General features: G+C 53.2%; 63 protein-coding genes and 1 pseudogene (1 of these 64 only partly in view). 48 read left to right on the top strand and 16 right to left on the bottom strand.

All coding sequences use genetic code 11. The features are described from left to right. Nucleotides 1–127, bottom strand: a pseudogene (locus AC3G2T_RS04840) (IS256 family transposase); the annotation flags it as partial. 674 nt (nucleotides 128–801) lie between these two features. On the opposite strand from AC3G2T_RS04840, the gene AC3G2T_RS04835 reads away from it, so the two are divergent. Next, nucleotides 802–1,137, top strand: a complete 336-nt coding sequence (locus AC3G2T_RS04835; RefSeq protein WP_474680651.1) for a hypothetical protein — start codon at nucleotides 802–804, stop codon at nucleotides 1,135–1,137. A 27-nt stretch (nucleotides 1,138–1,164) separates the two neighbouring features. After that, nucleotides 1,165–2,559 carry a beta-N-acetylhexosaminidase gene (gene nagZ / locus AC3G2T_RS04830; RefSeq protein ID WP_488434721.1) on the top strand — a complete coding sequence of 465 codons (1,395 nt, stop codon included), beginning with the start codon at nucleotides 1,165–1,167 and terminating at the stop codon, nucleotides 2,557–2,559. A 157-nt stretch (nucleotides 2,560–2,716) separates the two neighbouring features. Here nagZ and AC3G2T_RS04825 read toward each other — a convergent pair whose 3' ends face one another. Beyond that, nucleotides 2,717–3,814: a YheC/YheD family endospore coat-associated protein gene (locus AC3G2T_RS04825; RefSeq protein WP_474680649.1), complete on the bottom strand. Its 1,098-nt coding sequence runs from the start codon at nucleotides 3,812–3,814 to the stop codon at nucleotides 2,717–2,719. 213 nt (nucleotides 3,815–4,027) lie between these two features. Between AC3G2T_RS04825 and AC3G2T_RS04820 the strand changes: the two genes are divergently transcribed. From AC3G2T_RS04820 to AC3G2T_RS04785, 8 genes are all read left to right on the top strand, one after another. Continuing rightward, nucleotides 4,028–5,209: a glycosyltransferase family 4 protein gene (locus tag AC3G2T_RS04820; RefSeq protein ID WP_488434720.1), complete on the top strand. Its 1,182-nt coding sequence runs from the start codon at nucleotides 4,028–4,030 to the stop codon at nucleotides 5,207–5,209. Between the two features lie 86 nt (nucleotides 5,210–5,295). Next, nucleotides 5,296–13,800, top strand: coding sequence for a WIAG-tail domain (locus tag AC3G2T_RS04815; protein ID WP_488434719.1), 8,505 nt, complete (start codon nucleotides 5,296–5,298; stop codon nucleotides 13,798–13,800). Between the two features lie 177 nt (nucleotides 13,801–13,977). Beyond that, nucleotides 13,978–15,024 carry a mannose-1-phosphate guanylyltransferase gene (locus AC3G2T_RS04810; RefSeq protein WP_488434718.1) on the top strand — a complete coding sequence of 349 codons (1,047 nt, stop codon included), beginning with the start codon at nucleotides 13,978–13,980 and terminating at the stop codon, nucleotides 15,022–15,024. 86 nt (nucleotides 15,025–15,110) lie between these two features. Next, nucleotides 15,111–17,741 (top strand): glycosyltransferase, encoded by a 2,631-nt coding sequence (locus tag AC3G2T_RS04805; RefSeq protein ID WP_488434717.1) that lies wholly within the window; start codon nucleotides 15,111–15,113, stop codon nucleotides 17,739–17,741. Between the two features lie 47 nt (nucleotides 17,742–17,788). Further along, nucleotides 17,789–18,667, top strand: coding sequence for a UTP--glucose-1-phosphate uridylyltransferase GalU (gene galU, locus AC3G2T_RS04800; protein ID WP_474680644.1), 879 nt, complete (start codon nucleotides 17,789–17,791; stop codon nucleotides 18,665–18,667). Beyond that, nucleotides 18,664–19,620, top strand: coding sequence for an NAD-dependent epimerase/dehydratase family protein (locus tag AC3G2T_RS04795; protein ID WP_488434716.1), 957 nt, complete (start codon nucleotides 18,664–18,666; stop codon nucleotides 19,618–19,620). The genes galU and AC3G2T_RS04795 overlap by 4 nt, the downstream gene beginning before the upstream one ends. A gap of 20 nt (nucleotides 19,621–19,640) precedes the next feature. After that, a complete protein-coding gene (locus AC3G2T_RS04790; RefSeq protein ID WP_488434715.1) occupies nucleotides 19,641–21,050 on the top strand; it encodes a UDP-glucose dehydrogenase family protein in 1,410 nt (469 codons plus the stop codon). Further along, a complete protein-coding gene (locus AC3G2T_RS04785; RefSeq protein ID WP_488434714.1) occupies nucleotides 21,038–21,814 on the top strand; it encodes a HipA family kinase in 777 nt (258 codons plus the stop codon). The genes AC3G2T_RS04790 and AC3G2T_RS04785 overlap by 13 nt, the downstream gene beginning before the upstream one ends. Before the next feature lie 71 nt (nucleotides 21,815–21,885). Here the strand turns inward: AC3G2T_RS04785 and AC3G2T_RS04780 are convergent, their stop codons facing one another. From AC3G2T_RS04780 to AC3G2T_RS04770, 3 genes are read right to left on the bottom strand one after another with little or no spacing between them, the layout of a single operon-like run. Then, complete coding sequence (locus AC3G2T_RS04780; protein ID WP_488434713.1) at nucleotides 21,886–23,001, bottom strand: glycosyltransferase family 61 protein; 1,116 nt, start codon at nucleotides 22,999–23,001, stop codon at nucleotides 21,886–21,888. Nucleotides 23,002–23,013: 12 nt separating this feature from the next. Continuing rightward, entirely contained in the window at nucleotides 23,014–24,144 is a 1,131-nt protein-coding gene (locus tag AC3G2T_RS04775) for a glycosyltransferase family 61 protein (protein WP_488434736.1), read from the bottom strand. A 5-nt stretch (nucleotides 24,145–24,149) separates the two neighbouring features. Continuing rightward, entirely contained in the window at nucleotides 24,150–24,842 is a 693-nt protein-coding gene (locus AC3G2T_RS04770; RefSeq protein ID WP_488434712.1) for a galactosyltransferase-related protein, read from the bottom strand. 93 nt (nucleotides 24,843–24,935) lie between these two features. On the opposite strand from AC3G2T_RS04770, the gene AC3G2T_RS04765 reads away from it, so the two are divergent. The 12 genes from AC3G2T_RS04765 to AC3G2T_RS04710 all read left to right on the top strand — a co-directional run bounded on the left by AC3G2T_RS04765 (nucleotide 24,936) and on the right by AC3G2T_RS04710 (nucleotide 37,598). Then, nucleotides 24,936–26,147, top strand: coding sequence for a glycosyltransferase family 4 protein (locus AC3G2T_RS04765; RefSeq protein WP_488434711.1), 1,212 nt, complete (start codon nucleotides 24,936–24,938; stop codon nucleotides 26,145–26,147). Between the two features lie 62 nt (nucleotides 26,148–26,209). Next, nucleotides 26,210–27,298: a glycosyltransferase family 4 protein gene (locus AC3G2T_RS04760; RefSeq protein ID WP_488434710.1), complete on the top strand. Its 1,089-nt coding sequence runs from the start codon at nucleotides 26,210–26,212 to the stop codon at nucleotides 27,296–27,298. Between the two features lie 26 nt (nucleotides 27,299–27,324). Beyond that, nucleotides 27,325–28,440: a glycosyltransferase family 4 protein gene (locus AC3G2T_RS04755; RefSeq protein ID WP_488434709.1), complete on the top strand. Its 1,116-nt coding sequence runs from the start codon at nucleotides 27,325–27,327 to the stop codon at nucleotides 28,438–28,440. Continuing rightward, nucleotides 28,437–29,555, top strand: a complete 1,119-nt coding sequence (locus tag AC3G2T_RS04750; protein ID WP_474680635.1) for a glycosyltransferase — start codon at nucleotides 28,437–28,439, stop codon at nucleotides 29,553–29,555. The genes AC3G2T_RS04755 and AC3G2T_RS04750 overlap by 4 nt, the downstream gene beginning before the upstream one ends. Nucleotides 29,556–29,565: 10 nt before the next feature. Further along, complete coding sequence (locus AC3G2T_RS04745) at nucleotides 29,566–30,900, top strand: nucleotide sugar dehydrogenase (protein ID WP_488434708.1); 1,335 nt, start codon at nucleotides 29,566–29,568, stop codon at nucleotides 30,898–30,900. A gap of 123 nt (nucleotides 30,901–31,023) precedes the next feature. After that, nucleotides 31,024–32,463, top strand: a complete 1,440-nt coding sequence (locus AC3G2T_RS04740) for a glycosyltransferase family 4 protein (RefSeq protein WP_488434707.1) — start codon at nucleotides 31,024–31,026, stop codon at nucleotides 32,461–32,463. Nucleotides 32,464–32,491: 28 nt separating this feature from the next. Beyond that, a complete protein-coding gene (locus AC3G2T_RS04735; RefSeq protein WP_488434706.1) occupies nucleotides 32,492–33,307 on the top strand; it encodes a glycosyltransferase family 2 protein in 816 nt (271 codons plus the stop codon). A gap of 4 nt (nucleotides 33,308–33,311) precedes the next feature. Then, nucleotides 33,312–34,385, top strand: a complete 1,074-nt coding sequence (locus AC3G2T_RS04730) for a glycosyltransferase family 2 protein (RefSeq protein WP_488434705.1) — start codon at nucleotides 33,312–33,314, stop codon at nucleotides 34,383–34,385. Continuing rightward, nucleotides 34,382–35,110 (top strand): glycosyltransferase family 2 protein, encoded by a 729-nt coding sequence (locus AC3G2T_RS04725; RefSeq protein ID WP_488434704.1) that lies wholly within the window; start codon nucleotides 34,382–34,384, stop codon nucleotides 35,108–35,110. Before AC3G2T_RS04730 ends, AC3G2T_RS04725 begins: the two co-directional genes overlap by 4 nt. A gap of 90 nt (nucleotides 35,111–35,200) precedes the next feature. After that, on the top strand, nucleotides 35,201–36,094 hold the full coding sequence (gene rfbD / locus AC3G2T_RS04720) for a dTDP-4-dehydrorhamnose reductase (protein ID WP_488434703.1): 894 nt from the start codon (nucleotides 35,201–35,203) through the stop codon (nucleotides 36,092–36,094). After that, nucleotides 36,091–37,251, top strand: coding sequence for a CgeB family protein (locus AC3G2T_RS04715; RefSeq protein WP_488434702.1), 1,161 nt, complete (start codon nucleotides 36,091–36,093; stop codon nucleotides 37,249–37,251). The genes rfbD and AC3G2T_RS04715 overlap by 4 nt, the downstream gene beginning before the upstream one ends. Nucleotides 37,252–37,268: 17 nt before the next feature. Continuing rightward, nucleotides 37,269–37,598, top strand: a complete 330-nt coding sequence (locus AC3G2T_RS04710) for a hypothetical protein (protein ID WP_488434701.1) — start codon at nucleotides 37,269–37,271, stop codon at nucleotides 37,596–37,598. Here AC3G2T_RS04710 and AC3G2T_RS04705 read toward each other — a convergent pair. The 3 genes from AC3G2T_RS04705 to AC3G2T_RS04695 all read right to left on the bottom strand — a co-directional run bounded on the left by AC3G2T_RS04705 (nucleotide 37,595) and on the right by AC3G2T_RS04695 (nucleotide 41,787). Continuing rightward, nucleotides 37,595–38,590 (bottom strand): ketoacyl-ACP synthase III, encoded by a 996-nt coding sequence (locus tag AC3G2T_RS04705; RefSeq protein ID WP_474680626.1) that lies wholly within the window; start codon nucleotides 38,588–38,590, stop codon nucleotides 37,595–37,597. The genes AC3G2T_RS04710 and AC3G2T_RS04705 overlap by 4 nt on opposite strands. A 174-nt stretch (nucleotides 38,591–38,764) precedes the next feature. Next, nucleotides 38,765–40,762, bottom strand: a complete 1,998-nt coding sequence (locus AC3G2T_RS04700; protein WP_488434700.1) for an alpha-amylase family protein — start codon at nucleotides 40,760–40,762, stop codon at nucleotides 38,765–38,767. A gap of 140 nt (nucleotides 40,763–40,902) precedes the next feature. Beyond that, entirely contained in the window at nucleotides 40,903–41,787 is an 885-nt protein-coding gene (locus AC3G2T_RS04695; protein WP_488434699.1) for an AraC family transcriptional regulator, read from the bottom strand. 455 nt (nucleotides 41,788–42,242) lie between these two features. Between AC3G2T_RS04695 and AC3G2T_RS04690 the strand changes: the two genes are divergently transcribed. From AC3G2T_RS04690 to AC3G2T_RS04630, 13 genes are all read left to right on the top strand, one after another. Next, nucleotides 42,243–43,550 carry an ABC transporter substrate-binding protein gene (locus AC3G2T_RS04690; RefSeq protein WP_474680623.1) on the top strand — a complete coding sequence of 436 codons (1,308 nt, stop codon included), beginning with the start codon at nucleotides 42,243–42,245 and terminating at the stop codon, nucleotides 43,548–43,550. An 87-nt stretch (nucleotides 43,551–43,637) separates the two neighbouring features. After that, entirely contained in the window at nucleotides 43,638–44,522 is an 885-nt protein-coding gene (locus AC3G2T_RS04685) for a carbohydrate ABC transporter permease (protein ID WP_474680622.1), read from the top strand. An 18-nt stretch (nucleotides 44,523–44,540) separates the two neighbouring features. Beyond that, entirely contained in the window at nucleotides 44,541–45,368 is an 828-nt protein-coding gene (locus tag AC3G2T_RS04680; protein WP_474680621.1) for a carbohydrate ABC transporter permease, read from the top strand. 48 nt (nucleotides 45,369–45,416) lie between these two features. Continuing rightward, on the top strand, nucleotides 45,417–46,442 hold the full coding sequence (locus AC3G2T_RS04675) for a LacI family DNA-binding transcriptional regulator (protein WP_488434698.1): 1,026 nt from the start codon (nucleotides 45,417–45,419) through the stop codon (nucleotides 46,440–46,442). A gap of 70 nt (nucleotides 46,443–46,512) precedes the next feature. Continuing rightward, complete coding sequence (locus AC3G2T_RS04670; RefSeq protein ID WP_488434697.1) at nucleotides 46,513–47,466, top strand: carbohydrate kinase family protein; 954 nt, start codon at nucleotides 46,513–46,515, stop codon at nucleotides 47,464–47,466. Continuing rightward, nucleotides 47,466–48,836, top strand: coding sequence for a family 4 glycosyl hydrolase (locus AC3G2T_RS04665; protein WP_488434696.1), 1,371 nt, complete (start codon nucleotides 47,466–47,468; stop codon nucleotides 48,834–48,836). Before AC3G2T_RS04670 ends, AC3G2T_RS04665 begins: the two co-directional genes overlap by 1 nt. Then, complete coding sequence (locus tag AC3G2T_RS04660; RefSeq protein ID WP_488434695.1) at nucleotides 48,836–53,173, top strand: glycoside hydrolase family 125 protein; 4,338 nt, start codon at nucleotides 48,836–48,838, stop codon at nucleotides 53,171–53,173. The genes AC3G2T_RS04665 and AC3G2T_RS04660 overlap by 1 nt, the downstream gene beginning before the upstream one ends. Before the next feature lie 58 nt (nucleotides 53,174–53,231). Continuing rightward, nucleotides 53,232–54,173 carry an aldo/keto reductase gene (locus AC3G2T_RS04655; protein ID WP_488434694.1) on the top strand — a complete coding sequence of 314 codons (942 nt, stop codon included), beginning with the start codon at nucleotides 53,232–53,234 and terminating at the stop codon, nucleotides 54,171–54,173. Next, complete coding sequence (locus AC3G2T_RS04650; protein ID WP_488434693.1) at nucleotides 54,170–54,925, top strand: sugar phosphate isomerase/epimerase family protein; 756 nt, start codon at nucleotides 54,170–54,172, stop codon at nucleotides 54,923–54,925. The genes AC3G2T_RS04655 and AC3G2T_RS04650 overlap by 4 nt, the downstream gene beginning before the upstream one ends. A 24-nt stretch (nucleotides 54,926–54,949) precedes the next feature. Then, entirely contained in the window at nucleotides 54,950–58,084 is a 3,135-nt protein-coding gene (locus AC3G2T_RS04645) for an alpha-mannosidase (RefSeq protein WP_488434692.1), read from the top strand. A 346-nt stretch (nucleotides 58,085–58,430) separates the two neighbouring features. After that, nucleotides 58,431–59,021 carry a hypothetical protein gene (locus tag AC3G2T_RS04640; protein WP_488434691.1) on the top strand — a complete coding sequence of 197 codons (591 nt, stop codon included), beginning with the start codon at nucleotides 58,431–58,433 and terminating at the stop codon, nucleotides 59,019–59,021. A gap of 224 nt (nucleotides 59,022–59,245) precedes the next feature. Further along, nucleotides 59,246–60,109 (top strand): peptidoglycan-binding protein, encoded by an 864-nt coding sequence (locus AC3G2T_RS04635; protein WP_488434690.1) that lies wholly within the window; start codon nucleotides 59,246–59,248, stop codon nucleotides 60,107–60,109. Between the two features lie 193 nt (nucleotides 60,110–60,302). Further along, nucleotides 60,303–60,656, top strand: a complete 354-nt coding sequence (locus AC3G2T_RS04630; RefSeq protein WP_488434689.1) for a hypothetical protein — start codon at nucleotides 60,303–60,305, stop codon at nucleotides 60,654–60,656. Nucleotides 60,657–61,170: 514 nt separating this feature from the next. Here AC3G2T_RS04630 and AC3G2T_RS04625 read toward each other — a convergent pair. Beyond that, entirely contained in the window at nucleotides 61,171–62,202 is a 1,032-nt protein-coding gene (locus AC3G2T_RS04625) for an anthranilate phosphoribosyltransferase (RefSeq protein WP_488434688.1), read from the bottom strand. Next, nucleotides 62,199–62,849, bottom strand: coding sequence for an ANTAR domain-containing response regulator (locus AC3G2T_RS04620; RefSeq protein WP_474680607.1), 651 nt, complete (start codon nucleotides 62,847–62,849; stop codon nucleotides 62,199–62,201). The genes AC3G2T_RS04625 and AC3G2T_RS04620 overlap by 4 nt, the downstream gene beginning before the upstream one ends. A 504-nt stretch (nucleotides 62,850–63,353) precedes the next feature. Between AC3G2T_RS04620 and AC3G2T_RS04615 the strand changes: the two genes are divergently transcribed. From AC3G2T_RS04615 to AC3G2T_RS04580, 8 genes are all read left to right on the top strand, one after another. Then, nucleotides 63,354–64,589: a nitrate/nitrite transporter gene (locus AC3G2T_RS04615; RefSeq protein ID WP_474680606.1), complete on the top strand. Its 1,236-nt coding sequence runs from the start codon at nucleotides 63,354–63,356 to the stop codon at nucleotides 64,587–64,589. A gap of 361 nt (nucleotides 64,590–64,950) precedes the next feature. Further along, nucleotides 64,951–67,368 carry a nitrite reductase large subunit NirB gene (gene nirB, locus AC3G2T_RS04610; protein WP_488434687.1) on the top strand — a complete coding sequence of 806 codons (2,418 nt, stop codon included), beginning with the start codon at nucleotides 64,951–64,953 and terminating at the stop codon, nucleotides 67,366–67,368. A gap of 34 nt (nucleotides 67,369–67,402) precedes the next feature. Further along, nucleotides 67,403–67,753, top strand: coding sequence for a nitrite reductase small subunit NirD (gene nirD / locus AC3G2T_RS04605; RefSeq protein WP_474680604.1), 351 nt, complete (start codon nucleotides 67,403–67,405; stop codon nucleotides 67,751–67,753). A gap of 32 nt (nucleotides 67,754–67,785) precedes the next feature. Beyond that, the gene (locus AC3G2T_RS04600; RefSeq protein ID WP_474680603.1) at nucleotides 67,786–69,894 is read left to right on the top strand and encodes a molybdopterin oxidoreductase family protein; all 2,109 of its coding nucleotides are present in this window, start codon (nucleotides 67,786–67,788) and stop codon (nucleotides 69,892–69,894) included. Nucleotides 69,895–70,423: 529 nt separating this feature from the next. Further along, nucleotides 70,424–70,555, top strand: coding sequence for a hypothetical protein (locus AC3G2T_RS04595; RefSeq protein ID WP_488434686.1), 132 nt, complete (start codon nucleotides 70,424–70,426; stop codon nucleotides 70,553–70,555). 5 nt (nucleotides 70,556–70,560) lie between these two features. Continuing rightward, on the top strand, nucleotides 70,561–72,042 hold the full coding sequence (locus AC3G2T_RS04590; RefSeq protein WP_488434685.1) for a spore germination protein: 1,482 nt from the start codon (nucleotides 70,561–70,563) through the stop codon (nucleotides 72,040–72,042). 25 nt (nucleotides 72,043–72,067) lie between these two features. Beyond that, nucleotides 72,068–73,168, top strand: a complete 1,101-nt coding sequence (locus tag AC3G2T_RS04585) for a GerAB/ArcD/ProY family transporter (RefSeq protein WP_474680601.1) — start codon at nucleotides 72,068–72,070, stop codon at nucleotides 73,166–73,168. After that, nucleotides 73,155–74,333: a Ger(x)C family spore germination protein gene (locus AC3G2T_RS04580; protein WP_474680600.1), complete on the top strand. Its 1,179-nt coding sequence runs from the start codon at nucleotides 73,155–73,157 to the stop codon at nucleotides 74,331–74,333. The genes AC3G2T_RS04585 and AC3G2T_RS04580 overlap by 14 nt, the downstream gene beginning before the upstream one ends. 679 nt (nucleotides 74,334–75,012) lie before the next feature. Here AC3G2T_RS04580 and AC3G2T_RS04575 read toward each other — a convergent pair. Continuing rightward, entirely contained in the window at nucleotides 75,013–79,404 is a 4,392-nt protein-coding gene (locus AC3G2T_RS04575) for a DEAD/DEAH box helicase (protein WP_488434684.1), read from the bottom strand. A gap of 228 nt (nucleotides 79,405–79,632) precedes the next feature. Between AC3G2T_RS04575 and AC3G2T_RS04570 the strand changes: the two genes are divergently transcribed. Further along, on the top strand, nucleotides 79,633–80,667 hold the full coding sequence (locus AC3G2T_RS04570) for an HD-GYP domain-containing protein (protein ID WP_488434683.1): 1,035 nt from the start codon (nucleotides 79,633–79,635) through the stop codon (nucleotides 80,665–80,667). A gap of 204 nt (nucleotides 80,668–80,871) precedes the next feature. On the opposite strand, the gene AC3G2T_RS04565 is transcribed toward AC3G2T_RS04570, so the two are convergent. Further along, nucleotides 80,872–81,303, bottom strand: a complete 432-nt coding sequence (locus AC3G2T_RS04565; protein WP_488434682.1) for a DUF6398 domain-containing protein — start codon at nucleotides 81,301–81,303, stop codon at nucleotides 80,872–80,874. Between the two features lie 97 nt (nucleotides 81,304–81,400). Between AC3G2T_RS04565 and AC3G2T_RS04560 the strand changes: the two genes are divergently transcribed. Then, on the top strand, nucleotides 81,401–82,009 hold the full coding sequence (locus tag AC3G2T_RS04560) for a hypothetical protein (protein ID WP_488434681.1): 609 nt from the start codon (nucleotides 81,401–81,403) through the stop codon (nucleotides 82,007–82,009). A 491-nt stretch (nucleotides 82,010–82,500) separates the two neighbouring features. Here the strand turns inward: AC3G2T_RS04560 and AC3G2T_RS04555 are convergent, their stop codons facing one another. The 4 genes from AC3G2T_RS04555 to AC3G2T_RS04540 all read right to left on the bottom strand — a co-directional run bounded on the left by AC3G2T_RS04555 (nucleotide 82,501) and on the right by AC3G2T_RS04540 (nucleotide 86,136). After that, a complete protein-coding gene (locus AC3G2T_RS04555) occupies nucleotides 82,501–83,463 on the bottom strand; it encodes a phosphatidylglycerophosphatase A family protein (RefSeq protein ID WP_474680595.1) in 963 nt (320 codons plus the stop codon). Nucleotides 83,464–83,576: 113 nt separating this feature from the next. Beyond that, nucleotides 83,577–84,548 carry an MBL fold metallo-hydrolase gene (locus AC3G2T_RS04550; RefSeq protein WP_488434680.1) on the bottom strand — a complete coding sequence of 324 codons (972 nt, stop codon included), beginning with the start codon at nucleotides 84,546–84,548 and terminating at the stop codon, nucleotides 83,577–83,579. A 10-nt stretch (nucleotides 84,549–84,558) separates the two neighbouring features. Beyond that, entirely contained in the window at nucleotides 84,559–85,290 is a 732-nt protein-coding gene (locus tag AC3G2T_RS04545) for a class I SAM-dependent methyltransferase (protein ID WP_488434679.1), read from the bottom strand. A 72-nt stretch (nucleotides 85,291–85,362) separates the two neighbouring features. After that, nucleotides 85,363–86,136 carry a DUF6483 family protein gene (locus tag AC3G2T_RS04540; protein ID WP_488434678.1) on the bottom strand — a complete coding sequence of 258 codons (774 nt, stop codon included), beginning with the start codon at nucleotides 86,134–86,136 and terminating at the stop codon, nucleotides 85,363–85,365. Between the two features lie 87 nt (nucleotides 86,137–86,223). On the opposite strand from AC3G2T_RS04540, the gene AC3G2T_RS04535 reads away from it, so the two are divergent. The 3 genes from AC3G2T_RS04535 to AC3G2T_RS04525 all read left to right on the top strand — a co-directional run. Continuing rightward, entirely contained in the window at nucleotides 86,224–86,445 is a 222-nt protein-coding gene (locus AC3G2T_RS04535; RefSeq protein ID WP_488434677.1) for a helix-turn-helix domain-containing protein, read from the top strand. Between the two features lie 213 nt (nucleotides 86,446–86,658). Continuing rightward, nucleotides 86,659–89,214: a response regulator gene (locus AC3G2T_RS04530; protein ID WP_488434676.1), complete on the top strand. Its 2,556-nt coding sequence runs from the start codon at nucleotides 86,659–86,661 to the stop codon at nucleotides 89,212–89,214. 333 nt (nucleotides 89,215–89,547) lie between these two features. Beyond that, nucleotides 89,548–89,833, top strand: partial view of a hypothetical protein gene (locus tag AC3G2T_RS04525; protein WP_474680474.1) — the beginning only. 344 nt of this gene lie beyond the right edge of the window; 286 of the gene's 630 nt are visible here — the first part of the coding sequence; the start codon lies at nucleotides 89,548–89,550; its stop codon lies off the right edge, out of view.

The raw sequence follows: 89,833 nt of genomic DNA, 5'->3' as shown, positions 1-89,833 counted from the left end.
CTTCTTGCTCGACTTCTAAAAAGTTACGGATCTCTTCTTTCATAATGAGCTCGAGCTTTTCTTTCACGAGGGCGCTAACAACATTTTCCATTAGGTCTGAGAGCATGTTTTCTGTTATAGTTGCCATGAGTAGGGTTCCTTTCTTGGTGACTTTAGCCATCCCGAGAATACCCTACTTTTTTGCTGTCTGGAAGACTCCAGATCTTGGTACACAAACTATTGTACGCCATCGCCGGCAGCGAAAAATTCCTGCAAATGTGCAGGCTTTTCGCCGCGAACAGGGGCTTAGGTTCGTTTTCATCGAAAATTCCTGCACAATTGCAGGCTTTTCCCAAAAACGACCCGGTTTCCCTGAAAAAACCTGCACTTTTGCAGGTTTTCCCCTGCCAGCCACTTTGTCCCCTCCACTTCAGCACCGCAACGTGTACAGGAGAGGCGCGGGTCGGGGAAGAGTGGCTGTGCCCTTCTAGTTTCTCTAACCCACCAGCCTGACTTTCACAAATTTTTTATGCGTTTATAGAGACACGTCTCTCCAATGTACGCTTTCCTACTACCTGACTTTCGCAGGTTTTCAACATGTTCAAAGAGATGCGTCTCTTCAATGCACGTTTTCCACTAGCCTGACTTTCGGACCGACCGCCGTCATGCAGCGAAACACCGCGCGCTGCCAGACATTGCATTTGCGAAGCGTTTCGCAACCGGCTCGGACTGTCATTAGGCGGCAAAATGAAAAATTCATTTCGCTCCTGCCCTTGCGGCTGCTCTCTAGAAAATTGACTAGGTTTAGAGAAAAGTTTGTTCATGATGGGTTTGAGCATAGGTTTTTATGGCGAGAATTGTATATTCGCAGGAACAGTTCAAGCAGCGACAGGCTTTACAGGAAATGAAGCGAAGGGCTTCGCTGTTTTTAGAAAAACGCTGCATTTGCGAATTTACAGGCATTCCTCGCTTTTGTCGCAACACCGCGCGGGCGGTGTTGTGCTGCATGTCGGTGCAGGCCGGAATTATTTCATTCGGGTGACGTCTATGACGGCATGGGAGTTTGCAAGTTTTGCAGCGGCATACAGCAATTCGGTCTGCAACTTACTACTAAACAGCAGCGTCAATATGGTGGTGGCGAGCATTCCATTATCTTGAAATCCGATCCAAGAAGAAGGTGTTGCTTTGACTGGAGTTACTTTAATTAGCGTTATTTTGACTGGTGTTACTGCGATTGGCGTTACTTTGACTGCTGTTACATTGATTAGTGTTATTTTAACTAGTGTTACTTTAATTAGCGTTACTTTAACTGGTGTTACTTTGAATGGCGTTACTTTGGCTGGTGCTGCTTTGACCCGATACGTTCGCGTGCTGAGCTGCATGACGATAAGCATGGTGCTCCTGACGGGTTGTCTGAAATCCGACCGTCCCGGCGGGACAGCGGCTTCCAGCCCGGTGGCGCTTCCTGCGCCCGGGACGGTCTCCGAGAAATTGGCCGCCATGAGCCCCGAAGAAAAAATCGGGCAAATGATCATCGCGGGCATTGACGGGCAGGACGTAAGCCGTTCTACGCAGGAATTGATCGGAACCTATCATGTAGGCGGCATTATTTTGTATAAAAATAATATTCAAAATTCGGCCCAGCTCGTGGGGCTTGTCAACAAACTGAAACAAGCGAATCAAGGCGGCAGCCAGACGCCTTTGTGGCTGAGCGTGGACGAAGAGGGCGGCAGGGTGACCCGGCTTCCCGATGAGCTGGTCAAGACGCCTTCGAACAAGGCGATCGGCCGAATCAACCGGAAACCTTTGGCATACGGGATCGGCGGGTTGTTGGGCAGCGAGCTGAAAGCATACGGCTTGAACATGGATTTTGCGCCGGTGCTCGATATTAACAGCAATCCGAACAATCCGGTCATCGGAGACCGGTCTTTTGGGGCGAATGCGGCTTTGGTGAGCGATTTGGGCATCCAAACGATGAAAGGGCTGCAGGCCCAGCATGTCGTGCCGGTCGTCAAGCATTTTCCCGGGCACGGGGATACGTCTGTCGATTCGCACGTCGGTTTGCCGGTCGTGCAGCATGATTTGGCCCGGCTGCGCCCGCTGGAGCTCGTCCCTTTTGCCGCAGCGGTGAAGGAACAGGCGGATGCGGTGATGGTCGCGCACATTTTGCTGCCCAAGGTGGATAAGCAGTATCCGGCTTCGATGTCCGACAAAATCATTACGGATTTGCTGCGTAAGGAAATGGGGTTCAAAGGGCTTGTCATCACGGATGACATGACGATGGGGGCGGTCGTGAAAAATTATGAGATCGGCGAAGCGGCGGTGCGGTCGGTGCTTGCAGGCGCAAATGTGATCCTGGTAGGCCATGACTACGATAAAGTGGTGACCGTAATCGATGCTCTGCGCAAGGCTGTGAAAGAGCAGCGCATCCCGATGCGGACGATCGATCAAAGCGCCGCGCAGGTTATGGAGCTGAAAGCCCGTTATCAGGTCAGCGACGAACAGGTGCCGGTGCCGGATGTAAAGGCGCTGAATGCGGCGGTCCGGAAGCTTTTGGAAGCTAACGGAGGAGGCTCTTGAGAGCACGGTCGGCTGCGCCGGGAAAATAAAAGCGTAAATTATCGTGGAAAACCGTTTCTGCCGGAGTCGGCATATGAAACGGTTTTTTGGCGTGCAATGAATGCGCCGGATTCGCGGCTTGGTAAACGCGGTCGCTCATCTTCGATAGAGGTTTATCTCATAGCGGAGTGCCCCCGTCCAGCAAAAATTTGGCGTAGGCGATCGGATTGTAGTAGGCCAATTTCCACTCTTCCATCATGCCTGCTTCCCGGAAGCTGTAGCGCTGATCTTTTCCATTGCATTCGATAAACATCGGGAAGCCGTCGGCCGTCATTCCGATGTCCAGTCCGATATCGGCCAAGTGCGGAAGTTCCCTGCCCAAATGGCGGGCGACCCGCAGCGTAAAATCGGCGATTTTCCGGTGGACAGCGGCCTGATTGAGAAGCGGGTATTCGCGTGACAAAATGTCGGATAACGTCATAACAGTCCCGCCTTGTGCCACATTGGTCACAAAAAGCTTGGGCGCAGCGACTTTGGCGACGATGCCCGTAATTCCCCAATTCCCATCCGCTCCGCGCTGCACGGATATGCGCAAATCGAACGGACGCCCTTCATAAGTGGCGAGCGGTAGACGCTGTTGGACGATGCAGGCGTGATTGTCGATCGTATTTTGCAGCAGCGGCGGAAGTTCGTTGCGAAATTTGGCAATTTGCCAGCCGGTGTTGCCGGTTTTTAAAGTTGTCGGATACGTAAGCCTCCACCCGGTTCGGGTGCGGTCCAGTTTCATGACGCCGCGGCCGATGCTGCCGTTCGCCGGTTTGACAATGAGAGAATCGTAAAATTTCATCATTCTGTTTATGCTCGCCTTGGTTGCGGGTTTGGTGCCTGGAAGATGGGGGCGGATCGTTTCGTCTTTCATAAGAAGCTGATGGATAAGCAGCTTGTTGTAACGGTTCCATCGATTGAACAAAATGGCGCCGCGCTCAACCCAGTTTTCCATCGTCTGATAGTTTTGGAGATTCCGGTAAATGGCGCGATTGTGAATGACTTTGGGCAGATCGATCGTTTCCCGGGTAATTTCCGTTCCTTTCTGGATATGCGCAATCACTTTCAAAGAATCGGCAGCTACATCCTGCAGACGGAAATAGGCAGGAACGATACCGTATTGTTTGGCGGCATCGCTGTAATAGGAGATCTCTTCATAAGTCGTTTTGCCTTGGGGAATGCCTTCGTACAAGGTGTCATTGACGAGGATGCCGACATAAGGATCTCCCATAAGCTTCACTCCTTTAGCAGGTGCCGGGTAGTGTATTACGGTTATGGCTGCGCTTGAATCAGTATATGAAAAAGCACTCATGCTTGTTTGTGCTGGTGCCGTGGATTCATGAATTCCAGAGACGGCATTTGTCTCGGATTTCCGGGATATACACCCAGTCTTTGCCTGTATTTCCGCATATGAATAAAGTATAGGCTGAAAAGGAGCTGGATCATGTTGAACACAAAATCCGTGAGTGTGGCTATTGTTACATCCGGTATTGGTCCCGTGCCGTCAAAATCGGGAGGCCCGATCGATCAGGCGATTTGCGAATCGGCCCGGCAGTTGGCGAAACGGATGACGGTCTGCGTTTTAGGACGTAAGGCGGGTCTGCAGCCGGAAAGCGAAGAACAGGAAGGAGTGAACTATGTTCGGGTTCCTTATGCGAATCCTGTCGCTTATTTGGAAAAAATCAGCAAGAAAATCGCAGGGCTGCGGCCATCCGTCATTCAGATCGAGAACCGGCCGAGGCTCGTCCGCCAACTGCGCAACAGGCACCCTGGGGCCAAGATCAGCCTCGTGCTGCATTCCGCATCGGCGATCGCGCCATCCCGCATCTCCTCCAAGGAGCTTGCCGCATGTCTGCGCGCCGCGAATACAATTTTAGTGAACGGCGAGTTTCTGGGAAAAACGCTGCGGCGCAAAGTGCCCCAGATCGCCCATAAGCTGGTTGTCCAGCATTGGGGAGCGGACCCTATGCGGTTCATGTCCAAATGGTCCCCTCAAGCGAAAGAATCCCGTTCGCAGCTGCTGCAGGAGCTTGGACTCGAAAAGCGCAAAATCATCTTGTTTGCCGGCAGACTTATTCCGGAAACAGGAGCGCATCATCTCCTGGATGCGATGATCCAGGTGGTTCCGAAGGAGCCCGATGCCGTCCTGCTTATTGTCGGAAGCGCGCTCAACGGTGCGGACCGTCAGACGGACTATGTCCGCAAGCTTTACGAATCGGGCGGCGCGATACCGCAGTATGTCCGCTTCGTCTCTGATGTTTCCCGGGACGAAATGTCCAAATGGTACCGGATCGCGGATATCGTCGCTATCCCGTCGGCTTCGCACGAAGGGTTCGATCCGGTCTGTATCGGGGCGATGGCGTCGGGCGTGCCGGTCGTGGTGCCGCGGTCGGTCGAGATGCGGGAGCTGATCGAGGACGGGACAACCGGGTATTTGATGGATACCGGCTATTTAGCCGAAGAACTGCCCCGCTATTTGCTGCGGCTGCTTGGAAGCCCCGAGCTGCAATACGCAATGGGAGAGCTGGCGGCGCAAAAAGTGCGGCAGAAGTTCGCCTTGGAGCGGAGTGCCGAACGGCGTCACGAGCTGTACCAGTCATTGGCAAAACGGGGTTTGAATAGGTAAGCGCACATTTTATAAGGGCGAACGTACATCTTTTTGCGGAGATGAATATACAAATGACTAGATCGCGTACGAATGGAGAGGAGTCTATGAACAAACGGAAAGGCGGCCGGGGAGCAATCCGGAAACCGCAAGTGCAGAGAGTGAATGCCAATACGAACGAGCTTCAATGGTTAGATGAAACCGAACAGGTATCGATCAAAAAAAAGCAAGTTTCCGATTTATTGGATCAACCTCAAACAGACATTGACGACAATGAGACGAAAGATGCCGTCAAGCCGCGGAAAACAGATTCGTCAGCTGCGGACAAAAATCAGCCTTCCGCGGCTGAGCCATCCGGCAACGCTGCAAAGTCTGCGCCTCCATTGATCCTGTTTTCGGAGCGCAAAGGCAGAGATTTTTCAACGAACCCTGTCATTTATACGGACGATATCGTTGAGGAAGCCGTCACGGGAGAAAAGATTGCCAATCGGGCTATCGATGAAACGAAAATTAAGCCGCAGAGTATCGTCGGCAAATTGATCAAAGATTTTTCTATTGATCACACGAAGTTGGCTTCCTCAAGCGTAACGAAAGAAAAACTTTCCCCTGGCGCCGTTCACGACGAACACATTGCGCCGCAAGCGATCTCCGGCTACAAAATCCAGGACATGTCCATTTCCGGAAGCAAACTGCTCAACAACAGCATTACAGCGGACAAATTGTCGGATCAGGCGATTGATTCGTTAAAAATTGCGGACGGTTCGATTTTCCCGCATCACCTGGCCGAGATGATTGTTTCCACAGAATTGATCGACGATCAGGCCGTAACATCGGAAAAAATACGCAGCGGAGCCATACAAGCGAAGCATCTTTCCAACTATATCATCGATGCGGCTAAAATTGCCGATACGGCAATTACAACGGAGAAACTGAGAGATCAATCGGTCACTGCGAAAATAATTGCAGATGGGAGCGTCGGCTCCGCCCATCTGCAGCCTGATAGCGTCCTGTACGAACATTTGTCGCCAGGCAGCGTGCAAAGCGAAAGCATAGCACCCGGTCAAGTGAACGGCGATCATCTTATGGATGATTCGATTTGCGAGCATCATTTGCAGAACGATTCCATTACGGCCGACAAACTCGTCAATCAATCGGTAATGGAAGAAAAGCTTGCCGATCAGGCGGTCAGCGGCCGCAAAATAGCGTACGGCTCCATCGAATCCTTTCACATCACGGAATCCGCAGTTCAACCGGAGCACATCGCCAAATGGGCAATTGCCGACAAGCATATAGGGACGGGACAAATCGGCCCCGATCATATCCGCCCCGGCTCCATTCATGAGGATCTGCTCCAGGATGCATCCGTTGCCCCCGGGAAACTGCAGGATGGCTCGGTTCATTCCCGGCACATTCAAGATCATGCCATACTCGGCGAACACTTGGCAGATGCGGCCGTAACTTCTTCCAAGCTTGCGCCGGAGTCGGTTGCCTCCGAACAATTAGCCGACTGGAGCGTTGGTACGGATAAGCTCGCGGATGAAAGTGTCTCATCGGCCAAAATTGCCCCCGGAGCCGTCCATGGCGGCCATTTGCAGCAAGGCACCTTATCCGGGGAACATCTGGCGGACCATTCGGTCGGAGAAGAGCAAATCGGCTTGCTGGCCATTCACCGCGAACATATCGCCGGCGAAGAGGTTATTACCAGACATTTGCAAGATGAGGTCGTGACGACGAGCAAAATAGCCGAAGAAGCGGTAACAGGCAGCAAAATAGCTCCGCTTACGATTGAAATGCGCCATCTTCAGGAAGGCATCATCGAAGGCTTCCATATTAAACCCGGATCGATTACATCGGACCATCTGGGCGAAAATTCCATCAGGCTCGATGTGTTCGCCGATCGAAGCCTTAGCGGCAAGAAACTGATCGAACGGTCTGTCTCGGAGGAGACGCTGACCGACGGCGCAGTTACGGAGCAAAAGATCGCATATGGCAGCATAGGAGCGCAGCATATGCAAGCCGGTTCGATTCTTGCTTCGGCGCTCGGCGATCAGGTCGTAACTGAAGCCAAAATCGCAGACGGAGCTGTCGGGCTGGCAAAGCTGGCGGACTCTAGCGTAACGTCCGACAAGCTTGCCCTCAAGGCCGTATCCAGTGAACATATCGCCGACGGCAGCATCACCGCGGCCAAGCTTGCGAATGAAAGCATTCACGGAAGCAAGATTGTTCCCGGAGTGATCCATGCGCGTCATCTGGCCGACGGCGCCGTGAATGGAGCGAAGCTGGCCTCGGGAAGCGTAGACGCGGAAAAGCTGGCAAGCGGCGCTGTGCAGAGCGAGCATCTCGCCGATCGAAGCGTAAGCGGAGCGAAGCTGGCTCCGGGCAGTGTGGACGGAGGCATACTGGCGGCGGAAGCCGTAGGTGCAAGCCACCTTGCGGAAGCTTCGGTCAACGCGGAACACATTGTCCCCGGCTCGATTGCCGCCGATCATATCGGCGCGGGCGAGATCGGAGCCGTGCATTTGCGCGCGAACTCGATTTATACGGATTTGCTGCAGGACGGCTCTGTCACCTCCGGCAAGCTGGCGGCCGGCAGCATCGAATCCGAGCACGTCCGCGAGGGGACGATACTTGACGAGCACTTGGCAGACGGGGCCGTCACCACCTCCAAGCTGGCGCCGGGCTCCGTAACTGCCGGGCAGTTGGCGGACGGGAGCGTGGACGTGGCGAAGCTGGAGGACGAAAGCGTAACGTCGGCGAAAATTGCTCCCGGAGCCATCCATGGCGGACATTTGCAGTCCGGATCGATTCACGCGGTCCATTTGAGCGGGCGCTCGGTTGCCGAAGAGCAGCTCGGTTTGTCCGCAGTGCGTCGCGAGCACATCGCCGATGAGGAAGTGATCACGCAAAAGCTGCACGATCAGGCCGTGACGACGAACAAAATTGCCGAGGAAGCCGTTACAAGCAGCAAAATCGCGCCTTTGGCCATCGAATCCAGCCATCTTCAAGAAAATACGATTGACGGCGCGCATATTAAGCAGGGGTCGATCACTTTTGAGCATTTGGCCGAACAATCGATTAAGTTTGATGCGGTGGCTGACCGAAGCTTGGACGGGGGCAAAAAGCTGATCGAACGATCCGTCACGCAGGAGACTTTGGCCGACGGTGCGGTAACGGAAACGAAACTGGCGGAAGCCAGCGTAACGTCCGGCAAGCTTGCCGCTAACGCTGTAAACGGCGAGCATGTGGCGGACGACGCCATTACCGGGGCAAAGCTGGCGGACGAAAGCATCCACGGGGGCAAGCTGGCGGCAGGAGCGATCCAAACGCGCAATCTCATGGATGGAGCGGTTAGCGGAGAGAAGCTGGCTCCGGGCAGTGTGGACGGCAGCAAGCTGGCGGCAAACGCCGTGAGCGGCGAGCACATCGCCGATGGGGAAGTGATCACCCAAAAGCTGCACGATCAAGCGGTGACGACAAGCAAAATCGCCGAGGAAGCCGTTACAAGCAGCAAAATCGCACCTCTGGCCATCGAAACCTGCCATCTCCAGGAAAATACGATTGATGGTGCCCATATTAAGCAGGGGTCGATCACTTTTGAGCATTTGGCCGAACATTCGATCAAGTTTGATGCGGTAGCCGATCGAAGCCTGGACGGCGGCAAAAAGCTGATCGAACGTTCCGTTACGAAGGAGACGCTGGCCGACGGCGCGGTAACGGAAGCCAAACTGGCGGATGCGAGCGTAACGACCGGCAAGTTGGCCGCTAACGCTGTAAGCTGCGAGCATCTGGTGGACGGCGCTATTACCGGGGCAAAGCTGGCGAACGAAAGCATCCACGGCGGCAAGCTGGTAGCCGGGGCGATCCAAACGCGCAATCTCATGGATGGAGCGGTTAGCGGAGCGAAGCTGGCCCCGGGCAGCGTGGACGGCAGCAAGCTGGCGGCAAACGCCGTGAGCGGCGAGCATTTGGCGGACGGCGCCGTGAGCGGAGCGAAGCTGTCTGACGGCAGTGTCGATGCCGGCAAACTGGCAAGCGGGGCTGTGCAGAGTGAGCATCTCGCCGATCAAAGCGTAAGCGGAGCGAAGCTGGCGCCGGGCAGCGTGGGCGGAGACGTATTGGCGGCGGAGTCCGTAAGTTCAAGCCACCTGGCGCAAGCTTCGGTCAACGCGGAACACATTGTCCCGGGCTCGATTGCCGCCTGGCATATCGGCGCAGGCGAGATCGGAGCCGAGCATCTGCGCGCGAATTCGATTTATGCAGATTTGCTGCAGGACGGCTCTGTCACATCCGGCAAGCTGGCGGCCGGCAGCATCGATTACGAGCACGTCCGCGAGGGGACGATACGGGGCGAACATCTGGCAGACCGGACCGTCACCAGCTCCAAGCTGGCGCCGGGCTCCGTAACCGCCGAGCAGTTGGCGGACTGGAGCGTGGACGCGGCGAAGCTGGAGGACGAAAGCATAACATCGGTGAAAATCGCTCCTGGCGCCATTCATGGCGGACATTTGCAGTCCGGATCGATTCACGCGGTTCACTTGAGCGGTCGCTCGGTCGAAGAAGAGCACCTCGGTTTGTCCGCAGTGCGTCGCGAGCACATCGCCGATGAGGAAGTGATCACCCAAAAGCTGCACGATCAAGCCGTGACGGCGAACAAAATTGCCGAGGAGGCCGTTATAAGCAGCAAAATCGCACCTCTGGCCATCGAAGCTCGTCACCTTCAAGAAAATACGATTGATGGCGCCCATATTAAGCAGGGGTCGATCACTTTTGAGCATTTGGCCGAACATTCGATCAAGTTTGATGCGGTAGCCGACCGAAGCCTGGACGGCGGCAAAAAGCTGATCGAACGTTCCGTCACGAAGGAGACGCTGGCCGATAGTGCGGTAACGGAAGCCAAACTGGCGGATGCGAGCGTAACGTCCGGCAAGCTGGCCGCTAACGCTGTAAGCTGCGAGCATCTGGCGGACGGCGCTATTACCGGGGCAAAGCTGGCGAACGAAAGCATCCACGGCGGCAAGCTGGTAGCCGGGGCGATCCAAACGCGCAATCTCATGGATGGAGCGGTTAGCGGAGCGAAGCTGGCCCCGGGCAGCGTAGACGGCAGCAAGCTGGCGGCAAACGCCGTGAGCGGCGAGCATTTGGCGGACGGCGCCGTGAGCGGAGCGAAGCTGGCCTGGGGAAGCGTGGACGCAGGCAAGCTGGCAGGCGGGGCTGTGCAGAGTGAGCATCTCGCCGATCGCAGCGTAAGCGGAGCGAAGCTGGCTCCAGGCAGCGTGGACGGAGGCATATTGGCGACAGAGTCCGTAGGTTCAAGCCACCTAGCGCAAGCTTCGGTCAACGCAGAGCATATTGTTCCGGGCTCGATTGCCGCCTGGCATATCGGCGCGGGCGAGATCGGAGCCGAGCATTTGCGGGCAAATTCGATTTATCCGGATTTGCTGCAGGATGGCTCTATCACCTCCGGCAAGCTGGCGGCCGGCAGCATCGATTACGAGCACGTCCGCGAGGGGGCGATACGGGGCGAACATCTGGCAGACCGGACCGTCACCAGCTCCAAGCTGTCGCCGGGCTCCGTAACCGCCGAGCAGTTGGCGGACGGGAGCGTAGGTGCGGTGAAGCTTGAGGATGCGAGCGTCGTCTCGGCGAAAATCGCTCCGGGCGCTATCCATGGTGGACATTTGCAGTCCGGATCGATTCACGCGATCCATTTGAACGAGCGTTCGATTACAGAAATGCATCTCGGTTTGTCCGCAGTGCGTCGCGAGCACATCGCTGATGAGGAAGTGATCACCCAAAAGCTGCACGATCAGGCGGTGACGACGAGCAAAATCGCCGAAGAAGCCGTTACAAGCAGCAAAATCGCGCCTCTGGCCATCGATTCCGGCCATCTCCAGGAAAATGCGATCGGCGGTGCCCATATTAAGCGGGGGTCCATCACTTACGAGCATTTGGCTGAACATTCCATCAAGCTGGAGTCTATCGCCGACCGAAGCCTGGACGGCAGCAAGCTGATCGAACGTTCCGTCACGAAGGAGACGCTGGCCGACAGTGCGGTAACAGAAGCCAAACTGGCGGATGCGAGCGTAACGAACGGCAAGCTGGCCGCTAACGCTGTAAACTCCGAGCATCTGGCGGACGGCGCTATTACCGGGGCAAAGCTGGCGAACGAAAGCATCCACGGCGGCAAGCTGGTAGCCGGAGCGATCCAAACGCGCAATCTCATGGATGGAGCGGTTAGCGGAGCGAAGCTGGCCCCGGGCAGCGTGGACGGCAGCAAGCTGGCGGCCAACGCCGTGAGCGGCGAGCATTTGGCGGACGGCGCCGTGAGCGGAGCGAAGCTGGCCTGGGGAAGCGTAGACGCTGGCAAGCTGGCAGACGGCGCTGTGCAGAGTGAGCATCTCGCCGATCGCAGCGTAAGCGGAGCGAAACTGGCTCCAGGCAGTGTGGATGGAGACGTATTGGCGGCGGAAGCCGTGGGTTCAAGCCACCTTGCGGAAGCTTCGGTCAACGCAGGGCATATTGTTCCGGGCTCGATTGCCGCCTGGCATATCGGCGCAGGCGAGATCGGAGCCGAGCATCTGCGCGCGAATTCGATTTATGCAGATTTGCTGCAGGACGGCTCTATCACCTCCGGCAAGCTGGCGGCCGGCAGCATCGATCACGAGCACGTCCGCGAGGGGACGATACGGGGCGAACATCTGGCAGATCGGACCGTCACCACCTCCAAGCTGGCGCCGGGCTCCGTAACCGCCGAGCAGTTGGCGGACGGGAGCATCGACTCGGCGAAGCTTGAGGATGCGAGCGTCGTCTCGGCGAAAATCGCTCCGGGCGCCATCCATGGCGGACATTTGCAGTCCGGATCGATTCACGCGGTCCATTTGAACGAGCGCTCGGTTGCAGAAAGGCAGCTCGGTTTGTCCGCAGTGCATCGCGAGCACATCGCCGATGAGGAAGTGATCACCCAAAAGCTGCACGATCAGGCGGTGACGACGAGCAAAATCGCCGAGGAAGCCGTTACAAGCAGCAAAATCGCGCCCCTGACCATCGAATCCCGCCATCTCCAGGAAAATGTGATTGACGGCATCCATATTAAGCGGGGGTCCATCACTTTTGAGCATTTGGCTGAACATTGCATCAAGTTGGAGTCTAACACCGACCGAAGCCTGGACGGCTACAAGCTGAATGAACGGTCCGTCACAAAGGAGGCGCTGGCTGACGGCTCGGTGACGGAAGCGAAGCTGGCGGATGCCAGCGTGACGTCCGGCAAGCTGATAGCCGGGGCGATCCAAACGCGCAATCTCATGGATGGAGCGGTTAGCGGAGCGAAGCTGGCCTCGGGAAGCGTGGACGGCAGCAAGCTGGCGGCAAACGCTGTGAGCGGCGAGCATCTGGCGGACGGCGCCGTGAGCGGAGCGAAGCTGGCTCCAAGCAGCGTGGATGGAGACGTATTGGCGGCGAAAGCCGTAGGTTCAAGCCACCTTGCGGAAGCTTCGGTCAACGCAGGGCATATTGTCCCGGGCTCGATTGCCGCCTGGCATATCGGCGCAGGCGAGATCGGAGCCGAGCATTTGCGGGCAAATTCGATTTATACGGATTTGTTTCAGGACGGCTCCGTCACCTCCGGCAAGCTGGCGGTCGGCAGCATCGATTACGAGCACGTCCGCGAGGGGGCGATACGGGGCGAACATCTGGCAGACCGGACCGTTACCACCTCCAAGCTGGCGCCGGGTGCCGTAACCGCCGAGCAGTTGGCGGACGGGGGCGTCGACGCGGCAAAGCTTAGGGACGAAAGCGTAACTTCGGCGAAAATCGCTTCGGGCGCCATCCATGGCGGACATTTGCAGTCCGGATCGATTCACGGGGACCACTTGAGCAGGCGCTCGGTTGCAGAAGAGCAGCTCGGTTTGTCCGCAGTACGTCGCGAACACATCGCCGACGAGGAAGTGCTTACCCAAAAGCTGCACGATCAGGCGGTGACGACGAGCAAAATTGCCGAGGAAGCCGTTACTAGCAGCAAAATCGCGCCTCTGGCCATCGAATCCGGCCATCTCCAGGAAAATGCGATTGACGGCACCCATATTAAGCGGGGTTCCATCACTTTTGAGCATTTGGCTGATCATTGCATCAAGTTGGAATCGATCGCCGACCGAAGCCTGGCCGGCAGCAAGCTGACCGAACGTTCCGTTACGCAGGAGACGCTGGCCGACGGCGCGGTAACGGAAGCCAAACTGGCGGACGCCAGCGTCACGTCCGGCAAATTAGCCGCTAACGCCGTAAGCGGTGAGCATCTGGCGGATGGCAGCGTGGACGAACAAAAATTGTCCTTCCGCACGATGCGGATTCCGGCTTCAAAACCGTCTTCGATCCAGCAGTTCGGCCTCATGCCGTTCGAATTTAAAGTGCAGGACGAAATTGTCGAAGTGCAAATTTATTTCGACGAGCCGTTTGAAGATATGAATTACGTCCTGGTCGCCATGACCAATCATACGGCGTGCTATGCCGTACTCAAGCAAAAACAGGCGAATTCCGCCACTTTGTCGGTCGTCCGGACCCGGTTCTCGGCCGACGTATACGGCGTGATCAACTGGATGGCTGCAGGGACGAAGGCGTAATGGTATGCAAACGGGACCGTGCGGAAGCGCACGGTCCCGTTTGCTGTCTCCGCTCGTACCGAAGCATACGGCAGCAACCTATTTTTCCCTTCCCCCGTTATTCGTCCACGTCCGGAAAAGGGCCGCAGGAATATGATACAGGAAGAATTTTTGACGCTGCGAAGGAGATGAGCTTGCATGAAAGTGGCGATTATGGCCGGAGGGAAGGGGTTGCGTTTTTGGCCGCGAAGCGTTGAAACCAGGCCGAAGCAATTTCTGGCGCTGACCTCCCGCGAAAGCATGCTCCAGCAAACTTACCGCAGGTTTAATAAGTATTTGGATGCTGCGGATATATATATCGTTGCGCCCGGCTCGTACGAAGCGTTAATTCGCGAGCAGCTTCCCGACCTCGACCCGAGCCGCTTCATTGTGGAGCCCGATCAGCGGGATACGGGACCGTGCATCGCACTGACTTCGCGCTTCTTTTTGCGGCAAGGGCTGGACGATGTGCTCGTAACGGCACCTTCCGATCAATATATTCCCGACGACGAAGCGCTGATGAAAGCTTTGCAGGAAGCGGAACGCACCGCGCAAAACAACAAAACGATCGTCACATTGGGAATCGTGCCTACGCGGCCCGAGACCGGGTACGGATACATCCGGGCTGCAGCCGGAGCAGGGACAGGCCAAGCCAAGCGGGTATTGAAATTTGTGGAAAAGCCGGGCGAGCAGCGGGCGCGCGAATTAATAGCGGAGCCGGATACGTATTGGAACAGCGGCATATTCGTTTGGAAGCCGTCGACGATTCGCTATTATATGAATCTTTACCAGCGCGAGATGTGGAATAAGCTTTGGTTTTCGGGCGATTCCGCGGAAAGCGTGTATGCATCGCTGCCCAAAATATCCGTGGATTACGCCATTTTGGAAAAGGCGGAGAACGTATACATGGTCCCTGTCGATTTCGCATGGGACGACGTCGGTTCATGGACGTCTCTGGAGCGGGTTTTTCCGGCGGATGAGCAGGGAAACCTGTTTTTCGGCGAAGTGCATGCGCTTCGCACCGGCAGCTCCATCGTTTATGCGGAGGATCTCAAGGTGATCGCCATCGGAGTTGACGATCTGATCATCGTCCAGACGAAAAACGGCTTGTTAGTTTGCCGAAAATCGGAAGAACAGCACATAAAAACGGTTTTGGACTCCATGCATGCACCGCTTGGCAAACCCCGGGACACCCAATTTCCGTGACATCAGGTTAGTGGTCTATATGGGCGTTCTTATGCGCGCATACACTGGGAAAATACAAGTCCCAAGTTCAATCAGGTGGTGAATGTATGAACATCGCATTCGATATGTCCTTTACGCTGTCGAAGTCCGGCAATCGGACCGGCGCCCAGTTTGCCAAGCGGCTCGTCCGCGCGGTCGGAAAGGAAAGGCCGAACTGCCGCTGCCACTTTTTTTACCCGGATCGGGCGCCTGATGCTTTACCCCTGCAAATGCAGCTGGAACGGTTTTTATCCGAGCGCCAAATCGACATATACCAAATCCTCTGCCCTTACGATATGATCCATTCTCCCCTCAGCAAGGCATGGTTCGGAAAGACGAAAGTGGCCGTGCTTCTGCAAGATTTGTTTCCGAAAATTTTTTTCGATACGGCGCAGGTTTATGACGATATTCACGCCAGGCATGCGGCAGTGCTCGAATTTGTAAAAAATTGCGATCTGCTGATCGCCCATTCGGAGGCGTCGAAGGAGGAAACGATCCGCACGCTCGGAGCGGCACCGCAATCGGTGAAGGTAGTGCCCGGCAGCGCCGGCAAACAATTTCGGCATGTGCCGGTCGACCGGGCGGAGCTTGACAAATACGGCATCGTGAAAAAGTTTGTGGTCGCTATAGCCGACGTCCCCGATGAGCATCATCTTCCCGCTTTCGTTCAAGCGTTCGGCATCATGAATGCCGCGAACGACCGCTGCTTTCAGCTTGTGATGATCGGCAAAACGAGCGAAGCCGGGAAGGCCGCAATTCTCCATGCGGCGGCGGCGGTCGATACGTTGAGCGATATCGTATGGATTCGGCATTTGCGCGATTCTTCGCTGATGAAGCTCTATAACGGAGCGGAACTGTTCATATATCCGTCATTTTACGAGGGCAGCGGCATGCAGGTGTTGGACGCCATGGCATGCGGCACGCCGGTGCTGACCTTCGATCAGGCGGCAGGCAGCTCCGCATCCGGCGACGCCGCCTACCGGGTCCATCCGGGAAATTTCGCCGACCTGCAGCAGGCGCTGACCCGTTGCTTGTTGGATAAGGAATTGAGAAGCGGTTTGCGCAGCAAAGGCTACGACCGTACGGATCCTTACGACTGGCAGGGGACGGCGTCCAAGGTTCTGGACGCGTACCAATATGTGCTGCGCCGCAAACTGGCCATTTTCGCGCCGCTAGCGCCGCTGCAAACGGAAATTGCCGACTACGTGAACCTCATTTTACCCTCCTTGCATGAGCATTACGATTGCGATCTGTTTATCGATAAAGGGTACACGCCTTCATTGCCTCCCGAACTTGAGGGAACCGTGACGAATCATATTTTCCATCACCGCGATTTTCGGACAAAAGAGGGCCAGTACGATGAAGTCGTATTTCAGTTTGGCAATACTCCCTATCACGCTTATATGGTGCCGTATTTGCTGCAAACCGGGGGGATCGTCGTGCTTCACGATTTGCGAACGGACCGGCTCACCCGCGCATGGTCAGGCGGGGAAGGCGCTAAAAGAGCTTACGTTTTGGACGATTATTTGAAAAAAGCCAAAGTCGTTATCGTTCACAGCCGTTTTGCGAAATCGTATTTGAACCGCCATGGATACCGCAACGTCGGGCTGATCCGGCTGCCGCAAAAGCTGCCGGTCATGATTTCCTTGATCATGCACCGCGATTTTGTGTTTTCCAGCTTTGGCCCGGTGGATAAAGACAGGCATTTGGAGACTGCTCTCCGCTGCTTGAAGAAGCTTTACGCCGCCGGCAACAAAAATATCCGGTACGTCATTGTCGGCCGCGGAACGCCGGAATATTGGAACGAATTGAAGGCGCTGATCCGCAGGCTGGGGCTTACGGCAATCGTGGAGTTGAAGCCGGACACCGATAAGAGGGAGTATCAGACCCGGCTCAGCCATTCGGACGTATGCATCCAGTTGTCCGATACTGCCGATGGAGGAGCCTCGGGAGCGCTGCTTGACGTCATGTCTCACGGGAAAGCGGCGATTGTATCGAATCGCCACGCCCATGCCGAGCTGCCGAATGAAGCGGTATACAAAATCCGCCACGACGGCCGGCTGGAGGAGCGGCTGTACACCGCCATGCAGCGGCTTTACAAAAATAAGGAGCTGCGCAAGCAGATGCGGCAGCATTCGCGCAAGTACGTAGCGGAGAACCATCGTGTATCGATATATGCGGACAGATTCAAGGGAATTGTGGAGGACGGCTTGTACGACGAGGTGAAGGGCGCGTTTGAGGAGGGGCAGGGGAATGCCGGTCAGAACGTTCCTGCGGCCGAGGCCGACGGCCGTATACGCACGGTATACTTGCGGCCGAACCGGTATCGCCGTATTTTGCAGGACGGTATGCCCGCTGCGTATTTCTCGTTTAACTTAAGCGAGCTGCCCCAAGGCTGCACGATCCAAAAAGCGGTGATGCACATTCAAGCGGTTACGAAGCAGCTGCTCGTGTACCGGATTCGCTCGTCCTGGTCGGGCAAAAGCGCGTCGAACCCGTCTGTGCGCCAATATCCGTTTTACAAAAAAACGGCGTCGAACGCAACCAAGCTTCCCGCCGACAAACTGTTTGCGTTGGATTGCACGCAGCTGGCCCAAAGCTGGCGGGACGGCCCATCGAACAACCACGGCGTTTATGTGCCCAGGGTATCCGCCGCAAAAATGCCGCGACTCCAGGTGGTGATTCAGGAGCAAGGTTAGCGCCCATGCAACTGGCTCGAAAATGGGATAGAAAGAGGGAAAATGTGATGAAAAAGGTCAAAAAAGCAATTATCCCTGCCGCTGGCCTAGGTACCAGATTTCTTCCCGCAACGAAAGCGATGCCTAAGGAAATGCTGCCGATCGTGGATAAGCCGACCATTCAATACATTGTGGAGGAAGCGGTTCAATCGGGCATTGAAGATATTATCATCGTGACCGGACGCAGCAAAAGGTCGATTGAGGATCATTTCGATACGAACTACGAGCTGGAATACAATTTGCGGGAAAAGAACAAGCAGACTCTGCTCAAGATGGTGGATGATATTACGAATCTGGTGGACATTCATTACGTCCGGCAAAAGCAGGCGCTCGGTCTGGGCCATGCGATCTGGTGCGCCCGGAAATTTATCGGCCACGAGCCGTTCGCCGTGCTGCTCGGGGACATGATTATCGACAGCGATATTCCGTGTTTGCAGCAATTAATGCAAATATACGAAGAGCGGCAGGAATCCGTTATTGCGGTAGATACCGTCGAGTGGGCGGAAGTGAGCAAGTACGGCGTCGTCGACGGGGAGCTCGTAGGAGAGCGGCTGTACCTGGTGGACAATTTGGTGGAGAAGCCGGTTGTTAATCCGCCCTCCAATGCCGCTATTGTGGGCCGATACATTTTGGAGCCGGACATTTTCGACATTCTGGAGCACGTTCCGGTTGGCGTAGGCGGAGAAATTCAGCTAACGGACGCGCTGCAAACGCTGCTTCAGTTCCGCCCCTTGTACGCTTACAAGTTGACCGGCAAATTGTACGACGTTGGGGATAAGCTCGGTTTTTTGAAAGCGACGGTCGAGCTGGCCTGCAAGGATGAGATGCTGAAAGGGGAATTTCGGCAGTATTTGAAGCGGATCGTTCCGGGAGGGGAGTCGACGTGAACAAAGTTTTGATCACCGGCGCCGCCGGTTTTTTGGGATTCCATCTGGCCGAGCGGCTGCTGGCCCGGAACGTCCGGGTCGTCGGGCTGGATAACTTTTCTTCGGGCACCGCCGATCGTATTCGCGCGTTATCCGGTTCCGGCCGATTCGAATTTATAGAGCGGGACGCCACAGACGAGTCCGTGCTCGCGCTAGAGCCGCTGAAGGACGTTGCGGAAATTTATCATCTGGCTTCCCCGGCCTCTCCGAAATTTTACCAGGCCGATCCGTTCGCGACGATTGCCGTCAATACGATCGGCACGCAGCGGATGCTCGACCTGGCGCTGCGCAACAAAGCGAAGCTTGTGTACACCAGCACGAGCGAAGCTTACGGCGACCCGGACGTTCATCCCCAGGATGAAACCTACCGGGGCAATGTGAACACATGGGGGCCGCGGGCTTGCTACGATGAAGCGAAACGGCTGGGCGAAGTGTTTTGCTACGAATACGCCCGGCGCTGCGGCGTGAAAGTGAAGGTGGCCCGGATCTTCAACACTTACTCGGCAGGCTTGCGCAACGATGACGGCCGGGTTATTTCCAATTTTGTCACCCAGGCGTTGAAAGGACACGATATTACCGTGTACGGCGACGGTTCGCAGACACGGTCGTTCTGTTATGTCGACGATACGGTCAGGGCGCTGCAGCTGATGATGGATGCCGATCAGGCCGACGGGGAACTGATCAATATCGGAAACCCTGCGGAAATTACGATTCTGGAGCTGGCGAAGCTGGTCAAAAGCATGACTACATCCGCAAGCGCCATCGTGTTCCGCCCGCTGCCCAAGGACGATCCCAAGGTGAGGCGGCCGGTGATCGATAAAGCGAAGAGAATATTGGGCTGGGAACCCCGCATGGACTTGCGGCAGGGATTGGTCCGCACCATAGAGGAGTACCGGAAGCGGCTGTCAGAGTAACTTTCGTGGGGGGATCGGGAATGGAGGTAGTTTGCGTAGGTTCCGGGTATGTGGGGAGCGTGACCGGGACCGCTTTGGCCGTGCTGGGGCATAGGGTGACGATTATAGATACGGATTCGCGCAAAGTGAAGGCGATCAATGCCGGCGCCAGTCCGATCTATGAGCCCGGTCTGGCGGCGCTGATCTCGCGTATGGTGAACGCCGGCAGGCTGTCGGCTTCGCAGACGTTTGACGCCGTGCACGAGGCCGACGTTGTGTTTATCGCCGTAGGCACGCCTGCGGGCGAAGACGGGACGGCGGATTTGACCTACATCCGGGCGGCGGCACGGAGCGTCGGGGAGCATCTGGACGCCGCGAAATTTACGGTGATCGCGGGCAAATCGACGGTCCCGGCCGGCACGGCGGATCTGGTCGCTTCGATCATCGAAGAAGCGTCCGGTTTGGAAAACAACCGGCATTTTGCGGTTGTCAGCAATCCCGAGTTTTTACGGGAAGGCTATGCGCTTGAGGATGTGTTTTTTCCCGACCGAATCGTGGTCGGCGCCGCTTCGCACAGGGCGAAAAAGGTCATGAAATCGCTGTACGCGCCTTTGCTGGAACGGAGCTTCGAAGCGGAGCTGAAGGGGCTGGACGCAGTTGCGGATCGAGCCGGTGCGCCCGTTCCGGTCTATTTTGAAACCGATACAAAAAGCGCGGAGCTGATTAAATACGTATCAAACGCTTTTTTGGCCGTGAAGATCAGCTATATTAACGAAGTCGCCAGGCTGTGCGATACGTTGGGCGCGAACGTGCTGGATGTCGCCCACGGCATGGGGCTGGATTCGCGCATCGGACATAAATTTCTGCAAGCTTCCAGCGGCTGGAGCGGGAGCTGCTTTCCGAAAGATACGGCGGAAATTGTAGCCGCCGGCCGCAAGCTCGGCAGCGAGATGTCGATCATCAGGGCGGCTATAGACGCCAATACCGCCATGCACGACTACTGCATGGATAAAATCCGCAAACATGTCGGCTCCCTGGAAGGCAAAAATATCGGCATTCTGGGCTTGACCTTTAAGCCCAACACGGACGATGCGCGCCATACGCAAGCCGCATACATGATCGGCAAGCTGGCGGATCAGGGGGCGAACGTGGCGGTTCATGACCCGCAGGGAATGAAGATGTTCCGGGAAATGAACGCTCATCTGCCTGTCCGCTACTGCGGGCGGCCGGAAGAAACGGCGACAGACGCGGATGCGCTGGTGCTGCTGACGCACTGGGATGCGTACATGGCGCTGGATTGGCAGCAGATATACGGAACCATGAAGGGCACCCGGTACATTTTGGATACGCGAAACTTTTGGCGGGGTCTGAAGCTGGAGGGCAGGGGATTCGCATATGAGGGGCTGGGCACTTCAACGGATCGAAGAGGGGAAAGCGTATGGGAAGAATAAAGCCTGTATCCTATATACAACCGATGAGCAAAGGGCGATCTTCTCCGCAGCTCATTCGCTTTAACGATCAGTGCGAATACGTGGTCAAGTTCAAAAATAACCCGCAGGGCAATTGGGTAGTGGCTTACGAGTACCTTGTGAACAGTCTTGCTACACTCCTGCACTTGCCCGTTCCCGAATTCAAAATCGTGCGAATCCGCTCGAAATTTATTAAAGAATACAAGGAATTGAAGGGAAAAGAGTTCAAATCGGGCAACCAATTCGCCAGCAAATATATGAAAGATACGGTCTTATTCAGCGATTTGCCGAAGCTTTTGTCCAAAGATCAGGTCGTCAACCGGGATCAGGCGGCAGGCATGATCGTATTCGACCATTGGGTCAGCAATTCCGACCGCAACATAAAAAACTTGCTGTTTAAGCCGGAGGCGGGCCGTAAGGATAAATACACGTTTTGGATGATCGACCAAGCGAACTGCTTTAACATTACGACGACCAATCCGGAAAGGAAGTTTTTGCCTTTGAAAGTAAGAAATAAGGAAGTGTACCGGTGGTGCAATACGCTGGTGGATCACAAGAAGCAGCTGACCTCTTTCAGAGACCGGATTTTGGACATCAAAAACGAAAAAATTCACGAGCTTATTTATGCGATGCCTGAAGATTGGGATTTATCGGACAGGAAAAAGGAAGAGTTGTACAACCACATCAAATATGCCAAAAAAGCTTTGCCCAAAATCGTCGATAAGTATATCAAACGCTTTTTTTAGCGGAAACAGCGCCTTGAAGCCAAATATCCGGCATGCATCCTTTGCGGAGGAATGTGCACGCCGGATATTTGTCATTTGATGCCGGCAAGCGCCAATATGCGCTTTACGTCTTTAAGGCCGACCGTAATATCCGCCTTATGCTCGTGGGGATCGACGAACTCGGGCGGACGCTCTCCTTTTCCGATTACATAATAATGCCGGTGCTTCATCAAGCTGCTCAAAATCGGGTAGCAGTTGTGCACAAGGGTTGGAGCGAAAAATTCGATAACCTTCGTCCCCGGCTGGCTGAACAATATGTTCGTTAGTCCTGCGCCGTGCGGAGCGGCGATGACTTTGGCGGCAGCGAAAACTTCAATCTGCCTGGCAACAGGCAAATCCTCCAGTATCATTTTCTCGAATCCGAATCGCTCCAAATATCCGAAAATTTCATCCTCGTTAAGCAAATGGCGTCTGCCGGCCTTGGAGCGGCTTATAAAAATTTTTTCCGGCCCCTCGCCCGCCTGCAATTTGGTCTCGTCCATCAGCTCTTGCCGCAAATAGTCGCAAACCCATCTGGGCCGGATGCCGTTCGAAAAATGCGGGATAACGAGCTTCTTCGCCCGGAGGTGGAACTGATCGTGGCTTTCGATCACTTGCTCTTGCGGGATGCCGAGCATCGCTAATGTTTCATACTGGAAAGGCGCCAGCTTGTTTCCGTTGATGACGTATTTATCGGGTTTGATTCCGCATAAATCCAGCATGTGCAGGCGGGGCAGCACATCCAGCATCCAGTGATAGTACACTCCGCTGTCCGCGATGCTCAGCAGGGCTACCGTCTCCGAAGTTTTCTCCAGCGGGGGCAGGCGCTCCAACTGGAAGATGGAATGCTCCTGCGGCAGCTTTTGCTTTTCGCGGGAATGCTTCCACACCAATTTGCCGTCCGGAGTCAAAATATCCGGCTTGGCGCCGCAGATGCGCCCTTTGGGGATCATATCGACGATGCCGTTTCGCTGTTTGAACAGCGTGTCGGACGAGGAAAAACGAACTGTCCAGAAGACGGGGTCCTCCAGGCCGACAGGCTCCGTAAGTTCAACGGGATCGTTGAAATGCAGTTTTTTGATCAGTTCGCGCTTTTTGAGCTGAGCTGCGGCAATCCAGTCGGCGACAACTTCGTAATAGCCGTCGGGGACTTTCGTTTTTCCTCCCATGCGCGTGTCCTCCTAAATCCTTGGGATGTCGGCTTTTTGCAAAATCTGTTTTAAAGCTTCCAGATCGACCGTGATATCTTCATATAGCGCTTTTGTATAGCGGTGCTCCCGGGGCGGACGTTTGCCGGTACCGATCAAATAATAGTAATCGAGCTTCATATGGCTGCTGAGGCCGAGGTAATAGTCCCTGACATAGTTGGGGGAAAAGATTTCAATCAGCTTCGTGCCCGGATTGGCGAACACCAGATTGGCCAGGGAAGCGCCGTGCGGGGAAACGATTGCGCGCGCCGACTGAAAGGCGCGAATTTGTTCCGCAAACGGCATCGATTCCGGATGGATGCGGCGAAACCCGTATTTGTCAAGGAGCTTGACGACTTCTTTCTCATTCCGAACCCTGCGTCCGCCGGCATGGGCGCGGCTTACATAAATGCGTTCGTATTTGGGCGAAGGCGGCTTCTTGTTGCAGGGGGACAGCTGCTCTCTGAGAAAGCGGCTTGCCCATTGCGGATACACATGCTGGTAAGGCTTCCATCTGCTGAACTTTTCGGCGACAACGAGCCGCTTGGCTTTGATATGAAAATCTTTGCCGGCAACGATTACTTTGCTTTCGGGAATACCCAGGGCGGACAGCATTTCCTTGTAGGGGAACCGGCCCGGCGGGCTGATTACGTATTTATCGATGTGCAGTTTGCATTTACGTATCAAAGCGATGCGGGGCAGGACGTCGAACATCCAGTGAAAATAGTTTTCCGGGTAGCGGAAGGACAGCACGGCGACTGTCTTATTCGTATAGCGGGGAGGCGGAAGCGATGTTTTGCCGTCAAGTATATCTTTGAACGAAACATGCTTGATCATTTTGTTCTCGGGAGTCAGAACGACTCCCCGGTCCCCGTACAGTCTGCCGTTTTCGATGACGGCAACGGAAAGAGCGGGAAAGAGCGTATTCGCTTTCCAGATCGCTGCGCACCTTCGAAAGTACCAATGCAGTTTTTTTTCAACCGTCTTCGGCTGCGGGAACGGTACGGATTGATGAAAGTGAAAGGTGTGCAGTTGACTGCGCTGTCCGGCCCGGCCGTGAAGTTTGAACCAGTCGTGGAGCGAGATATGGTTGTTTTCCTTGGGAATGGCGAGATCGGGTGGCATATCTTTCAAACGTATCTACCCCGTTTATCGATCAGTTTTTTCATCTGTTCCTTCGTAGCCGCCTTCTGATACTGTTTCAGCAGCTCGATGTTCGCGTCATGGTTCGGATTCCCTTTTGTCCCTACATAAGGATGCCAGAGGTGGTACACGTCTTTGTCAAGCCTTTTATGTTTGCCGCATATGGCGTCCATCGATAAGCCGAAAGCAGTGTCTTCCGCGCCCCAGCCGACGAACCTTTGGTCGAATCCGCCGACCTTTTTGAAAGCTTCCCGGTACATAATGTTCATTTTTCCGGTCCAGCGCGAAAAGTCCTTGAACCGGTAATCCTTGATTTTCTCGTTTAAAGGCCAGTCGGCTTTGCTATCGTAAATTTTTTTGGAGTTAGACTCCGAGATGTTCAGCACATTGCGAAAGGGGACGACCCAGCCGTATTTTGGCAGCAGCTTGATCGATTTGGTGACGATCTTCGGATCGAAAATCGTATCGTTATCGACTATGACAATCACATTTCTTGTAGATTTTTTGAACGCCCTGTTTATGGCTTTGGATCGGTTGAAGAGCTCGCCGTTGTCTTTGCCGACGACGATTTCCGCCCCTGGCAGCGCATTTTTGTAAAATTTTTTCGACCATTTGAATGCAGCGTCTCTTGGGCCTTTGTCCGACTTGTAGGGGATAAGCACAGACACGTCTTCAAACATAGGATAACCTCCTTTAGATGACTGCTATTTACAGGTTATGCGAATGTTCCTGTGCGGGTTGGGGCGAATAGACCAGTCCAATCACATAGATTTTTGGCGGAAGCGGATGAAATTGGATGGCTGAAGGGGGATACGCCCAACACGGGCGCAGACAGGGATAAATATACTGGAGAAAGAGGCTGGAAAGGACGGTGGGCGCGCCTGAATATTTTGTTCAAGGGGTTCTTCTATACCGGGAGCGGGTATGCCGAAGGCAACCGGGCTTTGCTGCGTATTTTGCAAGGGTGCGGCTATCGCGTGCGGATTGCGCCGAGGGACAAGGAGTCCGAGAGGACGATCGCCCTGACGCCGGAAGAAATCGGCTACCTTTCTTCATTCGAACGGACGAAGCTGTCGTCCAACGATATTTTTCTGTTCCGCGGTTCCGGCGGTGCGCTTCATACGAATCCCGATTTTCGCGTAAATATCGCGCATACAACGTTCGAGACCGACAGGCTGCCTGCGGCATGGGTTCCGGTTTTAAACCGGTTTAACGAGGTTTGGGTGCAGTGCAGGTTCAATCTGGAGACGTTCGGCGCTTCCGGAGTGAAGGTTCCCATGCGGTTTATTCCATATTTTTTCAACGATTCCGCGTACGACCCGCAGGGGCCGAAGCTGGCGCTGCCTTTGTCCCGGTCGTACACCTTTTTGTCGGTGTTCGATTTGATCGAGCGCAAAGGATACGATGTGCTGCTGCGCGGTTATTTGAACGAATTTTCGGCGGCGGACGACGTCGCTCTGGTCATCAAGGTCAGAAACCGCGAAGGCACGGAGAAGCTGAAAAGCATCATACGCGCCCACCCCAAACCGGCGAAGGAACGCCCGGCCGTCCATATCATCGACAGGATGCTGCCGACGCCGGAACTGCACAGCCTGTACCGGGCTTGCAGCGCCTTCGTGCTGCCGACGCGCGGAGAAGGCTGGGGGAGGCCGTTTTTCGAAGCGATGCTGATGGAAATGCCTGTTATCGGTACGAATTGGAGCGGGCAGACGGAATATATGAACGAGGGGAACTCTTATCCGGTTCGCGTCAAGAAATTGGTGCCGGTGCGCTTGACCGATCATCCCGATCCCGCCAAGTACAGCGGGCATTATTGGGCGGAGCCGTCGACGAAAGATTTGCAGCGGAAAATGAGGCATGTGTTCGAGCATCGGCATGAAGCCAAAGCGCTCGGCCAAAAAGCCCGCCGCGAGCTTTTGAGCAAGTACAGCCTCCGGGAAGTAGCCGGGCAGGTAGCCAGGGAGATCGGCAAATTCGCGCAGTAAACCGGGAACTGCTTGCTCCTCGTGCGCCTGTGACGGATCGGCAATAAGGATGGTGTCCTGGTATGAACATTTTGCTGGAGGGAATCTTCTATAACGGACACGGCTTTGCGGAAGGAAACCGCATCTTGCTGCGGATTCTCGACCGGGCCGGTTTCCGGGTGCGGATTGCCGCCAGAGATTCCCATGAGAAGCACCTCGTCCTCGATCAAAAAGAGATGGAGTACATCTCTTCGTTTGAAACGAACACATTGACTTCCAACGACGTGTACATTTGCAATTTCGTAGGATCGGCCGTCCGCTACCATCCCGAGTTCCGCGTGAACATCGCCCGCACGACGTTTGAGACGGACCGGATTCCGGCCGGGTGGGTGCCGGAGCTGAACAAATTCGCGGAGGTGTGGGTGCAGAGCACGTTCAACGTCCGCACCTTCGCCGAATCCGGTGTCAAGGTGCCGCTCAGGCTGATCCCGAACTTTTTCGACATCGGGCAGTATGATCCGAAAGTGCCGAAGCTGCCCCTTCCTTTGGCAAAATCTTATTTGTTCCTGGCCGTCTTTGACCTGCAGCACCGCAAGGGCTACGACCTGCTGCTGAGCGCCTTTCTCAATGAGTTCTCACCTGCCGACGATGCGGCGCTGGTCCTGAAAATACGCAGCGGCGACGGCGTGTACAAATTGGAGAAGGTCATGCAGCAGCATCCCAAGCCGGTAGAAAAGCGTCCGGCCGTATATATCATCGACCAGATGCTGTCAACACAGGAACTGCTCGGGTTGTACCGGGCGTGCGACGCTTTCGTGCTGCCCACGCGGGGCGAAGGCTGGGGCAGGCCGTTTTTCGAAGCGATGCTGATGGAAATGCCGGTGATCGGGACGAATTGGAGCGGGCAGACGGATTTTATGGACCACAGCAATTCGTACCTGATCCGGGTCGATCGTCTGCAGAGCATACAGGGCAACGAGTTCCGGCTGTTCAACGGCCATCGCTGGGCGGAGCCTTCCGTCGCCGATTTGCAAGCCAAAATGAGACATGTATTCGAGCACCGGCAGGAGGCCAAAGCGGTGGGCTGCAAAGCCCGCGAACATCTGCTGCGAAGCTACGATATGGACCGGATCGCGAAGAAAGTGGCGGAGGAGATTCGGAAGTACCAGTGAACGGATTTGAAGGAAGGTGGACGTAAGTGAACATCTTGCTGGACGGGAAATTTTACAACGGGCACGGGTTGGCCGAAGGAAACCGCATGCTGCTGCGTATTCTTGACAAAGCCGGGTACCGCATTCGCATACTCGCCAGAGACAGCGCCGAGAAGCACAAAGTGCTGGCTGCGGAGGAGGTAGGCTACATCTCTGCTTTTGAGAATACGAAGCTGACTTCGAACGACATTTATATATATAACTGGGTCGGCTCGAGTGTGCGCTACAATCCCGACTTCCGCGTCAACATCGCCCGCACGACGTTTGAAGCCGACCGCATCCCGCACGTTTGGACTGCGGAGCTCAACAAATTCAACGAAGTGTGGGTACAGAGCTCCTTCAACAAGCGCACCTTCGCTTCTTCCGGCGTCACGGTTCCGCTGCGCCAGATCCCCAACTTTTTCGACATGAACCGGTTTTCGCCCAAAGGCCCCCGGCTGGCCGGCGTTTTGCCGAAATCTTATTTATTTTTATCCGTATTCGATTTGAAAAAGCGCAAAGGCTACGACGTGCTGCTGCAGGCGTACCTGAACGAATTTTCCAGAGGGGAGCGCGTGGCGCTTGTCTTAAAAATTCGGGACGGCAGCAAAAGCGGAGCGATTGAACAGATCATCGCCCGCCATCCGAAACATCAGCGGCTGCGCCCTCCCGTTTACATCATCGATCAAATGCTGGGGACGGAGGAAATGCTCGCCTTGTACCGCAGCTGCAGCGCCTTTGTGCTGCCTACGCGGGGCGAGGGCTGGGGCAGACCGTTCTTTGAGGCGATGCTGATGGAGATGCCCGCGATCGGCACGAACTGGAGCGGTCATACCGAGTTTATGAACGCGGATAATTCCTTCCTCGTTCGCGTGAAGCGGATGGCCCGCATCGTGAACGAAGACGTCAACTTCAACGGGCACAGCTGGGCGGAACCGTCAGTGAAGGATCTGCAAAACAAAATGAGGCACGTGTTCGAGCATCAGGAGGAAGCCAAAGCTGTCGGGAAAAAGGCGCGTAAAGACTTGCTGGCCAAATACGGCATGCGCGGGGTCGCGAAAAAAGTCGTAAAGGAGATCGAGAAATACCGCTCGATGCCGGCCGTGAAGGCGGGAGGCGGATGAGCGCCAACATTTTGCTCGACGGCATTTTCTACAACGGGCATGGGCTTGCCGAAGGAAACCGGATGCTGCTGCGCATTTTGGACAGGGCGGGATTTCGCGTGAAAATTGCCGCTCGGGACCAAAGCGAGAAATATTCGGTTCTGCCTGCGAAAGACATCGGGTATATCGCTTCCTTCGAGACGACCCGGCTGCCGACGAACGACGTGTATTTGTACAACTGGGTGGGCTCGCATCTTCGGTTCAGACCCGATTATCGCATAAATATCGCCCGCACGACGTTCGAGACCGACCGCATTCCGCAAAAATGGGTGCCTGAACTGAACAAGTTTGATGAGGTTTGGGTGCAAAGCACGTTCAATCAAAAAACGTTCGCCTCCTCCGGGGTGAAGGCTCCGCTGCGGCTGATTCCGAATTTTTTCGATTTCAGCCAATTTTCCCCCGAAGGCGCCCCGCTGCCGCTTGCCGTACCGGAAAGTTTCAAATTTTTGTCTGTGTTCGATCTGAAAAAGCGCAAGGGCTACGATATTTTGTTAAACGCTTTTTTGAACGAATTCAGCGTACGGGACAATATCGCGCTGGTCATCAAGCTGCGGGAGACCGCACAGGCGGATGTCGTCGCCAGGTTCGTCGACGCCCACCCCAAACCGAAGCGCGAGCGGCCGTGCGTCTATGTCATCGACCATATGCTCGTTCCCGAGGAGATGGCCGCCTTGTACCGGATGTGCGACGCCTTCGTCCTGCCGACAAGGGGCGAGGGCTGGGGCAGGCCGTTCTTCGAAGCGATGCTGATGGAACTGCCGGTGATCGGAACTAATTGGAGCGGGCATACCGATTTTATGCATGCAAACAACGCTTATTTGGTTGATATCAAGGGGCTGACCCGTATCGCGAATAACGAAAATCCTTTGTTTAACGGGCACTGTTGGGCGGAACCGTCGCTCAAGGATTTGCAAAAGAAAATGCGGCTTGTTGCAGGCCGCCGGGCCGAAGCCAAGGAAATGGCCAAAGCGGCAAGGAAGGAGCTGCTGCAAACGTACGATGCGAAAGAAACGGCCCGCAAAGTCGTTCAGGCTATCGTAAGGTGCGCCGAGCAGCCGAAACGAGCACACCCATAAGGAGATGGTCATGCATATGACGAGCCCCGGACCTTTTTATACGATCGCTGTCTTTGGCCTCGGTTACGTCGGGTGCGTATCGGCGGCCTGTTTGGCCGGGATGGGCAACCGCGTCATCGGCGTAGACGTGAACCGCCATAAGGTCGAGCTGGTCGGTTCGGGCAAGCCGACGATCGTCGAAACCGGCATCGCCGCCCTGGTGGAGGAGCAGCACCGCGCAGGCAGGCTGACGGCTACAAGCGACATCCAAAGCGCGGTCCGGCAGGCCGATATTTGCCTCGTCTGCGTCGGCACGCCTTCCGACAAATACGGCTACCCGGATCTTTCCTACATTTGGCATGTAGCTGAGCAAATCAGCGATGCGATCCGGGCCCGGGAAGGGTTTCAAACGATCGTGATCCGCTCCACCGTGCCTCCCGGAACGTGCCGGGACATCGAACAGATCATCGCCCGGTCGGGCAAGCGGATCGATGCCGATTTTGCCGTCGTCAGTAATCCGGAATTTTTGCGCGAAGGGACCAGCATCGACGATTATTTTCACCCGCCGTATACGCTGATCGGCACGAAACACGAACGGGCGCTGCAGATGTTGCGGCATATTTACGCTCCTATACAGGCGGAAGTACTGGAAACCGACCGCGAAGTCGCGGAGATGATCAAATACGTCAACAACTCGTTTCACGCGTTGAAAGTCGTTTTTGCCGGGGAGGTCGGCGCGCTCTGTCAATCGATGGGGGTAGACCCGCACAAGCTGATGAACCTGTTCTGCCAGGACCGCCAACTGAACATTTCACCGGCGTATTTGAAGCCGGGCTTTGCCTACGGGGGCTCCTGCCTGCCAAAGGATCTCAAGGCGCTCAACGCGATGGCCCGGGCGAGGAACGTGGAGCTGGCGGTGCTGTCCGCGGTCGAACGCAGCAATTCGCTGCTGATTGAGCGGGCTCTGGAGATGATTTTGGCGGAGGGCAAGGTCCGCATCGGCGTGCTCGGTCTGGCTTTCAAGCCGGGAACCGACGATTTGCGGGAAAGTCCGGTCGTCAAGCTGCTGGAACAGTTAATCGGCAAAGGCTATGAGATCAAAATATACGATGACAATGTGCTCGCTTCCCAACTGATCGGCGCGAACAAGCAGTATATGGAAGCTACCGTGCCCCATCTGGCGGCTCTGCTGGCTTCCGATCTGAACAGCGTCGGCGAGTTCGCCGACCTTATCGTCGTCACGCAAAAAAGCAAGGAGTATGCCGCTTTCGCTGCGGGATTTTTGCGCACAAAGCCGGTCATCGATCTGGTGCGCTTTACCGACGAACTGCCTGAGGACGGCCACTATAAAGGGCTCCTTTGGTAACTGGTCATTCGCCAATTTCCAGCCAGGCTGGGTTAACGCGGATGAATCTGCAAATAGGTATTCATAGTATGGAAGCAGACGAATGCAATCAGGTGGTCATACGAGAAAGGAGTCGGGAACGGCATGAAGAAACCGTCAGCCCTCCGCATAACTACGAAAGCTCTGAAGTCTTCCCGGAAACTGCCGGCAGCAGGCGGACAAAAGCTCAAGCCCGCAAAGCGCAAGGTCAATGCCGGCATAGGGAAAAAGCGGCCTGCCCGCTCCGGGCAAGCGGCGGGCGCTGCAAAAAGGCGGAAAGCGCATCGGCGTTCTGCCGCAGCAGGCCTTGCGCTTCGCAAGCCGGGAACCCGCATCAGGAACAGGGAAGCTTTGATCCCGCTCCTCCCGCCGCCGGAGGCGGAAGGAGCGCACGCCGAATCCGTTCCGGATCCGCCGGACCTGCAGGCCGGGGTGAATTTGATCGGCTTTATCCGCACGGAGATCGGTGTGGGGGAAGCGTGCCGTTCTATGGCCGAGACGTTGGAAATCGCAGGAGTGCCTTTCGGAATTATGAATTATAAGGATCCGGGAGCCGGGGCGGCAAGAAATAAAGATACGCGCTGGATTCATAAGGAGAGGGAAGATACTCCGTACAGGATCAACCTTTTCCATATGAATGCGGACAGCTTGAAGCAGGCTTATGATCGCCCGATTCGCCCGTTAAACCGCGACGTGTTCCGCAACCGGTTCAACATCGGCTATTGGGCATGGGAACTGCCGGAATTCCCCGACAAATGGCTCGACAGCTTCAAGCTGGTCGACGAGGTATGGGTGCCGTCCCGATTCGTCGAAGATGCCCTGCGGCCAAAATCTCCGGTGCCTGTCGTTAAAATTCCTCATGCTGTGTTCGTGAAGCATGCGGACGCTTACGACCGGAGTTTCTTCGGGCTGCCGGAGAAACCGTTTCTGTTCTTGACGATGTACGACACCCACAGCACGAAGGAGCGGAAAAATCCGCTGGCTGTCATCCGAGCATTCAAGAAGGCGTTCCCGGAAGGCAGCTCGAACGCCGCTCTGGTAATCAAAATCAACAATTCCAAAACGAATCCGGAAGATGTTCAGGCGATCAGGCAGCAGGTCGAAGGCTATTCCAACATCCATATCATCGACCGTATTTTGAGCCGCGATCAAGTGAACGCATTGCTCCAATCCGCGGATTGCCTGGTCTCCCTTCACCGTTCCGAAGGTTTCGGACTTGTGCTGGCCGAAGCGATGTATTTGGGCAAACCCGTCATCGGCACCAACTGGTCGGGAAATACCGATTTTATGAACAAGGATAATTCGTGTCCGGTAAATTACAAACTGGTTCAGGTAGGACAGGATGCGGGCCCGTATCAAGCGGATCAGCTTTGGGCGGAGCCGGATATCGAGCATGCCGCGTATTACATGCGCAAACTGGCCGCATATCCGTCCTGGGGCAAGTCGCTTGGCGTCAGCGCCATGCAGACGATCCGCGAGGAATACTCGCCGGAGGCGGTCGGGCGGCAAGTTATGCAAAGGCTGACCGATCTCGAATTGTTATAAAATTTAGATCGTACGGGAGGAAGCGGACATGGAGCAGCGGTCAAAGCGAGCAGGGGGCAAGCCGAACGCGGCATCCCGCCATGCGGCTGCGCCTGCGCCTGCTTCCGATAACGCATTTCCGAAAGTATCCGTCATCATACCGGCGATGAACGAGCAAAAAACGATCGCCGCCGTCATCGCCCAGGCACAGCGGGTCCATCCTGCGACAGAGGTCATTGTCATCGTAAACGGCTCTGCGGACGAGACCGAACAAATCGCCCGCAGCACGGGCGCAAGGGTATTCGTATTCGGCGAGCCGTTAGGCCATGACGTGGGGCGCGGGATTGGCGCGATGCACGCGCAAGGAGAAGTTTTGCTGTTTATTGATTCCGATATGGTCATACCTTTCGCAGAGCTGGAACCGTTTGTCAGCGCCGTGGAAAGAGGCGTCGATGTGGCGTTGAACAAGTACTCGGGGCCTACGCTTACGAAGCGGGTTCACCCTGTCGTGTTGGCTAAGCACACCTTGAATCTTGCGCTGTCCCGCCCGGATCTTCGAGGAGCTTCGATGACGGCGGTTCCCCATGCGATCAGCAGAAGAGCTCTGGAGCTGATTGGAGTCAGGAGCCTGGCGGTGCCTCCGCTGGCCCAGACGATTGCGGCCCGCAGAGGACTTACCCTGCAGACGGTGCATAAAGTCGATGTCGGCCGTCTGAATCCTAAGAAAAGGAAGTCGTTCCGGGTAGATCCGCTGCAGGATCTTATCGTAGGAGATCACCTGGAAGCTATCGAATGGCTGCTCGCGGAGGCTGGGGAGCGGGGCCAACAGACGGATTTGTCCCGGGATCGATCTTTTGTGGGGTGAAACTATGAAGCGCACAGCCGACGGCCGGCCATCAGGCAAAAAACAGCCGGTCAAACAGGAAGCCGGCAGCAGCAAGCGGCGGGTCATCCGCCCGTCTTCACCGGCATTCCTGCAAAAGTTCCAGCGGTCCGGGAGCAGATATGCCGCCGATCATCCGCTGCCGAAAGGCGCGCCGCCAAACGCATTTATCAATTCGCTCTGGTATTCGTGCTACATTCACGAAGGACAACAAATACAGGCTCCGCAATATGCCCCATGCATGAAGGCGTTCCTCAGGGGGTACTGTCTGGGCGCGGGCATGAAGAAGCCGGACTGGGTGCTCATGCCGACCTTGAAAAGCGTCGCAGCAGTCATTACGGTGCGCAATGAAGGAGCGACGGTATCGAAAGTGCTTGCGGAGCTGAGCCGGCTGCCGCTGAAAGAAATCATTGCCGTCGTCAACGGATCGGCGGACAACAGCTTTTCCGAAGCCAGAAAATGCCCGTCCGCCACGATCGTCCATATCCCGGAAGCGTTGGGGTATGACGTAGGCCGCTCGATCGGGGCTAAGCTATCGACCGCGGATATGGTGCTGTTCCTTGACGGCGATATCCCCATTCAGGCGGAACGGCTGATACCATTCATTCTCGCTGTAGAGCGGGGAGCCGATGTGGCGCTTAACGACGTGACTCCGTTCATCGGTTCTTTCGCGGGCAGGGATAGCGTGACGATGATGAAAGAGTTTTTGAACATCGTCCAGGACAGGCGCGATTTGAACGCGAACTCGATGACGGCGGTTCCTCACATGCTCTCGCGCAAAGCGATCGAACGCATCGGGACGGGCAACCTGGCCGTTCCGCCCAAAGCCCAGTCGCTCGCCATCCGGCACGGTCTCTCCGTTTGCGCTCCCGCGAGCGTCGATGTCTTTAAAGCGAACAAAGCGACCGGGTTCAACAAAGGGGCGGCGAATCCGGTTTCCAAGCTGATTCTCGGCGATCATCTGGAGGCTTTGCACATGTTAATGGAGAAAAGCGGCAGCCGGCTCCGCTACGAGGACGATATAAGGCAGCGGTCCGCATTTGCGGAGGGAACGACATGAGCATGACGAGCATTATCATCCCCACCTACAATGCCCAAAAACTGCTTGGGGACTGCATCGCATCCATCCGACAGCATACGGATACCCCCTACGAAATTATCGTAGTCGATAACGGATCGACAGACGGAACGATTCCGTTCTTGCTCAAGGAAGCCGTTCCTTTCATCTCGTTCCATGAAAATAAAGGCTTCCCGATTGCCTGCAATGCAGGACTTAGGCTTGCGAAGGGCAGCGAGCTGCTGCTGCTCAACAATGACGTGCTGCTGACTCCGGGCTGGCTCCGCAATATGCTGGATTGTCTGTACCATCGGGAGGATGTGGGGCTCGTCGGGCCGATGACCAATTATGCCAGCGGCCGGCAGATGATGGGCGATTCGTACACAACTTTGGAAGAAATGACGCAGACATACAACGTCGGCAAAAAAGGAACGTATACGGAGGTCATGCGGCTGATCGGCTTCTGCCTTTTGTTCCGGCGCTCGGTGTCGGACGCAGTCGGTCTGCTCGATGAGCGGTTCAGTCCGGGCCATTACGAGGACGACGACTTTTGTTACCGCGCGAGGCAGGCAGGCTACCGGCTAATGATCGCGGAGGATACGTTCGTGTTTCATTACGGCAGCGCCAGCTTCAATAAAAAAGGCAAGGAGCGGTTTCAAAAGATCGTGGACCGTTCGCGGCAGCTTTTTTTGGAAAAATGGGGAGTCGATCCGGCCGCTTTCATATGATGGAAAGGATGCAAGGCCGATGCCATTTTCACGAGGAGGATTGCGCATGAGTACGACCAGGATAGCGGGAGCCGAAGGAACGAACGCGCCATGAAACGGATTGCGCTGCTGGGCGCTAACGGACAATTGGGAACCGACATCAGCCGCGTATTTGCCGGCAATCCGGCGTACGAGATCGTCCCGGTCACCCGCAAGGAGTTGAATCTGGAAAACACGGAAACGATTATCCCGTATCTGGAAAAGCTGGCGCCCCTCGATGCCGTGATCAACTGCACGGCTTTTACCAACACGGAGGCGTGCGAAAAGGACCCGCTGAAGGCGCTGGTCGTCAATTCGATCGCGCTGCACCGGATTGCCGTGTTTTGCAAGCAGGCGGATGCCGCCTTGTTTCACTTTAGCACGGATTACGTCTTTGACGGCATGAAGGAAACGCCTTATGCGGAAGACGACACGACGTATCCGCTCAATGTGTACGGCAGCACGAAGGCGGCGGGGGAAAAAGTGGTTGCCGCCTATATGGACCGCTATTTTATTTTTCGCGTGTCCTCCTTGTTCGGCGCTGCGGGTTCGAGCGGTAAGGGCGGCAATTTTGTCGAAACGATGATCCGTCAAGTCCGGCAGGGCAAGCCGGTTTCCGTCGTTGACGATATCGTCATGTCGCCGACGCATACGATGGACGTGGCCAAGGCGGTCTACGCGTTTTTCGAGCGCGATGTGAGCGAATACGGCATTTATCACTGCTCCTCGGAAGGGGCTTGCAGCTGGTATGAGTTTGCCGTCACTGCGTTCGGCTTGTATGGCATCGATTTTGAAGCGAAGCCGATTCCGTCCGGCCTCTACGAAAGCACATGCAAAAGGCCTGCCTACAGTGTGCTGGATTCCGCGAAACTGGGCCGTTACTACCGGATGCCGCACTGGAAAAGCGCGCTGGAGCAGTATTTGCTGCTGAAAGGGCATGTGGCGGAAAGCGGCGGACAGCCATGAAGACCGCAAAAACGCCGCCGGGCGGCGGTGCACAGCCGAAGGCCGCTGCGACCGGCCCGGATAGCGGCTGGGAAGCCGGGAACCGGGCCGGTTACCGGCAGGGCTGGGAGCACGGATTCCATATGGGCCGCTGCCAGCGGATCATCCGGGATTTTCCCCGGGAAGAGGGCATTCTTTGGGATTTGAAGATTATGTATGTCAAAGCCTCCGGCCCCCCTTATGCCGCGATGGACGAAGGCATTGCGGACGGCCTGCGCAAGCTGGTGCGCGAGACGATCGCCGTAGGCCCTCGCGACAACGTCGTTTCCATCGCCAAGGCGACCGGGCCCGATCTCGTCCTTGTGCTGGACACCGCCGGCAAATCGCTGGCGATCGACAAGGTGAAGGCTATCCGCTCGGCGGGGATACGGACGGCGGTATGGCTGCCTGACGATCCTTACCATACGGATCTGACGATGCTGCTCGCGCCTCATTACGACTACGTTTTCACGCTGGAGAGCAGCTGTGTCGACGTATACCGGTCGCTTGGATGCAAGCATGTGCATTATTTGCCGTTCGGCATTAACCCGGACGCGGTCAATCCGGCCTTTGTGCCCGCCTCGTACCGCAAAGACATTTGCTTCATCGGCTCCGCTTTCTGGAACCGGGTCGCGTTCATGGACGAAATGGCGGGTTACCTCGCCAATAAAAATGTTTGGATCAACGGACTTTGGTGGAACCGGATGAAATCCTACCGCAAGCTCGCCTCCAAAATCCACAACGTCTGGCTCACTCCGGAGGAAACCGCGAAATATTACGCGGCTTCGAAAATCGTCATCAATCTGCACCGCTCGATCGACGACAAGTCTCATAACTGCAACAGCAGGCGCATTCCCGCCTATTCGCCCAATCCCCGGGTGATGAGCATTGCGGCATGCGGCACGCTGCAGCTTACGGATATGCGCCGAGAGCTGGCAAGTTTGTATACGCCGGGCCAAGAGCTGGATACTTTCGATTCTCCCGGCGGGCTGATCGAGAAGATCGAATACTATTTGAGCCATGAAGAGGAGCGGCAGCGCATCGCGCTAAACGGATTGTCCCGAACGCTGCGGGAGCACACGTACCGGAGGCGGCTGCAGCAGCTTTTAACGATAACGAACGGGGACTCCGCGAAATGAGGAAGGTGAGGAATGCGATGAAAACGAAACAAACTGACAGGCCCAAGCGGAAAAAGCCGCTGGCCCGGGCAGGGAAGACGGCCGCGGCCGGGACCATCGCCAAGGAGGGCAACCCGCGCGGGCGCGGTTCGAACCGGCAGGGGCCGAGCGGGCACAGCCGCCTCCATGGAACTTACCGGCAAGGCTTCGACCACGGATACGACAGGGGGTATGCCGAAGGATTCGGCAAAGGCTTTAAGGCGGGCCAGGACTTTGCCGATCCGGCTCCGCCCGCGCCGGGAGATGCACTGGGGGGTGCACCGGGAGATGCGCCTGTGAATGCACCCGGGATTGAACCTGCCTTTTAGCGCAAGTCCCACTTCATGAGCAGTCCCGCATGCGTCAGGCCGCCGCCAAAGCCGTACAGCAGCAGCGTATCGCCGGCTTTCACCTTGCCTTCCTTGACGCCGAGATCGAGTGCCAGCGGAATGGAAGCCGCGGAAGTGTTGCCGTAGTATACGAGGCTGTACAGCGCTTTTTCGAACGGAATGCCGCTCTTGTCGCAGATCGACTCGATAATGCGGAGATTGGCGCTGTGCGGGACGAACCAATCGATGTCTTCCAAGCCGAGCCCGCTTTTCTCAAGCAGGGCGGCGATGCCTTGCGGCACCGTGGTCACGGCGAATTTGTACACCTCGCGCCCGTTCTGCACGAGCTTGCCGTCGCCGGCAAGCCGGATGCCGTGCAGCTCGGAGGCCAGCCCCGTGCGGTACACATGCTTGCCTCCGGTGCCGTCGGAACCGAGATGATGAGCGAGGAACGACGGCTGCTCATCGTCTTTTTCCACCAGCACGGCGCCTGCCCCGTCGCCGAATAAAATACAGGTGGAACGGTCGGTATAATCCGTTATTTTGGACAAGCTGTCGCCGCCGACGATGAGAATTTTCCGGTGGACACCCGCCGAGATCAGCCCGCTTGCCGTATGCAGCGCGTATGTAAATCCGGCGCAGGTGGCGTTCAGATCGTACGTGCCGGTCGCGGGAATGCCGAAATGCGCCTGAATCAGACACGAGGTCGAAGGGAACGGCAGATCTGGCGTATGCGTAGCGACGATGATCAACTCGACGTCGTCCAGCCGCGAGCCGTATCGGGAAGTCATGTCCTCGACGGCACGGATGCAAAGATGGCTCGTATATTGCTCGGCGGCCGCAATCCGGCGTTCCCGGATGCCGGTCCGCTGGACGATCCATTCGTCGTTCGTGTCGACCAGCGCTTCCAGGTCGGCGTTGCTCAGCACTTTATCCGGCACATAACTGCCGATTGCCGTAATTCGGGCATGCAATGAAGGGGCTGTGTGCATAACGTTCACTCTCCAATGGTAAAGTATATAGTATCAGATATTAGTACCAGGTGCTAATTTATAGTTTTACTCTAAATCAAGCTAGTCGAAAAGTCAATTGTTGTTTCCTTTAAGAACAATAAAAGACGATTCCTTATTCAAAAAAATGAATTAGAATCGTCTTTTAAACGAACTTTAAGTTTGAAATAAGATCATTTGGTGACCTGTAAGACTCACGGACACGCAAGTATAGCCTTCTTCGTTCGTCATATGAGGTATAGTTATCATCTCGGGCAGCAGCATGGCTTGTTTTACCGACTCGTCCAATTTGATCTGCACGGAGATGTCTTTTAATGTAACCACATCTTCGATGATCTGGGTATCTCCACGCAAGATGGGAACGGCATAGAGCAAATGCAGCACGTATTCAGTCCCATTGGATTGACGGGTCAGGTTTACTCTACCAGCGGAAGGCAGTTCGGTTTTCACTGTTGGTGCTGAGATAAACTGCTTAACACACGCAAGGAATAAGTCTCTATATAGCTGCACGCCGTGTTTCCGATACAACCTGAATAGAGGTTGAGCGATATAGATGATATTGCCGTGTTTAATAACGGCCGGATAATCCGCTTCTTCTTTGGCCGGAGCATGGAGATGCGAACAGAAATGCCCGTATCTACGGTTGAAATAAGGCCTGTAGGACTGGGCCAACAGTTCAGCTTTGTTCACCTGAACTTGATAACCCGATTCATAATTGAGAAAAGGGGATCTCACTAGTGAACCAGTTAGTTGATGAGTGACTAAGGTGTAATCCACATCCCACTCTGATTTCCCTTTAAATTCAACGCCTAGATCTAGCGCGAATTCAGGGCGGTCAGCCCAAAGTCCACTTTCTGCGCTCAAAATCACATTTCCGCCGCTAGCTATATAATCTTCAAGTTTGCACTGTAAGGTATCAGATACTCGAATGCAGTCGGGCAGTACGATAATTCGATAGACGGAGAAGTCCATCGAGTCATCAATGATATCGAACAAATAGTGGCCCTCTTCCAGCATCATATAAGCACCCATGTCACTTGTTCGGCTATCATCGGCATCCATGAGAGCATTGGCTGAAAGGATGGCAATCTCGGCTATGCTGGTCGTATCCATACACCATGGTTCTTTGGCCGCAATTCCATCGAAAGCTTCCCCAATAATCCGGTAGGTTTCTTCGTCCATTCGTCCGTCTGGGTGGAGCTGATCCCCGATACAAATTCTTGCGCCGAAAGCTAGCATTTGCTGGCATTCATACTTCAGAGCAGTCGGACTTTTGAATCCGCCGAATTCTCCCCACGATTTGTGGAATTTCCCTGTCATTCCAAGAAACTGGAAGTCTTGTTTGCGAATGTACCGAACCATGCTGGTGAAGTAATCATAACCCCATCCGCCTGTTGGCAGCGATTCGATGTCGTAATGTGAATAGTAAGGGTAGTATTGTTTTTCGCCCATTTTTTCCGTGCAGCAGTTATGATACAGTCTGGTTCCCGGGTTAAGGGACCAGATTAGTTCGGAGGTCTTCTGCAAGTAATTCAAGTACACTTGTTTGGCCAATTGCTTGCGGTGATCCGCGTTGTTTGCATCAAGACCCATTTCTTTGAGGTTAGCGCGGCAGTAAGAACATACGCAAGGATATTCTCCTACAATATCGTAAAAGATGCCGACTGGCTGGAATCTCTCCATAACTTCCTTCGTATAGTCCAGAAGATACTGTAAGTACGGTGTGTTCAGACACAGCATATGCCAACCGTCAAAGCCGGTCGAACGGGGGGCCTCTGGATCCGATTTCGGTGGACCGTAAGGGTCATCACCTTCGGGGGCGATCGCCACCCAATCAGGATGCTCGCGGGCAGAAAGTTCATTAAATCCAACCGTAATATATATTGGAGCTTCGATGTCATTTTTGGCGCAAGCATCTAGCATGCGCGGCAACATATTCGTTTCCAAATGAGGGTGTGGCTTCCCGACCTTCGTGTCAAAATAACTCCATCCATGATGGCACATCGCGAAGACGTTGATTGTATTTACTTGAGCACTTTGCAAAACAGAGATGAATTGTTCTTCATCGAAATTTCTGCCAACGCCGGTAATGTGCTCGGACGTATGGAAGTCCAGGTGGACTTGGCGGTAACGAATAGATCTAAATGACTTCATAGATTCACATTCTTTCTACGTGTATTGTTATTTCTTGTGAACCGTCAATCCGGATGGAAACTCACATTTAGAATAACAAAAGCGCTGTGAACTGTCTTTGAAGGAATGTGCGATATTTGTACAAAACTATCCTAATCTTTTTAATATCCCTTCCTTAATCGTTTGCGATATGCGGAGGGTGACTCGCCGTAATTTTGCGTAAATAATCGCGAGAAGTAATGTATGGAACCAAAACCAAGGTCTTCGGTGATATCGGTGATAGACAGATTGGTCTCACGCAGAATCTTTTTGGCTCTCTCCAGCTTGCATTTAATCGCATAAGAATGAGGGCTCATGCCTATTTCCTGGATAAATAACTTATGCAGATACGATGTGCTTATCCCTAGTTGTGAAGCCCATTGCTCAATAGAAATATTATGTTGAGGAAATTCCTTCATTTGCTTCATGATCGATTGCATTCTTCTGTCACTTTTAAGGATGGGATTCCGCCAGAGGTTCGCCAATTCTGAAACGAATTGCTCAAAAGCAGCCCTTCTGAAAAGCTTGGCATCTTCCTGTGTCTGCTCGATATTTTCAATGACATGCAGATATAATTCCATCCATCTCATCTGTTTGGGGGCGTGCATTTTGGTAGGAATCGTAGGCAAATCGTGAAATACGACGTTAGGTGAGCACTCGGAAGTATCACAGATCTGGTCTCCGAAATGAAACAAAGACATATCTCCCGCTCGGGGTCTCGTGTTGATCCAATCAAAGTAAATCGAAGCATGAACCATCGGATGCTGGTGATCTGAATGAAAAGAGTGGGGCAGGCCCGGCGGAATGTAAAATAGCTCTTCTCTGGTACAGGAATACATAGATGTTCCAATGGATATTGAACCCTTGCCTTCATAAATGTATACAAATGAATGCACGAACGATGTGCGCGGACCAATTCGCTCATTGGGACGAAACGGAAAATAATCGGCACGAAATATTTGCGGCACAATGTCCGAAAGTTGTATCGTTTTCACTTCTAGATTCATATATGCAGTGTCACCTCGATCACCTTAATATTTGTATAATACAATACTTTATGAATGAGATTTGCAGGATGAAAAAATAAAACATTTGTAAATTTATGCCATTGTCAAAAGAAGATAATCGATTTATACTTTGAACCAGAAGCATAGTAAACCTTCTGGTATCGATACCAGAAAACGCTTTATGTATTCAGATTTTAATTATTTGGGTATTTAACGCTGAAGTTGGTATCGATACCAGATTGTAATCTTACACGGGAAGGTGGTTAGCCTCTGCGGACGTTTTGCCTGTCATTCTGGAATCGATACCAGAAATAATTCTTAGACGAAATGTTTATGCTAATGGAAAACGTGAAATCAAGAGGGCGTCGTATGTGGTTGGGGAAAGCTGAAATGAGCCTTGGAGTTACAAATGTCTGATGTGATATCAAATTTCTCTAAATCGGAGGAACAAAACTATGAAATTTAAAGCATTGTATAGTGTGCCACTAGCTCTTAGTTTGATTCTTGTCGTTTCTGCCTGTGGTGACCAGAATAATACGAGTACTTCGACGCAAAAACCAACAACGACCGGTTCTAATCAAAATGAAAGCGCTTCTAACCAGAAGATTTCGTTAACGATGTGGTATTGGAACGGTGCGATATCCGATTCAACCATTGAAGCAGCGAAGAAAAAATTTCCGAATATTGATTTGCAAGCACAGAAACTTCCGTCCGGGGGTGACTATGCTACCAAGTTAAAAACAACCATCTCAGGTGGAGGAAGCGGGCCGGACATCGTAGCGATGGATAGCTGGATTTCTTCCATGCTGCCTTACAAAGAAAAATTCGTCAATCTATACGACCAAGGCGCTAAGGACATTCAGCCTCAGTATTTGGACTGGAAATGGAAAATGGCCGCGTCAGCAGATAACAAATATTTGATCGGCTTGCCGATCGACGTCGCTCCTGTAGTTATGTACTACCGCAAAGATTTGTTTGAGAAGGCGGGAGTGCCTAGCACGCCGGAAGCCATTAAGAGCCAAGTGAAGACATGGGGAGATTATTTCAGTCTTCAGCAGAAAGTGAAAGACGCAACTGGATCGCAATTGCTATCCATTGTGGATGTTTTCAGAAACATCATAGGCCAGAATAGCCAAGGTTATTTTACGGAAGATGGGAAATATATTGGTGATCAGGCCCATATCAAAGGTGCTTGGGATTTGGCTGTGAAAGCATACCAATCCGGCTTAACGTACCCGAATGTTAGTGATGCTGAGAAAAATGCTGCCATGAACAACAGCAAAGTTTCTTCTTTCATCGGGGCGTCTTGGGCCGTTGGTGATTTGATTGGCGCAGCTCCTGACACGAAAGGGAAATGGGAGATTGCCTACCCGCCTGGTGGCGTGGGCAATCAAGGTGGATCATTCTTCGGATTGTTGAAAACAACGAAAAATCCGAAAGAAGCTTATGAAGTGATTAAATTCCTTACAAGCCCTGACAATCTGGTTGCTGGATACAAGGAATTCGGTAACTATCCGTCTACGCCGGAAGTTTACACGAAGCCTGAAATGGTCAATAAAAATGAGTTCTTCGGAAATCAAGATTTGAGCCCGATATTCGCTGACGCGGCAAAAGATGTAAAAATCGCACTTGTCGATGCAAGAGACGATATGGTCGGTACTTCTTTGACCGATGAAATTGGATTAATTGACACGCAGAAGAAAGACCCGGAAAAAGCTTGGAAAGATGCGCAGGAGAAAATTAAAAGGCAGCTTTCACGCTAAACTGGATTTGGCAAGAAAATGAATGAAATAATGGATGCAGGTGAGGAAAGGGACTTCCTCGCCTTATCCAATTAGCGGAGGAATAGCATGGGAGGTCTTTTTAAAGAAATTTATAAGAGCAGAACACTGTATCTATTTATTTCTCCATTTTATCTTTTGTTCCTGATCTTTTCTGTATTTCCCATTTTGTTCTCGATGTACTTAGCCGTACATAAATGGGATGGAATCGGGGAAATGAAATATGTTGGATTCAAGAATTTTGATTACATGCTCCATGATCCGACTTTTTGGAAGGTGTTAGTCAACAATATCGCACTTTGGATATTGGGGAACGCCCCGCAGCTTCTATGTGCATTGGTCGTCGCCTATATCATCAATTTATCCATCGTAAGATTCAAAGGCTTTTATAGAATTGCTTATTTTCTTCCGAATGTAACGGCTATGGTGGCTGTTGTCATTATCTTTCAGTCTTTGTTCGGCAACGAATACGGGTTGATTAACTATTTGATGGAAAAAATCGGCTTTCATAAGATCGCGTGGTTAAATTCTGAATTTGGGGCCAGAGTCGTGATTGCCGCCATGATTTCATGGAGATATATGGGGTATAACGCAGTTATTTATTTATCGGGCTTGCAAAGAATTCCAAAAGATCTGTACGAAGCAGCAGAGCTGGATGGCGCTACATTATTTCAAACTTTCACCCAAATTACGATACCCATGCTCAGACCCATCATCTTGTTCTCAGTGATGATGTCGACCATCGGCGGGTTTCAAATTTTCACGGAACCTCAAGTATTAGCTGGAAATCAAGCACCATACCCAGGTACCGATACGATCGTTCTTTATATGTTCCGGGAAGGTTTTAATTATCAGAATTATGGTTATGCAGCTGCGGTATCTTGGGTGTTATTCATCATCATCGGCTTATTATCCGTCCTCAATTGGAAGTTTTTCAACAGATCGGATGATTGATAAAAAGGAGAATACAAGATGATTGTTGAAGTATTGACCAAAAAAGTAATCGTAAATAGTTTATTGTTGATCGGTGTCGCGATTTCCATATTTCCGTTTTACTGGCTTATTGTCATGTCTACGAATGAGACAAGTGCAATCTTTGCTTTTCCTCCGAAGTTAACGTTCGGAACTAATTTTATGAATAACTTTCATCATGTATTGGAGAAAAGCAATTTTATTCGTGCCTTCTTCAACACAGTTTCCATTGCCTTAATGAGCTGCACGCTTCAGCTATTTTTCAATTCATTGACGGGATTTGCGTTTGCCAAATTTAAGTTTCCAGGTTCTAAATTGCTCTTTTTTGCCATGATGGCTACGATGATGATTCCTGCGCAAATGCTGCTTGTCCCGCAATTCATCATCATTAAGGAGTTCGGGTGGTTGGGAAGTTATAAGGCCTTGATTATCCCGGGCATGGCAAGTGCATTCGGAATTTTCTGGATCAGGCAATATGCGCTTGCGATTCATGATGATTTGCTTGAGGCTGCGAGAATCGATGGCTGTAATAAATTTGGACAGTATTGGCATGTTGCTTTGCCGATTCTAAGACCTGCACTAGCCTTTCTCGCTATCACGACGTTTATGGGAGTTTGGGAAGATTACTTATGGCCATTGATCGTATTGACGGATACATCCAAATTCACATTGATGTTGGCCTTGCAGCAGTTAAAATCGGCTCATTCGGCAGACTATTCCATGGTCATGACTGGAGCTCTTATGGCTACCCTTCCATTGATTGTCTTCTTCCTTATTGTGAGCAGACAATTCATCGCTGGGATCACAGAGGGGGCAGTAAAAAGCTAAGATATACGTTGGAAGAGAACACGTTTTTCGGAAGGTAGGGTGACAAAGTTGGCTCCAAAGATTAAAGATGTCGCCAAACAAGCGGGCGTTTCCGTGACTACGGTTTCGCGGGTGCTTAATGGAGAGAAGTACGTAAAGGACGATCTAAAAGCTAAAGTGAAGAGAGCTATTGACGAGCTCGGGTACGCGCCTAGTCATATCGCAAGGAGTCTGGTACGGAAAAAGACGAACCTTATCGGTGTCATTGTCCCAGACCTCACGTCAAGCTTTTACTCGACTATTCTAAGCAGTATTGAAGAAACAGCAAGTCGGAATGATTACAATCTTTTGGTGTGTAACATTATTGAGGATACCGATAAGGAATTCAAATATTTGAAAGTATTTCATGAAATGCGCGTTGATGGCATTATCATTATGCATGAGAAATTGAATGATGAGATCCGGGCATTTTTGAATAAACTGGACATTCCGATTATTTTCTCAAGTGTAAGACCAACTGATCAAACGTTCCTTTCTGTGATCATTGATGATTACGCGGCAGCCTTCGATGCAACCCATTATTTGATAGAGCTTGGACATCAACGAATTGGCTTTATTGGCGGGGACATGAGAGATGTGACCTCCGGCCAAAATCGCTATATCGGGTACCGCGATGCTCTATCCGAGCGCAGCATCCCCATCGTAGATGAGCACATTCGGTTCGGCGATTATAAAATACAAAGCGGATACAATCTGATGAAAGAGATTCTGGCTTGCGGTACCCATCCATCCGCTGTATTTGCTGTGAGTGATGATATGGCTGTAGGGGCTATGAATTGCATTCATGATCATCAGTTGCAAGTTCCTGAAGACATTTCGGTCATAGGATTTGACGGAAGTCAGTTGACGGAGTTGGTTCGACCACAGTTATCCTCGATGGAGCAGCCTATTCAAGAAATGGGGAAAGTTACGGTGGAAACGCTGCTTGATTTGATTACAGGAGAAACGGAAACGCCAAAGGTAGATATCATTTTGAAACACAAGCTTGTTGTCCGCAATAGCTGTGGGCCTTATCGTGAAGACAAAAAGGCATAGAAAAACGTAGATATAGAGAAACGTAAACGCATAGATATTTATTTATCTGGATTGAGAGAGGGAGAGTATATTGAAAAAATTTGATGCGGTGGTCATCGGTGACGCCAATATCGATCTCGTTGTGGCAGGACTTACTCAAATTCCTCAGCCTGGGCAAGAGATTTTCGTTAATAATATGACGATGCATGTTGGCGGGGGAGCGGCTTTGTTCGCGATTTCACTCGCTAAGCTCGGGCTTGATGTAGCTTTTAACGGTGTTCTTGGAGATGATAGCTACGGCCATTATGTTCGAGACGAGTTCGGTCGATATGGTATCGATACCAGTTTGATAAGAACGAGTAAAACGAGTAATACCGGTATTACGATAGCGATTAATCCCGAGGCGGATCGGTCATTTATTACTTATGGGGGATCCAATATGGAGCTTCATATAAAGGATTTGGACCTGTCACAAATCGCTCAAGGGAAACATGTCCACGTAACCGGATATAGAGGAAGACGCAACCACGAAGAATTCATCGCGATGGCTAAACTACTTAAGGAGATGGGTATGACTCTTTCCTGTGATGTAGGCTGGGATGATTCCGGCGAGTGGTTTAAGGGTGTTTTCGATTTAATGACTTACTTTGATGTGTTTCTAATGAACGAAACGGAAGCTTTTCATTACACAGGCTTCGATGATATAGAAGAAAGTTTACGTTTTATGGCGAATTACTCCAATCATATTGTAGTTAAACTTGGTCCAAAAGGGGCCGCAGCCATGAAGGAGGGCCGGATAATCTATCACTCGGCTTTTCCTGCCGAGACTGTAGATACAACCGGCGCAGGGGATTCATTTAACGCTGGCTATATTTATGGATATTTGACGGGTCAACATGTAGAAACATGCTTGCAGTACGGAAATGTTTGCGGAGCACTATCTGTCGGCGCTCACGGCGGCAGCACGGGCACACCGGACAAGGATGGGCTTGATGCCTTTATCCTTCAATTCGGAAATCATATCAAAGAACGTATGGAGGCGTAATGATGAAATTGACCTTAATCGGAGGCGGCGGGGTTCGCGCCGTGTTATTTACCAAAAGCTTAACGTTAAAAGCAGAAGATGCCGGAATTACTAAGCTTGTTCTTCATGATACGGATGAGGAGCAGCTTGCTGTTATCTCCAAATTATGCCAAATCGTCATCGATCGTAGCGGAATCAACCTTCAATTGGAGACGACGACAGATAGCCGCGAAGCCATTAAGGGTGCCGACTACATTGTAACTACGGTACGTGTAGGTAAGGAATGGTCACGGTATGTAGATGAGCAGATCGCTCTAAAGCATGGCGTGATCGGTCAAGAAACGACGGGACCAGCCGGGTTCTCGATGGCGATTCGTACGATTCCAGTTCTCATGGAATATTGCGAGATTGCTAAAGAGCTTGCGCCGCAAGCCTGGATCTTTAATTTCTCGAACCCGTCTGGACTCGTAACGCAATCCTTGCGAAATGCGGGTTACGATCGGGTGATCGGAATCTGCGATTCGCCAAGCCATACGAAGCTGAGAATGGCGGAGCAGCTAGAGATCGATCCGAAGGAGCTTGAAGTTGAATTTTTCGGACTAAATCATTTGTCATGGATGACCAAAGTGATTTACCAAGGCAAGGACATTATGGCGGAGCTTAAGAATGATCCTGATTTTACAAGTCGGGTGGACGAATTCAAAATGTTCGACAGCGATTTGCTGAAATCACTTCCTTTTCTGCCGAATGAATATTTGTACTATTACTACCACCGCGAAAAGGCCTTCGCCAATATTGTCAAATCAGGCATGACGCGCGGCCAAATGATCGCTGAGAATAATAAGGAAATGCTGGGTATCTTACGTGAGATGGATATTGAAAGCAACCCGGATGAAGCCATTCAAACCTATCTGTACTATACGCAAAAAAGGGAAGCTTCTTACATGGCGATTGAAACTAATTCGGCGTCGAAGCCAGTGTTACCGACAGATCAGCTGGAATTGCCTAACTCCCTTGGATATGCAGGTGTCATGCTGGATTTCGTGGAGTCGCTGCAAACGGGTGTGACCCATAATATCGTCCTGTCCGTACCGAATGAAGGCAGTATCGAAGGGTTCGCGGACGATGACGTCGTTGAAATTTCTTGTGTTATTACGAAAGACGGAGCAAAGCCAGTTCACATCGGTTCCGTGCCAGAGGAAATGAGCCTGTTGATGAAAAATGTGAAACTGTTCGAACGGCTTACCGTTGAAGCTGTTAAACATAAGTCGCGTGATTTGGCTATCCAGGCACTCACGGTTCACCCGCTTGTTAATTCCTATTCCATTGCTAAGCTGCTTGTCGATGATTATTTGGAAGCCTATAAGGATATTCTGGGGGATTGGAAATAATGAACTTGCCTGATGCTGTCACGTCCTTGCTTGAAGAAGCGGAGATTAAGCTTGCTGGGCACCCGAAATTGCTTGCCATGTTCAAGAACTGCTACCCGAATACGCTTGAAACGACAACTAAAATCATGAACGATAATACCGCCTTTGTATTCACTGGGGATATCCCAGCGATGTGGTTAAGGGATTCCAGCGCGCAGGTAAGGCATTATATACCGCTTACGGTCGGAGATAAAGAACTGCAGGACATCGTTGCGGGCTTGATTCGCAGGCAAATCGCCTATATTCATATCGACCCTTATGCAAATGCGTTCAATGAGGAAGCGAACGATAACCGGTACGATCAGGATCTGACCGAGCTGAATCCGTGGATTTGGGAACGCAAATACGAAATTGATTCGCTCTGTTACCCGATCCAACTGTCTTATCTGTTTTGGAAGGCGACGGGACGGACGGATATGTTCGACGATTCCTTCCGGACAGCGGTTCATATCATTATCTCGCTATGGAAAACGGAACAAAGACACGCCGAACAATCTCCTTACCGGTTCGCCCGAGTAGCTTGTCCGCCAAGTGACACGCTGCGTAATAATCGGATGGGTATGCCCGTAAATTATACAGGGATGACTTGGTCTGGATTCCGGCCAAGCGACGATGCTTGTACGTTCGGCTATTTGATTCCAGCTAATATGTTTGCGGTCGTGGTACTCCGATACATCGAGGAAATTGCCCGGATCGTATGGGACGATCAGGAGTGTGTACAGCTTGCGGCGGAGCTTCGCGAAGAGATAGACTGTGGCATTCAAACCTACGGCACTTATCTTCATCCTAAGTACGGAAAGATCTATGCGTATGAAACAGACGGATTCGGCAATTACAACCTGATGGATGACGCCAATGTTCCCAGCTTGCTGTCGATTCCTTATTTGGGTTACACGACCTTTGAGGATCCAGTCTATCAGAATACGCGTAGATTTGTTCTAAGCAGTGACAATCCATACTTCTTTGAGGGGAAATATGCGAAGGGGATCGGAAGTCCGCATACACCGGCTGGCTACATTTGGCCGATCAGCCTGGCAATGCAGGCCCTTACCTCAGAGGATGAAACCGAAGTAAGTGAGCTTCTGGAGATGCTGCTGAGGACGGATGCGGATACGGGGTATATGCATGAAGGGTTTGATCCGAATTCCCCGACCGATTATACGCGTCCATGGTTCGCTTGGGCCAACAGCTTATTCGGTGAGTTGATCCACTGTCTGATGGTAAAAGGTTACTTTAATAAAGCCTTGACGAAGGAGAGAGTGGTCACATTGATTCACATCAATCGATATTGGGAAGACTTAAGCGTTTTGCAGGTGAACAGGGAGAATCCCCGAGCCCATTATATCCCTTATGCGGATGCGGGATCTGCGAAATCCGGTAAACGTGCGCGTTCCCCTTTTTATCAGACATTGAATGGAAGTTGGAAGTTCCAATATCATCGCAGTGTTAGGGATGTAGAAGAAGCTTTCTACGAGGAATCGGCGAATGTCAGCGCTTGGGACGAATTAATCGTTCCTTCTTGCTGGCAGGTGAATGGCTATGATCAGCTTCAATACACCAATATCAATTATCCTTTTCCTTGCGATCCTCCTTATGTACCGGATAACAACCCAGCTGGACTGTATGTGAGAGAGTTCAACCTTTCGGGTCACTGGGACAAAAAGGACAAATATATCGTCTTTGAAGGGGTTAATTCTTGCTTTTACCTATGGGTAAACGGCAAGTTTGCCGGTTACAGTCAAGGCAGCCGAGTACCTGCGGAATTCAACGTATCTTCCTTGCTCCGCGAAGGGAAAAACCGTATTGCCGTCATGGTGTTGAAATGGTGCGACGGTTCTTATCTGGAAGACCAAGATGCGTGGCGGTATTCCGGAATCTTCCGGGATGTATATTTACTTGCACGCGATTCTGTCCATGTTCGAGATGTGTTCAATAAACAAACGTTCGAAGACGGTTTCCGGAAGGTGACCCTGCTATCAGAACTGGAAACGACGGGTCAGGTTACGATCCGAGCCGAATTAAAAGATGCGGAAGGTAACATCGTGGGTACGGATGAAGCTGCTGTCGACGGAAAAGGCACGCTTCGTTTCGAGGTGACGGATCCGGTCTTATGGAATGCCGAGAAACCGAATCTGTACCAACTCTATGTTCATAGTGGCAACGAGGTGCTTCATTTTCCAGTCGGATTCAGGCAAATAACAATTACAGATGGTGTTTTCCAGATCAATGGACAGGCGGTCAAGCTAAAAGGCGTCAATCGCCACGATTCCCATCCTGAGCTCGGACAAACGATTCCGCTGAATCATATGATCAAAGATCTCGTTCTGATGAAGAAGCATAATATTAACACGATCCGCACTTCCCATTATCCGAATGATTCCCGATTTATGGATCTATGCGACGAGTACGGTTTCTATGTCATTGATGAAGCTGACTTGGAATGCCATGGCATGGGGACGGCCAGCGAGGAATGGAATGATACGAATATCCATCTGCTTTCTCAGAAACCTGAATGGAAAGCCTCGTTTCTAGATCGGGCTATTCGTATGGTGGAACGGGATAAGAATCATCCGTCGATCGTGATGTGGTCATTGGGCAACGAATCTGGTTACGATGTTAACCATATCGCGATGGCTGAATGGACCCAATCGCGTGATGCGTCCATACCGGTTCATTATGAAGGTGCTGCTTCAAATCAAGCTAATTCCGACGTGGAGAGTCTCGATATGGTAAGCCGAATGTATGCTTCCGTGCAAGAAATTGAAGCATATGCCCAGGACGAGAAACAGAAGAAGCCGCTGTTCCTGTGCGAATACAGCCATGCAATGGGCAATGGTCCAGGCGATTTGAAGGATTATTGGGATGCCATTTACAAATATCCGAAGCTCATGGGCGGCTGTGTGTGGGAGTGGTGCGATCACGGCATCAAAACCGTGTCGAAAGATGGTACGCCTTTCTTTGCTTATGGGGGCGATTTTGGAGATAAGCCTAACGACGGCAATTTCTGTATCGATGGTCTGGTTACGCCGGATAGGAAACCGCATACGGGGCTGCTGGAGCTCAAAAAGGTGATCGCACCCATTCGCATTGAAGCGCAGGATTTGCGAAAAGGTACGATCAAGGTAACGAACCTTTACGACTTCATCGATTTATCCCATTTGGGGCTTCATTGGAAGGTAGAAATGGACGGACAGATCGTCCAGCAGGGACAGCTTTCGTCTATTGATGCCGCACCGCATAGTCATCAAATGGTGACAATTCCTTATGATTTGCCGGAAACCTCAGCGGGAACCTATATGCTGACCTTATCCTGTTGGTTGAAGGAACAGACGAATTGGGCGGAAGCCGGTTACGAAATCACATTTGAACAGTTTGGATTGCCCGTGGAGCAGGTGAAAGAATCTGGTGATAGCTTACGGCAGATGTTCCCTCTTCAAACTTATCAGGAGGGAGATATCTTGACGATCGAAGGTTTTGATTTCTGCCATTCCTTTGATTTGTATAGCGGAACGATACAGAAGATGTCCAAGCAGGGAGTGAATATGCTCCAGGCTCCGGCTGGGCTTACAATTTGGCGCGCTCCAACGGATAATGACATGCATGTGAAGGAAAGATGGTTGAACGCAGGTTATGACCGAACGGCAATGAAGATCTACCGCTGTAATTGGACAAAAATAGACGAAACAACTGTTGAAATCCAGAGTGATTTCTCCCTAGGCAGTGATAGCCGGTTTACCGTCCTTCAAGGAGAAGCAATATGGAGAGTAGATGGCAATGGCGAGATTTCAGTCAAGCTGCAAGTAAAAGTGGGAGAAAAGCAGGACTATCTTCCTCGTTTTGGCCTTCAGCTTACGATGCCTCAAGGTATGGAGGAAGTCGAATACTTAGGCTTCGGACCGCATGAGAGTTATATCGACAAGCGTCAAAGCGTGAAAAAAGGCAGATACCTGATGACCGTCGATGAGATGTTTGAAGATTACATTATGCCTCAGGAAAATGGGTCCAGGTATGGAACAGAGTGGGCTATTGTTTCCAATGAGCAAGGGATGGGCATCAAGTTTTCCTCACCAGAGGATTTCTCTTTGAATGTGGCCCATTTTACGCCAGAGGATTTGACAAGAGCGGGTCATAACTACGAGCTTGAGAAGAGGAAGGAAACGATCGTCCATCTGGATTATAAGATGAGCGGGGTAGGATCCAATTCTTGCGGACCGCAGCTTCTTGAGCCATACCGTCTTGATGAGAAAGAATTCGCGTTTGAACTCCGTTTAATGCCGGTGTTTAAAGAGGATGAATAGATTGCCACAGCCGTACTCTCTTTGATTGGTCGATCAGATGTTTGAAGGAGGATTCAGGATGAGATATATGAATATCAAGGGCGTAGACAAACCCATTTCTCGATTGTTCATGGGAACGGGAGATTTGAGAAAATTGGAAGAGCCGGAACGGATGATGCTGGATGCTTACATTCGCGAAGGCGGCAATGCCTTCGATACCGCTCATCAATATCGGGGCAAAGAGCTGGTTCTCGGTCAATGGCTTGCGGAGCAGAAGAATCGGGAGAAGTTGGTCATTCTAACGAAGGGTGCTCATCACGATGACGGCAGCCCGGGTCCACGGGTAAATCCGCAAGCGATCCGCAAGGATTTAACGGAGAGTCTAGAAAGGCTGGGAACGGAGTATGTCGATCTATATGCGCTGCACCGGGACGATCCGAACGTAGCGGTCGGACCGATCATCGAGGAGCTGAATGTACACCTTGAGGCCAAGCGAATCCGGGCAATTGGAGCTTCCAACTGGTCGCATAAGCGCATCCAGGAAGCGAATGAGTACGCGGCTGCCCATAACCTCACAGGATTTTCATTCAGCAGTCCGAATCTCAGTCTTGCTAAGCCTAACGAACCCCGCTGGGAGGGCTGCGTTTCGGCAGATGAGGATACCTGCGATTGGCATTCGGTCAATCAGCTGCCATTACTGGCATGGTCCGCCCAAGCTGGTGGATTTTTCTCGGGAAATTTCACACCAGACAATCGTGCGGATGAGGAAATGGTACGCGTGTACTACAGCGAAAACAACTGGGAACGTTATCGTCGTGCCACAAAGCTGGCTGAAGAAAAGCAGGTTACACCGATTCAAATTGCCTTATCCTACGTTCTTAATCAGTCTTTCCCGACTTGTGCAATCATTGGGCCTCGAAACCCGGAGGAGCTGGATTCCTCTATACAAGCTATGAATCTGCCGTTAACTGAGCAAGAGGTCGAATGGTTGGAGTTGAAAAGGGAGGAGCTGGCGGAATGATCCAACATAAATTGGCTGCGCAATTGTACACCTTGAGAAACGAATTGAAAAAAGATTTCCCAAGCGTACTGAGAGAGCTGAAAAAGATGGGGTGGGCGGCCGTCCAGATCGATGGGCTGCATGGAAATCCAGCGAAAGATATCGCTGCGGTTATGAAAGAACTCGGATTGCAAACGGCTGGCATGCATGTCGGTTTGGAGCGATTGAAGAATGATATGGACGCCGTATTGGAGGAGGCTCGCCTTTTCGATACGAAGGATCTGATCTGTCACTCACTCCCTGATGGGCTGCAGAATCCAGAGGGGTATGCTAGTGTGCGTCACGATTTGCTGCAGGCAGCTTCCAGAGTCAGCGGCATGGGATACCGCGTAGGGTATCATAATCACGATTTTGAATTTCATACGACAATCGATGGGAAATTTGCCCTGGAATACTTGCTTGAAGATCCGGCTATTTATGCTGAGATTGACACCTACTGGGTAAAAAAGGCGGATCAAGATCCGCTATCCTTCATTCAAAATTATGCTTTTCGTATGCCGATCCTTCATCTGAAGGATATTACTGCAGACGAAAGAAAATATTTCGCTGAAATCGGAACTGGATCGATTGATTTCGCACCTATCCTGAAGTGGGGATTGCAAAGTGGTGTAGAATGGTTCGCTGTTGAGCAAGATTATTGCCAGGGAAACCCGATGGATAGTTTGGCGTTAAGTTATACCAATTTGCTCAAGCTAGAGAAATTGATTCATTGAAATCGATAGGAGGAGAGATTCGATATGTTTTTTACAGAATCGAAGCTGGAAGCGAGATTGCGCGAATTAAGCGAAACCCGGTATCGCGATGCGGTGCCTTTGGAGCGATTTTCAGCTACGGAAGATGAGGATGGAGCGAATGGAGCAAGACCGCCAGTTACGCAGCCTGCATTTGAACTGAAGACGGGTGAGACTTGGAAAGGGCGCGACCGCTACGTGTGGTTATCGCGCATAATTGATATTCCAAAGGAATGGGCCGACAAAACCATTTTGGGGCGCTTCGATTTCGGTGAAACGGGCGGAGGCAACAATGACGGATTCGAATCCTTATTATATTGGAACGGTTCCCCTTTTCAGGGTGTCGATTCGAACCATCAAGAAGTATTTTTACCGGAAGATGCTGCAGGCACGCAGGGGCGGATGGATATCCGCCTGTGGTCAGGACTCGAAGGAGGCGGAAAACCGCGCGAGAAGAAGCATACGGTGAATCTTGCTGAAATCTGCTGGCTGGATGAGCGGGTTGACGATTTCTACTACACTGGACGCGCTGTGCTGGAAACCATCCGCAGTCTGGATGCTAACCATCCTGAACGTACGCAGTTAGTTAAAGCGCTCGATCGTTCTTTTAAGCTGGTGGATTGGTCGAATCCGCTCTCGGAAGCCTACTATGACTCCGTATATCGTTCCCGCGAACTGCTGCTTGAGGAATTAAATCAGATGGAGAAGAAGCATCCCGTTACGATTACTTGTATTGGGCATACCCACATTGACGTGGCTTGGTTGTGGAGACTTAAGCATACTCGGGAAAAATGCGCTCGTTCGTTCTCCACGGTACTGCGCCTAATGGAACGATTCCCGGACTATGTGTTTTTGCAGACGCAGCCTCAACTATACGCCTATATCAAGCAAGATTATCCTGATATTTACGAGCAAATTCTCGAGCGTGTACGTGAGGGGCGATGGGAAGTTGGCGGAGGCATGTGGCTGGAAGCCGATTGCAACCTAACCTCAGGTGAATCGCTGGTGAGACAATTTTTACATGGAACCCGATTTATTCGTGAGGAGTTCGGGGTGGAAAGCACTTATTTATGGCTTCCCGACGTATTCGGGTACAGCTGGGCGCTGCCGCAAATTTTGCTGAAATCAGGGTTCGATACGTTCATGACGACCAAAATCAGCTGGAACCAGTTCAATCGTATGCCTCACGATACCTTCAAATGGCGGGGAATTGATGGCACCGAAGTTTTGACGCATTTCATTACCACACCTGGCGACTGGGAAGAGGCTAACTCGTTCTTCTATACGTACAACGGCATGGTAACGCCAATGACGGTCAAGGGAACCTGGGATGCCTACCGTGATAAAGAAGTGAATCAAGAGCTTCTGCTGTCTTATGGGTATGGAGATGGCGGCGGCGGTGTCAATCGAGAGATGCTGGAGATGCGCCGTCGTTTGGAAGACATGCCTGGCCTGCCTAAAGTGAAAACTGGACGCGCAGACGAATACTTTGAGCGGTTACACGAAACTGTTGAAGCAACGGACCGTTATGTGCATACATGGGACGGTGAGCTGTATCTCGAATATCATCGCGGTACTTATACAAGCCAAGCCTACATCAAACGGATGAATCGTAAGCTGGAGCTTCTATATCGTGAAACGGAATATGTCAGTGCTTTGGTTGCTTTGTTGAAATCCGATTGGAGCGTTTATCCACAGGAGATGTTAAACAAGGGTTGGACCATCATTTTACGCAATCAGTTCCATGATATCATTCCCGGTTCTTCGATTACTGAGGTCTACGAAGATAGTCGTGAGGAATATGCGGAAGCTATGTCTATAGGGACATCTGCGTGGAATGAAGCTGCAGCACGAATTGTAACACAGCAGGAAAAAGGTGCGGTAACGGTTCTGAACAGCGCCTCATGGGAACGAAGTGATCTTGTTATTATCCCTGGGGAAAAAGCTGTGATTGGCAGCGTTTGGACTGATCGGGAAGGCAACCAATTGAAATCGCAATACACGGATGGCCGCTGGATCATCGATGCACCTAAAGTACCGTCTTTAGGTATGACGACGATTCACTTTACAGAACCATCTCAATCTACTGCTGCAGCTGAAGAGATTCCTTTCCAATTGAAAGGACGCACGCTAAAAACACCTCATTATGAAATCGAATGGAACGAATTCGGTCAGTTGGTCCGCGTATTCGACCTAGATAATCGCCGGAACGTGCTTGCTGCAAGCTCGCGCGGCAACGTTCTACAGGTGTTTGAAGATAAGCCGATTGATTTCGACGCTTGGGATATCGATATTTTCTACCAAGAAAAAATGCGCGAAATTACTGATCTTATATCGGTCGAGCTTGTTGAAGAGGGACCATTAGCCGCAACAGTTGCATTCAAATGGAACTTTGCGAAGTCTACGATTTCGCAATGGATGACTGTCTATGCAGACAGCCGACGCATTGATTTCCGTACCCATATCGACTGGCAGGAACGTCAGCAGCTGTTGAAGGTTGCTTTCCCTGTTGACGTGCGTTCTACGGAGGCTACTTACGATATTCAGTTCGGTAACGTCAAGCGTCCGACGCATTGGAACACGAGCTGGGATTGGGCGCGTTTTGAATCCGTCGGACACCAATGGGCGGACTTGTCCGAACGAGGATACGGCGTAAGCTTACTGAATGATTGTAAGTATGGCTACGACATTAAGGATAACGTCATGCGCTTGTCACTCATTAAATCCGCGATTCATCCGGACCCGATAGCTGATCTCGGGGAACATTCCTTTGTGTATGCTCTTCTCCCGCATGCGGGAGATTGGTATGCAGGCGGTACGGTACAGGAAGCATGGGAGCTTAATAATCCGCTGACGAGTTATGCAGGTGTTCCAACGCAAGGCACACTTTCCATGTTTGAATTCTCTGCTCCGAATGTGATGGCGGATGCAATTAAAAAAGCTGAGGATGGAGAGAGACTTGTTCTTCGTATTCATGAGTTTGCCGGGGTCCGTACTCATGTGGATATCAAGAGCGATTTTAGGATTCAATCGATGCAGGAATGTGATTTAATGGAGCGTCTAATCGGAGACGTTGAGGCTTCAAATATTGAGCTTAAGCCTTATGAAATTAAAACATTTCTTGTCACTCTCGAAGTTTAATCAACAAAAGTACGGAGCCCACTACGGGCTCCGTTTTCACTTAGATAAGGCATACTTACATTTGCTCTTCTATTGACAGGACTTATGCAGTTCGTGGTAATGCCTGGTAAATTTGAGGTTTAGGTGTAACCCAAAGAAGCATGAAATAATGCGATGGCCAAAATAATCGAATAAGTCTATGGCCGCCTATATCGAGCAAAACTATAACGACCCGAATTTTACGGTCCCAAATATGGCGGATTCGTTCAACATGTCATAGCCGAAATCGGATACTGAGACGTATCGAGTTTCGTGCGCAAGCCAGCAGTATGCAGGGGAATACAGATGAGAGGGAAGATGGGCAGGCTTGTTGCTGGAAGTCAATATATGGACAACGGGCAACTCGACAGGCGTCGGTTTCGGCAAAAATGGCACCATTCGCGACTCAAGCGGCTTGTTCCGTTGCGAGACACCGCCGGAGGGGCCGGCATTCGCGGGCAATTTCATCCAAGCGGATTATCCGGAAACGTCGGGAATTTTTAATTTTGACGGCCCCATAAGAACCTCGCATTTGAGTAAAGCCGAGAACTGGAAAAATACGTGGCGCGATCTGAGATACCGGAAGCTGCGGGACATCGGCGAGCCGAAGCCCGGCGTGCGGAATTATGCGCAATGGTTTCGGGTGTGCCGCATCGGGACGGATAAATCGCTATTCAGCGGTCGGGTCAGGATGGCTACGGATTACGGCAAGGCGTCATACCGTACCGCATCCGCTGAATTCGCGTTCGGCGTTCGCGGCAATGAGGCAGGCGGATTCAAGCCGATCTTTACTGTCGATGGCGACGAGTTTAACGGAACGAGCGATGCGTATGCCAAATTTGCTGCTACGCAGATGATCTTGACGCTTGATACGGCGAGGCGGATGACCAACCACTTTACGGGCTGGGGAACCGAGTAGGTGTCAAGGCAGCAGTGTGTGCAATTCCGGATTGGCGGTCGGAGCGCGATTCCGTTATGCCCCCGTCAATCGGCTGAATTCCGGATCACCGCCGCACAAGTTGAGACCGAGACCACAAATAATTAAGCCGTTTCATCGGATAATCCTCCTTAATTAGGAAAATCTAAGCCTATCGTCATTTCTACAGGCGAAAGATTCCTTTTGACGAGGAGTGAAGGCAGCTCATGTTTCGAGGCAAAAGTAAGCAAATCTGGATAGCGCTGATCTGTGCGTTCATGCTGTTTGCGTCGTCTACGACGGCGTATGCGTTCGGCAAAGGCTCCAAAGGCCCTGATGTATATGCCGTACAGGGGATGTTGAAATCGCTGGGCTTCTACGGCGGTCCCATAACCGGCTATTACGGCAATCAGACGCGGGCCGGCGTCAAAGCTTTTCAGGAAAAATACGGACTCCCCGTCACCGGCAGCGTGGACGACCGGACGCTGGAATCGATCCTTTGGGCGTACGGCAGGTTGAAAATAACGAAAAACCCCGCTTCGCCATCTCCGCTGCCGCCAAGTCCAAAGCCGGTGCCCGAACCGCCCCCGCCGCCGCCAAGTCCGAAACCAAAGCCGGTGCCCGAACCGTCCCCGCCGTCGCCAAGTCCGAAGCCAAAGCCGGTGCCCGAACCGTCCCCGTCTCCCGCGGCACCCGCTTTGCCGGCTTTGACCGTGGAAGAGCAGCAGATGGTCGATCTGCTCAACAAGGAACGGACCAAAGCGGGTCTCGCACCGCTTGCCGTAGATACCGAACTGACGCGGGCGGCGCGCCTGAAAAGCCAGGACATGGTCGACCGCAACTATTTTGCTCACAACTCGCCAATCCTCGGCACGCCGTTTGACATGCTGAAGAAGCTCAATATCAAATACAGTACGGCGGCCGAAAACATCGCATGCAACAAAGATGCAACGGCAGCGCATGAGGCTATGATAGACTCCCAGCCTTATCACGCCAACATGCTCAACCGGAGCTTCAAGCAAATCGGCATCGGCGTTATGAACGGCGGCCCGTGCGGCAAAATGTTCACGCAGCTGTTTATAGAAAAGTAGCGCTAACTACTCCCCCACTTTTTGCAGCCTACGGAGCGCAAGGAGTGGGGTTTGTTGTCCAGGAAGTGCATGGAAAGTTATTCAGCCGGGGAAGTGCAAGTTGTTCGAAGGAGAGCAAAGAGTGGGTTTTGCTGCCGGGAGAGGTGCAAGGGTGGGTTTTGTTGTCTGGAGGAGCGCAAGGAGTGGGAAATTAGTGCCTGTAGTTCGCGTGCGTGCAGAAAATCTGCAAAAATCAAGCTACTCAGAGACCCATGCACCAGAGCTGGTCACACAATCTGCCTGGTTGCGTGAAGAAAAAAACTGCAAAAGTACAGTTTTTGCTCGACGGATGCGCTGGATACAACAAATTCCTGCAAATGTGCAGGTTTTTCGCCGCGGATATGGGCTCGGGCTCATTTCGAGCAAAAATTCCTGCACAATCGCAGGCTTTTCGCCAAAACGAACCATTTTTAAGGAAAAAACCTGCACTTTTGCAGGCTTTTCCCTGCCAAGCGGCCTAGCGCCCCCTGCTTCAGCACCTCAGCCTGCTGACTGCCTGGTTGCGTAAAGAAAAAACCTGCAAAAGTACAGTTTTTGCTCGACGGATGCGCTGGATACAACAAATTCCTGCAATTGTGCAGGTTTTTCGCCGCGGATATGGGCTCGGGCTCATTTCGAGCAAAAATTCCTGCACAATTGCAGGCTTTTCGCTAAAATGAGCCGCATACACGGAAAAAGCCTGCACTTTTGCAGGCTTGCGTGCCGACGATCCGCCGTTGACCTGCGCGGTGTTTCGGCCGTTGCCGACAATCCCGCCGTGGACGCCACGCGGTCCTTCGCCCCGTGCCGGCGATCCGCTGTCGACGCCCCGCGGTCCTTCGCCCCGCTGGCGATCCGCCGTGGACGCTCCGCGGTCCTTCGCCCCGCTGGCGATCCGCCGTGGACGCTCCGCGGCCTTTCGCCCCGTGCTGGCGAGCCGCCGTGGACGCAGCGCGGCCTTTCGCCCCGCAGCGGGCAAGCCGCGCGTGACCGGTCCGGGCCTCGGACCGGTAAAAAAGGGCTGCCACAAACGGCAGCCCCCTTTACATGGCCGTAACCGCGCTTATCGCTTCCGACCATTCCGTATATTTCTGCAGCGCCGTTCCTTGTTCGATGGCGTGGCGGGCCAAGTAAATGCCTTCTTCGATGGAGCCGGCATGCCCGGCGACCCAGAGCCGCACGGCGCTGTTCAGCAGCACCATGTTCAGGTAAGGCAGCTCGGCTTCGCCGCGCAGCACGGCGAGGGCGGTTTGGCCTTGCAGCTCAGCCGTCCATTCGACTTCGGGCACTTCCACCATCAGCTCGAAAATTTCCGGATCGACGATGAACAGCTCGCTCGCCCCGTCCCGAATCAGGTAGGTCCGGGTCCGCTTGTCGACGGCCAAGTCTTCCGAACCTTCCATGCCTTGAACGACGATGCCGCGGGTGACGCCCAGATCGATCAGCATATTCGTAATTTTCTCAAAAACGGTGCCGTGAAAAACGCCGACAGCCATGTAAGGCGCTTCCGTAAAGCGCAGCAGCTTTTCCGCCGTGTTGAACACGGTGCGCAGGCCGAGCTCCTGGCGCAGGCTGCGCAGCTCGCCGAGCGGCGGGCACCAGCTTTCCGTGGGCACGAACAGAAAGCCGCTGCGTTCTGCGGCCGCAATGAGCGCCTCACGCGAGGCGTGCGCCGCCGGGATATTCAGCTCGTGCAGCACGTCCGGCAATGTAATGCCCCATTTGGGCGGCATGGTGGAGGTGCCGTGCAGCGTGCTTGGCAGCCCGCAGGCCGCCAGCACGAACGCCGTAGGGAATGTCGCGATGAATGTGCGCGTGCGGCCGTCGTACGGCCCTGCGCAATCGAAGCTTCCCTGCACAGGATAAGTGCTGCTGCGCTTGCGCAGGGCGTCAATGAACGCTCTCAGCTCTTCCGGCGATTCCATCTTGATCCGCTCCGCCACGAGAAAAGCTCCGATTTGAGCCGGCGTGGCAGCTCCGGTCAATATTTGCTCCGCTGCATTCAGCGCTTCTTCATAAGTAAGATCTCTCGCGCCGCGTTTGCCGCGGCCAACTTCTTTTATCAGGGAAATCATCGTTTACGCCCTCCTTTATTCTCATCCTGCAGCAGTTGATACACTTTGACGATGGAGGTGGCAACGTCTACCATCCGCTTGCGTTCGTTCATAGCCTGCTTGCGCAAAAACTCGTAAGCCTCGGCTTCGGAAATATGCTTGATCTCGCATAAGATCCGCTTGGCCTGATCGATCCATTTGCGCTCCTCCAAACGGGACAAAAGCTGTTCCCGCTCCTGCTGCCACTCCGTCCGCTGAAAATAATGATTGACTCCGAGCAGCAGGGCGCAGTGAACTTCCAAAGCGTTCATCGTCGGGCCGATCAGCCCGTCAATGCCTGCGTCCATTTTGCATTCGTTGCTCGGAAACGTGTGAGGATCGCACCACCAAAAGATCGGGAGGCTGCGCTCCGCATGGGCCCGCAACCGCCAGGGCGCCACCTGGTCGGGGCTTACGGACAGCAGAACCGCATCGGCTTTTCCTATTATGAAAGTTAACTCTTTGGTTGTGGAGGCCGCATAGACACGAAATCCCATATCTTTCAGCATGGATTCGGGCAATGATTCCCTGGCAAGCTCGGTCGGGTCATTCCGCGAATACGAAGACGAAGTGGAGGAGGCTGTGCGAGTCGGTTTCAACTCGTCGATCAGTATAAATGTTTGCAGCATTTGAACACTCTCCATCATGGTTTAGCTTCAAGGAAATGACATATTCATGTTAGGTTATATCGGCGAATGTAATTTAATATACCAAATAATATAGCATAGCCCCTTAATTTTTGTCGATAAAATCCGCTTCAAATCCTTTTCAGAAAATTTATGTTAAGTTTATTGACATAACCTAAAATGAATACTATAATAACATCATGAACCCGCAAGGTTACGGACACAATGGTGTGTCGGTCCCAAAAGGCAATGGCGCCTATCCCTTACAAATACGTAATAGGATAGGCTTTTTATGTTCTCTTATGTGAAAAATGATTACATGTCAGTCACAGCGACGTGGCTGCAGTGGCAAAGAAGCCGATGAACGTTCCGCATTTCTGCGGTTACGTCTGTCGGCTTTTTCTACTGCTGTCAACTACGGCAATCGCGCAGGGAGAACAAGCGGGCAAGTTCGGATAGGAAGCAGCATATAAGGCAATATGCCGTATACAAAGGAGAGGGTACTGTATGGTCGATCGGAAAAGTTTTTTGCAAAGCGGGCACAAAGGGTCTCTGTTCAGCGCATTCATGTATTTTGACATGAGCTTCATGATTTGGGTCATGCTCGGTCCGCTGGCCGTATTGATCGCCAAAGATTTTAATCTGGACGCCGCGCAAAAGGCGAACCTGGTCGCGCTGCCTGCGCTCGGAGGCTCTATTCTCAGAGTGGTGCTCGGATATTTGACCGACAGAATCGGTCCGAAAAAGACGGGAATGATCGGCATGCTGCTGACGGTCGTTCCGCTGGTATTCGGGTGGCAATTTGCGAATTCGCTCAGCGATATGTACTTCGTAGCGTTGATGCTCGGCATTGCGGGGGCCAGCTTTGCGGCCGCTCTGCCGCTGGCCAGCAGATGGTATCCGCCGGAATATCAAGGGCTTGCGCTGGGAATTGCGGGCGCCGGTAACAGCGGAACGATCTTCAGCACGCTGTTCGCCAACCGTCTGGCGCAGCATTATGGCGACTGGCACGTCGTATTCGGCCTGGCTTTGATCCCGCTGGTCATTGTATTTATCATTTTTCTGTTCACGGCCAAAGACAGTCCGACGCAGCCTGCCCCGGCCAAACTCGCCGACTACGGACGCGTGCTGAAGCAGAGGGATACCTGGTTGTTCTGCATCCTTTATATGGTGACGTTCGGCGGTTTTTCCGGTATGGCCAACTATTTGACGATTTTCTTCAACACGCAGTACCAGTTGAATCCTGTCGCCGCTGCGGATTTTGCCACCATTTGCATTATTGCGGGCAGCTTTTTCCGCCCGATCGGCGGCTGGCTCTCCGATAAAATGGGCGGTATCCGGATGCTGATGACTTTGTATGGGGGAATCGGTTTGATGTTGGCTGCCGTCTCGACGCTTCCTGCGCTTGGCCTTACGACGGTGCTTCTGTTCATCGGGATGATGTGCATGGGGATGGGCAACGGGGCCGTGTTCCAGCTCGTTCCGCAGCGGTTCAGCAACGAAGTCGGCATGATTACGGGCGTCGTCGGCGCAGCCGGCGGATTGGGCGGATATTTTCTCCCCAAAATTCTCGGCAACCTGAAGCTTTCCACAGGCTCCTTCACTCCGGGCTTCCTGGTGCTGAGCGGCATTGCGATCTGCTGCATCCTGATCATCGCCATCGTTCAAGGCCAGTGGAAGCGCTCCTGGATCGGCGAGGGCGGCAAAGTGAAGTCCGCACCGACAAGCAGCGTTCACGCTTAAAATTACAGGTTCGGCTGCCGGCCTCAGGGCCGGCGGCAGCAACGAACCGCGTAAAAGCTTTGCTCGTGCAGCTTGAGACTGCCGCCTGCCGGCCTACTGCCCCCTGCTGCAGGCTGCAGGAGCAAAGACGTTTACGACCACTCGTCTTTGGTAGTTCGAATCGAACTACTCCAGGAGTCGGTCCGACGAAAGTATGATCGGGCCGGCTCCAAGCTCCATATCCCAACTTTTGTCATTCGGGAGCAGTCGATTTTCAAAGCGGTTATACGCTCCCCGCTCCCGGGTGGCCCTTTTTCCCGGAAGGATATGGATCATACACGCAGGGATATAGAGTTTGATCATTTGGAGAGGATGATTTGTAATGGTACAGAAAGAGAAGCTTGTATTGGTCGGGAATGGGATGGCTGGAGTAAATGCGATTGAGCACCTGTTGAAACTGGCGCCGGGCAAATATGAGGTGACGATTTTCGGCAGCGAGCCTTATCCGAACTACAACAGAATTATGCTGTCTTACGTTCTATCGGGAGATTCCAAAGTGGATGATATCGTCATTCATCCGTTTGAATGGTACGCCTCCCATGGAATTACTTTATATACGAATCAAACCGTTACCGGAATCGACACAACCGCCCAAACCGTCACAAGCGATAAAGGGGTTACGGTATCTTACGATAAATTGATATTGGCTACCGGCTCGAATCCGTTTATGATCCCGCTGCCGGGCGCCGACAAAGAAGGCGTCATGGCTTACAGGACGATTCGCGATTGCGAAGTGATGATCGATTCGGCCAAAAAGTACAAGAAGGCCGTCGTCATCGGCGGCGGATTGCTCGGTCTTGAGGCGGCCCGGGGCTTCCTGAATCTGGGCATGCAGGTTGATGTCGTTCATATTGTCGACACGATCATGGAGCGGCAGCTCGACCGCCCGGCATCGAAGATGCTGCAGACGGCGCTGGAAGAGCAGGGCATGAATTTCCTTCTCGACAAGCAATCGGTGGAAATTATCGGAGACAAGCGCGTCAAGGGCTTGAAATTCAAGGACGGTTCCGTCGCCGACGCCGATCTGATCGTCATGGCCGTGGGCATTCGGCCGAACGTGCAGCTGGCGAAAGATGCGGGCCTCGAATGCAACCCGGGCATTGTGGTCAACGATTATTTGCAAACGAGCGTACCGAACGTATACGCAGTCGGCGAGTGCGCCATGCACCGGGGCATCGCTTACGGTCTCGTAGCCCCGTTGTACGAGCAGGGGGCCGTTCTCGCCAAACATTTGGCCGGGGTGGAAACAGGGCCTTATGAGGGCTCGGTCGTATACACGAAGCTTAAAGTTTCCGGCGTTGACGTATTTTCCGGGGGTAAGTTCATGGATGCCGAAGGGACGAAAGCGATCCGCATTCACGACGAATTTTCCGGCATTTATAAGAAAGTCGTCGTCCAGGACAACAAAATTATCGGCGCAGTCCTATTTGGAGATACTTCCGACGGCACGCGGTTGATGCAAATGATCCGTGAGGGCACCGACGTCAGCGGCATGGAAAAAACGTCCATTCTGAAAGACCCTGCAAGCGGCGGAACAGGCTCGGCGGTTGCGGATATGAGCGACGATACGATTATTTGCGGGTGCAACGGCGTCACCAAAGGAACGATATGCTCGGCGATCAGGGAGCAGGGCTTGACCAGCGTGGAAGAGGTCAAAAACTGTACGACGGCGTCGCGCTCCTGCGGCGGCTGCAAGCCTTTGGTCAGTGATTTGCTGGCTTTTACACTGGGAGATTCTTACGACAAAAACGCGGCAAAAGAAACGATTTGCGGCTGCACCGACCACACTCGCGACGAAGTAGTGGAAGCGATCCGCGCCAAAGGGCTTACTCATGTGCGCGAAGTGATGAACGTGCTCAGCTGGAAAAACGAAGAAGGCTGCTCCAAATGCCGTCCTGCCTTGAACTACTACCTGGGCATGGTGAATCCGGAGACGTACCGCGACGACAGCACGTCCCGTTTTGTCAACGAGCGGATGCATGCGAATATTCAAAAAGACGGCACCTACTCCGTCGTTCCCCGGATGTACGGCGGCGTGACGAATCCTGCGGAGCTGAAACGGATCGCCGAAGTGGCGGAGAAATTCAACGTGCCGACGGTGAAATTGACGGGCGGACAGCGGATCGACCTGCTGGGCGTGAAAAAAGAAGATCTTACCGCGATGTGGGAAGAGCTCGATATGCCGTCAGGCTATGCTTACGGTAAAGCGCTGCGCACCGTGAAAACGTGCGTGGGCGAGGAATTTTGCCGCTTCGGCACGGGCGATTCGATGGGTGTGGGGATCGCCATGGAACAACGTTTCGAGCGGCTGAATACGCCGGCGAAAGTGAAAATGGCCGTATCCGGCTGCCCGCGCAACTGTGCGGAATCCGGCATCAAGGATTTGGGCGTCGTGTCGGTTGACGGCGGTTGGGAGCTGTATGCCGGAGGCAACGGCGGCGTGAAAGTCCGCGTCGGCGATCTGCTCACGACCGTGAAGACCGAGCAGGAAATTATCGAATATACGGAAGCTTATTTGCAATATTACCGCGAAACGGGCAAATATGGGGAGCGGACGAGCGAGTGGGTGCACCGTCTGGGCATCGATCATATTCGCGATGTCGTGCAGGATGAGGCCAAACGTCAGGAATTGTGCGCGAGAATGGATGTCGCCTTGTCCGTGACGAAAGATCCTTGGAGAGCGGCGATCGACAGTAAAAAAATCCGTCAAGATCTGTATGAAGTGGTCGATTTGAAATAGAAAAATACGGTTTCCATGGGAGGAGAGCATGAACATGAACGTAATAGAAGAACAAATGGTATGGGTGAAAGCCGTATCTTATGAAGAATTGGCCGTGAATACCGGCAAAACGATCCGTTATCGAAACGAGGAAGTGGCTTTGTTCAAGCTGAGCAGCGGAAAGCTGCATGCGATTCAAAACCGCTGCCCGCACAAAGACGGGGTGCTGGCCGAAGGGATTGTGTGCGACGAGCACGTCTTCTGCCCGATGCATGACCGGAAAATCCATTTGCCCTCCGGACTGGTACAGCTTCCCGACACAGGCTGCGTACGGACGTATTCGACGAAAATTCAGGACGGCATGGTGTATATCGGCTTTCCGAAAGCGGAAGAGCTGGCCAGCTGATTGCGATTTTCCAAGCAGGGGGGTGAGGCGCCGTGCAAGCAGCGCTGACGGTATTGCCGAAAGAACAAACCTCCTCCCACTGCTGCTTTTGCAGTATGCAGTGCGGATTGGAGCTGGTGCCCGGGGACAAAAGCCCGGGCGTCGCGATCAAACCTAGCCCGACCTTTCCCGTAGCTACAGGCCGGCTGTGCCAAAAAGGGCTGAACGCGCTGGACCACGTGCTCCATCCCGAGCGCATTACGGAGCCGCTGGCGCGGGCACGGGCCGGGCAGGGGAATTGGCAGGCTGTGCCATGGAGCGCAGCGCTGCCGCAGATTGCGGAGCGAATCAAGGAGCTGCAAGCCGCGTACGGGCGGGATGCCGTCGCCGTCTACGGCGGCGGTTCGCTGACCAATGAGGTCAGCTATTTGCTCGGCAAATTCACCCGCGTGGCGCTGCGCTCCAAATATATCGATTACAACGGCCGATACTGTATGTCTTCCGCAGCGGCGGCAAGCAATCAGGCGTTCGGGTTGGACCGCGGCATGACGATGCCGCTTTCCGAGATTCCGAATGCGAAGTACATCATTTTGGCCGGGACGAACATCGCCGAATGCCAGCCGACCATGATGCCGTATTTGCTGGATGCCAAAAAGAAAGGCGCAACGATCGTCACGATCGATCCCCGCAATACGATGACCTCGAAGGTGGCGGACATTCACGTCCGCCTGCAGCCGGGGTTTGACTCGGTATTTGTCAACGGACTGCTGCACGTCATCGTCAGCGAAAAGCTGCATGCGGATGCTTTCGTCCGGGACCGCACAGCCGGCTTCGAGCAGCTCTCCGAAGCGGTAAAAGCTTTCACTCCTGCTCGTGTGGAGGAGCTGACAGGCGTACTCGAGGGCGTCGTGCGGACGATCGCCCGCGGCTTTGCCAAAGCGGAGACCGGCATCGTGCTGACGGCCCGCGGTTTGGAGCAGCAGGTGAACGGTGTGGAGAACACGCTCAACTATATCAATCTGGCGCTAGTGACCGGCAAGATCGGGCGCAAAGGCTGCGGTTACGGGGCCGTAACCGGGCAGGCGAACGGCCAGGGCGGGCGCGAGCACGGCCAGAAGGCCGACCAGCTTCCCGGATACCGCCTGATCGAGGACCCCGCAGCCCGGGAGCATGTCGCCCGGGTATGGGGGATCGATCCCGGCGAGCTGCCGGGAAAGGGCGTCTCCGCCTACGAGCTGCTGCAAAAAGCCGACGAAGGCGAGATCAAGGCGCTCATCGTGCTCGGCTCGAACCCGATCGTCTCCAGCCCGAACAGCGCTATGGTGGAGCGGGCTTTGCAGAAGCTGGAGCTGCTGGTCGTAGTCGATATGTTCGAGACGGAAACGGCCAAGTACGCGGATTATCTTCTTCCCGGATCTTCTTTTCTCGAAGGGGAAGGGACGCTGACGAACCTCGAAGGCCGGGTGTTTCATCGCGGCAAGGCGCTGGAGCTGCCGGGAAACAGCAAGCTGGATTATCAAATCATTTGCGAGCTGGCGGAGGAACTCGGAAGAGGAGCTTATTTCAGGTATGCCGGAATTGAGGACGTATTTGACGAACTGACCCGGGCGTCCGCGGGAGGCAAGGCCGATTACAGCGGCATAACGTATGCCCGCCTGAAGGAGCAGAACGGTTTATTCTGGCCTTGCCCGTCCAAGGAACATCCGGGAACGCCGTATTTGTTCGAAGACGGCTTCTACCATGCGGACGGGAAGGCCCGAATGTTCGGCATCGTACCCAAAATGCCCGCCGAGCCGATCGATGCGGAGTATCCGTTCGTGCTGACGACCGGACGGCTGTCCAATCATTATTTAAGCGGCGCGCAGACGCGGCGGACCGAAGGATTGAACAAAAAAATGCCGGTGCCTGTGGCGGAAATCCATCCGTGGCTGGCCGGCAAAATCGGACTCGGCATCGGCGGCAAAATCCGCATCACGAGCCGCAGAGGCTCGATCGCGCTGCAGGTGAAGGTGACGGAAGGGATTCAGCCGAGGACGGTGTTCGTGCCGTTCCATTGGGGCGACGAACTTTCCGTCAACAAGCTGACGGTCGGCGCGCTCGATCCGACGAGCCGGATGCCGGAATTCAAAATTTGCGCGGTCAAAGTGGAACGCGCCGAATAAAAAAGGACTGCACGACAAGCGGTATGCCGCCGCTTGTCTGCGGTCCTTTTTTTGCGGCCCGGCCGTGGAGAAAGCCTGCAAAAATACATCAATTTGCGCTCTCCATCCGCTGGTCGCGAACAATTCCTGCAAAAGTGCAGCCTTTTCGCCGAACACATAATCTCATGCTCACTTTCAACGAAAATTCCTGCACTCTCGCAGGATTTTCGCCAATACAAGCCGATTCCAGAGGGAAAACCTGCACTTTCGCAGGTTTTCTCCCTAGCAAGCTGCTTCCTGCCCAGTTGTGCGGTTCGCGACCTGCACGGGGAGAGGCGTACGCCCGGAAAAACGGTTGTCCTCCAAATTATCCACACTCGCTCCCCTAGCCCTTACAGAGTGTCGCGACTTGCTCGGGCAGCCTGACAATCGCAGGTTTTCCCGTCGGCCCGGCGTGCCGGTTTTTTTGCAGAGGTGCTCCAAAATAAATCTTGAACATTTTGGCATAATAACGATAGAACATTTTGACAATAAAGAGAGGAATTCGGATATGTTTCCCAAGGCAGCGGACTATTTTCTAAAATGGGATACATGGATGGGAGCGTTTGCCGTTTTTGCCGTTCCGTTTACGATATCCAGAATATCCCACTGGCTGCAAGGCAATGATCGGAAGAAAAGGTGAGTTCGATGACGCCATATAACTTAACGGAAAACCTGGATGAGAATTTGCAAATGATCAAAGAAAGCGTAGGGCACAGGCCGGACATTATGTTCCGCAAGTTTAAAATAAACCGTTCCGATTGGGAAGCCAGTGTCGTTTACATGGAAGGTTTGGTGGATAAGGCTGTTCTTCAGGAGCAGGTGATCAAACCGTTGATGAGGGCAAATGATCTGCCTGACCCCGATGCTGCGATTACAGTAGAAGAAATGAAGGCATGCCTGGAGTACTCCGTTATTTCCTTAGCCCAAATTCGTGAGGTTCAATCTTTGGAAGAATGTCTGTCCGAGATTTTGGGAGGAGACGCCGTTCTGTTTATAGAGGGCCTGCCGGAAGCGTTCATCTTGGGCACTGCCAATTGGATAGGCCGGTCGATCGAGGAGCCTGTATCGGAAGCGGTTGTCCGGGGGCCGAGGGAAGGCTTTAATGAAATTTTGAGCCAAAATATGGCGCTCGTTCGCCGCAGAATCAAAGATCCCAATTTAGCGATGATTAATTATCAGGTCGGAAGACGTTCAAAAACAAACGTGTCGCTCCTGTATATCAAAGGCTTGACCAACGAAGGATTGGTGGAGGAAATCAAAAGCCGCATCGAACGCATCGATATCGATGAGGTTGCCGGATCAGGCTATTTGGAGCAGCTGATGGAGGAAAACTGGCTGTCTCCGTTCCCGCAGATACAAAATACGGAGCGTCCGGACAGGGTGGCCAGCGCCCTGATGGAAGGCCGCGCAGCTTTGATGGTGGACGGAACTCCGTTTGCTTTATTGATGCCCGTTACGTTCTATATGCTCATAACGTCATCCGAGGATTACTACGAGCGCTGGCTGCCGTCTTCGCTCATTCGTCTTCTCCGGTTCGGGGCGGCATTTATTGCTCTGTTCCTGCCGGCTCTTTACATCGCTTTGATCTCTTACAATCACGGATTAATTCCGACGAAGCTGGTGATTTCCATCGCCGCGGGGCGGGAAGGGGTTCCTTTCTCGTCGATTATAGAAGCTTTGATTATGGAAATCACGCTGGAAATTTTGCGCGAAGCAGGACTTCGACTGCCCAAACAGATCGGACAAACCGTCAGCATCGTCGGCGGACTGGTCATCGGCCAGGCCGCCGTGCAAGCCGCCATCGTAAGTCCGATCATGGTGATTGTAGTGGCGTTAACGGCAATCTCTTCTTTTGCCATACCGCAGTATAACGGAGGGCTTGCCATCCGGATGCTGCGCTTCGCCATGATGATGGCGGCGGCTGTAATGGGGCTTTACGGGATTATCCTCTTGTTTATCATTATAACGGTCCATATGTCGAAGCTAAAAAGCTTTGGAGTAGGCTATTTGGAGCCCTTCGTTCCTATTCATGTGAGCAACTGGAAAGATCTGCTCCTCAGGCTGCCTCTTCATATGATGAAACGCCGGCCAGAGATGAATAAACCGCAGGACCGCACGCGGCAGTAGCAGAAAACGAACGGGAGAAGATGCCATGACGATAAAAAGCGAAGAGGGGCTCACAGCTACACAGGCTTCCTTGCTTGTAGCGAAAAGCATGATCGGAACGGGAATTCTCATCCTCCCGTCGGGAGAAACGCGAGACGTCGGTACTTCTGACGGCTGGATTGCCGTCTTTCTGAGCGGAATCATCGTTTTGTTCCTGGGGTATGCAATTGCCAGGCTGAGCCAACATTTTCCCGGGCAAACGTTCTTTCAATACAGCCGGACGATAGCCGGGAAATGGCTGGGCATATGCCACGGCATCGTTTTCGTTCTGTATTTCACCTTTGCTTCCGCATACCTGGTGCGCTTGATGGGCGAAGTGATCCGCATGTACTTGCTGGATACAACCCCTATTGAAGTGATCATCATTACATTTATGAGTGTTGCGGCTTATGTTACGCTAGCTGGCATAAGCTGTATCGCGCGAGTGACCGAACTGTACTTTCCGGTCATTTTGATTATCCTGGTCGCGCTTATTCTGGCCAGCTTGGGCGATTTCAAGACGGACAATATCCGGCCGATTCTAGGCAGCGGATGGGCGCCGGTGTTGAAAGGAATCAAGACCTCCGCTCAAGCGTACAGCGGCTTTGAAGTGATGCTGCTATTTACGGCTTTCATGAAAGAACCGCAGAAAGCGGTGAAAGCTACGCTAAGCGGCATCGGGGTCGTCGTTGTTTTTTACACGCTGATTGTCCTGCTTTCGATCGGTACGCTGACGGCAGAAGAAGTGAAAACGACCACATGGCCGACCATGTCGGTAGCCAAAAACATTGAACTGCCGGGAGGCTTCTTCGAGCGGTTCGAATCGATGTTTTCCGTCCTGTGGGTGCTGTCGATGTATACGGCTTTCGTACCGTACCAATATGCGGCAAGCCTCGGAATAGGGCAATTGTTGAATAAGGATTACCGGATCTTTGTCTTTGCCATTCTGCCCGTGATTTATATGATCGCCATGTTTCCGCGTGATTTGAACGGCGTGTTCAAGTTCGGCAGCATGGTCGGAAACGTTGTTTTGTTTGTTTCGATGGCCATGCCTTTGTATTTTTTGCTTTTGTTAAAGCTGAGGGGGAACCGCCTTGTCAAAAGCTAGAAGAGTCCTCATGCTGTCCTCCCTTCTGCTGCTCGTTCCCGTCGCAGGGTGCTGGGACAGGGTTGAGATCGAGAACGTGGGCATAGTTCTGGGGATCGGATTTGATTTGCCCGCCAAGGAAAACAGCACAAAGACCATGCCTGACGAGCAGAGGCTGTCCATGATTCATCATATTGCCATACCCAAGAGGTTCGCAGCCAAGGAAGGCGGGCTCGCCGTCAAGAACTATGTCAACCTCGCCAGCGAAGGCAGCGTCGTTTTCGATAATATTAAAGAGGTATCAACGAGGATTTCCCGCATTCCCAGCTATGAGCATTTGGCCGTGATTGTAATTAGCGAGGAGGTAGCGCGGACTTTCGAACTGCAAAATATGATCAACTTCCTGCTTCGCAATACAGAGGCAAGAAGATCGATCCGAATCGTGATATCCGAAGGAAAAGTAAACAGCGTTTTTGAAAAGCAAGGAATCAATGACAATCCGGCCCTGAGATTAAGAGGGATGGTCGATGAATTCAATAAGACCCTGCTCATGACATCCGCGATGAAAGTAGGAGACATGTCGGCAAATTTGAGCGGGAAAAATAGCTTCGTCATTCAGCGGGTCGTAACTTTCGGCAAGGAATCGAAAATTTCCGGAGCGGCCGTCATCAGCGGAAAGAAGGCGAAAATGGTCGGTTTGCTGGATGAAAAGGAGGTCGTTGGGCTCAATTGGCTGAGAGGGGAGAGGAAGGAGGACGGGATCGTCAAAGGCATAGAACCCAAAAGCGGAGCGGCAGTCGTTTACGAGGTCCGAAAAATAAAAAGAACCGTCAAACCTAAAGTCGAGGGGGATAAAATTTCTTTTGACGTCATGATTCAATCGGAAGGCAGATTAAGGGAAGATTGGGCCATCCCCGGAAACGCTCTTGAAGAGGATTTTGTAAAAAGAGCGGAGCAGGCCGCGGAATTATCCGTCAAGGAATCTGTAGAAAAAACGCTCGCCAAAATTCAAAAGGACTTGAAAACAGATGTGGCCGGGTTTGGGAAAAAGCTGGAAATTAAATATCCGCAAGTTTGGAAACGGGTCAAGGACAATTGGGATACCGAGTTTGGTAAAGCGTCCGTAAATGTCCGTGTAAAGATGCAAATTAACGAGTATGGCACGAGAGGAACGAAGAAAGGCTGACCGCTCGGAGCAAACCGCAAGGCCGCGGGTGCAGCTTGGCAAACCCGAACAGGCCGGCAAAGCCGCGCCGCGGCCTTATGCGGACGCTTAAAAGCTGCACGGCGGGAGCATGAGGGGGCTTGCTTTGGACACGGCGCGGGCCTATCACGACCCGGGTTGTTGCGCGGCGAGGCGGGGGCGTGAGGTAGGCGAGAGGCTATGAGACGGCTCGGCCTGCCGAGCCGATGGGGAAACTTGCGAAAATGGCTCGTTAAGTCGAAAAGCCTGCAAACGTGCAGGCTGCCCAAAAACCCCCCACATTAGGGGAGGTAGCCATAATCTGCCTGGCTGCGCGAAGAAAACCTGCAAAAATACATGAATTTGCGTCCATGATAGCTAGCCACGAGCAATTCCTGCAAAAGTGCAGGCTTTTCAGCGGGGAGATGGGCTCAGGCTCACTTTCAGCGAAAATTCCTGCACTTTTGCAGGTTTTTTGCCAAAATGAGCTAATTTCAGAGGAAAAACCTGCACTTTTGCAGTTTTTTTCCACCTCGATGTCTCCCTACTCATTTTGTTCAGTTCCGCGACCTCACAAGGGGAGGTGTGCGCCCGGCAAAAGTGGTCGTCCTCCAAATTAGCCCCGCTGCTTCCCCTAACCCTCGCAGATTATCGCGACTTTCTCGGGCGGCAAAAATCTTGTTCAGCCGTTCAGCTGGCTGGGCCACAGCACATAGCTGGCGCGGTCCTTTTCGGCGCCCAGCAGCTGCAAGTACTGCCGCTCGGGAGCTTCGGCGATGCGGACGCCGTTCCAACTGTCGACGACGATTTTGCGGAGATGGTTTTGCTTCATGAACAAGCGGAAAACCGTCTTGAGCAGTTGGCCGACTTCCGCTTCGTCGACCGGTACGGCTTGCCCGGTCTGATAAATCCGCTTTCCGTTATTTTCGATCCAGTACAGCCATTGATCGCCCCGGAAGACGAGATAGTTGCCGTTTTTGCGGGCAAACGAGATGCCCGGATAGTCCGGCCACGGGAGCAGAAGACCGAACGGGTTAGCCGGATCAACGGAGCAGATTAGCGTAACGGGCTCCCCGGCCGGCACCTGCAGGGCCGGAGCCCGGCCCGCGTCCTGATGAAGAAGCGTAATAAAATCTTTGGACGCGAACTGCAAATACGGCAAATTTTGAATAAACAGGCCGCGCACGACGAGCCCCCATTCTTCCAGCTGCCTGAGCAGCGGCAGCAGCGTTTCCCAGGGGAACGGGCAGAGGGCGGCGGCCAAATCCCGGGTTATGATGCCGTAGCTGTCGAGCAAATGCCGGACCCAGGCCGCGGCCGAAGCTTCTTTGTCGTAGCCGGAGCCGCCAAAGATGTCAAGCGGGTACCAGCGGCCGAGCCCGGACTGAAACTTCCCGGGCTTTTTGCCGCCCGCTTGCGCATGCAGGCGCAGCGGGGCGAACTGGTCGCCGGCCGCCCGGCCGTCCCAGACGAGATCGAGCAGCTCGGCCAGCAGCGCCGAAGGCGGCCTTCCGGTTTCGATGCCGAGCTTGCTCAGAAAGCAGGCTCCTTTTTGTTCCAGAAGGCCAAGCAGCTCCGGATGAGAGGCCGGTCTTAGCTGCGCCGCCGACAGGCACGGCTGGAACAGCGAACCGCTTTCGGCCGCAAAGAAGGCGATTTTGCCTTCTTTTTCGTCAGGCTCCTTTTTGCCGATCCAAAAAATATCGCCGGACGAACAAAGCAAGTCCAGGTCCTGCTTCCGGTAGCCCGGCTGACGGGCGGGAAACAGCGCCGCTTCCCAGAGGGAAACCGGAAGGAAGAAGCCCTGCAGGTCGCCGATAATTTCGCGCAGCCGCTCTGCGCCGGTATGCTCCGAAGCTGCGGCCAGCTTGCGGCGCAGCGGCATGTGCCGCAAATACGTCTGCGGAGAGGTCGCCTCTCCGTTGCGGCGGAAAGCTTGCAGCGACATGCGGATGAGCCGCGATGCGACTTTGCTGCTCGTCCACAGCTCCTCGACGTCCGGGTCGGCAAAGGGAGCCGCTTCCAGCGTGCGCGCTTCCGCCGCCGCGCGGACCCAAGCAGCCGCGGCATCCGGCGGCAGCGCATAGCGGTCCGACAGTTCCTCGACCTTGAAGGACAGCCTGCCATCGGCATACCTTTGCAAAATAAACGTTTTCGCGCTGTCCGAATCGGCGAGGGACGCGTACAGCTCCTTCTCGTCGCTGCAAATGTAATACGCGGCGCTGCGCAGTTCCGTCGTCGCGACGACGCCGCGGTCCTGCAATTGCCGCAGCCATTCCGGCAGCAGCTCTCCGTCCAAAGCGTGCACTTGCAGCAGCTCGGCAAGCGTAGACTCTCCGCGCTCCTTCAAATAGCGGAGCACGTCGTCCGCTGCGCCGAGCGGCGCGTCGGCTTTGGCGAGCCGCCGCTCTTCCGCGGCGATGGCCTGCGGGCTGACCGCATTGCGGACGGCTTCGGCACCGAACACGTCGGCGGCCATCCGCCGGCTGAATCCGAGCAGCTCGATTTGCAAGTCCTGAGAGAGCGCATCCGACTCATACAGCCGGGTCTGCACGTAGTCGGCCTGGAACTGTCCGGCAAGCGGCGACGGAAAATGGCTGCGCTGCACGGCGAAGCGGATTTGCAGGCGGGACACGCCATCCAGCACCTGCTTGAGATGCCCGATATCGACATGTTCCTCCAGACATTCCCTCATCGCCTCCTGAAAAAGCGGGAACCGCTCCTTGAACGGCAGCGCCTCCTTCAGCAATTCCTGGCCGCGCAGCCGCTTCTTCCAGGCCGGCATCCGCGTGAAGCTGCGGGTCAGCAGCAGCGAGGTTTCGGCCAGGCGCTGGAACGCCCCGCCGAACATCGCGGATTGGGCGACTGCTTCGACGACCAGCGTCTCGGCTTGTTCGGATGCCAGCGACATGATGCTTTGCACAATAGCTTCGTCGTAGCCGTCAAAAATAAGCTCGATCCCGTTATCCCGCGCATTCGTATACAGTGCGGAATAGCCGGCTTGCGCCAGCTTCCGGCCGATGGCCATCAGCCAGGTCCGGTTGAGCTTCCGGCCCAGCAGGCTGTGTACAATGTAATGCGTATGATTTTGCTCGTCCAGGAACGTCTCGATGACGAAAGTGCGGTCGGTAGGCACCGGAGCGACGGCCATTTGATTGCGGACGAGCCCGATCAGGCTATCGGCGGCTTCCGTATCCATGCCATACTCGCGCATCAGCCATTCCTGGACGCCCACGTCGGCGGCTGTGCGGCTCGTGGCAGGCTCGGGGCCGGCGGCGCCATCCGGCTGCATGTGCAGGCGCGCCTGCAGCTCCCTCCACAGCGCGCCGGTCTGCATGCCGAGCTCGAACGATTTGCCGCCTGCCTCGCCGCGCCAGAACGGAATTTCGCTGTAGCGGTTCTCGGCTTCGCGGACGTAGATCCGCTCCGGCCGGATGCGGACGATGCGCCAGGAAGCCGTGCCCAGCTGAAAGACGTCGCCTACCGACGACTCCTGGATGAATTCTTCGTCGAGCTCGCCGAGATGAAGCCCGGTGTCGCTATGGTGCACGGGGTACGCCGTGCTCTGCGGGATCGTGCCCGCTCCGGTGAGCGCGGCCATCTGCGTCCCGGCCAGGGGGCGCAGCCGGCCGGTTGTGCGGTCCCATTCGATCAGCGGCCGCACGAACGGATAGAAGCCGGCGAGCACCTCGAGCATCGCCTCAAGCTTGCCGCGCGGCAGCCCGCGGAAGCTGTCGCTGCGCTCCAGCAGACCGGCGAGCGACGCCGCGTCCCAGTCGTCGCCGAGGCTGACGATGGCGACCGTCTGCTGCGCCAGCACATCGAGGCCGCCCTGCGGGATGCGGATCGCCTCGATGTCGCGCGCCGCGATGCGCCGGCCGAGCACGGCCAGCTCCGGCAGTACGCTGCGGCTGCGCGCGAGCAGCACGCCGCGGCTGACGTCGCCGACGGCGTGGCCGGCGCGGCCGATGCGCTGGATGCCGGCGGCCGCGCTGAACGGCGAGTCGATCTGGATGACCAGATCGACATGACCGACGTCGATGCCGAGCTCCAGCGACGAGGTGGCTACAAGGCAGCGCAGCTCGCCCGCTTTCAGCATGCGCTCGACTTCGAGCCGCTTCTCGCGGGCGACGCTGCCGTGATGGCTCTTTGCGTACTCATACCCGACGTGGTCGTTGAGCCGCAAAGTGAGCCGTTCGCAAAGCCTGCGGCTGTTCGCGAACACAAGCGCCGTGCTGCAGCCTTCCATCAGCTGCAGCAGCTTGACGACAAGAGGCGTCCATACGGCCTCCTTGTCGGCTCCGGCCCGGGCGGGTTCCGGCATCGTCACCCGCAGCTCGTACCGCTTGTCCGCTTTGCTTTCGACAATCGCCACATGCCGCGGCCCTTCGACTTCCCAGCCGCCGAGAAACTGCGCGACGCGCTCGATGGGCTTCTGCGTGGCCGACACGCCGATCCGCTGCACGCTCCGGCCGCACCACGCATCCAGCCGCTCCAGCGAGAGCGACAAATGCATGCCGCGCCTGTCGGCGGCCAAATCGTGGATCTCATCCACGATGATGCGCTCCACGCGCCGCAAAATCTCTCTTGCCCGCGGGGAAGTGAGCAGCAAATACAGCGACTCCGGCGTTGTGACCAGCACATCCGGCGGCGTCCGCAGCATGGAAGCGCGCGTGCTCTGCTTCGTATCCCCCGTGCGCACGCCGGCTGTGAGCGGCTTCCAATCCGGCTGCTGCAGCGACTCGGCGGTATGCTGGATCTCCTCCATAAACTGCAGCAGGTGATGATGGATATCGTTGTTCAGCGCTTTCAGCGGCGTAACGACGAGCGTGCGGACACCGGCGGCATAGCCGTCCTTGTCCTGCATTTTCCGCCTGGCGGTTTGATCCAGGCACGGCAGTAGAGCGGCCAACGTTTTGCCCGATCCGGTCGGGGAGGAAATGAGCGTATGATGTCCGGACGAAATTTGCCGCCAGGCTTGCCTCTGAACGTCGGTCGGTTCTCCGAACCGGGAGGCGAACCACTCCGCTAAAACCGGATGGAAGCCGTATTCATCCTGCAAAAATCGTGTCATTACCGACATCTCCTCGCTCACATTTTCTTCCAAGATAGCATATCTCATCTTCCCGTTCCAGACAGACAGGCATTTTGCTTAAGTCACGGCTCTTATTCCCGCTCAAGTTCGGCAAGGCCGAATAGTTAGGTTTTCTTAATTTTTTTTCGGGCAAGAAGGGGATGCGTAAGTATATGGATAATTATACTATAGTAAATAAAAGTTAACTGGGCGAGAAGGTAGGGTCCGATGGATAATTTGCACTTTTTTAAAAGTGTCGTGCGTTCCGATTCAATCACTGAGTCTCTGGAGCATTTGCAGAGATTTTCCAAGTACTTGCTGGGCAGCGAGCAAATATGCATTTTTCTTTTTGACAAGAGACGCGGGGTCGAGCATATGGATTCTTATACCAGAAATATTCCCGCAAACAAACTGTCCGGATTGATCAAAGCTTCGAGAAAGACGAATTTGTTCTACGCCGTTCCAGAGGGCAGCGATGTCATTACGGCAATCCCCGCCCAGACGGCCGGAATCGAGTATGGCGCGCTGTTCGCGTTCAGGCTCCAATGCGACGGTTACGTCGGAACGTTGGCTTTTTGCTTCGACGAAAGAACGCAGCCTTCGGAAGACGCCCTCGGCGTATGCAACCTGATCCGTCTGCACATGGAACATTTGATCGATAAAATTCATTTCCGCAAGCAGCTGCATCATTACACCAAATACGAAGGCCTGTTCAACATGCTCAAGATCAAAGACGAGTTCACTTTCGACCATTCTTATAATGTAGCGTTTTATGCCTCGCTGCTGGCTTCGAGGATCGGGCTGCCCGCACCCGCCATCGAACAGATCAAAATCGCCTCGCTGCTTCACGATATCGGGAAAATTATGATCCCGGACAATATTTTGCTGAAGCCTTCGCCATTGAGCGAGGACGAAAAGCAATTCGTCAAGCGGCATCCCTTGCTCGGCTGCAAGCTGCTGAAAGCTTTTCCGGACTCTGACGCCGCCATGCCTGTAGTCAGATGGCATCATGAACGGATGGACGGAAGGGGCTACCCGGACGGGCTGCAAGCGGACGAAATTCCTCTGCAGGTGCGCATCGTCACAATCGCCGACGCTTTCGACGCGATGACCTCCAACCGCGTATACCGGCCTTCCTTGCGCATCGATGAAGTCAAGGAACAAATGCGGCAAAATGCGGGCACGCAGTTCGATCCTGTATTAGTCGACGAATTCCTGAAAGCATTGTCCGATCAAAGCAAGCTGAGGCTGCTCCAGCAGTGAGAGTAAGCGGGAGCGCCGTCCGCAGCAAAGGGCCGAGCGGACTGTTGAAGCAGCCGCAAGGCCCTTTTTTCGGCTTATCCAGGCAGGCATTCCATGAAAATACTGAAAATAGCGGAATCGAAGGAACGCAGTACCGTGGAAGCCGGGCCGAATCATGAGAAGCGTCGAATGCTTGCATGGATCCGTTCGCTTCCCCGCTTCCCGTTATTTAAAAAAGCTTTTTGGAATAATAAACCCATCGAGGGATACCAACTGGTTTAATGGATTGCTATGTAGTGACCTTTCCGTGCCAAACTCATTATCCAAATAGCTCATCTTGAACATATCCCGAATCAATTTGGATTTTTGCGAAGAGGTACTTTGAGCTACACCGAAATATTGACAGATATCCTGGGCAGTCACATAAGGGAGAAAGCTTTTGTCGAACAAGAAATTGACAGTTCCTATTGCATGAATAATTCCCGCCGCCCAGACTTCCAGCTTGCCCGACATAAAGGGAACAGTGCGCTTGCGCCCAAGCTTTTCCACCATTTTAGTAGACAATTGCTCGTACTCTTCATCCAAATATTCTTGACAAAAGCTCTTCACCAATTGGAGCAATCGCTCCTTCTTCTCGAGTATCTTCGGGTATTTCATTAAAATACTCCCTCCTTTTTACTAGAGTTTATCATAGTTCACTAGCCGCTTCCTAGCATGTTGGAATAGTACAGGTTTATACCCTGGATTAGGGGGAGTGATTGCATCCCCACATGCCAGAGTCGATGGCTATAATCTACCTGACGGGTACGAAAAAAGCCTGCAAAAATACATGAATTCGCGCCCTCGATGCGCTGGCCTCGCGCAATTCCTGCAATTGTGCAGGCTTTTCGCCGGCGCCTGGGCTCAACATGCATGTTTGTCAAAAATTCCTGCACATTTGCAGGCTTTTCACCAAAATGAGCCGTTTTCGCAGAAAATTCCTGCATTTTTGCAGGTTTTTCCATTTATTCAGTATATTTATTTTGGAAGGGCTCTATATACTATTCATTGCTCTTTTAACGTGTATGCTATAATAAAACAAAGACAACCAAGCGAGGTGAAGCTGATGAAATGGGGAGAAATTACTGGGTTGCACCCAGGTCGTTTTGTATTAGTGGAAGCGATCAAAGCAAGCACCAATAACCGAATGCGTCAGTTGGAGGATATGGCGGTTATTCAGGATTACGACAATCCGCAAGAAGCGTGGAGCGGGTACAAGCATTTTCACAAGCTGTATCCGACACGCGAACTGTACGTATTCCACACCAGCCGAAGTGATGTAGAGGTTGTTGAAGAGTTTTTCTCAGGTGTACGGCAACGGTAATGAAGATACAACTCCAGTATGGCTTGCCTATTGTCTCCTTGACCTTAACTCACAACAATCAATCGATTATTTTACCAAACGTCTTATTCGATACCGGATGTGCCGCAACGGTGTTTGATACCGATGTACTTACTCGGATTGGCATTTACATTGACTTTATAAACGGAAGAGCAAAGCGAATGTATGGAGTAGGGGGACTAGCGAAATTTGCTATGAACAGATCATCCCTGACCTTCAAATTGAACATTTTGCTTTAAACGATTTTCCTGTCCAACTGGGATCCATACAAGAGTCTTACGGCTTTGACGGCATACTGGGCATTGATTTTATGAAAAAAGCCATATGTAAAGCCGACTTTGAAACAATGGAAATTACGTTTGCAGATTAAAACAAGCAATGTCCTATATGTTGGGATAGGTATTTTTAACTAAATGAATTTAACAAAAATAGCCCCTTCTCCGTTTGTGGAAAAGGGGCTCACCGTATTGCAATCAATCCTGGGGTTTGTTGAACGTTGAAATATTGTTATGCGCCAGCCGGCCGCAGGCCGCCGCTACGAGCCCGCATACGAGATCGTCCACGAACGTATTGCACTTGCCGCCTGTATGGTCGCTGTCGAGTTCTTTAATGATGCCGATTTTGGCTTTATCCAAATAGCCGAAGTTCGTAAGCGCGATCGTGCCGTACATGAGCGGGATCGCTGTCGCGATCGATTCATCCACGCCAAACAGCCCTTCATCGGTGCCGACGATATGGTTGTACTGCTTGTTGAATTCGCCCTGCTCCACGGCCGTGTCGATTTTGATGGCCAACTGCACCGTATGGAACGTCTGCTGCTTGCGCAAAACGGCCAGCACATGATGCTCGCAAATTTTGCGGTCCAAGTCGGGGGTGTACGGCCGCTGCAGCATATCGACGATATCCACGAGATCGTCAAGCTTCACTCCGCGCGATGCCAGCAGCGCCAGGTTGCGCTGAGTGTAGTCCTCTTTTACATTCTCGGAAATGACTACGCTGGCCGTAGAGGCGACGAGGGCGCAAATCCCTTTGGACAAAAACGATTTCGGCCTTTTATTCGGAAAAAAGAACCGGAATTTGCAATCCACGAAACCGAACAACGAACTCGCCCCGCTGCCGTACATGCCGCAGATGGACATCGCAATCGTCCGGTGAAGGTTATAGGCAGGGTCTTTCATGCTGGCGAGCAGCTCGGGATCATGCTTCACTTTCTTGTCCAGCTCCAGCAGCGTCGTCATAACATTGTACGTTTCCGTCTTGCCGAGCACACCCAGCAAAGTTTCGGCGATCAGCTCGTAAGGAATTTTTTTGATGCCTTTCACTTCAACCAATAAACGGGCTACCGCCGTTTCAATATCCGCCTGCGGGAAATGGTGGAAAACTTCTTCCCTCATTTCTTTCAAGACGAGCGATTTTTCTTTCAGAAAAGATCTCATGACTGAATGCCTCCGTTTCTACGCCGTTTCTGGTTGAATGCGGCGCCCGCTCCCGCGAGCAAAGCCGCCGACTACCATCGTATACCCATTCGCTTCCGAAAACTCGCATTCCTCTAATTCGCTATATATAGGATACGGTCCGCACCCGGCTCCAGCTGCCTGATCCGGCCCTCCGCTTCCAGCAGCACAAGATGCGCGATCGTCTCCGACAGCGCGAAGCGCAGCTGGTGCACGGTCAGCCGGTCGCCGAAGGCGGCGCGGCAGACGTCATATGCGCTGAGCGCCTCGCGCAAGTACCCTTCCATGAGCGCAAGCCGCTCATGATGATGGCGCACGAGCTCCGCTGCGCGGGCGCCAAAATCGGACCAAGGCTCCCGGTGCCCCGGGTAAGCCGTTGTCACCCGCAGCCTGCCGATTTCCTGCAGGCTGGAGAGGTACGCGCCGAGCGGATTGTCTTCCACCTCCGGGAGGAAGCTGACGTTCGGCGATATTTGCGGCAGGACGTGGTCGCCGCAAAAGATCGCCTCCGCCTCGGCGTCGTAGAAGCACAGATGACCCGCGGCATGGCCGGGGGTCTCGATCGCTTCATACGCCCGGTCCCCGAGGCGCACGGGTCCTTCCCGCAGCAGCGTCACCTGCGGCTGCGGCGACACCATCGGGACGAAGCTGGCCATGTGCTTCGTCATCTCTTCCAGCCCGGCGGCGGGCAAACCGTGCCGGGCGAACAAATCGAGCAGCAGCGCCGACATCGGCTGCTCGCCCTGCCACAGGAGCTGCACCTGCCGCCAGCCGGCCTCCGAGAGGAGGACCGGCGCGCCCGTGCGCTCCTGGAACCAGCCGGCCATCCCGTAATGGTCGGGATGGTGATGGGTGAGCACGATCTGCTCGACGTGCTCGAACGCGATCCCGCGCTCCTGCAGCACCGCGTGCCAGAGCGCCTCCGCATCCGGAGTGCGCAGCCCCGGATCGATGAGCGTCCAGCTGGCTTCGCCGCGGACGAGGTAGCTGTTCACCCAGCGCAGCGGGAAAGGCAGCGGAACTTTGACTTGAACGATGTAGTCGTTGCAATCGATAGCTGTTTTCATTCTTGACTCCTTATCCTTCCCGATGTCCGACAAAAATCATGCGGCTGGATTGCTCCGTACTGTAAGGCTGGCCGTCGTAACCGCCGTAGACATGATCGATATGCAGCCCCGCCCGGCCCAGCATTGCTTCAAACTCGCTGCGGCCGTACAGCTTCACCTGTTCCAAATAGCGGCGATCCGGCTTGCCTTCCTCGGAAATGACGATCCGCTTGCGGACGTATCCGTCTTCAATGGCCCGGGTTTCTCGAATCGTAAGCCCCTCTTCCGTCCGTTCCGACAGGGGAACGAGATTGGCCTGCACATGCTCAGGATTGAGGTAATCGACGATGAACTTGCCGTCCGGCCGCAGCAGGCGGCGCATTTCGTGAAAAACCCGCTCGTTTTGCTCCATTTCTTCAAAATATCCGAAAGAAGTAAACAAATTCACAACCGCATCAAAGCTGCGGTCCAGCGGCACCTCCCGCATATCGCCGCGCAGCCATTCCACCTGCTTGCCGCTGTCCTGCTTCACGGCTTCGGCCAGCAGCACTTCCGACAAATCGACGCCCGTCACCTGATAACCGAATTCGGCCAAAGCCATCGAATGGCGCCCCATGCCGCAGCACAAATCCAGCACCTGAGCCCCCCGGCCCAAATGGAGCCAGTCCATCATTTTCTTCACTTCATGGTATGCACCTTGCAAATCTCTGTGCTTATAAACGACTAAATAATCATTCCCAAAACTTTCCTGATACCAAACCATTGCCCCTCACACCTCTGTCTGCAAAAAAATAAAATTTTCCGGGCCGCATGCCATGCCGCCAACGATCAGCAATCAGCCGAATTTTTCATTCAATTGGCTTAAGCCTTCCAGCACTTCTTCCTTGCTCAAATTGCCCGCAAGCAAAACGTCTTCCTCCGCAAGCAGCAGACGCTCATAAAACAACCGGGCCCGCTCCATAAAGAGCTCATCCCCGGGGTGATCCTCCATATAATGAAACAGCACATCTTCCGCCTTGGAAAATCGCCCGTTCTCATCATAATATTCAAACAGCAGCAGCTTCACCTCCGCCGGCAGGTGCAAGCGTGTCAACCGTTCGAGCGCCTGCTCAATGCGGGGAGCGGCCTCTTTGCGAATATCGGCCTGATCCTCCTCGTCCAATCGGTCCAGCATCAGCAGCAGCTCCAGCGATTTCAGATGATACCTGTACGCTTCTTCAGGCTGCTTGTCCGCTTGATGGAGGTCGCCCTGCTCCCTGAACAAATCCGCGACGATCAGCGCTTTGCCCGAATCTAGATTGCCCTGATACGTCAAAAAATCCAAAATGTCCTTGCAGGACAAAGACTGCAGGGAATGGACATTCAACCCCAGCAAATGCCTGCTGGCTTCTTCCAGCAGCCGCTGCGCCTCGCCAAACTGATGCTGCTCCTTATGAAACAAAATGCGGTTCAGCGTAACGGTCAACTGCTCAATTTGCCGCATAAAATAGTCGCGCCTGAACATCGAAGCCGTCTCCTTTCCGGCAAAAATACCTCTTTTCAGCTTACCACGGCTCAGGATGAAACTCAAAAGCGGAGAACGCCCATTTTTGCCGATTGACAGCACCATTGATTGCGGCTCTTCATAAACTATTTTGACTGTATCCCTATACCTTGTATTTCCCAATACCCGAGCAAGGAGGGGTGACACACATCCATGAGCAGCGACCACAAAAACAAGTTTCTACTCACCAACCGCGAACGCGAAGTCTTTGAACTCTTAGTGCAGGACAAAACTACGAAAGATATTGCGCAGCAGCTCTTCATCAGCGAAAAGACCGTGCGTAATCATATTTCCAACGTCATGCAGAAGTTGAACGTAAAGGGTCGTTCACAAGCGGTTGTAGAACTGATCAAGCTTGGGGAATTAAAGATCTGATCCCGGTCAGCGAACGGATCCATGTAAGCCTTCGATGCTTCTTACCCAGGAGCGATTCGAGGGCTTTTTATGTGGAGAAAAAAGCAATCGTGCAAAGGATCCTTTCTCCACAAACGGAGAAGGGACTATTTTTGTTCTTGACCTATACCTTGGGCGTGGGATAATAAAAATAGGAATTTTACCCAAAAATTTTACAGCATAGAGGGGTGGATTATGAGGAAATTTATCGTAATCGTAATCTTGGGCATGATTTTGGTCTATTTGTTGTCGTATGGGAAATCTCTGTTGGACAAGAAGGCGCATGACGCTAATGGCATGCTGAAGCTGTCGTATTGGCAATACAGGGAAGGCGATTCGCCTGCGGGCGAATACGGTAAACCGCTCTGGTCCGATCCGTCCGGGTATGATGGAGATGGATGGAGCCCGGTAAAGCGGGTGCAGCGGTTTGAAAAGAGCGCCGATCCCGGGATGTATTGGATAAAAACGAAGCTGCCCGAACAAACTTGGCGGGACGCCGGGCTTTATTTGATCATTTACGGAAATTATGAGGTTTTTTTGGACAAGTCCTTGATATACAGCTTCGGAACGATCCGTCCTTCAGGGAAAGTAGCTTACGCGGGAACTCCGAACCGCCTGATCCCCCTTCCGCCAGACAGCGCGGGCAAAACGCTGCTAATCCGCGTCCAGGCTACGAGGGATCGCATCGGAGTGGCCGGAGAAGCGACAATCAGCGAACGGAGCGAACAGATTTTGCTGCTTGTCAAAAAAGAAGCGTTAGCGGCGCTGCTTTCCTTCTTATACGGAACAGCGGGTATCGTCGCCTTGATGATGTACAAAAAATCCCGAGGAGAGCCGGCTATGTTTGCCTTCGGATGGTTCGCCCTCTGCCTGAGCATCTACTTGTTTGCCCGGCTAGATATTAAAGATTTTTTTGTTGACGCCCCTCTATTGTGGAGCTGGGTTGAAATGACTTCTCTTTATGCGGGTACCGGGGGTTTTATTTGCTTAGTCAGCCATACGGCGGGGGCGGGCCATTATTTCGTTCTGCGGCGCTTATGGCAGGCAAGTCTGCTGTATGCTTTCGGCGCGGCGGTTTTATCCGGAATCGGAGTCATTCCTGTCCAATCGACGCTGGCCCCGTTTCAACTATTCATGATCGCCTCCGCGCTCATTACTTTCGGGGTTGTTTTCTTGCAGGCAATGAAAAACCGCGCGCAAGCCCAGCTTGTTCTAGCCGCGATTGCCATCGTAACCGCATGCGCGCTTCATGACGTCGCGTCGTTTTTATTTGTGCTGCACAGTCCGTTTACTTTGCTGCATGCGGGTATGCTTGCTATGCTTATTATTTTGTTTGTCGTTTTGCGGTTCCGGTTGACCGACACGTTTCGGGCGTACAAGCGGCAGATTGAGCGCAGCAACGAAGCGCGTTCCCGGTACGATAAGTTAAAGGACAGCTTTTTGACGGTTGCATCCCGTGATTTGCAGACGCCTCTAAGCGGCATTGTCGGGATCGCCCAGTCTTTGCTGGATGATGCAAGCGGAAATGCCCGCAGAAGCTTGGAGCTGATCGTATCCAACGGCAAAAAGCTGAACAGGCTGGTGGACGATATTCTCGATTGGAACAGCTTGAAAAATGAGCGGATTGTTTTGCAGGATCGGGTTTTCCCGCTCAGATCCGCCGTGGACAACGCCGTGCTGCTGCTCCGCCCGCTGCAAAAGCCTTCGGTCTCTTTGATCCGGGAAATTCCGGATATGCTGATTTGTGCGGACGAGGGTAAAATGCAGCAAATTATTATTCATTTGCTCGGCATTGCGCTCAAACTTACGGAACAGGGCTGCGTCAAAATTTCCGCCGTTCAGAAACCGGATGTTTTGCAAATCAGCATCGAAGATACGAGCGATGGGATTCCGGAAGAACAGCTTGACATGATTTTTGAAGAGTTTTATCAAATCCCGTCTCTTGATACTGCGGGGCACCCAGGCCAAGGCTTCGGCCTCCCGATTGCCAAAAAATGGATTGAATTCATGGGCGGGACGATAACCATCCGCTCTGTTCCCGACGCAGGCTCCCAACTTATTTGCGAGCTGCCCGTTCCGGTTTTGGATGGCGGTTTGCAGCATGAAGTAGCGGCAGCGGCCGAAGAGGAAGAAGCGGCGTTCTATCCCGAGATTCACCCGGAAACAGCGACGATCCTCGTTGTGGAGGATGAGGAAGCGGACCGGCATGTCATCCGGAATTATTTAAACAAGCTGCCCCAGTGGAGGCTGGTTTTTGCCGCAAATGCCGAAGAAGCGCTGGAAATGGCGCATAAGGTTTACCCGGATCTAATTTTGCTTGATGTGCTGCTGTCGGACAAGGACGGCTACGAGCTGTGCAAAATGCTGCGCCAGTCGCCGCCGGTAGACGATTTGAAAATCATCCTGTTGACGGCAAAGGGGGCCGATGACGAACAAAAAGGGTATGATGCGGGAGCGGACGAATATCTTGCCAAGCCGATTGACCGCTTCGAATTAATCAACCGGATCAATGCTCATATCCAGTCCAGATGGTTTTTGCGCAAAGAAAGACAGCAGTTTTTTACAGACAGGCAGCTCGAGTTTTTGCGGCTGGCTTTCGAATTCAAGGAGGAGAACAAGGAAAAGCTTGCCGATAAGCTGTATGTAAAGTACGAAACGATTAAAAAAGATGTCAGGAAGATCAATCAATATTTCGCTTCCCGTTCTTTTTCGGAAGCGGCCGTACAAGCCAAGCGCAGAAACATCATTTGACCGCGCCCTGAACAAGAAGAGCCCGCGCTCGAACCGGAAGGTTCCGAGGCGGGCTTTTGTTCGCTCAAGCGGCGCCATCCCCCCGAAGCAGCCTTCTCCCTGTTCTTCCCGGAGCGCGCCTCTCCAGGCGAGCATCGCGCCGCTGCTTTGCCGCTCCTTTCGGCCGGTGATGGGCCAGGCCCGCTTGATATCACTGCTTTTGTTGTGGGGGGATCGAAATTCCCCCCTGCAAAAAGTGCGGGGGAACACACGTGTACTGTCCGGTCTTGGGCATTTCCGGTATAAAGGTGCTAGGTTCATCGAACCCAAACCATACCAACGGAGGAATGCTTCATGAAATTATGGAAAATTGTTTTAACTTTGGTTTTAGCGGTAACAGTCATCTTACCTTCCCAAGCGTTCGGCGCCTCCTCGACTTACAGCGGAGTTAGCGGGAAAAGATGGGTGCAGGAATTCCCCGGGTCCAGCAGTGTCAACGATTTGAGCAGCGGCTTCAAACCGAAGGCCGAAAAGTTCATTAAAGCAATGAAAGACGCAGGCATCACAGTTACGGTGAACGCTACTTTAAGGCCTAAAGAGCGCGCCTATTTGATGCACTATTCGTACAAAATCAGCAAAG

The organism is Paenibacillus sp. sgz302191, assembly GCF_057749925.1.
Note: the sequence above shows the minus strand (reverse complement) of the source record. Positions and strands in the feature narration are given on the sequence as shown.

Coding starts and splice junctions, on each gene's coding strand:
- AC3G2T_RS04835 (WP_474680651.1), top strand. CDS start 802: ATGATGGGTTTGAGCATAGGTTTTTATGGCGAGAATTGTATATTCGCA.
- AC3G2T_RS04825 (WP_474680649.1), bottom strand. CDS start 3,814: ATGGGAGATCCTTATGTCGGCATCCTCGTCAATGACACCTTGTACGAA.
- AC3G2T_RS04820 (WP_488434720.1), top strand. CDS start 4,028: ATGTTGAACACAAAATCCGTGAGTGTGGCTATTGTTACATCCGGTATT.
- AC3G2T_RS04815 (WP_488434719.1), top strand. CDS start 5,296: ATGAACAAACGGAAAGGCGGCCGGGGAGCAATCCGGAAACCGCAAGTG.
- AC3G2T_RS04810 (WP_488434718.1), top strand. CDS start 13,978: ATGAAAGTGGCGATTATGGCCGGAGGGAAGGGGTTGCGTTTTTGGCCG.
- AC3G2T_RS04805 (WP_488434717.1), top strand. CDS start 15,111: ATGAACATCGCATTCGATATGTCCTTTACGCTGTCGAAGTCCGGCAAT.
- galU (WP_474680644.1), top strand. CDS start 17,789: ATGAAAAAGGTCAAAAAAGCAATTATCCCTGCCGCTGGCCTAGGTACC.
- AC3G2T_RS04790 (WP_488434715.1), top strand. CDS start 19,641: ATGGAGGTAGTTTGCGTAGGTTCCGGGTATGTGGGGAGCGTGACCGGG.
- AC3G2T_RS04785 (WP_488434714.1), top strand. CDS start 21,038: ATGGGAAGAATAAAGCCTGTATCCTATATACAACCGATGAGCAAAGGG.
- AC3G2T_RS04780 (WP_488434713.1), bottom strand. CDS start 23,001: ATGGGAGGAAAAACGAAAGTCCCCGACGGCTATTACGAAGTTGTCGCC.
- AC3G2T_RS04775 (WP_488434736.1), bottom strand. CDS start 24,144: ATGCCACCCGATCTCGCCATTCCCAAGGAAAACAACCATATCTCGCTC.
- AC3G2T_RS04770 (WP_488434712.1), bottom strand. CDS start 24,842: ATGTTTGAAGACGTGTCTGTGCTTATCCCCTACAAGTCGGACAAAGGC.
- AC3G2T_RS04760 (WP_488434710.1), top strand. CDS start 26,210: ATGAACATTTTGCTGGAGGGAATCTTCTATAACGGACACGGCTTTGCG.
- AC3G2T_RS04750 (WP_474680635.1), top strand. CDS start 28,437: ATGAGCGCCAACATTTTGCTCGACGGCATTTTCTACAACGGGCATGGG.
- AC3G2T_RS04745 (WP_488434708.1), top strand. CDS start 29,566: ATGCATATGACGAGCCCCGGACCTTTTTATACGATCGCTGTCTTTGGC.
- AC3G2T_RS04740 (WP_488434707.1), top strand. CDS start 31,024: ATGAAGAAACCGTCAGCCCTCCGCATAACTACGAAAGCTCTGAAGTCT.
- AC3G2T_RS04735 (WP_488434706.1), top strand. CDS start 32,492: ATGGAGCAGCGGTCAAAGCGAGCAGGGGGCAAGCCGAACGCGGCATCC.
- AC3G2T_RS04730 (WP_488434705.1), top strand. CDS start 33,312: ATGAAGCGCACAGCCGACGGCCGGCCATCAGGCAAAAAACAGCCGGTC.
- AC3G2T_RS04725 (WP_488434704.1), top strand. CDS start 34,382: ATGAGCATGACGAGCATTATCATCCCCACCTACAATGCCCAAAAACTG.
- rfbD (WP_488434703.1), top strand. CDS start 35,201: ATGAAACGGATTGCGCTGCTGGGCGCTAACGGACAATTGGGAACCGAC.
- AC3G2T_RS04715 (WP_488434702.1), top strand. CDS start 36,091: ATGAAGACCGCAAAAACGCCGCCGGGCGGCGGTGCACAGCCGAAGGCC.
- AC3G2T_RS04710 (WP_488434701.1), top strand. CDS start 37,269: ATGAAAACGAAACAAACTGACAGGCCCAAGCGGAAAAAGCCGCTGGCC.
- AC3G2T_RS04705 (WP_474680626.1), bottom strand. CDS start 38,590: ATGCACACAGCCCCTTCATTGCATGCCCGAATTACGGCAATCGGCAGT.
- AC3G2T_RS04700 (WP_488434700.1), bottom strand. CDS start 40,762: ATGAAGTCATTTAGATCTATTCGTTACCGCCAAGTCCACCTGGACTTC.
- AC3G2T_RS04695 (WP_488434699.1), bottom strand. CDS start 41,787: ATGAATCTAGAAGTGAAAACGATACAACTTTCGGACATTGTGCCGCAA.
- AC3G2T_RS04690 (WP_474680623.1), top strand. CDS start 42,243: ATGAAATTTAAAGCATTGTATAGTGTGCCACTAGCTCTTAGTTTGATT.
- AC3G2T_RS04685 (WP_474680622.1), top strand. CDS start 43,638: ATGGGAGGTCTTTTTAAAGAAATTTATAAGAGCAGAACACTGTATCTA.
- AC3G2T_RS04680 (WP_474680621.1), top strand. CDS start 44,541: ATGATTGTTGAAGTATTGACCAAAAAAGTAATCGTAAATAGTTTATTG.
- AC3G2T_RS04665 (WP_488434696.1), top strand. CDS start 47,466: ATGATGAAATTGACCTTAATCGGAGGCGGCGGGGTTCGCGCCGTGTTA.
- AC3G2T_RS04660 (WP_488434695.1), top strand. CDS start 48,836: ATGAACTTGCCTGATGCTGTCACGTCCTTGCTTGAAGAAGCGGAGATT.
- AC3G2T_RS04655 (WP_488434694.1), top strand. CDS start 53,232: ATGAGATATATGAATATCAAGGGCGTAGACAAACCCATTTCTCGATTG.
- AC3G2T_RS04650 (WP_488434693.1), top strand. CDS start 54,170: ATGATCCAACATAAATTGGCTGCGCAATTGTACACCTTGAGAAACGAA.
- AC3G2T_RS04645 (WP_488434692.1), top strand. CDS start 54,950: ATGTTTTTTACAGAATCGAAGCTGGAAGCGAGATTGCGCGAATTAAGC.
- AC3G2T_RS04635 (WP_488434690.1), top strand. CDS start 59,246: ATGTTTCGAGGCAAAAGTAAGCAAATCTGGATAGCGCTGATCTGTGCG.
- AC3G2T_RS04625 (WP_488434688.1), bottom strand. CDS start 62,202: ATGATTTCCCTGATAAAAGAAGTTGGCCGCGGCAAACGCGGCGCGAGA.
- AC3G2T_RS04620 (WP_474680607.1), bottom strand. CDS start 62,849: ATGCTGCAAACATTTATACTGATCGACGAGTTGAAACCGACTCGCACA.
- AC3G2T_RS04615 (WP_474680606.1), top strand. CDS start 63,354: ATGGTCGATCGGAAAAGTTTTTTGCAAAGCGGGCACAAAGGGTCTCTG.
- nirB (WP_488434687.1), top strand. CDS start 64,951: ATGGTACAGAAAGAGAAGCTTGTATTGGTCGGGAATGGGATGGCTGGA.
- nirD (WP_474680604.1), top strand. CDS start 67,403: ATGAACGTAATAGAAGAACAAATGGTATGGGTGAAAGCCGTATCTTAT.
- AC3G2T_RS04595 (WP_488434686.1), top strand. CDS start 70,424: ATGTTTCCCAAGGCAGCGGACTATTTTCTAAAATGGGATACATGGATG.
- AC3G2T_RS04590 (WP_488434685.1), top strand. CDS start 70,561: ATGACGCCATATAACTTAACGGAAAACCTGGATGAGAATTTGCAAATG.
- AC3G2T_RS04585 (WP_474680601.1), top strand. CDS start 72,068: ATGACGATAAAAAGCGAAGAGGGGCTCACAGCTACACAGGCTTCCTTG.
- AC3G2T_RS04575 (WP_488434684.1), bottom strand. CDS start 79,404: ATGACACGATTTTTGCAGGATGAATACGGCTTCCATCCGGTTTTAGCG.
- AC3G2T_RS04570 (WP_488434683.1), top strand. CDS start 79,633: ATGGATAATTTGCACTTTTTTAAAAGTGTCGTGCGTTCCGATTCAATC.
- AC3G2T_RS04565 (WP_488434682.1), bottom strand. CDS start 81,303: ATGAAATACCCGAAGATACTCGAGAAGAAGGAGCGATTGCTCCAATTG.
- AC3G2T_RS04555 (WP_474680595.1), bottom strand. CDS start 83,463: ATGAGATCTTTTCTGAAAGAAAAATCGCTCGTCTTGAAAGAAATGAGG.
- AC3G2T_RS04550 (WP_488434680.1), bottom strand. CDS start 84,548: ATGAAAACAGCTATCGATTGCAACGACTACATCGTTCAAGTCAAAGTT.
- AC3G2T_RS04545 (WP_488434679.1), bottom strand. CDS start 85,290: ATGGTTTGGTATCAGGAAAGTTTTGGGAATGATTATTTAGTCGTTTAT.
- AC3G2T_RS04540 (WP_488434678.1), bottom strand. CDS start 86,136: ATGGTGCTGTCAATCGGCAAAAATGGGCGTTCTCCGCTTTTGAGTTTC.
- AC3G2T_RS04535 (WP_488434677.1), top strand. CDS start 86,224: ATGAGCAGCGACCACAAAAACAAGTTTCTACTCACCAACCGCGAACGC.
- AC3G2T_RS04530 (WP_488434676.1), top strand. CDS start 86,659: ATGAGGAAATTTATCGTAATCGTAATCTTGGGCATGATTTTGGTCTAT.